Raw genomic sequence first — 115,343 nt, 5'->3', positions numbered from 1 at the left:
ACGTACAGGATATCCACTATACTTGATCAAAAAAGGAGATGTGGTATGGAGTGGTCTTGTTGAAGGTAAACAAGTAACCTACACCTTCAATCCTGAGGTCGGAGATGCTATCCCTAGCCGTTTGGTATATCCAATAAAAGAGCAAAGTACCAACAAAGCCAACTATCAAGCTGCACTAGCACAGCAAGGCGATGATTTGATCACAAATAAATTATGGTGGAACAAATAGTAGATTCTGATTATACCGATCACTATCTATAAAAAAATAAGCAGTCCAAAACGCTACAAATATTTTAACACAAAAAAAACCATTCTCAATGAGAATGGTTTTTTTGTAAATGGCAATTGAATGAATAGCTTCTGTCAAAACTTTATCGCGGCAGACTATCCGGACGATTCATCCTGTATTTAGATGCTGTTATAGCCTGTAAAAAAGATTGAATATCTCCAATCTCATCCTGAGTTAAATTCAACTTCTTCATCAAAGGATCTGTAAGTGGATAGAGCAGATCTTTCTCCTTCTGTTCTGGTGTAGCCGTATTCATCTGCATGCCACTGTTATACATATTTAATAAACCCGTAATATTATCAAATAGACCATTGTGCATCCAAGAATCGGTATTCATGACATAAAATAATCTATTCAAGTTTCACGTTTTTAAAGTTAAAAATAATAAAATTTAATTAATATTATCATAGTAAAACTAATTTATCAATAAGGGTATTTCATTGCAGGTCCCTTAAAATCTGATAAATAAACAGTATCAGAAGGATCGTGTGTATATAAAGCCCAAAGAAATTCTCTAGAAAGCCTTGCGCCATCGCTATCAGAAGACGATGCATACTTAAATTTCCCATCTCTCATATATAATTCTCCTGGTCTAAAGATGAAAGCTTGTTCACGAGTAACTATTCCAATATCTCCCCCTCCATCATAGTCGTCAGCTCTCCACCAGACATGGTTATCAATATTAACTATATATCCTTGGCTGTGAGCAGATCCAACTAAAAATGCCTTGTTTTTAGCACTTTTCACACCAGAATTATCGTTTTCCTGAGTTTCTTGTTCATCTGAAATAATAGTTAAAGCGGTTACTTCAATATGTTGATTTGGTAACAAAGTAAGTTTTATACTATCTAAATTTACTTGTTTACCTAGTTTATCATAATAAGTTTTTGATGTTGAATTATAAGTAATTTCGCCAATATTAACAAATTTTGATTGATTATCTTGGATGGGCAATACTTCTTGTTTTGTGCATGATGACAAACAAATAGTTAAAAGGAGTAACAAAGATCCTAGTGTCTTTTTCATAATATTTAATATAAAATTTCCAATATTATCAAATATAACAAAAAAAGTTTTTAAAAGAAATTTTATATGTAAAAACATTACATTAACTTCATAATTATATTTATTCTGCATAGTGGTTTGTATTCAAAAATTGTATTTTTTAAATAAAAAGATAAGTATTGGTAATGGCTGATTTTAATAATGTCAAAATTTTTATAAGTAATTTAGCATGAAATACATTACTAACTTTTTATAGTGTTCAGATAGCAGTTTGGTTTAGTTAACCATTATTTTGTACTTTTATTGGAGAGGAATAACACTTATAGTAGGTTACAGTATAAATTTAAGAATGAGAAAATACAGCTTAATATAAACCTGAAGGCATCTTAGTACACAATTTTATTTAATGACTTTGAGATGTCACAAATAAAAAGTAAAAATCACAATTTTGTCCTAACACTGTTAAATCATTTATGCTAATAAAGCATGGCTAGTAAAGATCGCATACAACGTCTTAAAGACGAAAACCGCAGCAATATTCTTGACGCCTCTCTTCAGATTGTAAAAGAAGAAGGATGGCAAGCATTGAGCATGCGTAAGATCGCCGATATCATCGAATATACGGCTCCCATGATTTATGAATATTTTGCAAACAAAGATGCCATCTTAACAGAACTTGCTAACCAAGGTTACAGACTCCTTGCTCAAAAAGTAAGAGAAGCAAAATCTACAGAAACTGATCTCGAAAAACAATTGGAAGCGATGTGGTTTAGCTATTGGGATTTTGCCTTTCAAGAACGCGAACTTTATCAATTAATGTTTGGAGTTGGAACTGCATGCTGTGGATTTGAAAAAACATATAAATGTGCCGAATCACACGGTAAGATGATCAGCGATGTCATCCGCGAGATTATGAAAGAAAAAAATCCATCAGAAGAATTGATCTGTAGAAAGTACTTTACATACTGGTCGATTATACATGGATTGATATCGATCAATCTGGTTAATCAAGGTAATGGAGATATTACCAATCAACAAGTTTTAAAAGATGCGATTTACGGAATCACGCGTTCACTCACTGATTAGTTTTTTTTTACCCAAAATAATACAACGTTAAAAAATCTAACAGCGTTAAATATACCATATATCAATTTTTAATACAATATGAAAACACATCTATTACTAGATTTTAAGAAAATTTATGCGCCTCTACTTAACAGTGTTAAACAATCTAATGCAGTAAAGTATCTTTATCTTCTATCGGCAATTTTCTTATACAGCTGCACTACAGGAACGAGCAAAACTATACCTCCACCACCTGCTAGCTTACCAGTGATGACCATTGCAAGCGGTCAGGAAACGGTCTATCAAGAATATCCTGCTAGTATTGAGGCATCTGCCAATATTGAAATCAGACCACAGGTAGAGGGTATTTTAGACCGCATCTTTGTAGATGAAGGGGCAAAAGTTAAGAAAGGTCAAGCACTCTTCAAAATCAATGATCGCCCATATCAAGAGCAACTTAATCAGGCGAAAGCCAATTTACTCTCTGCCCGAGCAGCATTAGAAAATGCTACATTAGAAGTAGAAAAAAAGACACGCTTGGTCGACAACAAGGTATTAACAGATTTTCAGCTCAAAACAGCAATTAGTGCCCGTAATGCCGCTCAAGCAAATGTACAATTGGCCATTTCAGCAATTGAATCAGCTAAAATCAATGTTGGATATACCTTGATCCGTGCTACGACAGATGGATACATCGGAAGATTACAAAAAAAACAGGGAAGTTTAGTTAGTCCAGCTGATTCCCAACCTTTAACAGCACTATCCAATGTACAAGATCTGCACGTTTACTTCTCTCTTGGTGAAAACGATTTCATCGCATTTAAAAATAATACAGCGGGTAACGACCTACAGCAAAAATTGAACAACCTCCCTCCTATCAACTTGGTGCTATCCGATCAAAGTATTTATGATCAGGTTGGAAAGATCGATATGGTGGACGGTCAATTTGACAAAAATACAGGAGCCATTACTTTACGAGCTACTTTCAAAAACCCCGAAGGAGTTTTAAGAAATGGAAATACAGGTCGTGTACGATTACAGAAGAAATATGACAATACCCTCTTGGTACCACAAATGGCAACACTCGAGATGCAGGATAAAATTTTCGTTTATACGGTTAACAAAGAAAACAAAGTAGTGCAACAGCCTATCACAGTCATCGGCAAAAGCGGATCAAATTACCTCGTGAGTAACGGCCTTAAAGAAGGAGACCGTATCGTCTATAAAGGCATTGATTTGCTTCAAGATGGTCAAGTGATCACCCCACAAGCATTATCGAAAGACAGCATCAACTAAAACATAATACGACAACCAAAATGTTTAAAAAATTTATAGAAAGACCCGTACTTGCTACAGTTATCTCCATTCTGCTCGTCATATTGGGGATCATCGGGATCCTAAAACTTCCCTTACAACAATTCCCAGATATTGCCCCACCCGCAGTACAGGTCACGGCGCTTTATCCCGGAGCAAATGCCGAGACGGTACTTCGTGCCGTAGCCCCTTCTTTAGAAGAGTCCATCAATGGTGTAGAAAATATGAGTTACATGAGCTCCACAGCTAGTAATGACGGATCCCTGATGATTACTGTTTATTTCAAATTAGGAACTGATCCTGATCAAGCGGCAGTCAATGTTCAAAATCGTGTTTCCCAAGCGACCAGCCAACTTCCTAGCGAAGTCGTACAGGCAGGGATCACGACCGCAAAACAGCAAAACAGTCTGATCATGGTTTTAGATCTGTATACCGAAGACGAAAGTAAATACGATCAAACTTTTATTACCAACTATGCGCAGATCAATATTATTCCTGAACTTAAACGTATCCCCGGAGTAGGTCAAGCTCTGCCTTTTGGTGGAAGTAAAGATTATTCGATGCGTGTATGGCTCAAACCTAATCAGATGGCGACTTACAAACTGACACCAGAGGAAGTAATGGCGGCCATTCAGGATAAAAACGTTGAAGCTGCTCCCGGAAAATTCGGAGAAAGTAGTAAAGAGGCTTTTGAATTTGTGATCAAATACAAAGGAAAACTAAATCAGCCAAGCGATTACGAAAATATCATTATCCGTTCCAATACAGATGGTTCGGTTTTAAGGCTGAAGGATGTTGCCCGTGTTGAATTGGGTTCTTATACCTATGCCAGCCACACTCGCATCAATGGTAAGCCAGGACTTAATATTGGTGTAATGCAATTGGCAGGTTCCAACGCCAATGAAATTCAGATTGCGATCCAGGAGTTTATGGAAAAAGCATCACTGAGCTTTCCAAAAGGTGTAAAATACTTAGTACTTTATAATACGAAAGATGCTCTGGACCAATCCATCGATCAAGTAAAGCATACCTTAATTGAAGCTTTTATATTGGTATTTTTAGTCGTATTTCTATTCTTACAAGATTTTAGATCAACATTGATTCCTGCCATTGCAGTTCCTGTAGCGATTGTCGGAACATTCTTCTTCATGCAGCTGTTCGGTTTCTCCATTAACTTGCTGACACTATTTGCCCTAGTCCTTGCTATCGGTATTGTGGTCGATGATGCGATTGTCGTCGTCGAGGCCGTACATGCCAAGATGGAGAATGAACATCTGTCTCCTAAGCTGGCCACCACATCAGCCATGAGCGAAATCACAGGAGCCATTATTTCCATTACTTTGGTGATGTCGGCAGTATTCCTTCCCATTGGATTTATGGAGGGGTCAACAGGTGTATTTTATCGGCAGTTTGCTTTCACTTTGGCCATTGCCATTGTTATTTCAGCGATCAATGCTTTGACTTTGAGCCCTGCACTCTGTGCACTCTTTTTAAAGCCTACACATCATAACCAGTCTGGTAAAAAGCAACTCAATTTTAAAGAACGCTTTTTTGCTGGCTTCAATGTCGGTTTTGATCGATTGACTAAAAATTACATCGGGAGCCTTCGCTTCTTAATTCGTTATAAGTGGATTGCATTTAGTGCTTTGGGCGTTATTTTACTTCTGACTGTTGTTATGATTCGCAAAACTCCAACTGGTTTTATCCCCTCGGAAGATCAAGGTTTTATCGCCGTATCACTTTCTATGCCGGCAGGAGCATCTTTAGACCGCACATCAAGCGCATTAGCCGAAGCAGAACAACAGTTGCAAAATGCTGATTTCACAAAAACATTGAACGTTTTAGCTGGTTTTAATATTTTAACACAGTCAACGAGTCCATCTGCTGGGGTCGCTTTTATCCTCCTCAAATCACATAAAGAACGGGGAGCTATAAAAGATATCAATGCCATTATGGCGGATGTTAACCAGAAATTATCTAAAATCAAAGGCGCTAACTTTTTCGTCTTCACTTTCCCTACTGTACCTGGATTTAGTAATGTTGATGGACTCGATATGGTTTTACAAGATAGAACTGGTGGTCAACTGAGCAAATTCAGTACCGTAGGACAACAGTTTATTGGAGAACTGATGCAACGTCCTGAAATTATGATGGCCTTTACCACATTCAAAGCCGACTATCCGCAGTACGAACTGCAGGTTGATGACATCAAGGCTGAACAGCTCGGTGTCAGTACGAAAAGTATTCTGCAGACTATGCAAGCTTACTTTGGTAGCTCACAAGCTTCAGACTTTAACCGATTCGGCAAGTATTACCGCGTTATGGTACAGGCAGATGTAAAAGACCGTACCGAACCCTCTTCTATGGACGGTATTTTCGTTAAAAATCGTCAGGGAGATATGGTTCCTATCAATACGTTGGTTACCATGACACGTGTATATGGTCCAGAGACAGCATCACGCTATAACCTATTCAACTCCATTGGTATCAATGCGATTCCAAAACCTGGATACAGTTCAGGAGATGCTATTCGTGCGGTAGAAGAGGTGGCAAAACAACATCTTCCGACCGGATATACTTACGAATTCTCAGGTATGACCAAAGAGGAGATTGTTTCAGGTGGGCAGTCTACTCTAATTTTCATCTTATGTTTAATATTTGTTTACTTCCTGTTAGCTGCGCAATATGAAAGTTATATCATTCCTTTAGCGGTTATCCTATCTATTCCGACAGGAATCTTCGGCGTATTTGCAGCAATTAGTCTAACAGACATATCCAATAATATCTATGTTCAGGTTGCCTTGGTTATGCTTATCGGCTTATTAGCCAAAAATGCCATTCTTATCGTCGAGTTTGCCATTCAGGGACGTAAAAGAGGTCTTTCGATTGCGAGTGCTGCTCTAAAAGCTGCAAAATTACGTTTGAGGCCCATCATTATGACGTCACTCGCCTTCATCGTCGGAATGATCCCGATGATGACAGCAGTAGGACCATCTGCTCAAGGAAATCACTCCATCAGTATTGCAGCCGCAGGCGGTATGCTCAGTGGGGTCGTGTTAGGTCTTTTTATCATTCCAGTGCTCTTTATTTTCTTCCAATACTTACAAGAGAAAGTAAGTAAAAAGCCTATTGGACAACAAGAATTGGACCGACCAGAAGGTGTTAGAGTGCCAGCACATACTAATGTTTAGTGAAATAATGACAAAATTGAAATACATGAATATAAAAGTAAACATACTGATGGCTTTCATCTTGCCCTTTGTTGTATGGTCTTGTAAAACAGAAAAAATCATCAGCGACAAGGATCTTGCCCCTGCCCTTCCTACACAATTTCGTGACCAGCAAGAAGGAGCAAAAGAAACGAGCATCGGTTCCATTCCATGGCGAGATTTCTTTCAGGACCGTATTTTACAAGATCTGATTGATAGTGCCATCCATCAAAATGTAGACATGCAGCTCGCCATCAAAAACATCGAGTCATCGAGAATGATGTTAAAACAGGCTAAAGCTAACTATTTGCCAAATTTGCAATTGCAGATAAAAGCAAACAGTACCAATCCATCCAACAATAGTATGAACGGATTAAGTCTAGGACAGTTTCTAGGTCAAAACCACGTTGAAGATTATACGGCATCACTAGGATTATCATGGGAAGCCGATTTATGGGGAAAGATAAAGAATCAGAATACAGTAGCATTAGCTTCTTATTTACAAACCGAAGAAGCAAAAAAAGCAGTGCAGACACAATTGATTTCTCAAGTAGCACAGGGATATTACCAATTGCTTATGCTTTATCAGCTACATGAGATTGCGCAACAAAATCTACGTCTTAGTGACAGCACCTTGCGCATTGTCCAACAACAGTACGAAGTTGGTGATATCAGTATGCTAGCTGTAGAGCAGGTAGATGCACAACGTCTGGCAGCAGCGAGTCTCATCCCAGATTTCGAACAGCAGATCCATTTACAGGAGAATGCCATTCAAATCCTGAGTGGTCGATTACCACAGGAGATTACAATCAAGAAAAAACTGGCAAATATTGAACTTCCACACCATTGGTCAGCTGGAGTACCTGCCGATCTATTGAGCCGTAGACCCGATGTTAAGCAAGCAGAGCTTGCCGTCACAAGCGCTAAAGCCTATCAGCAATATGCAAAAGCAAGGATGTATCCTTCCTTGGTGATCAGTGCCGAAGCAGGAATTAATGCGTTCAAGAGCAGCAATTGGTTCAATATACCAGCATCTCTATTTGGCGCTATCGCAGGTAGTATCACACAGCCTATATTTCAACGTCGTGAACTAAAAACACAATATGAAATAGCACAAATTGATCAAGAAAAAAATGTCATTCGATTCAAACAAGCAGTGATTACAGCAGTTGGTGAAGTATCTGACGCTTTAGTATCAATACAAAAATTAAAAGAAAAGCAGCATATCACACAGGAAAGAACCAATCGATTGAAGAAAGCTATCCAGCATGCCGATCTGCTTTTTGAAACGGGTATGGCGACTTACTTAGAAGTTATCACAGCTCAAAGCAATATGCTTCAAAGTGAATTGGAACTTGCTCAAGTTAAGAAAGCCGAACTTGCTGCAGTGGTTGATCTCTACCGATCTTTAGGTGGAGGATGGACAGCTGATTAATAAAAAAGAATCAAATTGAAAAGACGATCTAATGACCGTTAATTTGAGGCAAAGGAGAGGTTGTTAAAAAATAAAACCTCTCCTTTTTTATCATTTTTATCCGTACACCCTTTATGGAAAGTATAAGCACCTAACTATTTCATTTTTCAGTTGGCTGGCTTACCGTTGTAAATGTCCTATTGTCCTTATTTTTCAAAATACTTTAACTTAAAGATTTTCTTTTCCCAATTTCGTTACTTTTTCAATCCAAGTCTTACGTAACTTTTCATCAGAAGTATTAACAATGCCGATATAAGTTACTTTCACTGGAGATACACCACAGAATTGTAAGGTTGATTTTTTCAACTGATTGACACTTGGTCGTCCATAAATAAGATGATAATACCATCCAGGTTGATCCATAGTCGTAATAATATGTGCTGTCTTTCCTTTCAAAAGCCGATCCCAAAAAACCGAATTGGGTCGATATTTAAAAGCCATCCCCGGTAAAAATAAGCGATCAATAAATCCTTTAGTTATAGCAGGAAGACCACCCCACCACACGGGATGAACCCAAACCAAATGATCAGCCCACAAAATCATTTCCCAGGCCTCAAGTAAATCGGGTTCCAAGTCCATTCGCTTACTATATCCAAATTGCAAATTGGGATTAAAATCCAGATTTGCAATCGTAATCGCCCTGATTTCAGCTCCTGATTGCTTTGCGCCATCAATATAAGCCTTTACAAGAGCAAAATTGAACGAATCCCCATTAGGATGTCCATTTATTATCACTATTTTTTTCATTGAATTAATTTATATTCCTAGACAAAGACACTGTCATCACTATTGACATCAGATAGTATTCATTTCACACTTGCACTTGCAACCAGTTCTAATTTCAAAAATTTATAGCCTCTTATTTATACATTACAGTATGCTATCAACAGCGACTTTAATAAAACCTGATCTTTCCATTGCCTATTAAATTACATTTACCGTTATCGTTTTATAATCAACTAGAAAATGATGTAAATCTTGTTTCGTATGCAATTCATGGGCAAAGTATATCCGATTTTCAACATGAGTATTAAATAATGATTCAATATGTAAAACAGTTGATAGAGCCGTCAGCTCAGCTTGACCTTTCTCACTCAGCACACTAATTTTCTTCTGTTTCCCATCACGGGTATATATCACCACATCGAAAACAGATAAATCACCATTTCCACTAGACGAGAAAACTTTTTTTCTGCTCTTGAGAGACAGCCTCTTAAATATACCAAATCGTTGCATAGCACCCAACAGCCAAGTTATAAATTTAGAGTTGTAGGTCATTTTTACAGAAACATTTGGAATATGCTCGATTTTATGGAGAATATACAAATCAGGGACATCAAAATTATAGACTTGACGTCTTCCGATTCCGAAACCAAACTCAAAATAATCAGTGTCTAAAAAGTGTGTGATATGCACGGGTTTATTATCTTCATAGCGTACAAATGGAGTGGCGACATTTTCAGCCATAAAATAGGCAGAGCTCTCTCCTGCAAGATCCTTGACGGAGTAATAGACAAATAAGTCTACCTTTTCAATATCTGTATCATTAGGAATATGAGCCTTCACTAATCCGCTGACAATACCCCCCATCCATCCAGAACTAAACACAATTCGGCTATTGATGTCATGATCTACAACCGCGTGGTATGCCTTCATTAATGCTGGAGTTGGTTTTGTAATATCAATATAATCCAAACGATGCTTAACTGCAAAATGTAAAACATTGTCTTCGTTATCATTTACACTCAACACAATAAGATCTATTTTTTTATCTAAAATAGACTGAAAAGTACCTGGTTGATTGACATCGATCGTTAAATCATTATCTTCCACAGCGGTCTTCCTACTTCCCACGAAAAGATGAGCATCCGGGTTTCTTGATTTAAGTATCCTATAAATCGTCTTCCCGACCAATCCTTTACCTCCAATAATTAAGATATTTTTTTGCATCTTTTTTTATACAAAAATATCGTTGAAAACTTACTCTTTACAGGACATATGTCTAAAAGGTAATTGTCACTTAAGAACAGTTTTGACTATAAAGATTAATTTTCTTGACAGTACTACAATCAATCGTAGACCTCTACTTTTTTATAAAAATTAATAAGGGTAAAGAAGCATACGATTGTCATAGATAAAAAGGGATGCTTATTGAATTTCTGATACCATAGAATTTACAATTTCCACCAATTACATCACAGTATAAAAACGTTACAGAACAATAAAACACAATCATTATGTTAGGCTATTTCATTGGACAGATTTGCAAATATCGGTTAAGCGTATGCGTACAAAATCTTGCACGCTCCTTTCCTCACCTATCTTATCATGAAATTAACACGCACCGTGATAATTTTTATAGAAATCTCGCCCGTATTATATGGGAAAATTTCAATTCCAGTCAGGTAAAAGTGCAATTATCGGAATCAGCACTTGAAATCATCAATAAGCTCCAGAAACAACGACGCCAAACTATATTTCTATTGGGACATTACGGAAATTGGGAGGTGATAGCAAAAATTCCACAATTGACCCATATACCAATACAAGCCTTGTATAAACCCTTAAAAAACAAAATTTTCAACTATTTAAGTTATAAAAAAAGAACAAAGCATGGTATGCGTCTATTACCTGCTCAGCATGCATTAAGAACACTTTTACGCGAAAAACAAACTCCTTCCATCACATTTTTTATTGCTGATCAATTTCCTGGACACGACAATGGAATTGCTGTTGAATTTTTACAGCAACCGACCTTTATGTTTTCAGGTGCCGAAAAACTAGCAAGACAGTTAGATACTTATGTAGGGTATGTTTCCTTAAAACCTTTAAATAAACAAGTATGGGAACTTGATATTAAACCGATATGTGATCATGCAGCAGCAACTTCAGAAGGATTGATAACTAAGCAATTTGCGTCCATGCTGGAAAAAAGTATACAAGAAGACCCTAGTTGGTGGTTGTGGACACATCGTCGTTGGAAATAAAAATAAAGGGTAAAGTACCTACCAATTGTCTTAATAAAAATGAAATGCTTCATATGATCAGAAATTTTGAAATTAAAAAAACAATGCTTTTCGCATTTATCATGGTTATTTCCTACCAATTTGTGGATGCACAAGTCCAAATAGAAATGAAAAGCGAATACATTGGAAAATCAGACTACCGAAAATCAGAGAACGAAAAAAGCGAAAAAGTAGGAGATAGTCGAGGTGCTGCTATGGTCCACCAGGCTAACATCACGATTCCTTTATCTTTAAGGCTGAACGAGAATAAACGTCCCACACTCTGGGCAATAAGCATGAATGGTACTTATGCAAAGCTGGACAATAAAAACTTGACAGAGTCTCTGGTCGTTGATAACATCCTAAATATTGGAATAAATCTGTCTCATTTAAGACCATTAAACGATAGATGGTCTATGCTAGCGACTGTAGGTGGTGGCATATTCATGCCTGATACTGATTTCTCCCAAGCAGGATTAAAAAATGTACTTGGCAACGTCGGAACCGTTTTCATTCGTCACTTAAAACCAAATTTGGATTTGGGCGGTGGTATTATGATCAACAATTCTTTTGGTTTCCCAATGGTCTTTCCTGCCCTTTACCTCAATTGGAAAACCGAAGGAAAATATGCGGTAAGGATAGCTCTAATGCAAGGTTTAGAAATGTCATTAGGATACGATTTTACGAAAAACCTAAGATTGAATCTTATTGCAGAAATGAATGGGCAAACAGCCTTACTACAACAAGAAGGAAAAGACAAAATGTTTTCACATTTATATATGATTGCTGGTTTTCGCCCAGAAATAAAAATCGGAAAAAAGATATCAATACCGCTAACCATTGGCATGAATCTGTGGCGACCAGCTCAGATCACAGATAGAACATTGAAAAGTATGTTTCAAGATAAAGAATATTACTTCCGAGCATCTCCCTACGCATCTGCAGGTTTAAAGATGCATTTATAATAAAACTAAAGAGCTAGGTATCACGTTTATGAATCAATAGCACATGAACAACTAAAAAGTGATCTCTTTTCTAATACGACTCAAATGGCGTTGGGTAATTCCGAGATAAGAAGCTAAATAGTGTAACGGGATTTGTAAAATAAATTGCGGTTGATTTTTGAGTAAAGAAGCATATCGTTGTGCAGCAGTTTCCTTTTGCAATTGAAACACCCGTTTTTCCAATTCAAGATACTGCTGCTCTGCAATAACTTTAAGAAATTGGGTCCAGATCTGATTTTCAAGCACTAATTCATCAAGTTTATTTTTTTGAATCACCAGCAGTGACACCTGAGAAATAGCCTGTATCGCTTCTACACTTGGATTTCCTGTTATAAAAGATGAATAGGCTGCAATCAAATCATTTGGAAATCGAAAACAATACGTAATATCATCGCCCTTAGGAGTTGTATAAAATGAACGAAAAATTCCCGATTGTATAAATGCGACTTCATTACATCTTTGATTTTCTCGAACAAAATAATCACCTTTATCCAAAACCCTCAATTCAAAAAGTTGAATCACTTTACTAATTTCCTGTTCTGTAAATATTTCAAAATCGCGAAAAAAATCTGCTATCATTACTGCTTATTATATATATTCTTCAGACCATCTAGCCTCTTTAGTAGTACAAATCTACATTAATATTTTCAGCAATTGATGCTATCATCTATTCAGCCATTTACTTCCGACAGTATGTAAAAACGTACGGCCATCATAAAAAGATACTGCAGGCACCAGTTTACAAAATCATATGAGCAGCAGTTTACTCGGATGGAGTTACGAGCAATATTTATTATAAAATCGATCTCACTTACAACCAATTTAAGTGATGCAAATGGATTTATAGTACAACCCTATAAATTAATTTTAGTAATTTTGAATAAGAACTGAAGCATTTATTAAAACAGATTAACATTGGAAGAACTACAATACAGCAAGATATATGGAGCACAAAACACAGGTATTCCTTTAGTGGTTTTACATGGATTATTTGGCATGTCGGACAATTGGGGGACTTTTGGTCGCAGTTTCGGTGAAAAAAGGCAGGTACATCTGCTGGACCTGCGTAATCATGGTCGGAGTTTTCATAGCGATGAGATGTCTATAGAAGCTATGGTCAATGATTTATATACTTATATCAAAGCAATTGGAGCAGATAAAATTGATCTTTTAGGGCATTCACTAGGTGGTAAAGTTGCGATGCAATTTGCAATCGATCATCCCGAAAAAGTAAGAAAGCTTATTGTGGCAGATATTGCACCGAAACCATATCCGCCGCATCATGAAGATATATTCAATGCCCTAAGTGCCGTAAATATTGAAAATGTCGAAAATAGAAAAGATGTGCAGACCGCGCTCGAAAAATATATCAAAGAGCCCGGCGTAATTCAATTTTTATTAAAAAACGTCTACATTAAAGAAAATAGAAAACTAGGTTGGCGTTTTAATTTAGATGTTTTAAAAGGAAAATATACTGATTTCATTACACTAGGGATTAAATCAGGAGTATTTGAAGGCCCAACTTTATTCTTAGCAGGCGAAAAATCTCGATACATACTTCCAGAAGACAAGACAAACATCGAAATTCAATTTCCAAAAGCTACGATCAAAACTATTCCCAATGCCGGTCACTGGGTACAAGCAGAAAATCCACAAGCCTTCGACACTTTTGTTGCTGAGTTTTTGGATCAGTAACAAAACTTAGGACATGAACATCCCCATTATAGAGGAAACGATTCTTGTACCAGAAAATCATTAAATGAAGCTTAAAAACACTCCTATACGTTAAGTACGGGAGTGTTATTATCAAATCCCAAAGATTGATTTTTTTTACATTTTCTTGGTGTCTAAAATTTTGTCGATATTCGTATATCTTAGGCAAACATGGCCTCACTATAGTTGTTTTTACTAAAATATGATATGCCAGAGCAAATCGTCACATTAGAAAATGTCAAAAAGATTTATAAGACAGGCGATACGACCATAACTGCATTAGACAGCACGACTATCAGTTTTGAAACGAATAAATTGACCTTGATTATGGGCCCATCGGGCAGCGGAAAGACTACGCTATTATCTATTCTAGGTTTTGTGATCTATCCAACAGAAGGTGAAGTCATATATAAAGGCAAGAAAGTGAGCGAATTAAAAGAATCAGATTTAGCGACATTACGCCTACATGAAATAGGCTTTATTTTCCAGCAGTTTAACCTTATCGAACCATTAAACGCTTTAGAAAATGTCATGCAACCACTTATATTACAAGGAATAAAAAAAAATGAGGCGACCAAACGAGCAAAAATAGCTTTGGAAGAAGTCGGATTAGTTACCCGTATGTATACGCTTCCAAAAAGACTCAGTGGTGGACAGAAGCAACGAGTGGCCATAGCACGAGCTTTAGTAACAAGTCCATCCATGATTCTTTGTGATGAACCTACAGCTTCATTAGATGCAAAAAGCGCTGAGAGCATTATGAAAGAGCTCAAAACACTAGCTTCTAAAAACAAAGTAGTCGTCATCGTCACTCATGATTTACGACTGCGCCAATATGCGGACAAAGTAATATATGTCGAAGAAGGAAAAGTTTCAGATGCAATTAGAAATGAAGAAGATTACAAATAGGTTAACGATCATGATGGTCATTGCCATGATTGCAGGTGCATGCAGTTCGGATAAGAAACCAAAAGCTACCCAAAGCAGCGACCAGATCCTAAAACAGGTAAGCGAAGTAAAGGCAATAGGAAAAATTATTCCAGCAGAAGATTGGGCCCTTATTGCTAGTACCACCCCAGCACTGATTAAGGAAGTATTGGTCAAAGAAGGTGATTCGGTAACAAAAGGACAGATTCTTATCCAGCTTGAGCAAGGAAATGCTCCGTTGGATATCAAACAGGAGCTGGCAAAGCTCAACAGTATAAAAGCTCAAAACGCAATATCACTGGAGGATATCCATAGAGGGAAACTACATGTGCAAGAATTGCAAGATAAATATGAAACTTCAAAACAACTATTTTCCAAAAATGCGGAGACAAGAGAAGTAATGGAAACAGATTACTCCAACTGGCGTCAAGAAGAATTTATACTAGAAGGACTTCAAAAAAAATACAAAGCTCAACAGATTGCCGAAAAGGAACAATATTTACAGATACAGAAAACAAAAAATCTGGTTACAGATTTTACTATTGAAGCGCGTAAATCAGGAATCGTCATGGATTTAACTGCTCATGTTGGACAAAGTATCAGTAGTACGACTGAGCTTGGAAAAATAGTAAATGTAGTTGAACCAATTGTAGAGGCCGAAGTAGATGAATTATTTGCGCAAGACGTGAAAGTTGGTCAGTTGGTCACCATTTCCCAAGTGGGAAGAAAAGATAAAGCAATAGAGGGACATGTCATTTATACAAGTCCTATATTATCCAATAAATCCATCCTTCATGAAACCGCCAATGAAGGCGAAGACCGTCGTGTTCGAAAAATCAAAATACAGCTAAGTACGAACAACGAACTGGCCATTAACGCAAAAGTAGACTGTACGATCAAGATCAAGTAATATGTTGAGATTGGCCTATAAATTCATCAAATACGACCGAGCAAAAAGTGTCGGTATTATCACCGCTATTGTGATCAGTATATTTCTAATCGGTCAACAATTGGGACTTCTTTTTTTTCTAATGGGGCTAATGGGTAATCTAGTAGGAAACGCTCCTGTTCAAGATAACGATCTATGGATCATAGAAGCCCAGAGTAGCAATATCAATACAGTCAATAGTCTCGATCAGCGATTAGTACAACAAATCGGAAGCTTACCCGATATAGCGCAAACTTTTCCAGTGATCCTAGCACCAGCTCGAGCTACTTTTTTAGATGGAAAAACAGCTTCAGTGACTTTAGTTGGAGCCGATGCTCCAGATTATGTTATGGGTCCTGATCAAGATCGGATAAAAGAAGGGATATTATCCTCACTCACAGATCCAGGCTCAGTATCAGCTGAATTTTTTAGTTCAAAAACCTGGAATACCACCCTATTCGTCAACAAAGCTATTGAAATCAATGGACAAAGGGCTAAAATAAGTTTGATAACGAAACAAGCACAAGCATTCGGAGCCAGTCTGATGTACACCTCCACCAACAATGCAAGACTCTTAGGAAATGTCCCACCATTTAAAGTGAATATCATCATTGCTAGATTAAAACCCGGAACAGATAAAGAAAAGATCAGTAATGAGATTACGCAACTATTTCCACAATTACGGGCTTGGGATGCCAAAAAATTGCAAAAATCTACAATCAAAGAAATCTTGGTAACATCCAATATGGGCATGAGCTTCGGTACATTGGTCCTTTTTGCCATGATCAGTGGATTTTTCATCATTGGGCTCACCCTCTATTCTTCAGCTTTAGACAGAATCAAAGACTATGGTACATTAAAAGCTATTGGAGCGAAAAAAAGTTATGTTAACAAGCTCATTATAGCACAAGCTTTTTTATATGCTATAATAGGTTATTTGATTGCCATGCTTTTACTTATCGGATTCAAGTTTGGTGTAGCAGGATCAGGTTTAGTTATTGATATTTCACCAATATTTGCTTTATTTTTATTATTGATCACTTTAATTATTTCAGTTGGCGGTTCATTATTTGCGGTTCGTAAAATTGCTAAACTGGAACCAGCGTCTGTTTTTTAGTATGAAAAAGATTGTAATCATTATACTGGCCATTTTTCCAATCTTCGTTCAAGCGCAGGCCTTGAGCATAGAACAATTATGGAACAATGTCGATCAAAGCCTCACTCACCAGCAAGATTTACTACGTAAAGAAATCAAAGAACAGGAATTAAAAGAAATAAAAAGCAATCGTATTCCAGTATTTTATATAGATGCAAATTTGCAGCGCAATCTCATTATTCCAACAACACCAGTACCCGCCATCGCTTTTGACCCCAATGCATTGGATGGAGCTATTATACCCTTAAAGTTTGCTACTAAATGGTCTTCTAAAGCTGGGATCCAAATGGAGTGGAGCTTATTTGATCCTAAACGACAGCTTAATGAAAAACAGCAGTCCCTAGAAATCCAAAAAGCGGAAATCATTAGAGATCAACATAAACAAGATTGGAAACATGATGCGACATTAGCATACGCTTCTGTTGTACTCGCCACACAACAATATGAAATGGCATTAAAAGATTCTGCATCTTATGCGGATATTTTACAGATTAGCAAAGCGCGTTATGAAAAGGGACGACTTCCATCCAATCAATACCTTAGCGCCCAACAAGAATACGAGCGCAAACGCATTACTCTATATGAAGCATGGTCTGTTCTCATAGATGCAGACCTAGAGCTACGTAAATATACCAACTTAGAAAACACACAGACTTTAAGTTCAAATATCGAAGCTATCAAGGGCTTTGTCGAACACCTCAAAAAAGAAAATTTTGCCATCAAATCTATAGCGCTTGATCAGCAGATCAATCTCTTGCAGAGAAGGAGCATTAAAAAGCAACTACTACCGACATTAACTGCAAATGCCTATTTAGGAAAACAATATTTCAGCAATGAATTTCGCCTCGATAAAAATAATGCTTGGTATGGAAATAGTTATGTCAATATTGCACTCCGTATCCCCCTTTCTGCTTATTTCACAGCGCAACCTACATTAAAAAAAGAAATACTAAATGCTCATGTTTTGGAATTGCAATTACAAGAAGAACAGCACATTGACCAGATCAAAACACAGCAACAGAATACTAAAATTAAGACTGCACGGCTGAAGATTGATCGCCTTCACCACATTGAAAAATTAGTCGCTCAAGCTGTAAAAGAACAAGATTCTGCCTATCGTGGAGGTAGATTGATCTTGACAGAATACCACGAATCAGTCCTTAGTTACCAAAAAGCCAAAAAAGATATTTGGCAGGCAGAATACGATTTGATCAAGTTATTATTGGATGATTCAGACAACAATCCTTCTATTAATTAAAAATACATAAGTACAAAAACATCATCCTCGCTTTGACACTCTTGCATCAATCAAGATACACCTCATCGGATCAACATGAATATTTACCTCCCATATGCCTTTCGCCTCCATTGATCACCTTGGCATTCTGATTCCGATAAACCAGCAAAGACAATCTGTTACTTATGAGTAGCATCAGCAAATTGTTTGATCGTACATGCAGAAGAGCCTTACGCACCACAGGACAAAATGTATCCATATTTTCGAGCTTCATCTTAAAATTGGAATACGTGTAGATTTGAGATGTGTATAAACCGCTTTTCATACGAACTACATCACTCTGATGACAAGGTTTGATAAAGAAAAAATCCACTATACACTTGATTAAACTTTTTTGTTTTACCATGATTTTAATTTTTTGTTGACAACACAAAGATGAAGAGTGGAAAGAAAAAAGATGTCCACAATGGCATCATATGACCAAAATGGCAGAAATAGGCCTGATCAGGCGTTATATGACAGGATACATCATTTTTATTTGCGCAAATTAATCACAATTAACATACGAAAAGTGTACGAAGAGTGTACGGGGAGTGTACCGGGAGTGTACTAATTCCCTACCAATAGTGTACTGGAGATGTAATGAAGATATACTAAAAGGCTACTAAAGAGCTACTGTCATCAGTAGCTTTTGGGTTGATAAAACGTTGCTAAATGATAACGTATCGCTACACGTAAGCAGGCGCAATAGTGAATTTATAAAAGCTTCAAATAGCAGTTGAAAAATTTGTACGAGGTATTAGTATAAATTAGCGATCGCTAAAAGAAGATTTAAAAAAAATCACCTATATTCGCAACAGCTCACTAAATCATCGAATAACAGATTTTGAAATTCATTACGACAATATTACTCTTGATATCCATCACCATGATGACTTTTAACAAGGCATTTATTGTATTGAGTTTTTATGCAAACCGAAGTGAAATTGCTACAAAATATTGTATCAACAAGAACAATATCACGATGCACTGCAACGGTAATTGCTTCTTGATGAGAGCCTTGAAAAAAGATACACAAAAGCATAAAGATCTTCAAGAAAATTTTTCAAAATCTACCTTATTAATCTGTCATCATCAATTCCCAGTCGTCAAAGACAGTCAGTATTTTCCAATTGCATCTCAAAATCATGTGCGACTATCCAACACCCCGATGTGGAAGCTGTACGTTTTTAACAGACAACTCAAGCCTCCTACAGGTTATATGGCATAATCGATTTATTTCCTTAAAAATGTCTTTTCTCGATTTATCTAGCTGAGCGATCTGCATTATTCTAAAACATAGTGTCTTCTCTGTCATTTTTTATATCGACTTCTTAAAAAATAGAAATTACGAAGTCCTATTTTGGGTCTATGCGCACATAGTCTTAAACTGCGCCATATCCTTGCACAGAACAAAAAGATCATATGCAATTCTAAATACGAAGCACAATAGTTAGATGTGCTTAAGTACAGGAATTGATTTTAAATTAAGGCAAAAAGTTAGGGAGTAGCCAACGTCGATTTTGCTGCAAATATGCATAAGCAAATACCCGATCCTAATACAAATTTTAGCAAGTTAGGTATAGAATACTCATTCCAAATAATTCTCCATATTTTTCTTACCACGCAAGTACTTATGTTCATACACATAAAACATTTTACACTTTTAATTGTCAATGCAATTATCATTTTTCTTTCCATTTATACAGCACACGCACAGTCCAAAGACCAACCTATATTAAAGCAATTAGATTCGGTATTCGTAAAAGCTCGTGTCAGCGAAAAAGACAGATCAAGCATTCAAACAGCAAGATTAAATATTACTGATTATGAAAATCCACAGGTGACAACGAGTGTAGGACCCAAACTTACTCAAAACAGAAATTATTATACCCAAACAGCCATGTTGTCCAATGTGACCGGGGTCACTCCAAGTTGGGCTGGATTAGCTCCAAATTTTTCAATTCGTGGCTTTAGAACTCGAAGCAATTTCAGAAATGGTTTAAATGCTTACCTACAATACAGTGATGATAACAGTAACATACAACAGTTAGATGTGATCAAAGGTCCAAGCGGAACCTTGTTCGGTGGCGCAAATATGGTTTTTGGAGGTCTTATCAATGTACAAACTTACGCACCTATCGATAGTTCATTTACAAATTTTTCACTTGCGGCAGGTAATAATAATTGCAACGCTCAAGCATAGAAGTCAACTCCGTTTTAGATTCTAGCCATAAAGCGCTATTTCGCATTTTTGGCACGTATTCTGACAGAAAAAGCTTTCAAGATCAAGGATTAAATAGAAACATCTTTTTGGCACCAAGTTTTATTTACCAACTCCATGACAAGTTAAAAGTTAAGCTTGAAGCCGAGTTTTTACGTAAAATCGCGACCAATAGTCCGCTATTTACTCCCGCCAGCCCACTCATAAATAGTCAATTGGTCAATGTACAGAACTCTAAAGATTTGGACCTCGCTTATAACAAATCGTATACGGATAATAGCTTATTATGGAAAACAACATCGATCAATTTCTATGCAAAAATAAGTTACTTAATTTCCGACCATTGGCAATCAGAAACCAATCTTGCTACGACGTACGGTACTTCAAATGGCACTTATCAAACCAATTTATTAGTGACCAATAATACGGCTGTAGCAAGAAAGGTGTTGCGGTACGATGCCGAAGATATAACCAATCACCAAGTACAACAAAATTTTATCGGTAATTTCAGCATTGGCAATTGGGACAACAAACTCCTGATTGGACTGGATTACTATCGCTATAGTTATATGGCAAATTATAAAAGTGCAGGCTATATCGATACCGTATCTATAGATAATCCCTCCCTGTCTGCCAATTTATTTAATGCTGACCTGATTACGAAAATAGTGCTGTTCCAACAACCTAACCATACTACATCACCTCAAAACACCTATTCAGCGTACATTTCGGATGTTATCAAACCATTTAATGCATTATCGATCATGCTAAGTGTTAGATACAGCAGCTTAATCAACAACGGGACAAAAGATGTATCTACAGCAATCACAACAGGGGCATATAAACAGACATCTATGACACCAAAAATAGGTATGACCTACCAGATCATTCCTAAAACATTTACTTTTTTCGCGAACTATATGAGCGGATTTCAGAACATTGCTCCCACAAGTATCAATGGAATTTTATATAATTTCAAACCTCAATATGGTACACAATGGGAATCAGGAGTTAAAATATCTGGCCTTCATCAATTGTTAGATGCAACATTTAGTTATTATAATATTCACGTCCGTAATACCGTGATGGCGGATCAAAATGATGCCACAACATATATTCAGGATGGTAAACAATACAGCCGAGGTATAGAATTGGATATCCAGATACAACCTATTCAAAATCTATTCATACATGGTGGTGCTGCCTACAATGAAAGTAAAATAACAAAAGCTGAAAACTCAACAACAGGTTTGAGACCCGTTAACTCCGGTCCTACATGGTCAGCAACTTGGTATGTGAATTATGAAACAGCAATCGCCAATGCAAGTAAATGGATACTTGGTATCGGTGGTAATTATGTAGGTCAGGATTTAATCATCAACAGCAAAACGGCAGGAAGCTTCTCTACAGACGATTATACACTGTTTAATAGTACTATTGGATATCAGTACAAGCAATTTTCCTGTAACTTTACCACAGAGAACCTGTTCAACCAACGTTACTATTATGGAGGAAGAGGATTTATCACGCAAGGAAATTTACGTCAATGTATATTATCTATGCGCTTACATTTCTAAAAATCCAATCGTCCTCTTTTAGCTTAAAGAGGACGATCATCCAATTGATTAAATAAAATGATCCATACATTTAAAATTTCAGCTTCCCCACTCCAATACTTCTTATTCATCAACAAGTTAGATTAATTCTTCTTGACACAGCTTCCTCTGGGTTCATCTCCTTCTATCAGCACCATTTCAGAATGTAAAAATTTTGCTGCATCAGCTGAATCTTTCACTTTAATCGCACTGCGCACGATCATCTCTTCTTCATAATCAACCAGTACCGCTTTTCTAATACCATCTTTTTTCCAATGTGATGACCCACATGCGCTTGATATGCCTCTCGCTAATGCAAGTGCATCCAGCAGCGCTTGATTTGCCCCCTGCCCCTTAAATGGGCTCATTGGGTGAGCTGCATCTCCGATAAGTGTCACCTTTCCTTCCAACCATTTTGCATCAAGAATTTCTCTATCATACACAGGATAGCCAGAAATCTGAGCTGCCTGGGTCGCAGCTAAAATCTGAGGAATCGGATCATGCCATAGCGTTCTGCGACATGCCTCCTCTTTAAGGGCTTGTGATCCTAGATCGCTCAAGGCTTTAGCTTCATTTTCAGTCATAGGGAAACTAAGCTGCCACATGACTGAGTCCGATGAATAAGGCATGATATAGATGCGTTCATTCCCATTAGCAGTCTGAAACACAGTGGCAGAATCGAGTAAAGGGCTATGAAGATTTTCTAAAGCACTCAAAGGACAGATACCCAATATGACGATACAGCCCAAGTAACGTAAAGGAGCAATATCTTCTCCTATTAACAATCTCCGGACAGAACTGCGAATGCCATCAGCTCCAACCAAAAGATCGGCTTTGGCAGTTTTCACTTCTCCATCAACTTGAAAGCTTAACAAAAGACCATCCGACTCCGTTTCTTTAAAATCTACCAATTGATGATTCCACAGAACCGCATCATGACTACCTAATTGCTCTAAAAGGGCTGAACGCAAGGATTGTCGTGCAATATGCACATTAGAACGCTTATCACCTGTCTTTGTTTTTTCAGGTACCCACTTTCTCATTCCCCATTCACCAATCACTTTTCCGTCAATCTTATGAACGACATGTTTTGTTGATATCACCCCATCCTCTAATGATAGAATGCCTAATCCTGAAATCGCTTTACTAGCCTGCTGCAAAGTGAGACCATAACCTTGAGAACGCGCCTTGAAGTTACGATCACGCTCATAGAGCGTATAAGGAATACCCCGGTGCAGACAAGCTACGGCTAATGCTACTCCACCGATACCGCCACCTATAATAGCAACGTGAGGATAATTTTCATTATTGGCGAGCGGACAACTTGATGACTTTATTAAGCCAGACCCGTTGCAGTTCAAACAAAGAGAGAGATGTCCTTTTGGTTTAACAGGAGCTGTACCATTACCACCCGTTTTTTCAAATTGATCATATGCTGCTTGGTAGTTCAGTCGCATTTTTTTATTAAGCTTTCGACTTTTTTTCCCCCGACCCTGGCATTCCTGACAAATACACCAATTTATTCGTTCAATTTCAGCTTCTTTCACCTGCTTTCTATTTTATTTTGACTGCTATATAATGAGATCTTTTCCACAACTATTACGCATTAAAAAGTTCATTTTCAACAAGATTTACGATAAACTTATACCTATTGAACAGATAATAGTTTATAAGAATAAAACAAATCTAAGACAAATAGTGATTAACAATCCGATAAAAAGAAAACTTATGCGCTAATTTTTATTCAAGTCAATATTGCTATGCTTATCGAGAAGATTTTTGACTTTGTTTTATACTGAAATTTAAAGGAGATAAAATAAAGATCCGTATATTAGACGTACTAAACCCTTTTATTATGCAATACCATTTATTACGATTAAGTGTAAAAACTATATGTATATGCTTATGTTTAACTGTAATCTCCACCCTTTCTTCTGCCCAAAATACATATAAATTCACAGAAGGACTTACAGTAGATATTCCTTACAGTTATGGTCGGGAAGCAATATATACTGATGAGCTGTTGTCACAATATTACCAACATGGACTCCCCCGTCCCATAGTTGGAAAAACATGGGATGGAACTTCAGAAAAATCATTATGGATTGCTGCAAAAGCAGATACAAATGGTTTTTTTAGGCGTCAGCAAAATATGGATGCCAACCTGCAGCAACCCAACAATCCTCCAGGGCCTGGCCGTGTAGCTCAACAAGATCAAACCAGCAGGTCGATGACGACCACTTATAGAGGTCCTCGTCCAAGTTATCTATATCTCACTTATCAATCCGACAAAGTACAGTCTGCATTACTTAATATTAGAGGAAATAGTGCTGTATTAATTAATGGAGAATTGCATACTGGAGATCCATACCGCATGGGATGGTTAAATATTCCAATCCAACTAAAAAAAGGTTTAAATGAATTTTATGTTAGAGGTTCGTCCATCGCGGCACAGCTGAGTTTCATTAAAAATCAACTCATAATTGGTACAGAAGATCTGACACAACCCGATATTGTACAAGGCAAAAATAACCAACATTTACTCTTAGGTATTGTACTCATCAACAATAGTAATAAAGATTTACATAATCTGAAGATACAAAGCAACACAGGAAATCAAAAAGCATCTGTCATCTTACCCGTAATCAGGGCGCAGAGTACTCGAAAAGTAATTGTTCCTATTGATGCCTCAACAATCCATAGCTTAGGAGAGATTCTTTCGGATATTTCAATTTGGAATAAAAGTCAATTGATCGATCAGAAAAAAATTCCATTGAAAAGTGTCAATAGTAATACGCCATATCGGGTCACCTTTATAAGTACGATAGACAATAGTTTACAATACTATGCGGTAAATCCAGCATTGGGCGGCGAAAAATCTGGTGATGCGCTTTTTTTATCCGTTCATGGAGCTGGAGTAGAAGCCATTGGTCAAGCACAAGCATATCAGGCAAAAGACTGGGGAACTCTGGTGGCACCGACCAATCGTCGACCACGAGGATTCAACTGGGAAGATTGGGGGAGAATAGATGCGCTGGAAGTGCTCAGTTTAGCGAAACAAACTTTGCAACCAGATACGCAAAAAATCTATCTAACTGGCCATTCTATGGGAGGACATGGTACTTGGTTTTTGGGAGCAACTTATCCTGACAAATGGGCTGCAATAGCACCATGTGCAGGATATCCAACCTTAAAAGGTTACGGTTCTGCCGACGGATTGATTCCAGAAAAAGGACGAAATGCCTTAGAAAATATATTATTAAGATCTGGTAATCAAAGTGACGTAGTAGCATATGCAACCAACTACAAACCACTTGGGATATATGTATTGCATGGTGATGCAGACCGTACAGTATCCGTAGATTATGCTCGTCAGATGCGTAAGTTATTGGGTACATTCCACCCCGATTTCAATTATTATGAATATCCAGGTGGATCACATTGGTATAGTAATGAAAGTGTAGACTGGAAACCTTTATTTGATTATTTTAAAATACATAAACGAAAAGCTGCCATTGACGTCAATCATATCGATTTCAAAACCGCTAATCCTGGGATATCCTCCTCCTACTATTGGGGTACAGTATATCAACAGGAAAAGCCACTAGATTATTCACATATTGTCCTAACACGAGATCGGGAGAGAGGAACCATAGTCGGCAAAACAGAGAATGTAGAGGTGCTCTCGTTGGATTTAACAGATTTTGATAAAAATGTTGCATTGACTATTGACCTCGATAGTTTAAATACCATTACATACCAAAGGAATACAACGAACGAGTCTTTAATCTTTTTACAAAAAAAAGATCAGATCTGGAACATCATAGCAAAGCCATCATTAGATCAAAAGGGACCACATCGTAATGGTACTTTTAAAGAAGCATTTAACCATGGGATGGTATATGTTTATGGAACCATGGGTACCAAGGAAGAAAATAAGTGGGCTTTAGAAAAAGTACGCCATGATGCAGAAGCCTGGTATTATAGAGGAAATGGAGTATTTGAAATAATCGCTGACCGTGATTTTGAAGCAAATAAATATACGGAACATAACATCATACTCATTGGTAATTCAAAAACAAACAGTGCTTGGGATATTTTATTAAAAGACTGTCCAATTACGGTACTCCCAGGTCAGATCAAAATAGATAAACAAATTTATAATGGAAGTGATCTAGGCGGATATTTTTATTGGAAAAAACCAGGCACACAATCAAGAGCAGTTGGGGTGATTACCGGCACAGGACTTAGTGGTATGCAAGCAGCAGGGGCAAATCAATATTTTGCTGGCGCAAGTGGTTTTCCTGATTATATGTTTTTCAACTTAACTATGTTAAAAAATGGACCGGCAGGAATTATAGACGCGGGATTCTTCACGAATGAATGGAAAGTAAATCAAAAATAAACGAATTGAGAAAGAATAACATTAATTCTTGGCACGAACTTTAATATCTTTAAAAATAAAATCATCAAAAATTTAAAAGTATTCTTTATGAAGATAAAAGTATTGACCCTAAGTTTATTGCTTCAGTTAATAACTCTCACTGTATTTTCACAAACTGCAGCCGGTTTAAAGTCCTTACTGAACAAGGAAGCTGAATTTATTTTTCCTCAAAAACCAGCTAACATTTCGTCTATTTTAAAGACAGAAACTGTTTTTTATGAAGATGCTAACGAAGAAAAATATGCAAAATGGCTTACTCCATCAGGATTAGAACTTTTCTGCAGTATTGGTGAAGATCAAGTCATCAAAGAAATGTATTTTGATATTCCAGATGATAAGTTTTTAATTATCGAAGGCCTCCCCCATAACCTCACTATGAACAAAACTACCCTTCAGGAGTCTATAGCAAAGTTTAATAAATATAGATTAAAAAAGGAAAAGCTAAATGATGGAGCTTTATTTTCTGACGGCACTAAACTGACATTCAAAAAAGGAAAGCACTATACGACATTACTTTTTGATAATAATAATCTTTTAAAATTCATATCCCTTAGCAATGAGCTTATCGATCCTGCAGCGAATTAAGTACCAAATCGTATAGCTATCTTATTATCATGGATAAAATTTTCGCTCAAAGTAGACATTCAAGAGTAATAAAAATTATTACTCTTGAATGTCTTTATATTTAATGGCAAAATTTATGTTCTTTCATGATATATCCCTACCTCTGCCAGTACAACTTTCCCGTTTTTTGGCTTCATATTCAACCGCACTTTTTGACCTATCACAGTCTTAAATTTGAATATCTTGATACGTCCTTGATCTTTTTGCTCAGCAAGGATTGGGTACCACTTTCCGTCTTTAAAATATACTAGATTGTAAACCGATGGATGATCTTTTCCTTCTGTAATCACAATTGTGTTGAATGCTTTTGATCGTTCAAAAGCAAGTTCCCACCATGGACTAGCAGAAGCGGCAGCATTGGACACCCAAGAACTCCCAAAGTTATCGTCATTTGCAAAATCCATAAGATTCATATCGTCACTCCAGCTCGAATTTGTATATGCTTTTAGTGCCATATTACTTCCTATTACAGGACTTTCATAAGCCGGTAATTCCGAATAAGAGGGTTTATTTTTATATAAGTTTCCGATCTCCTGGAGTGCGATCAATGCATTTTTATCAATAAGTCCGTCAGCATTAGGAGCTACATTAAGCATAAAATTACAATAGGCACCATTGTAAGGGATTATGAAATCATTGACAAGACTCTTGACCTCCTTAACGGGAGTTTTAGGAAATGATTTTTTCCAAAACCAATTCTGTTGAAGTGGTAAGCAAGCCATCGCAGGAAGTTTATTATGCTCCTTGGAGATAAACTGTCCAGCACCCTGTTCATATGATTTAATATCTGAATAGAATAATGCATCACCAGGGTATTTCGCAGAATTAAGTTCCATAACCAAACATTGAGGTTGAAGAGATTTAATATGGTAATAAATATCATCAAAAGGAATATCATCATAAGAAATACGAGACCATGGAGCGTCCCAACCGTCAATTACTAATGCATTAATTTCACCGTAATTAGTTAACAGTTCCGTCAATTGATCCTTGATCATCTGAATATGGTTGCTGGTTATATGGTTAGGTCTTATTTCTTGATGCGTATCTAAAATAGAATAATAAAGCATCACTTTTAATCCATTTTTACGGAAAGCACCAGCATATTCCTTCACTACATCACGTCCAAAAGGAGTATTCATCACATTATAGTTTGTGGTCTTAGTATCCCAGATCGGGAATCCACTGTGATGTTTCGTAGTCAGGCAGCCATAAGTCATATGAGCTGACTTTGCAGCGAGAGCCCATTGGTTTGCATCTAATTTAGGAGCATTGAATAAACTTAGCGAAGCATTCGGATCTGACCAATCCTGATCCATATAAGTTGGCATTCCATAATGGATAAACATTCCAAAGCCTAGATTAACAAAATCAAGTTGTTGCTTCCTTAATTCAGATTCTTTTACTTGAGCCACAATCGTGTTTACTTGCATTAAGCCTAGGAGAAGTAACACTGCGGTCAAAAATTTGTTATTTTTCATATGACATCAATAGATTTATAATTTAATTATGCTTCAAAAATAAGCTTTATAATACGCTCAAGTGATTAATAGAAGGATAACGAAAACTTAATAAAAGGTTAATGATGTTTAGGATAACTGAAATTATCCTAGATTTATAATATGATATTAAGACACAATCCCAAATTTTATAAATGGGTGTTATGCTGTAGTTTTTTTATGCTTTGCTTATTGATTGGTTTTTTGGTATTCAACACTTATCAATACAAGGATAAAAATTTTCAAAATATTCAAAAACTGAAGATCGAAAAATCATATGGTCAATATGTGATGAATGACAAACTATTCCCTGGCGGAAATAAACTGTTTCAACAGTTTCTAGAGCCACAGTTATCAAGTCTATATCGTACATTAACAAATAATCCAAAGGCACTACAACAGGAACAACAGCAGGTGCTATCCTCTTTTTTGGGAGAGTTGCGCCGATATCAAAATATGGATATCGTATTTAATGAAATATTAGCAAAACATCATTTGGATACCACATTATCATATAAGTTAGTATTTGATCGATTGGATTTATTATTACCAAATGGACATGATTGGAAGACTTTTTTCCTTAAAGACGACGGAAAGATTAATACGGAAATAGCCGGAAATTTAAAAGAGATAAATAATAATAACAAGATACTCCAATTATCCGTCAGTGTAGCGAGTCATGTCACCTATAGATTTACCTACAGTCTGTATGTCGATTACCCCAACAGAATGACAAGAGTATTGATGGATATGCTCCCTGTATTGTGTTTTTCGATCTTATGTATCTTACTGATTATCACAATTAACTACCTCACCTATCAAAATTGGATCGATCAAAGGAAAGAAACGGAATTAAAAACTGAATTCTTAAATCATATACGGCATGAATTTAATACACCCATCACGACCATTTTGATCTGTTCAGAAACCCTAAAGGAACAAAAGTCCATATTAAATATCGCCGAGATTGGATCTTTAGGCAATGTGATAGAGCGGCAAGCCGATCGATTGAAAACTTATTTTAAACAAATCTTAGAATCTGTCTCTTTGCCAAAACAGAAACCTGATTTAAAACAAGAAGATATATGTTCATTAACAAAAGAATTTTTAAAAGATATATCGCTACGCCATTCAGGAAAAATTGAGGTCAATTATACTCCCCTATCATTATCTAAAAAGATATGGATAGATTCTTCTTTATATTTTTCTATTTTAGACAATCTGGTTAAAAATGCGTTAAAATTCAATCAAAGTGCTTCACCGAAAGTTTCTTTTTATTGGGAAGAGACACAAAATGAGTTAATTTTAAATATTGAAGACAATGGTGTTGGTATCCATCAGGAAGAATTAAAACATATTTTTGAGAAATTCTATCGTTCTAAATCAAGTGGTAAAAAACCAGGTTTAGGTTTAGGACTATATTACGTAAAAACAATTATAGACTTATTGGATTGGGATTTAAAAGTGGAATCTAAGATCGGTAAAGGATCCAGATTTAAATTAATAATAATACAACCATAACCACGCTACGTATGCATGATAAAAACCATTATTTTGATATACTTTTGGTAGAAGACGAACCCGATTTGGGCTTAGTATTATCTCAATATTTGCGATTTAAAGGTATCAGTGTATATTGGAGCCCGTCTGCTGAAATCGCTCTAGATGAGTATAAAAAAAGAATATATGCTTTAGCAATTATCGATATCCAGCTTCCTGATATGAACGGAATTGAATTAGCAAAACAACTTCAAAAAATTAATCAGAATCAGGCCATCATCTTTTTAACTGCCCTTCATGAAAAAATCGACCGAATGAAAGGCTTAGAGCTAGGTGCGATTGACTATATCGGAAAACCTTTTGAAATGGAAGAGCTCATATTAAAAATTAAAAACTTCTTAAAATTAAAGAAAGAAATTCCAATTAAAGTGGCTACTATCGCCCCTGTTTCAGTAGGAAGCATAACCTTTATAAAAGAGCGTATGTTACTTTCAATGTCCAATGGCAAACAGAAAAAATTAACTGTTCGTGAAACTGAAATTCTTGATTTATTAATTAAAAATCAGAATCAATTGGTATTAAAAAAAGATATTCTTTTGCAGTTGTGGGGAAATACAGATTATTTTAATGGAAAAAGCTTAGAAGTGTTTATTTCACGAATAAGGAAATTAGTCGATTCTGAAAAAAACATCAGAATTGATAGTGTCTATGGAGCTGGATATATATTTGTGTATGAAGAATCATAATAAATTACCTGACCGATCTAACAATTGTACTGGAATAGTCGTAAACCTATCCTATTTAAAATTTTAATCAAATTATAATAGCATGTTCTCCAGTCACCCCTAATCATAAACAAGAGATTGGTTGATTATTGAAAATGGGCGATCACAACTATTCAAACGGCAATTACCTCATAAACAATATGATAAAACTTTAACATTTATTTCAGAGTATAATTGGCAAACTATTTGTTGCAACAGCGAAAGTTTTCATTTTGAAAACGCTCACTTAAAATATTTTATAATGATCATGAAAAAAGTAATTCTACCTTTTCTTACTCTTTTTACTTTATTTTTTGCCACGCAGCAAAAGGCAAATGCACAAACACCCTATCGGACAGCTATTGGGCTGGGAATAGATTTGGGCGATGGGGAGACTTTATTTGGCCCTCAGATTAAACACAATTTTGGCGGAAATGACGCAGTAAATGCACAGGTATTATTTGGGGATCATATCACAGTCCTAGGTGTTGACTATTCTTATAACAGACGTATTCAGGGCGCTCGAGGTCTATATTGGTATATCGGTGTCGGTCCTCAAGTATCATTTATCGATTATAACAAAGGATATAAACACTATCACTGGAAAAATGATGACACCCATGTGGATTTTGCGATCCGTCCCGCATTAGGTTTAGAATTTAGAATTCCATCGGCACCGTTAGCGATGCATTTTGACTGGAAACCTTGGTGGAATATTTCACATGACGTTAACTTTGATCCATCAAGTTTTTCTATGGGATTTAAGTTCGTTTTAAAATAATTTTTTTGCTTTATTAAAAAGCATTAAAAAACAAAAACTCCTGATCACTTTTTGTGAAGTTCAGGAGTTTTTGTTTTATACAAGAGTATATCACTTTTGACTCCCAGATTATGAATAGATCAGCATACATACGTTACCGTGATTAACCTGATCTCATCATTATTGATTAAGATTAGATTTTAGACATGCCTCCAAGCGATTTCTTGCAAAAATTTAATCCTACAAGCGCACAAAAATTAATTACTTCGACTAAATCATAAATATTCCTATCTTTACTTAACCTAAAGTACTAATAATGATCGAATTCATGATCATTACGTTATAATTCGCTTCGAAAAGGTCAGAAATGACATCATATATTCAGAGCCGTTCAGAATAATTTAATAAAAAATCAATACAGAAAAAAGAATGACGCCCAATAAAATGATCCCAGTTACTGTACTTATCTTGAACATTCTATTTCCGATCACCATGTTCGGGCAAAGTAATTCGAAACTTTTAGATGGTGCGACCATTGAAGTATTTCATCCTGAACTTAATAAAATAATAGATCCTTTTGTAAAGGTAGAACTGCTAGCAGATGGCATGCAGTGGACGGAGGGTCCCGTATGGAACTACGAAGAAAATTATCTATTATTTAGCGACCCAAGACTTAATACCATATATAAATGGTCATTAAAAAATGGACTTGAGAAATTTCTTGAACCAGCCGGCTATCAAGGCTCTAATATCTATAGTGACGAACCGGGCACAAATGGATTATTGATCAATCAGGAAGGACATTTGATAGCGTGTGATCATGGAAATAGACGTATCGTACAAATTGATCTTAATACCCAAAAATTCAAACCATTGGGTACACATTGGAATCATAAAAGGTTCAGTTCACCAAATGATATTTGTCAACATCAACGTGGTGATTATTTCTTCACAGACCCTCCTTATGGACTTCCGCACAGAGAACGCGATACCGTAAATAGGGAGATTACAGAAAACGGTGTATATCGATTGGATCGTTTTGGAAAAGCTACTCAGATCATCTCCAACCTGACTCGACCAAATGGTATTGCCTTATCTGAAAAACAAGATAAATTATATGTCGCCATCAGTGATCATAAGCAGCCCTTAATTATGGAATATACGCTCAATAATAAATTGGAAGTTGTTAATAGTAAGATCTTCGTAGATTTTAGGTTAAAATTTCCATCAGAACCTATGGCGGCTGATGGAATCAAAGTACAGGCTGGTGGATATTTATTTGCAGCAGCTGGCAATGGAATCGTTATCTTCAATAGCGAGGGATTATTATTAGGCCGGATTAAACTTGGTATTGCTACTGCGAACTGTAATTTCGGCGGAGACGGATACTTGTATATAACTGCATCAGATAAATTATTACGTATTCCGCTCCTAAAGATTTAATGCATGTACTGCAATTTTTCTATATTTATGGTCGATAAAAACTTTCCGATCAGCTGTGCAAAATTTATATTAAACGCAGGATAGAAGGAATAACTCGTGCAGATAAAAAATTACACCAATCAATACACGAATTGTAGTACAGCTTTTATTTCATCAAGATGGATCTTAAAAATTTACAGCAACAAATCGATTTTATTAAAGAAATTGATAAAGTCAAGTACATACAACGAAAAACCAAACTATTTAATAGTGATCGAAATGAAAATGATGCAGAACATAGTTGGCATTTAGCCATGATGGCAATTATATTAGCAGAGCATTCCAACGAACCTATTGATATTCTAAAAGTTGTCAAGATGGTACTCATACATGATATAGTGGAGATCGATGCAGGTGATACCTTTATTTACGATACTCAGAAAAATCATACAAACACCGACGAAGAAAGGCTTGCGGCTAAACGGATTTTTGGATTACTTCCACAAAAGCAGGCAGAAGGGCTCATTGAAATCTGGGAAGAATTTGAAGCAGGACTAACTCATGAGGCGAAATTTGCAAGAGCAATGGATCGCTTAGAACCACTGCTACAAAACACCTCAAACAATGGTGGAACTTGGAATGAATTTGACATTAAGTACAGCAAAGTATACGATAAAAAGAAAATAATTGATGAAGGTTCCAGGACGATATGGGATTTTGCTGAAAAACTAATTGATGAGAGTGTGGAAAAGGGGATTTTAAAAAAATAGGCCCTAAGCAAGGTATTGTGCTATTTGTCTTATGCTGTCGCAGAATCAGAACGTTTTAAAGTCAGTACAGTAATTTCAGGCCATACTCCTACCCGCCCCTTCAATCCATGAAAACCAAAACCTCTATTGACGTATAAAAATTTACCATCACGCTGATACAAACCTGCCCATTGCTTATAAAAATATTGAATCGGACTCCATTTAAACCCAAAAACTTCAATTCCGAACTGCATACCATGAGTATGCCCAGCTAAAGTGAGATGGACATGTTTTTCATGATCAACTGTCACCGCATCCCAGTGTGAAGGATCATGAGACATCAGGATTTTGAATGAATCTATAGGAATATCTTCCGTTGCTTGGGTCAGATTACCAAATTGGTGAAAACCTCCTTTACCCCAGTTCTCCACGCCAATTAATGCAATGCGTTGTCCTTGTTTCTGAAGTGTTACAGTTTCATTCAATAACAGATTGAACCCCATCTCCCTATGTATTTCTTTTAAACGCTTTAGATTAGCTTCTTTACTTGATGCATTATTCCATTTAATATAATCACCATAATCGTGATTACCCAACACTGAATATTTACCATACGGGGCTTTTAAAGCTGTGAAAGTATCGATCCAAGGATCCATCTCCGATGCCATATTATTGACCAGATCTCCTGTAAATAATAAGAGATCACTGTTCTGTGCATTAGCCAAATCAATACCCTTCTGCACCCCTCTTATATTACTTAAACTGCCCGAATGGATGTCAGATAACTGCGTTATCGTAAAACCATCAAATGCTTCAGGCAGATCTGAAAAATATAGAATTTCCTTTCTTACACGATACAAATGCCTACCTCGGGTAAGCCCAAAAACAATAGCTAAAAAGATCGCTACCGCAATAAAAACGACTATTTCACTCACATAAACACTTCGTGCTGGAAAACCGCGAAACAATCGTCCAATATCTTCTATGAATAGGATCGGAAAAGAAAACAACTTTGGTATAAAAACAAGCAACATTGCTGTTATCAAAATAGAAGCAATGCGTTGAATATCACTTATTCGTTGGCGAAGAAAAATAATTGATACAATCGAGACAATTATTAAAACGTCAACAAACCAATAAAAAATTGGAATTGATGAACCCGAAAAAAGTGTAACTACAGCTTGATAAAAGTAAATATCACTGATCAAGAATAGTAATAGAAATAAAATCAGTCTTTTTGCCATATCGTCAAACGCTCTTATAGAGTAGACGAATGCCGTGCCAAATTACTTTATTTTTTTTCAAGTGCAGCGATCCACTTTAACAGTAAGAGGCATCCTGGTGCATATACAGCGCCATGATCAAAGCCCTGTAACTGGAAAAGCTCAGTTTGAGGGTGTTTTAAACTTAACAGCACTGCAGCTAAATGAGCGTTTTCTTCAAATCTTGCAGGTAACTCCAATTTAGGGTCTCCTGTGATTAATAAAATTGGAGGTGCATCTTTTCTAGCAAAACTTAAAGGTGCATATTGATCAATGATAGGGATTTCCATTGACTGGCCTCGCTCCTTCTTTATGGTATAATGAGTATTAGTCTGTGCACTGATAGGTGCTAATCCCTTTATGTTATTGGCATCAATACCATAAGATTTCAAATATGCCTTATTCAACCCCACCATCAAGGCCAAATAACCTCCTGCAGAATGACCGGAAACATAAATTTTAGCAGGATCACCCCCATATTGACTAATATGATTAAAAGCCCAAGCAACAGCAGCAGCGGCATCTTCAATATAAGCTGGCCCTTTAACTTTAGGGCTTAACCGATAATTTACGGCAATAACTGCCACTCCTTTACCCTGCAATTCCAGTGGAACATATTTAGCACCCTCCTCTAATCCTCCACCATGAAACCAGATGATCGTAGCAAAATCCGATTTGTTTTCCGGAAGATACAAATCTAATTTACACCGTTCTTGTTTATACAAATCTGATTCGCTCTTCTCTACATAAGAAATATCCTTTAACAATTTATAGTCCTGAGCTGAAAGCGGAAATTGAGCGAGTACGAAGAAGAAGAAGATCAGACTTTTGTATAACATATTGATATATTTTAAAATAAACTAAATTTAAAGTTAATCAATAAATTAAATATAGCAATAGTAGATATGCTAAAACTGTCGTCAGCAACGTTAACCTAACTACAGGTTTAGCCCATTTGATTATACTAGCTAATAAGCTTATCTCTTGAGATAACCATTCTTCGTCTGAAAAAGATGATCATATAATTAACAATGATTAGATCAATTGGCATTAAAAAACAAGCTTACTACCTACACCAGGTCTTCTATTCAACTTGATTTTATAGCTCTAATAACCAGATGATGTCAATTTAGATAGCTATAAAATATTTTTACATATATACTTTGTTATACTATGTATTTGTTATAGCTTTACATCATGAATAATGAATTTATAAACAAATGGATATCGCAACTTAAGAAAGGAACTTTATCTTTTCTGGTTTTAAGCATTCTAAAAGACGAAAAAGAATATTATGGGTACGACCTGATCAATGAGATAAAAAAGAGAACAGCAATTGAAATTGCCGAAGGCACACTATATCCACTCATGAATAGGCTCAAAGATGAAAATCTAGTCGTATCTAAATGGGTGGAACAAAGCTCCGGAATACCAAGAAAATATTACAATATCACAGCATCCGGGATTGATACCGTAGTAGAGATGACCAAATATTGGAATAATATCAACAAGACCATAAACTCAATTTGATATGAAATTTAAAGAAATAGCATTTAAAGACCCTAATTCAAGCCGTATTTATAAGGATTACCTAAAGCGTGTAAGCCATGCAATACATATATTAGATAAAGAAAATCAGCAGGAAATATTGCTTGAAATAAATAGCCATATTTATGAGGGTACTCGACAAAACTCCAAGGATCAGAACGAGGTTGAACATCTATTGGATGTGTTAGAAAAACTAGGACAACCAGAGGTATTTTTAAAACCAATGGTTGCTGATAGAAAACTTAAAGAGGCGACAAAAACATTTAATCCAATTAAAATAGCAAAAGCTTTAATGCTAAATATTGGAAATGGAATATCTTACATCATTTTTTCATTGTTATATCTGTTCTTATTTGCATTTGTTTTTTTAATCATTGCTAAGATCATAAACCCAGAGCATATAGGTCTTTTTTATCGAGCTAATCACATTTTTGTATTAGGTCAATATAATAATCTACAAGGAGTTAGTTATAGCGAATATGAAAAATTAGGGGATTGGTTTATACCTGTCATACTCGTGTTTATTATTATCCTTTATATCATATTGACCCTCTTTCTAAAACTCAATAAAAACCTAAAAAATAAATCACTATGAACACTAAACATTTTCTATTTCTAGCTTATCTATTCTTTTCTACACTAGTATTTGGACAAGAAATAGATACAAAAAAGTTAGATTTATATTTTTCTACTTTAGCACAAAATAACAAATTCATGGGATCCGTAGCTGTTTCTCAAGCTGGTAAAGTAATTTATACCAATAGCATCGGATTTTCAGATGTTGAAAAACAGATCAAAGCGACTGAAACTTCAACCTATAGAATTGGATCGATATCCAAAACTTTTACAGCGGTACTGATATTAAAAGCTATTGAAGATCGCAAAATAACTTTAGATCAACCTATTAGAAAATATTTTCCCCATATTCAAAATGCAGATCAAATAACCATACTCCAATTACTTCAACATCGATCTGGAATAGCAGATTTTACCGAATTGGATAACTACACCGATTGGAATACCCAAGCAAAATCAGAAAGTGAGATGGTCAGTTTAATTGCAAAAGTAGGAAGCGATTTTATGCCTGATAGCCAGACATCATATAGCAATTCTAACTATGTCTTATTAAGTTTTATTCTTGAAAATATCTATCAAGCGTCTTATTCAGAACTGTTAAGTAAATATATAACCCTTCCTCTATCGTTAAAAAACACCTATTTAGGACACAAAATTAACACGGCAAATAATGAAGCTAAGTCTTATACATTCGATAAAAATTGGATCGCAGCGCCTGAAACAGATATTTCTATTCCCCTAGGTTCGGGCGGTATCGTTTCTAATCCCACTGATTTAGTGACATTTAGTAATGCGCTTTTTCAAGGTAAAATTATCAAAAAAGAAAGCCTTGATCTGATGAAAACGATGAAAGATAATTATGGACTAGGACTTATGGTAACTCCATTTTATGATAAAATAAGTTATGGACATCGAGGTGGAATTGATAAATTCACTTCCGTGTTTAGCTATTTTCCAAAAGAAAATATTTCATTTGCCTTAACTTCTAATGGATCTAATTATAATAGTAATGAGATTCCTATAACGGTTTTAAATGCTGTTTTCAATCAATCATTTGAAATACCAAATTTTTCAACTTATCAAGTAGATAGCTCCATGTTAGATCAATATGTAGGAGTTTATTCGTCGAATCAGGTACCGATTAAACTCACCATAACTAAATCTGGGCACACACTCATTGTTCAAGCCACAGGACAGGCTGCCAATGAGTTAGAACCTAGTGAGAAAGATACATTCAAACTCGAGAAAGCGGGTATTGTATTATCTTTTGATCCACAAGAAAAAACAATGGTCTTGAAACAAGGCGGAGGTGAATTTACTTTTACTAAAGAATAACATACTGAATAGCAACACTATTTTAATAGTACAGCACTTCGTTGCACTATTAAAATAGTGTAAAATTTACTTGATAATTTTTACTTTCAAATCCTTAATACCAACTGGGTGTAAAGACTTCAAATTCAATACATCAAAAGGCTGTTCAACAAAGAATAAGTTACTCAGATTAGATATTCCTCCATCCGCAAATATCTCCACCGAATTATGATCGACCAATAATCTATAGGAGATCGTTTTATGATCTGAGATACGAGGTGACACCGTACGATGAATAAAGGCCGAATTAAAATTAGTATTTCCAGACTTAGACCGATCTACATAGTATTGCTGATTTGATTGGTCAAATCCAAGCACTAATTCGTCTCCTTTTTCATTACCCAATATGATATTAAAAGGAGCAACTTGATCGACGACAAATGACAATTCAAACGCACCATTACTTCCTTTTATATATTTGCTCAAATCTAATGACCCATTTTCCAGCGTTGCATCTCCAATTTCTTCCACGCTGCCCGTCCCTGTGATAGGTATCGAGACCAAATACCAATCATTATTTACCTGTTGTAGATGAAGTGTCCTTGCTATTGTCATTCCGCTTCGCCAAGTAGATGCTGGTACAGTATTGGCATATTCCCAGTTGCTCATCCACCCCATCAAGATATGGCGGTCGCCAGTATTAGAAAAAGTTACTCCAGCATAGTTGTCAGGTCCATAATCCATCCATCTAATATCGTGCTGATTCGAAGTAAAAGTTTTACCATCAAACTCACCCACAAAATATTGCGTTGCCGAACCAGTATTAGGTCCTCCTGGATTGATGCTCACAAGTAATACCCATTTTTCACCATCAGGCGTCGAAAAACGAAGTAAATCTGGACATTCCCAAACTCCACCATGTGCGCCTACTTCGTTCCCAAATTCACTAAGCTTGACCCATTCTTTCAGATTGCGAGAACCATAAAAAGTAATCGACTGTTTGGTAGCTAATGTCATCACCCATTGCTTACTTTCGGCATGCCACATCACTTTTGGATCACGAAAATCCCAAATTCCTGGATTTGGCAACACTGGATTACCTTCATATTTCGTCCATGACTTTCCTTTATCCAAGCTGTAAGCGATACTTTGATATTGATGCAACCCTGTTTTCTGGTTTTCGATTTTATGATTATGATGTGTAAAGATTGCCACTAAGGCATCTTTACCAAATCCAGCAGTATTGTCTTTGTCAATTACAGCACTACCCGAAAAGATAGTCCCGAGGCTATCTGGAAATAAAGCAATAGGTTGTTCTTCCCAATGAATTAAATCCGTACTCGTAGCATGTCCCCAATGCATCGGTCCCCATACAGTCGAATCTGGATTATGTTGAAAAAACAGATGGTAAGTTCCATCTAAAAATATCATTCCATTCGGATCATTCATCCATCCCGCTTTGGGAGTAAAATGATAGGTAGGTCTATATTTTTCATTCTTTACAGACTTTGTTTTCGACGACGTATGACAGCTATTAAATACTGTCAAAACCAATAAAATACCTAATAATTTCCTCATTACCATATGCTTTTAAGTTTATAAAATTCCAGATTATCTATCATTGCTTTTCCACCTTTTTCCCGTAGTTCAATTTAATATTATTAATACCAACCAAAATTTTGGACATATAGTTTTTTACTGAAATTGATTTGCGACAATGGTATCGGAAAATATTCATCTCTACTTTTCTTAAATACCGAAGCTGCCAAATAATTTCGTCGTGTTTTTTCTTTCTGCAAGTAAGCATTGATATATGTATCCGCAATTCCCCAACGTACCAGATCAAAGAACCGAAACCCTTCCATAGCAAATTCCAATCTTCTCTCCCAACGCAATGCCTCACGTGCATAATTTTGATTCCAAGTACAGTTTACCCCATCTACATATGCGGCAACTTTAAATTGACCTGTAGGCGCACCTTCACGATCCACCAATCTAAACGTACTCTCAGCTGCCCGTTTCCTGATTTTATTTATAATGGGTAATGCCTGCGTATGTCTACCCAATTCGATCAAAGACTCAGCTTTCCAGAGCAAGACATCATCAAATCTGATAATATCCCTATTTTTACTACTGCTCATAAATGGATTTACCTTTTTAAAACAAGGGTTATCATATAACACCACTTCTTTCAATGACATATAGTTGCCATAAGTTTCGATTTGGCGAACCCAACTATTCTGAAAGATAAAATCAGTTTTATACTTATATGGGAGACCGACGATAGCTACCGTATGCAATAATCTAGGATCCACATTTTGTGTTTTCACCTGTGCAGCAGTTGTTAGATCTAGATTGTTAAATCCTGTAAACTGTGGTAAACCCTCATTATCGGTTTTGAATGCATTGACTAGATTTTGACTTGGTTGATGGAAACCGCAGCAACCATACTCATTGTTCATGGGATAGTTGAGCATAGCACTCCAATCTAAACGACCAAATTCTGTTCCATCATTCAGCGAATTCTGCACTGCAAAAATAGACTCAGGACCATTTTCATATTCACACAGAAAGTTAAAAGCAAAATCCTGTGACAAGTCATAGCGTCCCTCGAGTTCCGTGACAAGCTTCACCACTTCTTCCAATTTTTGGCTATTAATACCTGTCACCTGATGTTGCTCATTTTGCTCATATGCCGCATATAGTAAAGCCTTCGCTAGATATGCTTTAGCCATAAATTGATTAGCTCTCCCTTTATGACCCTCCTGTTGTTCGGGCAATGTAGTGGCTGCAAATCTAAATTCATCAATAATCTTATTCCATTGTTCAGTATCAGAATACTCCCGATTGGATATGGTAACATAATCCTCTGGTGCTAAGTTTTCATCTACAAAAGGGATATACTTGAAAAGTAATTTGAGCTCAAACATATAATGAGCCCTCAAAAACCGCATTTCAGCGGTGCGGATGTCTTTCTTAGGATAGTCAGTTGCATTCAGACCATTTATAACTCGTAAAGCATTGTTTGCACGTGATATGGCAACATATTGTCGGTACCACTTTTGATCCAATCCGCCAACATCTACCCGCATAGAGACAAAGGTCTCGTAGAGGTTCCATTCTTCCATATCACCCGTACCAGCACCTCCCTTGTAAGCATCTCCACTCCTCAAATCGCCATATGGCCATAGGCTATTTGTTTTATTATTATAGTTTTCATTACCCAATGAAGAATATGCAGCAATGACCAGATTTTCTGCTGCCTCCACATTATTCAACTGATTTTCGCCCAATTGACCTTTGGGATTGATATCCAGATAATCACTGCAGCTGCTCACTAATATTAGCGATAACACAGTGTAACATATATATATTGATTTTTTCATGACAAGGTTACGATTAAAATGAAACATTTATACCTGCGGTAATTGAAAACGGAATTGGATACCCCGAATTTGGGGTTTCTGGATCTACACCTGTATATTTATAATTTCCCCAGCTCTTTTTAAATGCCAACAGGTTTTCGCCTAATACATAGAATCTTACTCCCTGACTTTTAATTCTTTTCAATACAGATGAGGACAAACTATATCCCAATTCCAGTGTTCTCAACTTAAAATAAGAGGCGCTTTCTACAAAGTAACTAGAGAATCTTTTTTCATTATTGAGATCGTTAAATGATAAAGCTGGAATATCTGATTGCGAGTTTTGTGGTGACCATGCATCCAGTACGCGTGTACCATAATTTTCACCACCAAAAAAGCTGATAAAATCCGTATAACCTTTAGCAGAATTGTTAACCAAACCACCATAAACCCCATTCCAGAACATACTCAAGTCCCATTGCTTATAGCCTACCGAGAAATTTACTCCATAAATAAAATCTGGATCGGCAATACCTAGCCAAGTTCGGTCTTCATCACCGATTCGACCATCTTGATTGATATCTTGATATCTGATTCGTCCTAACCCTTTGCCGACCTGTTCTGCATGCGCATTTACCTCTTCCATGGTTCTAAAAAGACCATCCGCTACATATCCAAACATGGAATTAAGTGGCCTTCCTAAAATGGTTTGATCTACCCCATTTCCAGGATAAGAATTAATAACATCCTCTGGTAGTTTGACTATTTTATTGCGGTATCCAGCCATGTTTCCCGTTACGGAATACTTCCAATTGTTATGAGATGATGAATAGGATAACAAAAATTCATATCCCCTATTTGACATACTTGCTCCATTTACCCAACGATTGCCCCCTTCACCCAAAGTGGCAATAAAAGGTGGCGATATCAGGATATCCGAGGTGTTCTTTTTAAAATAATCGAATGAACCTGTTAGTTTTTGATTAAAAAATCCAAAATCCACACCAATATTATGCTGAGTAGCCGATTCCCAGCGTAGATTAGGGTTAGGTTGCTGCACACGTCTATATCCAGAAGGTAGTGTACCTGTACCAGCACCATTGATATCGTATGCGGTTCCATTGTCAGGATCCCATGTTGGATTAGTCGCATAACTCGCTTGATACATCCCATAAGAAGCGAAATCACCAATCTCTTGATTACCTACTTTTCCCCAACCATAGCGTATCTTCAGATCTGATATGACATCGACAGATTTCAGGAAATCTTCTTGACTTAAACGCCAACCTGCAGATAAAGCAGGGAACCAACCAAATTGATTGTTAGCTCCAAATCGGGACGAACCGTCGTATCTTGCTGTTGCAGATAGCAAATATTTATTCGCTAAATTGTAGTTTACTTTTCCAAAATACGAAAGCAGTCGGTAGGCAGTACCACTCCCACTATTTGTTTGAATACCCTCTCCAGCATCCAGATACATATAATCGGGATCTTCAGAAGCAAATTTACGACGTCCTGCCTGCAGATTCTCAGCATAATAATCTATGAGCTCCTGACCAGCCAAAAAATCAAAATGATGCTTTTCATTCAGGATCCATTTATAGGTCAGCGTATTATTCCACACATAGTTACCCCATCTATTATTAACATTGTTTAAACTTGCTGTATTTTCGGACATAAATCCAGAAACATAGGTTTTCTGCATATTGCGGTCCCAGAGAAAAGAATAGTCCATCCCAAGCATGGATCTAAATTTTAGATTTTCTAACAATTTCACTTCGATATACATATCGCCAAATAAACGCAGCATATTTCGTCTATTCTGCTCATTATCGGCGATCAGTCTAACCGGATTTTGGCGATCGCTCATCCCTGCTACAGGACCACCCCAACCCATACCATCTACAGTATGTACAGGAACGATCGGTTGTATATTACGCGTGCGATCTAACACATTGCCTAGTACATCTTGTTTTATTTTGGTGATCGATAAGTTTTCACCTATTTTCACACGACCCTCCAGTAAATTAAAATCTGTATTTAACCGACCGGACAGACGTTCAAAATACGTTCCTTTAACCGTTCCTTGATTATCGAAATAATCCACAGAAAAGAGTGCTCTACTCTTATCGTTACCCGTCATTAAGCTTACATTGTAATTCTGTACCAAAGCCGTCTGTCCCACTTCCTGTACCCAATCGGTATTGGCAGCACGCATTGTCTTAGCATCATCAATATATTCGGGTACTATAATTTCATTCAGTTGCCAGCTGCCATCACTATTTTGCACATCTTTAAACGTATAAACTCCAAAGTTTGGATCTGTACCATCATGACGTCCAGCTTGCCATTGTACACGCCCCCGTTGCTGGGTATCCAGCCAGTCCAATGATTTTGCATAATTTTTGATACCAGTAGATACACGTGCATCTACACGTGTAGCACCTTTACCCCCTTTTTTTGTCGTAATAATGATTACCCCATTAGCTGCGCGAGAGCCATAGATGCTTGATGAAGATGCATCTTTAAGAATCTGAATCGATTCAATATCAAGTCCAGATATTTCATTCATGGATTTAGTACTTGGCATACCATCAATAATATATAAAGGGCTGTTGTTGCCCAAAGTTCCAATTCCACGAATGAGCACATTGGCAGAACCGTCAGGTGAACCACTAGTCGTAATAAATGCACCAGGTACTCGACCTTGAAGGCTTTTCATGACATTCCCTGTTAGGGGTGCATTTATTTCATCCATTTTCACTACTGCGACTGCCCCCGTAAGATCTGCTTTACGCTGCGTTTGATATCCCGTAACGACAACCTCTTCCAAGTTTTCTCCTTCGTCCATCACTACATTTACGACTCGTTGCTCGCCCACGGTTACATATACTATTTTCTTGCCGACACGAGTATAGCGGATCTGAGTACCTTTGGTGGCATTTATTTTATAATTTCCATTTTCATCGCTAGCAGTCACATGCTGTGTTCCCATTACGGTAACTGTCACATCGGATAGTGGAAGTCCCTTGTTATCGGTAATTTTTCCAGACAACGGAATGTCTTGGGCATACACCGTTGACAACAGGCATCCCAGGAACAATAGTGTAAAAACTATTCTTCTCATAATTTAGTAAATTTTAGTTGTTTATAATTAGCGTTTATCAAGATATAGGTTAGGTCAATCTTTTTCTTAACTTGAATTAGCCTCCCCTCTTCCCAAATAATGAATCCATTCAAATCTGTTGATCGTACTCGCATCATAGCTTGGACATGCTCCAGTACTTTGCGTAACAAAAGCACTTAGCGTAGCCGCAAACCCCATGGTTTCTTCAATACTGATATCAACTTGATTGCGCATACGTTTCGATAAAAAAGCAGCCAAAAAAGAATCTCCACTCCCAATGGTATCCTTCACATCAACCTGATATGCCGCAAAATGATAACTGACGCCCGTTCGTTTAGCGTGATAAATTGCTCCAGCAGCACCATAGGTTACAATGACCTCATCAATAGCATATCGTTGCATAATCTGCTCCACCAACTGTCCATCATTGTCTTCCTTAGGTAGATCTAACCACTGCGCAATGATCCCGAGTTCCTCTTTATTCATCTTCACGAGATCAGCATAACTCAGCAAATCCAACAAGCGCGATTGTGAATAGAAAGGTGCTCGCAAATTAACATCTAACACTTTGTAATTCGCCAACTTTAATAGTTCCCTTAGCGTACGATATGAAACCTCATGACGTGAAGAAAGGCTACCATAGACTAGAAAATCAGCATGCTGAACAGCAATGATATCATCTTCAGTTAACTGGATATAATCCCATGCTACAGGAAAAACAATCTCATAAGTAACTTCCAATTGTTCATCCACATGTACTTCTACAGTTGAAGTGGCATGCTCCTCATCGACCTGCAAAAGTTTAGTAGGAATACCACGTTCTTCACACCCTGTAATCAATTCACCTCCACCATTATCTTTTCCCACCCGGCTGATGATCTGAGTTTCTAAGCCAAGCTTATTGAGGTGATAAGCAACATTTAAAGGAGCTCCACCAAGTTTTTTACCTGTGGGTAAGTTGTCCCACAGCACTTCACCAAAGCAAAGTCCACGAATGGTTAATTTTTCTCTCCTCATCCTTAATGTAAATTAATCGTTTGATCCATATTTTCTAATGAAGTTCCTTTAGTCTCAGGCATCATACGGATCACAAAAATCAATTGCAATACCATGAAGCCTGCAAAAATCAAGAAGGTGTATCCGCCCCCTAAAAATTCAGTTAGCGCGGGAAAACAAAATGTAATAAGCGCAGCCATCACCCAATGTGTCAGACTCCCGATTGTTTGCCCTTTAGCACGAACATCATTTGGAAAAATTTCGGAAATAAACACCCAGATTACAGCTCCTTGAGAGAATGCAAAAAAAGCAATATAAAGCATCAAATAAAAAGTAATAGACAACCCTTCTGTATGCCCAGAAAAGAAGGCAAATGAAACCAATGATAGCGAAAGGATAAGTCCAATTGACCCCACTAACATGAGTTTTCGTCTACCTACTTTATCAATGAAATTGATAGCCAGTAGCGTGAATATAAAATTTACAAGCCCGATACCCACACTCGATAACAAAGAACTTTGAGCACCTAATCCTGCCATTTCAAATACCCGAGGTGCATAATAGATGATTGCATTAATACCAGAAACTTGATTAAAAACAGCAAATAATATGGCTAAGATCAATGGAGTGCGATATTGTTTAGAAAAAAGAGCACTCGACTGTTCACCTGCACGTTGACTGTTTTGTCGACTATCGATAATAAACTGTACTTCATCTTTATAATTGTCCGCATTGATCTTCTTCATGGTTTCCTCAGCTTCTTCACGTCTATTACGATGCAATAAAAGCCATCTTGGACTTTCAGGAATGAAAAATATAAGTATAAAGAATAATGCAGCTGGAAAAGCTTGGACACCTAGCATCCATCGCCATGACTCCTCCCCCCATTGTCCGATCAAATAATTGGACAAATATGCAATGAGTATACCCAATACGACATTAAATTGAAAAAGACCAACAAGCTTACCTCTAGACTTGGCAGGTGAGATTTCTGTAATATAAATCGGTGCGGTGACCGAGGAAACACCAACACCTATACCTCCTAAAAATCGAAATATCAAAAAGAGCGACCAGTCATAGGCTAATGCAGTACCTATAGCAGAGAAAAAGTAGAGTAAAGCAACTGCGAAAAGCGTATTTTTTCGACCAAATCGATCAGAAGGTAATGCACCAAGAGCAGCACCAACAACAGTTCCTATCAAAGCGATAGCCATCGTCAATCCATGCTCAAACTCAGTCAAATTCCAAAATACCTGAACTGCTTTCTCCGCTCCAGAAATTACCGCTGTATCAAATCCAAATAAAAATCCTCCCAGGGCCACGACAAATGACCAGGCCAACACCATGTTTTTGTTCATATCACTTTTATAATTGATTAGAAGCAAATCTATGTGCCCAAGTCTACTTTAGAGATACAAATAGCAGACAAATTGAATAAAATTTGATACATGAAACAAAATACACACAAACACAATGACTTTCAGTTGATTAAATATTGACCCCCATATATTGATTAGTGAAAATTGAACAAAAAATTATAATCCTGATTCATTTTATACCCCAATAATACTAATGTACTTTTTACACTAAGTTTGAATAGAGAAGCTTCAAAAAATAAAAAAATGTATATTGCCTTTCGTTTATATAATCAAGTATGCCTAGAAGTCTTATATATGTATTCCTCTTGTCCATGTTGCTTTTTATTTCTTGTCAGCAACATCAACCTCAAGAAAAATATACCATCGCTTTTTCTCAGTGTATAGGGACTGATGCATGGAGACAAACCATGCTGCAAGAGATGAAACGTGAACTGAGTTTCCATCCTGAAATAGCATTTCTCTATGCAGATGCAAAAGGTAATAGCAAACAGCAGATCCAACAGATAGAAACTTTTTTAAAACAAGATATTGACTTACTGATCGTATCTCCCAACGAAGCAGATCCACTTACACCGATAGTCAACTCCATCTATCAACAGAATATTCCGGTTATTGTAACTGATCGTAAGACCTCATCTAATCTATATAATGCTTACGTAGGTGCCGATAATGTGGCTATTGGTAATTTGGCAGGCAAATACATTGCAAACACACTCAAAGGAAAAGGCAATATTTCGATCATCACAGGGCTGAAAGGAACCTCAGCCTCCATTGAACGAGAAAAAGGTCTTCGCGAATCCCTAAGGGATCACCCAGCCATAAAAATCACCCATGTTCTAGAAGGAGATTGGGAACGAGCAAAGGCTCGTACGCTAGCCCAAGATCATTTGGAAGAATTAGCAAGTAGCGACCTCATTTTTGCTTTCAATGATCAGATGGCATTAGGAGTACGAGAAATTCTGCAGCGATTTGACACCAAAGCTAATCAAATTATCATCGGTGTTGATGCGCTACCAGGTTCCGGCAATGGACTAGAACAGATCAATAAAGGCTATCTGCAAGCTTCCCTACTTTATCCAACCGGAGGAGCCGAAGCTATAAGAACAGCAATAGCTATACTAAAAAAGGAATTTTATCAAAGGGACAATCTGTTAGGCACATTAGTCATCGATAGTAGCAATGCTAATCTGATGGCACTCCAATCTGAAAAAATCGAAGTGCAACAAAGCGATATCGATAGGCAACAGATGCTGATCACGGAGCAGAGCAAAATCTACAACGATCAGAAAACCATTCTTAACGTACTGATCATAAGTTTAGTTATGGCTGTGGTATTTGGCGGCGTGTCCATCATTGTGATCAAAAGTAACTGGAGTAAAAATAAAGATTTAGAGAGCCAAAATAAAGAAATCTTACAGCAGCAACAGCAACTCATCGAGATGAGTGAACAAGTCAAAGAAGCTTCTGAAGCACGCAGTAATTTTTTCACTAATGTATCACACGAATTTAAAACTCCACTTACCCTGATATTAGCTCCTGTAGAAGAATTATTGAAAGAAAAGGGAATTTCAGTGAGTGCTAAGGAACAATTACAACGTATTAGACGCAGCGCGCATAAATTATTCCAGCTTGTAAATGAACTTATTGATATGCATAAGATATCAAAATCCAAGATCAGATTACAGGCAGCACCTGTACCAATAGATCATTTTATACATCAGGTGATCGCAACATTTAAACCTTTATCAACGCTAAATAGAATATCACTTTCCTATAGCAATAGGGCACAAATCAAAGAGCTCTGGTTTGACGAATACCTGCTTGAACAAGTCATGTCCAATCTAATCTCTAATGCTATCAAATTTACCGAGAAGAACGGTAAGATCGAAATCATTTTGGAGCGCAATACTTTTGGCGATTATGTTTACCTCCGCGTCATCGATAATGGCAGAGGCATCAGCCCAGAACATATTGATCATGTATTTGACCCTTTCTATCAAGGCGGATATAATCCTGATGGTTCTGGTATAGGACTTTCATATGTACAGGAAATTATCAATCTTCATCACGGACAAGTTACTGTCAGTAGTAAACTAAATGAGGGTTCCTGTTTCACCATACGGCTACCTATAGGTCATCTACACCTCAAAGACCATGAACGCAGGGAGAACGTTCCATCAACATCATCAATCACCAAACAAGCATTATCGACCTACAACTCGAAGCAGCTCGACGAAGAGGTCAGCTTTACCTCCAGCAGATTTCCAAGCATACTGCTTATCGATGATCATGCAGATATCCGGATGTTTTTAAAGGATCTGTTGAGACAGGAGTATAATATTTATACAGCAGAAAATTATGATCGTGCAGTACAGTTAGCTACGACTAAATATCCAGATGTAATCGTTTGTGATGTTATGTTGCCAGACAAAAGTGGTATAGAAGTACTAAAATATCTAAAATTCGATGCACAGACTTCACACATCCCCATTATCTTGCTCACAGCAATAGATTCAGATGAAGGCAAGATCGCAGGTATGAGAGCTATGGCAGATGCATACCTAACTAAACCTTTCAATACAGATCACTTAAAAGCTGTAATAGAAAATTTATTATATCTACGCAAAGGCTTAAAAGAACGGTATATGAGTGAGATAGATCCATCTGATGATCTGAGCGAACGTGAGTATTCGGAACAGGACAAGCGATTTCTAAACAACTTCTCTGCAGTCGTAGAGTCTAGATTATCCGATCCAAAACTAAGCGTAGAAGATATTAGCTCAGAGCTCCACATGTCACGTGTACAATTGTATAGAAAAGTAAAAGCTTTACTACAATGCAGTGTTAATGAACATTTGCTGCAAAGAAGAATGAAAAAGGCTCAACACCTCATTATGGAAGGACTTAATATTAATGAAATAGCAGAAAAGGTCGGATTTTCATCAGCCGCTTATTTCACATCCGCATTCAAAAAATATTATGGAATTACTCCATCTGCCTTTAAAAAGGAAAAAATTAAATAAATGGATATGATGATAATAAACAAATAAATCTATAACAATTTATATCCATTTGATTATAAATGTCCACTAATGACCATGATTTGTAATGACCATCTTCACTTGGTAAGGACCCGTATAATGATTACCCACCATGAGGTTCTCATTGACCGTGATGTAATAATCTCCTGTGTCTTTAAACCGATATTTTAAGTCTTTACCAAATGGACCATCAACGGTACCATCTGGCGAGAAAAGTTGGGCTATTCGAATATTTGCGGTATCTGCTGCACTTAGAAGTGTGATAACTGCCGAATCAGGCTTATTTACGAAGATCAAAATAGTATCTGTTACTCCGGATATTTTATTCATATTTTTCAACAAGCTCCCATCAGAAAATGAAATATGAGATAACTCTTGTGTCATCGTTTCCTCTGGATTTTGATTTGTATGTAGAGTTTCCCTTGATTGAGGTGACTGACAAGAGGTATGAATAAGAAACATACTAAAAATTATAATAATGGATAACCTAGCCATAAGTTTTGTTTTCAATAACAATTACAATAATCGAATGGTTTGTTATATCCATAAACTTAAGGAAATTTAATGCAAGGATGATACATACCTACCGATCAAGGAGAAGTCAAAAAAAATGACAAATGCTATATCTTTTTAAGAATATAACATCCTGCCTCTGAAGGGTGGTCTAAAACCATCGATGATCGATCCTCCTTCCAAATAAGTTTGACAATTAAAAAATCTCCTGCAGCTGCCCCAGTAAAAAATATGGCAAATAACAAAAGGAATATATTTCCAGTTATCAATGAAATCAAAGCTGGAATAATGCCTAGGATCATACCTGGCATTAAAGCCCCTATGATATAATGGTTTACTTTTAAGGGTTCTTTACAATGACAATATGGAGTTAACATTTTAACTAAAAAACCAAACTTAATGGATTTAAATCCATGTTTAGCATATATGGAAAAAGTTATACCGTGGATCAGTTCATGCAGAACAATTCCAACAATCATAATCAAAAAGATAAGAAGAGGTGCAGAAATAATGTTACCTCCAAAAGAATCTTTCATTATGCTGATAAAATCTTGTGTAGACCAGAGGAAATAAAATGGAATACCATATGCTAAGATGACTATTGCAAATAAATACAACGCCACTACATTAGCGCGATATAGATCTATTGTTCGCATTTCTTTGGTATAGCTTTCTGTAAAATCTGGTTCCATATAAAAATCGGTTTAATAGTTAATTTGTTACTTTTCCATCATCATCTAAAAAAATATGATGGGATACAACATTAATCTTGAAGATAAAAATAAAGCATCACACCAACAATTTTTTTTCTCACAAAAAGTAATAAAATTATTAATATAGAAATTAAAGGACTATTTTTGAATAGCAAAATAACTCAATTGAATAAAATTCTGTACAATATGTGAACCCAATTCCTATATTAGGAGGAGATGCTTCTCACCACAAATAAAACAGAAACTCTAATATCAATAGCAGTTCTTAACATCAATCAATTAAAATGGCAATTCCAACCAATAAAGAAGAATTACGGCAAGCTATCGAGATCAATTATAATAAACTAAAAAAAGAACTGAGCAGCATTCCACAAGAGCTGACAAGGATACAGGAATTAGAAGGGCACGCAAAAGGAGCAAAGATGAGTATCAATAATCTTTTAGCTTACCTAATCGGTTGGGGAGCATTAGTTTTAAAATGGAACCAAAAGAAAGACAACAATGAGTCTGTCGATTTTCCTGAAACAGGCTATAAATGGAATGAGCTGGGCAGGCTAGCTCAAAAATTTTACGAAGATTATCAAGCGGACGATTTTACAACCTTGAAGCAAAATCTGGACATCCATGTTGACCAGATTTTATCGCTCATAGCGACAAAATCTAATCAAGAACTCTATGAAATCAATTGGTATGAAAATTGGACCTTAGGAAGAATGATACAATTTAATACCTCATCACCTTATGCAAACGCAACTGGAAGAATACGTAAATGGAAAAAACAGAAAGAAATTTAATCGGATTCATATCAATAATCTTTTAACGAACTATAAAGCTTAATCCCAATTCCTATGAAAAATCAAATAAAGCAAGTATTTGTTATCTTATGCTGTATGTTCTTAAGTTGTAATGCCCAAGAAAATCCAAAGATCATTGGAAAATGGGATGGTTCTCTTAAAGATGCAAAAACAGGAAAACTAGTAGAAAAAATCATCTTAGAGTTTACTAAAGATGGACAGTTTCTTCAACATCTAGGAGAAGGAAAGATGCAGCATACCATAATATCAAGTTACAAAATTGAAAAAGACAAAATCATAACTGTAGAAAAAGAAAGTCAGGAAAAATCTGAGTGTAACTATACCATTAAGAAAGACACCTTAACGCTATTATACGATGGTATCTCAAATCAATACATAAAATTAAAATAAGAGCTATAACATAGCTGTAAAATGGCGTTTTATATTACTTGATCGCCATTTTACAGATTTTATTTTGATTTATATGACAGATAGAAGTCCATAATAGTCCATTACCTATCCTTGTTGCAAGTCATTATAATTCTATTTCCAGAATAAAAGCAAACAATTTAAAAACGTTCTAATGTCAATTCCATATTAGCGATCGCTCCAGCAATATTTCCTGTACTCACTGCACTGGCTACAGAACGCATCATCGTACTATTATCACCACAAGCATAGATACCAGGAATGGTAGTTTTCTGAAAATTATCAACTTTGATATGCCCTTGTTCAGTCAACTCACATCCTAACTTATTAGGAATAAGAGCGTGTTGAACAAATGGAACCGCAGCATAAATTGCGTCAAAACGTTGCGATGTACCATCTTTAAATATCACTTCTTTGACCTGCCCCGCATCATGTATAATTTCAGCTATTTCCGTCTCTATGACATCAATATGATTGCGGCCTAATTTATCCAATTGCTCCCCTTTGAAATCAGCCTCCCCCACTGTCAAAATACTCAACTGATCAGTCAAATTATTAACTAGTGAAGCAAGATGAAGTGCACGATCTCCACGTGCAATAATTCCTGTTTTTTTATGACGAAACTCATAACCATGACAATATGGGCAGTGGATAACAGAAATACCCCAGCAAGCAGCAAATCCTTTTATATCTGGCAAAATATCCTTAACTCCCGTAGCAAAAATCAATTTCCTAGCTTTAAAATTATTTCCACCTGCTGTTATAACTTCAAATCCTTCTGGCAAAAGTTTTACTTTTATTACCTGATCTTCATGAAATTGTACGGTTTCATATTGAGCAACTTGTTCCTTTCCTATCGTTGCAATCTCCAAAGGAGTTTTTCCATCTTGTGTCAAAAAGTTATGGGAATAAGGTGTCTGTCGATTACAGGGTATTCCACTATCGATGATGAGCACATTTCTCAAAGAACGCCCTAAGGCCAGTGCTGCTGAAAGTCCTGCATAACTGCCTCCAATAATAATAACATCATAAATTTCAACCTCTTTCATCATATATCATAGTTTTATTGATCCAGTAACAAGTGCAGGATCTAATTTTAATAAAGATAATGATTACCATCTTTATTGCAATGAAGTTGCAATAATTTCATAGAATATAAGTTCATTTCTTACGGTTACATGACAGAGGAAATAGCTAACAACCACTTCACATCATAAGCATCGCTTATTTCAATTAGTTTTTGTAAATCATGATGCCTTTTAGGGAAATGATAATGACTGCTTGCGAGTTTCTCCACTAACAAATTTCTATAAACAACATTTTCACACATTAAAAAGACAGATAGATAGTTCCCAATGATTCGGCCCTCATCAGCAACTAAATCCGAACCGTGAATAACAATATCCTTAGAGATGAGTGATCCAAAAATTACAGGATTTTTTGGAAAATCCTGTAATTGATTCGTGAATGTATCAAAATGTAATGTACCACCAAAACAGCTATGGTAAAATGTTAGCGCTTCTTTACAATTTCCAGAAAATGTGAGGAAGATTCCACTTACCAATTTGTTGGTATTTTTAAATAACATTGTATTTCCATTAAGCATCAGGTATTTCAGTTTCAACCAATCTCTTCATTTTATCTAATGATTCCTGCCAACCTAAATAGCACATTTCAACAGGTATTATATCTGGAATATTTTCTTGCACAATTTTAAGTTCAGTACCGCAGGACACCTTATTCAATGAAACTGTGGTTATCATTTCTCCCGGAAGATTAGGATCATCAAAACGATCACTATATTTAATTGATTCGTTCGGTACAATCTCTAAATATTTTCCACCAAATGAATGACCATTTCCAGTACTAAAATTAATAAAGGTCATTTTAAAGTTACCGCCTACTTTAAAGTCCATTTGTTGCACCGTACATATAAAACCATAAGGAGGTAACCAGGTGGAATGTGCTATTGGATCAGCAAAAGCATGAAACACTTTTTCAGGCCCCGCCTGAATAATGCGATGTAAGGAAACTGTATTCTTTTTCATGACACCAAATTTTAGGATTTACTAATTTTTTGATTCGACATAATTTGAAAAACTGTTTAAGATGACCTGCCATCCTTGTTTTTGAACTTCAACCTCATTTTCGCTCTCCGCATCAAAAACTGTCGAAAGAGTTGTTTTACCATCCTTTTCCGTAAATACGGTACTCACCTTTCTTCCGTCAGTCATACTGTAAGCCAACTCCTTAAACAATTCGACCTTATCATAAACACCTTCAAAATCAAAGCCAAAACTACCATCTTTAGCTTCCATTCTATTCTTAAATTTTCCATTTACCCGTACATCATTTTCGCTTGTCATTTTCATTTTTCACAACTCATTAAGAATGATCGTAAGCTTCAAAACGATAACTCTACGAATTTGCAGGATACCCGATGGTCATTTGGAGCTATCTAAAGAAAACTCAACGTAAATACCGGTATACAAGAAAGAAAAAATAATTTTTTTTTCTTATTTTTAGATAAGCAAAATTTACAAACGAGATAAAAAATACACGTATTATTTTAAAACAGCAAATACGGAATACTTTTTACTAAAATTGCACTTTCGAAGACATGAAAATTCCAGAAAAGTTTTTAACCCGTCAACATGAAATAACTGCTGATTTTTTACGAGAGGTAGATAATCACCTTAAAGATATATTATCTGGAGATAAGGACCAAATGTTTGAGATTCGAGATTTTGCAGCATTGCTATATATACATCCCATTCACCTCAGCAATACGATCAAAGCCGCAACAGGACACTCACCATGTTATTTTATGGAAAACAGATTAATGGAAATATCAAAATCACTATTACAAATTGATAAAATGCCAATTTCCGAAGTTGCGCGGACATTAACCTATGATCCATCCAACTTCACCAAATTCTTTAAGCGCTTTTCGGGAAAAACTCCAAAGCAATATCGTACAGATTATTTCCAATCCTTACCTTCTAAAGAAGATAAAATAGCTATATAATACTTAAACTGTCACCATTTTTATCAACATTTGTCATCTAACTTTGTTTTCAATTTAAAAGCAAATGGAAACAAAAAATAAAATTGCACTAGTAACTGGTGGTAGCCGCGGACTAGGAAAAAATACAGCTCTCAAAATCGCATCAAAAGGAATCGATATCATATTAACATATCAATCGCAACAAAAAGAAGCTGAAAACACCGTTGAAGAAATTATAAAACTTGGCGTAAATGCAATAGCCTTACAGCTCAATGTTGCAGACAGCAAGACCTTTGATTCATTCTTTACAGAAGTAAAACTAAGCCTCAAATCTGTTTTTAATACCGATAAATTTGATTTTTTAATCAACAATGCGGGTATAGGAATACATGCGTCTTTCGCGGATACAACAGAAGAACAGTTTGACAATTTAGTAAATATTCATTTCAAAGGAGCATTTTTTTTAACACAAAAAGCTTTACCAGTTCTTCAAGATGGAGGTGCCATAGTGAATATTTCATCAGGGCTGGCTCGTTTTTCTACTCCCGGATATGCAGCTTATGCATCCATGAAAGGAGCTATGGAAACACTAACGAAATATCAAGCTAAAGAGCTTGGATCAAGAGGAATCAGAGCTAATATTATAGCTCCAGGAGCGATTGAAACTGATTTTGGAAACGGCATGGTGCGTGATAACGAGCAGATTAATATAGCCATTGCAGCACAAACAGCACTTGGAAGAGTAGGATTACCGGATGATATCGGAGGTGTAGTTGCATTCCTGTGTACTGAAGATGCTAAATGGATCAATGCGCAACGTATTGAAGTTTCTGGAGGTATGTTTTTGTAGTAGTTGAATTATACTAAAAATTCAACCTTCGAAGAATAAGATCTAAAGGCATAAATTAAAAATATGAGCTTATCCTAATCACCTCATATTTTTAATTTAATAATGATTACTTTTTCAAAAACAACCGTAAAAAACTGTATATCGCTTTAAATAATAGATTTTTATAGATATTTAGTATAATAAGATATAATTAAGTTAATTCCAATAATGATTACATCCAAAATAAATTATAGTTTCAATAAAACTTCAATCAATCTCAAAATCAACAAATACAGCACCTTCAAAATGTTGTTCTTCAACATTCCTAAGTGCATCATCAATAACAATTAAAGCCGGCTCACCAATTCCAGATGTACAATCTAGTCGAACCAAATAATCCCAAACATCATTAACTTGGATAGGATAGTAACTTGGGTTTTCATGATCAATACCTTGTGCAGATGCTAATATATTATAACCTCTAATTTGCAGTTGTCGTAATAAATTGTAGTTAACAGGTAAAAATTGCATAGTTTAAATTGCATAGTTTACATTAAATTAAGTGCATACTATAGAAACCCTGAGCTCTTTTGAGAAAAAATAACTCAATCTAAAATATGCGTTAAGATATCTATCCCCCTTTTATAAGTTATTAACAGGTGGAACACGCATAAAAATATATAAAACAAAGTCCTGTATTTCAAAATTACACCTTAGTTCCTTATGTTTCTAAAGATCAAAAACTCAATTATCTGACCTTGTCAATATTGATAAATTTAGAATCAGGAAAATAATCCCTTCCCATTTTATTATTGTCAGATTCATTAATCTTCTTATGGTTAAACAACGACCATCCATGAAATGTTTTAATTATTTCAGTTAAAAAATTATTAAAGTATAAATTTTAAAATCAAAAATTTATTGATCGAATAGTACATATTCAATTAAATACATTTTATTTTTAGACACCTACAAAGTATCTATTAAAACAAATACAGGATCTGAATGCACTAATTAATAAATCATATCAAACAATAAGGCAGGATCAAGTTTAAGAACATCCGTTAGACTCGCAAATTTAAGTGATGAAAGGTATCAAATTATTAGAATAAAAAAAGCCCCCTGTTCATAACAAACAGAGAGCTCTTTATCAAAGCATTATACACTAATTTTTAATAAACAGACTTGCAATATTAAGTACAGCCTCAGCACCTAACGGTTCATCAAAAGATTGTGTTGCAGCTGCAAGAGATATATTTCCAGAAACTCCTTTTAGAGTTGTAATATCAACATTTGCTTGTACTTTATTATCCTCACCCATATAGACAGGATCTACAACTGCACCAATACCACTATCATTGGCACCTGTTATCCATGGCTTTTGATTTGCTGCACCTCCCCCTCTAGCTCTACGCATCTGACGGATATGAGATGCGTGACGAGCTTCTACAGAATGGATTTGTAAAGCGGCCGTAAGTACAACCTTATTGCCTAATAATATTCCAGCTTGACCTTTATAAGCACGTACACCAGTATCTTCAAAAGCCTGAGCTAAAGCCAAAAAAGTATCATAATCACTAAATACATTGGCAAAAGTTCCCCCTGCTGTAAAGTCAAAAGTAGGTTTCGAAACAGCCTTATCACCTAATACCTGTTTCAAAAATTTAACATGCGCATTTTCGTGATCGCGAATCGTCGTGATTGCACCTAATGGTCTACCCGAAGGAATTAGATTAGAAGCTGCCACGCCCATCGTGTAGTATTCCGCTTCCAGATATTCCAACGTCAAAGCATAATTCAATACTCCATTTACATCCGTAGGTGCAGTAGCTCCATATGCTTTCTTAAACAAATCACTTATGAGAAAAGGCAAAGATGCCAATGTAATTTTTTTACCAAATGAAGTCATATTTCGAATAACTTCTCTACGTGGACTAATGCGATCTGTAAATTCAGGATCAACATTATTTATTTCGTCAAATACATTTAAAAGATTCATAACAATAAAATTTTAAAAAGTTAGTAAGTAGGTAAATCCTTTACATCAATTTTAGATTTGATAAAAGGCGCAGCCGCTTGAAGTACCATGCTAGGGCTTTTAGCAACATCAAGACCATTTGCATCAATGACCTCTTGATTTGCAAAACTTCCATTATCAATCAGGTCTCTGATCCATGCAGCGTGTCTAGCTTCCACGGAAACTATTTTGCCCGCTAACAATAAATAAGACACATCCTTGATCAACCATCCTGCACCATTATAAGCAGATACCCCCAGGTCTTCAAATGTTTTGGCTGTTGCTAATACGCTGTCACGACTAGAAAAGTTAATCCCCGAAAGATTAAATTCCAAATCCAATATTGCTTTGTCTCCTAATGCTTTTTTGAAAAACTCACGATGTGCAATTTCATGATCGCGAATGTCCGTAAAAAAACTCTTTTCCATATCTGTAATACCGGAAAAAGGACTGTTGACAACTTTAATGTAAAATGCAGCTTCAAGCTGTTCTAGTGCGTAGGCATAATTTAAAATAGCAATATCGCCGCTACCAAAATAGAAACCATTACCGCTCATATCATCGTCGTTGCGATCTTTTTTACAGCTAGAAAGCCCTAATAAAGCGACGCCAGCAAGTCCAGCACCAGTAAATTTTAAGAAATCCCTTCTATGAAGGTCTTTTTTATCGAGGTGTTCTTTTTCATCGATTAAACACTCTTTTTGAGATGACATCTTTTCCATAACATATTCGTTTTTTAGTGTATAATTTTAGTTTATATAGCTATATACGACAACTTTTTACGAGCGGATTGGAAGATTTTCTTTTTTTTTAAATATTCCTCAAAACAAGTATAAACCACATATTATAAGCGTATTAATCCGCCATGACTTTATTTATTTGAGCTGTAGAAAATATATTGTACTATTTCGGTTTACAGATATATCGATAGTAAAAACAACAAAGGCAACAAAGGAACAGTTTCAGAAAATTTAACACGTTACGAATTCACAAACGTATGACATATTACAGCAGCACAAAATCATCTTCACTAAAGATAGATTGGGAAAAAATAACGATATTAGATTTAATCAAAGGCACTAATAAAGCAATTATTAAGACCACTCAAAACTATGACTCATGCAGCGCTACTAATTGGCAATGACATCAACAATATCAATAAAGGAACAAGTTGGAATGATCTGTTAATTAGTATTAAGAAAAAATATCATGTTCAATCCTTAGAGAATGGTCAGAAACCATTCCCTATGCTCTACGAAGAGATATTTCTAAATGCAATAAAACAAAAGCATGTGGATGAGAAAGAGCTTAAAACTTTCATTGCAGATGCTGTTTCCTCGATACAACAAAATGAACTCCATGAATTGATTAGAGAATTACCCATTCAAAATATCATGACAACCAATTATGATTTCAGTCTAGAAGGCATACATCCAAAAGTAAAAACAAGTTTAGTGAATGAAACGACCTACAGTGTATTTAGACAATATCGATCTTTAAACAAAAACTACTGGCATATTCACGGAGATTGCAATAATCCATTTTCGATTAACCTTGGCTATGAACATTACTGCGGACAATTGCAAAAAATGCGTGACTATGTTGTCAATGGGCCAAACTATTCACCAAGCACAAAAGTGTATAAAGCCTCCCTGATCAGAAGATTACAGACCGGTAAACAAATGGCTTTACAATCATGGATTGACCTCTTCTTCACAGAAGATGTTCATATTTTTGGACTCTCATTGGATTTTGTAGAGATCGATCTTTGGTGGCTGCTGACTTACCGCGCAAGAAACAAGTTTTACAAGAAAAATACCTTTATCAAAAATCAGCTTTACTATTATATTCCCAATAAATATGTAAAACTTTCATCAGACAAAATACAGCTTTTAAGAGCCAATGATGTCAAGGTAGAGATCGTTGACGATGAAAACAAAACCAATTATTATAAAGCAGTTATAAACAGCATAAAAGGTAAATTGTAAAGATGCAAACAGAGTAATATGAATGCCTAAAAAGTGCTCACATGATTTCAAATACCGAGCACTTTCCAACAAAATTAAAATTTCATTTTCTGGATTCTTACCGCATTTAGTATCGCAATCAAAGAGACACCAACATCAGCAAAAACAGCTTCCCACATCGTTGCTATCCCCCCTGCTCCTAAGATCAATACAATTCCCTTCACCACAAAAGCTAAGGTAATATTTTGCCATACGACGCGCTTTGTTTGCTTACCAATACGAATTGCAATCGGTATTTTAGACGGTTTATCATCTTGTATCACCACATCGGCAGTTTCAATGGTAGCATCACTTCCTAGACCTCCCATTGCGATCCCCACATCACTCAGAGCTACCACGGGAGCATCATTGACACCATCCCCAACGAATGCAACGCGTTGATTCTGTGCCTTAATTTCTTTAAGTTTATTGACTTTATCTTCTGGCAACAGATCTCCATACGCATGATCAATACCCAATTGATCCGCGACATGGCGAACCACCGAACTTTTATCTCCGCTTAGCATCGTTGCTTTTACATTCAATTTATGCAATTGTTCAATCGTTTCTAATGCATCAGCTTTAATGGTGTCTGCAATAGTCATATAACCGACAAACTTACTATCATAGGCAACAGCGATCAAAGTATATACGATCGAAGCAGGATCAACATCATAACGGACATTAAACATATCCATCAACTTAAAATTACCCACTAACAATTGCTTTCCATCCACTATTGCCTGCAATCCATGTCCGCCTATTTCTTCCACTTGATCTAGGCGAATACCATGATCTACCTCACCCACATATTGATGGATAGCTGTAGCAACAGGGTGAGTACTATTACTCTCCAAAGCATTTACCATCTTCAATATGGTGGCCTGATCAAAATTGGCATCAAAATTAACCTCTTGCACCTGAAAAACACCTTCGGTCATCGTTCCAGTTTTATCCATCACCACATGCTGAATACGAGCTAACGTGTCCAAGAAATTACTTCCCTTAAACAAAATACCATTTCGGCTGGCTGCACCTATTCCTCCAAAATAACCCAAAGGAATAGAGATGACTAAAGCACAAGGACAAGAGATAACTAAGAATACCAATGCTCGATACAACCAATCGCTAAATACGTAATCTTGCACAAATAGCGCCGGGAGTAAACAAATACCGATCGCTAGAAAAACAACGATTGGCGTATATATTTTTGCAAATTTACGGATGAATAATTCAGTCGGTGCTTTTTGTGCTGTTGCATTCTGTACCAGTTCCAAGATCTTACTCAATTTACTATCTGTATATGCAGTCGTGACCTTAATGAGACTTACTGTATTCAAATTGATCATCCCAGCAAGGACAGACTCACCTTTAGATTTACGATCAGGTTTACTTTCCCCGGTCAAAGCAGCTGTATTAAAAGAAGCAACATCCGACAACAACTCGCCATCCAATCCAAGTTTTTCTCCCGGTTTTAATTGAATAATGGATCCGATCTCTGCATCCGTAGCTTTTATGATTTGGGGCCGATCATCAATCAAAACAGTCACCTCGTCTGGGCGCTGATCCAAAAGCGCCTTGATATTTCCTTTAGCACGCGATACAGCCAAAGTTTGAAAAACTTCACCAACAGCATAAAATAACATGACCGCAACACCCTCGGGATATTCACCGATAGCAAATGCGCCAATGGTAGCGATAACCATTAACAAAAATTCCGAAAAAACATCCCCCTTACGTATACTGACAAATGCATCTTTAATAACAGGAAAACCCACAGGAACATAAGCAACTACATACCATACAACTCTTATCCAACCATCAAACCATTCTTGTGCTATCCAGTTATCCCATACAATAGCGATCATCAAAAGCAAAAAGGAAACGATCGCAGGAGCAAACAGTTTCACCCGACTACCTTCTACATGAGAATGATCGTGGCCATCATCATCGTGATGATGTTCAGCATGATCGTGTCCATCATGACTATGCTCTTTACCTGTTTCCTGATGGTCGACCAGTTCCGAAGCGCCAGCCTGCGTATATATCTTTGTCGTGTGTGTACAGCAAAGCTGATTTCCAGCTTTATCATATGTATGTTTATGTTGTGCAGTCATTGTGTAAAATTTCTTTAAGCTATTTATAATACCAAAGATATGAGCTCTTTTGATGCAATACTATTGCATAGTTTCATTCATACAGTTTTCACAGATTCCTTTGGCAAAAAGCCGTACCTCATCAATTCGAACTGAATCATTATGAGGTGCAGAAAAATTAATATCTGTCCGACATGTAGTCTGCTTACAGATTTTACAATAAAAATGAAGATGCCAGTCTTGATGTGTTTCCTCATTACAGTCGTCATGACAGAGGATGTATTTACTCGTATTATTTTCTTGTATACTATGGACAATCCCTTTTTCTTCAAAAGTTTTGAGTGTACGGTATAGGGTAATTCGGTCTGCTGGGTAGAAATGCGACTCCATCTCAGATAATGATAAAGCAATATGTTGTGAGGCCAAAAAATCGTACACCAAAATCCGCATACTTGTCGGCTTCGTATTTTTATCTCGAAGTTTATTTTCTATTTCACTATTCATTTAATTGTATTTAAACCAGACATTTTGCATTTTAATCTTAAAAGCGAGATTTATTATCCCATCAGCACTTGATAGGATACACGCCTATACATCAATATTAATCAGTCAAAAAATAAATCATTATCATACTGAAATTTACATATAAATGTACAAAGTATAAAACCCTAATCAGTTCAATTTATAGATAATTTAGATCTATGAGTTATAAATAACAATTAAGATACCACCTTTATGAAACTATCATTTGCTCAGTCCAAAACTACTCTTAATTGAATTATATTTCGTCAAGTATTGACTTGACATCCGTAAGTATCTATACCTGATATAGGGCATATTTGGATGAAGTATTCTTCAAAAAGGAACTGTAAAATACTAAGTCAGAGGTTTAGTCTTTAAGTTATTGAAATAGTTGATTTTATATAAAAACATAGTTGCCATTTTATCTCCCCTATGAATAGCTTCATCAGCTTTCTCTCCTTCAAAAAATTCATAGACGGTACTATGCCAAAGTTTTAGCCATGAATCAAAATGTGCACTCGTAAGCGCCATGGTGGCATGCGGAGGAAATGGGCTTCCAAAGTAGGTATGCTTTTCCAGCAAAATCGTTTGCCAAAAGCTATACATTTTTTTTAAATGCTCCTCCCAGCGTCCTTCCAATAGATTATTGAATATTGGCCCAATAAGCGTATCCTCACGAACCCTCCCATAGAATATATCAACAAGTAATTGAATATCTGCTAGTGAAGTGATATCTTTCTTTTTCATATTCCAAGTACACAACTTAATAAACGATTATTTTTTATATCAAATATAATCAATAATAAAAGAGTTAAACATCTTTTATAACTATATTTATATTAATTAAAAAAACGGACATAGAAATGAACAAAAAAAACAATCCGATATCTCTCTATCAAGAAGTATCATTTGCAGCAGCAAAACCATCAGTAACGCTCTTACTAGAAACATCATCGACCAAAGAACTGCGAATATGTCTAGCAAAAGGAGTACTTATGGCCGATCATAAAAGCCCCTTCCCTATTGTCATACACATCCAAGAAGGATCTATCGACTTCCATACTGACGGAATTATGCACAAGATGACAAAGGGTGATCTAATTGGCTTAGAAGGATCCATACTGCACAATCTTAAGGCAAATGAAAATAGCATCATAAGACTGTCCATACACGAACAAGATCAAGTAGAACGCGTACAGGATGTCATAAATAAAAAGTAGAGCTGTATCTTTGCATACTAGATCACCATTAAAATAATAGAATCGATAAATGGGTATTTTTTCTAAAACCTGTGAATATGCCGTGCGTGCGGTTTTTTATATCGCTCAAAGCTCTCAAGAGGGTCGAAAAGTGAGTATTAAAGAAATTGCTGAAAAAGTAAAGTCTCCAGAACCTTTTTTAGGAAAAATTCTTCAAAACCTCAGTAAAGTAGGTCTAATACAATCTACAAAAGGACCCCATGGTGGATTCTTTATTGATCCAGAAGGATTAAAAAAACCAATTGCCGATATTGTATTAGCCATAGATGGCGAACAGATTTTTACAGGCTGCGGCATGGGACTGGATTATTGTTCGGAAAAAAATCCATGTCCATTGCACCATGATTTCAAAAAAGTAAGAAATCAATTAAGTAGTATGCTCAAAAAGACAAGTATCGGACAATTTAATCTCCAACTCATAAAAGGAAGCGTCACTTTATACAAATAACAATTCCCTTTCTTTTTTATTGATTAAGTATTACATTTTTTATTCGGCCCCTATGGTTAAGAAAATCAAATATTTTCATCTTAAACTTAGTCTAATCAAACACTTAAAATAGTCCTTTCCTTACCCAAATAAGAACTGCTAACCGCTTTTGTTATTCCTGTGAGGAACATTATAGATCAGATTTCCAATAATCACTCGTTGCTTGGGTTGATTACCTTTTCTTCTTCAAAAAAAGTCCTATCTCTCGATAGGACTCACATAAACATATGATACTTATTAAACAATTTCTAGAGATAACTATTGATTGATTTAGAAACTTTCCAGGCACCTCCTTCATGGACCAAGGTAACCAATTCAGTCCTTGTGAAATTTTCAAACTGCATCGTGATTTTTGCCACCATATAATCTGCAGATTTCTCCAAAATTGAAGTTGTTGTTTTACAGTTTAACTGATGGCCTTTTTGCTTCTTCAAAAAACCGATCACTTCAGATCGACTATTGGTTTTGATGCTTTTCCCATTTACCTTTTGACTATAATCCGACGCAAATAATTGTTCCAATCCTAGCGATTGTCCTTCCGTGATCACCTCTACATAGTGATGGATAGCAAAATCTGCTGTAGATAGATTAATTACTTTTTCAGGATGTTCTGCGGCGATAGTCATTGTTGAGATTGCGACTAGTACTGCTGCTGTGAATGTTTTTACTAACGTTTTCATAATGTCTTTATTTTATAGATTTAGTTTTCTTGAGTTATCAGTTAGTCAATCAAATATTCAATTCATCATAAATATTGCTTTTAACTTTCTGATTCAAAATTAAGACAAGGAACGAACCCGTTTTATTACATTTAGATCAACAATAGTTATAACTCGGTAAATAGCAGAAAAATAAAGGTAAAGTATTAAGTACTTATCAAATGGTCAGCCTCCAATTGATCGAAAACCATCAATACACCAACTACTTGAAATTGTTCTTTCAAATATTCAGCGCGCGAGAAATACCGAACATCACCGATTTCATTACTCGGATTAATCTCTTCCTGAAGATCATATATAAAACAATCTTGCTCCATAATTACAACAGGTAATTCACCATAAGCAGGAGCCGTGATATGACAATAAAAGCTTAATCTTTCCGTATTTAGCACAATCATCAATTCCTCTTTTATTTCTCTCTTCAACGATTGCAGCGAGTCCTCCCCCTGATCCACCTTACCTCCAGGTAGATACCATGCTTTTTTATTATTGCTATACGCCAGCAGTAATTTATTATCCTTTAGTGTGATCAGACCTGCAGTAAGAAGACTAGATGATCGTGTATTCATATTAAAAACATTAAACGTGTATACAAGATAATCTAATCATTTTTATAGAAGAATCAATAGTCAAACTTACTTAATTTTACAAAAGACATAACGATCTTTAAACCCCAACAAAATGGGTCTCCCCATATCAAAAGCATAATTTATCGAAAACTTGCTACCTTTATAATACGAAGAATAAATATGCGTAAAGAAAATTCAACAAATTCGATCAATGAAAAATCATTATTGGAATTTTGTAAAGCCCATAAAGCACTTGCCAAAATCAGTGGCAGATGGAAATTATCCCTACTTTTTGCACTCCTAGAGGAAGATTTAACTTATGCAAGTTTTAAAACCATACTTCCAGATATTTCTGACCGGATACTAGCCAAGCAATTGAAAGAATTAGTAGAAGATCAGATGATATACAATAAGAAAGATAAAGTCCAATCTCTTTACATCTTGACCGAAAAAGGTAAGAAAATTGTTGCTGTATTGACCACTTTAGGCGCTATAGACGAAAACTAAAAAGACACCTGCTCTAAAAACTCAATCACCTCACCATTTGGACTATAAACCAAGCTGTTGTAAACATCCACTGATTTTAATTTATTTTTCAATTGAATTTCAAACACCCCATTACTAAGATCAGTAGCCCCAACTTTTAGTGCCTCCTCTCTTGCTTTAGCAGCATCTTTCACTACAAAACAGATGTGAAGAATAGAATTTTCAACAATTTCCTCACCTAATCTTCTCTTCCTTCCCTGTGCAGGCATGTCGGCATCACCATCACAAATTTCAACATACACCTTAATTTGTTCATGATACATCATGACACATTTTTCTAGCATAAAATCTGGTAATGACCAAGAATGCACAATTACAAATCCCAATTGTTCATAAAACTGGACTGTTTCTTCAAATTGAGGTGCCTTTAACGAATAATGATGAAAATCGACGATATTTTCTGATAACTTCATAATACATATTTTTCATCAAAATTATGAAAGCTTATCTTTCCATTAAAGAACTTACAAAATTGTTAGTCAATCCAAGACATGCCATAAAACCTACTCATCTAACCTAAATTGCCAATATGCATATTTTTATCAAACGATTCTTAACAAATACTGTTATTGAATAAAATAAACAAATTATGGCAAACTCTAAATTCATCCGATTTTTTAATTTACATACCGGTGAAGACAAAAAGGAAAATGTTTTAGAAAATGTTGTGAACAACATTTCTTTCCGGGGTGCGAATCTTTGGATTTTAGCCTGTGCCATTGTCATCGCTTCAGTAGGTCTAAACGTCAATTCTACTGCAGTTATTATCGGTGCTATGCTTATTTCTCCTTTGATGAGTCCTATTGTAGGAGCAGGATTTGCCTTAGGAGTTTACGATTTTCCACTATTAAAAAAATCATTAAAGAATTTATTGATTGCAACTTTTGTCAGTCTGCTGGTTTCATTTTTATATTTTACAATAAGCCCATTTAAAGATGCGCAATCCGAACTCTTAGCACGAACCTCGCCCAATATATATGATGTATTGATAGCCTTCTTTGGCGGACTAGTTGGAGTCATCGCCATAACCCGTGTCGAGAAAGGCAATCCTATTCCAGGAGTAGCCATTGCAACAGCACTAATGCCCCCCTTATGCACAGCAGGTTATGGTTTAGCGATCGGTAATCTATCCTATTTTGCTGGTGCACTCTATCTTTATATGATCAACTGCTTCTTCATTTGCCTTTCCACATTCATCATTGTCAAATACCTCAACTATCCAAAAGTAAACTTTGTAGACGCAAACCGTGAAAAGAAAATAACACGGGTCATTTCGCTAATCATCCTCGTTCTCATTATTCCGAGTATATATTTTGCCTATACATTGCTAGAGCAAAAAAAATACTCCCAGAAAATCAACAATTTTGTTCAAACAGTTTTTACCGATAAAGGATATACAGTATTGTTTGAAAGAACAAATTATAATACCAATCCCAAAAAATTAGAATTGGCTTTCCTTATTAAAAAATTCAGTAAACAAGAAGTCGAAGAAATAAAAAAAGAAATGAAAGATTTTGGAATTACAAATACGGAACTGATCATTCGTCAGGACAATAACGATCTCAAAACAGATATTCTAAATGAAATAAATAAAACGCAACAGAATCTTTCTGAAAAGGATCTGAGGATAAAACAGTTAAATGCAGAACTTAATAAATATCAAATCAATACCCCAAATTTACAACAAAATATTAAAGTCTTATTTCCACAAATAAAAAGATACAGTATTGGGATTCAAAATCAAATTATAAATACAGATAGCGTGTATAATATGATTTCATTAATCTATGAAGCAGATAAAACATTAAGTCCTGAAGAAACTTCAAAACTAGAAAACTGGATCAAAATCCAATTTCCAGAAAACCAAGTTAACATTATTGAAAAGAAATAATAGTTCGCATATTTTGTCTATTGAAGCAGTATAAAATTGCAATTTTTGATAAATTATATACATGAAAAGATCTTTTCAAATCAGATTATCTTTCCTTGCATTTAACCCTAAAAATCCCCAAATAGCAATTTAGTTTTGGGGTAGTGTAGAAAATCAATCTTTTATCAAACATTTATGCGATTTTCAGGACAACTTCAAGGAAGTTCTAACGCTAGAATCTCACCGGGCAATCCATCAAAATCTTTAAACTCTTTCGAAACAAAACCATTATTGATCAAAATTTTTCTAGATGGAATATTCTTGGGATCAATAATAGCCACTACTTTTTCAAGCGACTCCTGCTGTTTCGCATGTCCGATTAACTTTCTAGCGACATGACTCGCAATTCCTTTCCCCCAATACAAAGGCAAAATCATATATCCGAGCTCCGCTTCAACCTTATTTTCTTCATTAAGCACTAATTTTGCCAAGCCAACAAACTCGTTTGATGATACGGTTAAGATTTTGAAATGACCGAAATTATCATTCAGCTTATTATTTTCCATAAGTTGCTCAAAATCTATTCGAGCTTCATCCATAGGAATCGCGCGCTCCGTGATCATTTCCATAACGCTGGCATCACTTACAAGTTGAAAGTATTCGTTAAAATCTTGTGATTTAAACTTTACGGTATAAACATCAATCATTATTTTCTATTCCATTATATTTTACAACAGCACTCCTATCCAGTAGAATTATATCCTTGTTTTTTCTTGCAATAACAATTCTCCCCAAGCATTTAATTTCCACAGAACCTCCACCAGTTTTTCACCAAGAGGTGTAAGCGTATATTCAACACGAGGAGGCAATACAGGGAAGCTCTTTTTAATTAAGATTCCATCTTCTTCCAGCTCTTTGAGTTGTTGGTTTAATACACGTCTATCCACGCTTACTATTCCCCTCAACATTTCACTTGGACGCTTCTCCCCTTCATTGATACGCCAAATAATCGGAATTTTCCATTTTCCGCTTATGGCATTCACAGCAAATTCCAATGGACATATTTTTTCTGTTATCGCTTGTTCCCTCATTTTCATGAAATTGACTTTTTTATCCCATAGGGATAATAATATGCGGTATTGCCATTCTAAATTTACTTTTAAATATTTGCAAAAACAAATCATACCGCATGACAAATTTAGCAAAGAAAATAGAAGAAATTAACGAAAACTTAGCAACGCAGTTACCTGCTGAAATTATCAACGTTTTTAGTCAATCTATTCAAGATTTGAAAAATAGCAAAATTGATCAGAACAGCATACAAATAGGTTACAGATTTCCTGATTTCAATTTACGAAACACCAACAATCAAATGATCCATTTAAATGAACTACTAAAAAAAGGTAAAGTAATCGTTACTTTTTTTCGCGGAAGCTGGTGCCCATATTGTAGCGTTGAACTCAAAGCACTGCAAGATCATTTAGAGCAGATAAAGGAAAAAAAAGTCACATTAGTTGCAATAACACCTCAATCCGAGGATAATAATAAAGAATTAGAACTTAGCCATAAATTGAATTTTGATGTATTGACAGATCAAAATCATATATTAGCCAAACAACTTGGTATTTCATTTCAACTTCCCAACTACGTCGTCGATACCTACGAGAAATTAGGAATCTCGCTATCTGACTATAATAAAAATGATCATAACGAATTACCTATACCCGCAGTATATATTATTGATACGGACCACACCATAACTTATCAATTTGTTGACAGCAATTATATGCATAGAGTAAATATTCAAGACCTAATAGATCAATTATGATTGAAGTAAAAAGAAAAGGTGCCAGATCCACGAAAGATCTTGCACCAGATATATTAATACAATTAAATCGTGGAGAAATCGAAACCGCAAATCTCGTCGAGTGGTTAGCAGTTGACCAAAGATCTTTATTAGCACATATATTACAACAGCATAATCGGGCAACATATCTAAAACCTATTTTATTAGCCATAGATCAGCTAAAAAAGCAAACAGTAAATACGATCAATGAAGCTATCGGAACTGTCCTTTTCGAGCAGTCAGTGAAAAATGGTGATCAGCAATTTTTACAAGTATTATCCTATCATCAAGCCGATATGGCTCGCTGTTGGGCAACTTATACAATTGGCAAAAATGAACAATTGACTATTGAACAGACGCTGGAACAGATTAAACCTTTTTCTGCAGATACACATTTTGGAGTTAGAGAGATCAGTTGGATGGCAGTACGACATAAGATTGCCAGCAATTTAATACCCAGTATTAGCATCCTTTCACGTTGGACTTCACATGAAGATAAAAACATAAGAAGATTTAGCAGCGAATCGACAAGACCACGAGGAGTTTGGTGTGGACATATTGAGATACTCAAACACAATCCTGAGTTAGCATTACAAATTTTGGAACCATTAAAATCTGATCCAGAACGATACGTACAAGATAGTGTAGGTAACTGGCTCAACGATGCTAGTAAAACACAAGCTGATTTTGTCCGTTCACTTTGTCAAAAATGGGAAATAGAAAGTGAAACAAAAGAAACTCAATATATTATTAAAAAAGCATTAAGGACTATTGGGGCTTAAAGTAAAAAGAGCATTCTTGAGCTGTCTTATAAAATAGGATTAATCGTTATACATGATAGCAAGTTGGATCTGACAGACCAAATGTCTTTACGAAAACTAGAGTATTAGTAGAAGACATAAGGCATTCATGATTTCCATAAGTACCGAAAGACTAAATTTCCCCTTTAGGCAAAGAAACAGTAAAAGTAGAACCTTTATGAGGTCTACTTTCTACAGATATTGAACCACCATTCAATCTCGTAAATTCGGCACATAAGATCAATCCGATACCAAATCCACGTTCCCCCGCTGTCCCTCGAGAGGAAAATTGTGATGATGTAAACAACATATTTAACCGGCTGTCGTCCATTCCCATTCCCTCATCTTTAATAATAATATGGATCAAATCACCCTTTTCAATTGCTGAAATCGTTATGCGCCCACCTACTTTGCTAAATTTTACAGCATTACTTAATAAATTTCTCAAAATAACAGCTATCTGATCATAATCTGCAACCAATGCTACCCGTTCAGGTATTTGGATATGAATCGTGAGTTGTTTCTGTCTAATTAGTAAGTCAAAAAATTGTAGGATCTCCCCAAACAAAGGCTGGAGAAAAAAAACAACCGGTAGAGTTTGAATACCCTGCATTCCACGCACACTCCATCGCAATAAATTGTCAATTACTGAACCTAATTGAGAGACCTGATTTTTCAATAACCCTACCGTTTCAACGCGCTCATTCTCTGTCAATAAGTCTTGATGAAATAACTGCAGTAGATTCTCTAAAGTCGCCATGGGGCTGCGGATATCATGCGCCAAAATCGAAAACATCTTTTCTTTATCCTTATTTAAGGAGAATAATGCCTGCCTCTGTTTTTCCACTTCGAGCTGATAACTTCGTTGAATACTCTTAAAATAGGTGACTACACCAATGATCAACAGTATCCCAACAATCATATTCAAAAAAGCCTGCTCCTTGGGGACGGGTGAACCCAGCAAAGGCGGCTGTGGAAACAGAATCACCGCTGCGCACGCTACAAAAATTAAAGAACATAATAAAAATCTGATCCATTTGGTATCGAACATCAAGCTTGTGGTGATTAATAAAGCCACTAAAAAGTATTCCCCCCCATTATGAAAATACAAACCAGCAATAGTGTAAATGACCAATCTTGAACCAACCATTACTAATCGTGCACTCAGATACTTCCTTGATTTATTCAACAAAAGCACAGTAGCCGCATCACATACATTCAATAAATTCAAAAAACATAGAAAATAACGCTCATTAGTGAAATTTATAATAACATAAGTAAACATGCAGCACATTCCGATCCAATTCAAGATGTTTATTAACTTAGTATATCTTGATTCCACATAAGGCATATCTGGATAAATTCCCACATTGGAGAGCTTATTTAAGGTTTGTTTCACGAATGTAAACAACGTAGTGGTCATTAAATGAACGTTTTTTCAGGTAATTACTTATATAGTATAAATAATACAGCTAGGTGATATTAAAAATTCCTTACTCCTTTTATATATCTATCATATAGTACAATCATACTATTCATGCTAAACATACTGAAGACATGCATGCGTTCTATCTGCGCATCTCTTCTTTTCAATGAATACAAACAAGTAGACGAAATTCTAATTTTTATGAAACAAAACTAGTAAAATTTATGAGGTCTTCACAACTTTTTCATACAGATTCAAAATCAATGATAACTATTTCACGCTTTTAGTAAAATAAGCATATATCCGATCATCTGAACCTATGTTATTAGTTTTCAATTAATCTTGTTAATTTCTTACAAAGAATCGTTTATAAATTTGATCAGAAAGTGTTGATAAGATCAAACATGCATTGAACCCAAAACTATTGGTTTGGATTCCAGCTCAGCCTGAATCATTTTTTTGTTTACAAAACCCTTCGGTCTAACTTGACCATTCAGAAAACAAAAAAAGCTCTCCATTAACATAGAAAGCTTTGATTTTATTGTAACCGTGACAAGAGTACTTCAGTCCCGCATTTCCCAGAACAAGTCCATAAGCTCCTGCATATGTATCCAAGGTTCTCATCTGCAAATGTCTAAAACAAAAAAAGCTCGACCTAAGTCGAGCTTTTTTGTCGGGGTGGCAGGATTCGAACCTACGACCTCCTCGTCCCAAACGAGGCGCGATACCGGGCTACGCTACACCCCGAAAAAGTATCACCTTTTCTTTATTGTGATGCAAATATACAGCGTTTTTTCAATCTGTCAACATTATTTTTCACTTTAATCAATAAAAGCCTGATTTATTGAGAAATAAAATATTAGCATCAACTTGTTATAATATGTTGAAAGACTAAAATCACGATGTGCAAAACTTTTTATAATATATCCAAGCCTAGGGGTCTAAATATTAAAAGGGTTTTTCTATCTTTGCAACAAACTAAGGCAGCTTACATCTTTTTGAAAAAAGTATTTCTTAAAGTAAAAAAAAAGCTGTAATATTGCATTCCGATTTTTACAGGCTAATAATCGTATTTAATTACTCAAAATCATGGATTTAGTAAAATTTGTAGAAGAACAAGCGGTAATCAAAAATGAAGTTCCCGCATTTAAAGCAGGAGACACCATAAGCGTTCATTATAAAATTCGCGAGGGAAATAAAGAGCGTATCCAAATTTACCAAGGTGTGGTTATCCAATTGAACAGCGAAGGTGTTAATTCAACTTTCACTGTACGCAAAATTTCAAATGGCATTGGTGTGGAACGTATCTTCCCTATAAATTCGCCAAACATTGAAAAAATTGTAGTAAACAGCTACGGTAAAGTACGTCGCGCTAAATTATTTTATTTACGTGGTCTTACTGGTAAAGCTGCTCGTATTAAATCTAAAAGAATCTAATCACGACTACGCAAGTATAAAAAAAGGCATTGGATTTAATTCAAATGCCTTTTTTTATTGTATCCCGATCCTACCTCGACTTTACATCATTCTACCATAGGATTTATTTTGTCCCAATTTCAACTCGATCTTCCCCAATTTCGATATTGACAAATATCATATTAGCTCCACATCATTCTACCCAAGGCATACCTCATCCCAGCTCGATTCTATTTTATATTTACATTTCCTTTCATTCCAAGCACTTCCCTGCCATAACTAATTATGAGCAACATTTTCTTTACATGCCAAAAATAATTTCCATGCTAAATCTTTTTAGTTTATCTTATGAGCAGAAAAGTATCTTATGAACAAATCTATTTTTATTTTCGTATTCCTATGCTGTTTTCAGAACAGTTATGCTCAAAACGTTATTCAAGATTTTTTAGCGCTACAATCCATTCCAAAAACTTATGCTGTACTCAAAACAACAGAGGCACTAAAAATTGACGGTAAAGACGATGAAAAAAGTTGGTCAAAAGCAAAGACTATTAGCAATTTTGAAGATATACAGGGTGGTGATTTCAAAAAACCCACCTATAAAACCGAAGTGAAAATGCTTTGGGACTCCACCTATCTCTATATCTATGCAAAATTATATGAACCACATATCTGGGGAGATATTGATAAACACGATGAGATTATTTATCACAACAATGACTTTGAAATATTTTTAAAACCAAACCTGCAACAGGCAGAATATTATGAAATCGAAGTCAATCCCCTAAATACAATCTTTGATCTGATGCTTCCAAAACCTTACCGTTTTGGCGGACAAGCCATCACACATTGGGACGTTAAAAATCTAAAATCTGCTGTATATATCAATGGTTCGCTCAACAATCCACGCGATATCGATTCCTTCTGGTCCGTTGAATTTGCCATTCCACATCAATCACTCTACGCCTTCGGAAAATCGCCAATGCCAAAAAAAGATGATTATTGGTTATGCAATTTCTCACGTGTACAATGGCAACATGCCATCAACAATGACCATTATAGTAGAAAAAAAGAAAACAATAAAATCCTTCCCGAAGACAATTGGGTATGGTCACCAATCGGTTTAGTCAATATGCATTATCCAGAAAGATGGGGCTATTTACAATTTGTCGAACAATCTCAAGAGCAAGAACCAGCACTTCCAGCTAGCTATGCCGTCACCAAATTAGCTTGGAATATCCATTATTTACAACAATTGTTTAAAAAAGAAAATCGTCGTTATAGTGATCAATTGGCTAAACTTTCGTTATATCATCAATACCTATTACCTGCTTTAAAAGATTTTCAAGTCACTTTGGATCTAAACAAAGATAAGCAGAGCTATAGTATGAAAATTATAGACAAACAGTCAAAAAAAATTCAGGTATCCTTAGATAGCAGAGGTAATTTTGATCTTTACCAGTAACTAGAAATACCAACGTGTAATCTTCAGGAATGTCCCAGTCCAAAAAATATGCTATTGATATCACATTAATTTGAGCCGAAAAGAAGATTCGGCTCAATTATATATGATTTCAAAAACTTTAATTCCCATTTGTAAGAGCAAAAATAACGCAGGAATAATAAAGTAATATTGCTATTTTTACAGCAACAATGTATAAGAATATATCTTTTTTCCCAAATCTAAATGCGTTCCGTTTTTTTGCAGCTCTGCTGGTTATATTTCATCATGGCGAAGTGATTCGCGCGAAAAATGATTTTATCAGCTATGAACATTTCAGTTTTTTCCAAAATGGAACGACAGCAGTCAAGTTTTTCTTTGTATTGAGTGGTTTTTTGATCAGTTACTTGTTGATGAAAGAAAAAGATCAGAAAAACACGATATCCATTAAAAATTTCTACCTCAAAAGAGTGATTCGCATTTGGCCCTTATATTTTTTATTGGTTGTCATAGGCATTGTTATCTTCCCCTATCTATTTCAGCTCTTACCTATTAACTATTCATTCCCTTATACCCTAGGACAAGTTTGGTTATTATTTGTTTTATTCTTACCCAGTCTCGTTACCTTTAAATATGGTTCGCACCTACTCGAACCCCTGTGGTCCATCGGTGTGGAAGAATGGTTTTATATTATATGGGCTCCATTATTTAAATGGATCAACAACAAGCTTGCTTTAATTATAGGCGTATTCCTAATCAAAATCCTATTATTGGTTCTGTGTTTTAACAACATCATTACCGATCCATTAATCATACACCTCATTAAAACCTTTGCCTTCGAATCTATGGCAATAGGTGCTCTGGGAGCCTATTTTTTATACCATACGACCCTAAATTTGCAAGCATGGTATCAAAAATATGCTCTAGGTAATTACCTCTTATTTGTCCTACTTTTTGCTTATTTCTTTTTCAGAAGCACCTTGACGACATTAATTGGGTACGATCTTTTTGAGCATTGGGTCTTTTCTTATGTCATTCTTAATGCGCTCTTTCTTCACCTCATCCTATATATTGGAGTAAAATTAAATTCAACATCCCTATTCAGCAGTCGATTTCTAGACTATGGAGGAAAAATATCTTATGGTATCTACATGTATCATATGATTGTGATATTTGCCGTTATTCACTTAGGAAAAAAACACCTATTGCCGCTCGATTCCAAACTCAGTTTCCTAATTTTCTACAGTTTGGTTATCGCAGGAACCTTTCTTACAGCACATATATCGAAAAAATATTTCGAAGACTTTTTTATGAAATTCCGATCAAAATTAAATTAGAAGAAAGCATAAATCCTGTAATCGAGAAGTAAGAAAAAGTAATTTTAAAAAATTAAAGACAAAAAAAACGCTGTCTTCCACAAATATTCTTATCTTTGTATCCCGTACATAAAGCAGATATTTAGGCCATTTTAGGCCTTATATTTTGAAATCCATTATTGATATGACTAAATATATTTTTGTTACGGGCGGCGTTACTTCGTCGTTAGGGAAGGGTATTATTGCATCTTCTCTTGCTAAACTTCTCCAAGCACGTGGCTACAAGGTTACGATTCAAAAATTTGACCCTTACATTAACATTGATCCAGGAACATTAAATCCATATGAACATGGTGAATGTTACGTAACGGAAGATGGTGCTGAAACAGATCTTGATTTAGGTTATTACGAACGCTTCTTAAATGTCCCTACCTCACAGGCCAATAACGTGACTACAGGACGTATTTATCAATCTGTTATCCAAAAAGAACGTGCAGGTGAATATTTAGGAAAAACAGTACAAGTTGTTCCTCATATTACAGATGAGATCAAAAACCGCATGCGTTTATTGGGCGAGACAGGAAAATACGATATTGTTATTACAGAATTAGGTGGTACTGTAGGGGATATCGAATCTTTACCATTCATCGAGGCTGTTCGTCAGTTAAGATGGGAATTGGGCACACACGATTCAGTTGTTATACACTTAACATTAGTTCCTTATTTGGCTGCAGCCGGTGAGTTAAAAACAAAACCAACACAACACTCCGTTAAAACATTATTAGAATACGGTATCCAACCCGATATTTTAGTGTGTCGTACAGAACATAAATTGACACAAGAGATTCGCAAAAAATTAGCTTTGTTTTGCAATGTCAACATCAATGCTGTCGTTGAATCTATTGATGCACCAACTATTTATGACGTTCCATTAAATATGTTGAAAGAGCAATTGGACAAGACAGTTCTTGCTAAACTGAAGCTTTCCAATAAAAATGAACCTGATTTAGATAGCTGGAAAGCCTTCTTAGGTAAATTAAAAAACCCAACTAATGAAGTAAATATCGGATTAGTGGGTAAATATGTTGAATTGCCAGACGCATATAAATCTATTGTTGAAAGTTTTATTCACGCAGGTGCATCCAATGAATGTAAAGTAAAATTAAAATACATTGCAGCAGAAAGTGTAAATGATGAAAACGTTCAGGATAAATTGAAAGAAATGGATGGCGTACTCGTTGCTCCAGGATTTGGTGAACGTGGACTAGAAGGTAAACTAGCCGCCATCAAGTATATCCGTGAAAACAACATTCCTTTCTTTGGAATCTGTTTAGGTATGCAATGTTCAGTTATTGAATTTGGTCGCAATGTATTGGGTTTAAAAGATGCCAATAGCACCGAAATGAATCCAGATACACCACACCCAGTGATCAATTTGATGGAAGATCAAAAAAATATCACCAACATGGGAGGCACCATGCGTTTAGGAGCTTATGACTGTGATATCAAAAAAGGAACAAAAGCATATGCCCTTTATGGCAAAACAAGAATTTCTGAACGTCATCGTCACCGCTATGAGTTCAATAATGACTATTTAAAGCAGTATGAAGCAGCTGGTATGATTACTTCAGGTATCAATCCAACTTCAGGTTTAGTGGAGATTGTAGAGCTGAAAAACCATCCTTTTTTCGTGGCCGGACAATTTCATCCAGAATTAAAGTCAACTGTTGCAAATCCTCACCCACTTTTTGTTAGCTTTGTAGCCGCTGCTTTGTCAAATAAGAAAAATAAGATACAAAAGCAGGAAACAATTAAGTAAGTTTAATTTAAAAAAATGGATAGAAATACCCTTATTGGTTTACTTCTGATGTTCGGAATCATAGCCGGTTCATTTTATTTGATGAAACCGTCCGAAGTAGAAATAAAGAAAGAACAAGTTCTACAAGATTCGTTAGCACGCGTTAAAAAAGGTTTAGCACCTTTAGCAGACTCTACAAAAGCGAATACACAATTAGTAGCAGCACAAGCGGCCAAGCCTCTTGACTCTGCAGCATTGAAACTTCCTTTTGGAGCAACAAAAGTTGGAACCGAAAAAATCATTACCGTAGAAAATGATAAAATCATCGCCAAAATAAGTTCTAAAGGCGGTCGTGTAAAATCTGTACAACTTAAAGGTCAAACAAATTTTAATGGTAAGCCATTAGTTTTATTTGAAGGAGATCACAATAGATTTGGATTAAAATTCAATGTAGGCGGTGAAAACATCAATACCAATGATTTGTTTTTCACATCAGAAGATGCTGATGTAAAAGTTACAGGTGAAGATTCAAAATCGATTAAATTACAATTGGCTTATGGAGCCGATCAGTATATTGAATATGTATATACCATCAAAGGTAACGGTTACAACCTAGGTCTTGATATCAATACAAAAGGTATTCAAAATAAGATCGATCAAAAAACAATTGCTTTAGATTGGGAAACGATTTTACTACAGAAAGAACAAAATATTGATTCTGAACGTCAAAAATCTACCATCTATTTTAAAGAAGCAGGTAATGTAGATCATTTATCAGAAGCAAAAGATGAAGAAAAAGAGCTTAAAGAAAAAGTAGAATGGATTGCATTCAAACAGCACTATTTTTCCAATATTCTTTCTAGCAAAACAGGATTCTCTACAGCAGATGTCAATGTAAAAACGACAATCGAAGCCGATGTTGTTAAACTTTATAGTGCAACAGCACGTCTTGATTATGCAACTCAAAAAGACAACAGTTATTCGTTAAATTTCTTTTTCGGGCCAAATCAATACAAAACACTGAAAGCAGAAGGTCATGATTTTCATAAAATCATCAATATGGGATGGGGACCAATGCGTTGGATTAACCAATTTATTACCGTACCTGTTTTTGATTTCTTGGACAATTTCCACCTGAGCTATGGTATCGTTATCCTAGTTCTGACATTATTGTTAAAACTGGTCTTATCACCATTGACATACAAATCTTACCTATCTATGGCTAAAATGCGTGTGTTGAAACCACAGTTGGATGAGATCAAAGCTAAAGTCGGTGAAGACAATGCCGTATTGCTACAGCAAGAGCAGATGAAATTGTATAAAACAGCTGGCGTAAACCCATTAGGAGGTTGTCTTCCATTGGTATTACAGATGCCGTTTACAATTGCCTTCTTCTACTTCTTCCCGAATTTATTCGAATTGAGAGGAGAGAGCTTCTTGTTCATGAAAGACATGTCAACATACGATACCTTATTTTCATTCTCACCAATTTTTGGCGTGAATCACGTATCATTGATGTGTGTATTGATGACGTTAACCACTTTATTGACCACTTGGTACAACAATGCAACTTCAGGCGCTACAGGACAGATGAAATACATCGGTTACATTATGCCTTTAATTTTCTTCTTCGTCTTGAATAGTTTCCCTGCAGGTTTAAACTATTATTACTTCTTAAGTGCAATCCTTACTTTCTTAACACAATTGATCATCCGTTCAATGGTTAATGATGATAAGATCTTAGCTAAATTAGAAGACAATAAAAAGAACCCAAAAGTGCAAAAGAAATCGTCATTCCAATCCAGAATGGAAGAAGCGATGCGTCAAGCACAACAAAACAAAAAATAATATCGATCTTTATATCGCTGATAAAAAGAGGAAACCCGAATAGGTTTCCTCTTTTTTAGTATAAAATGTAGCATTACCTCAAACCAAACGTTCTAACTATTGTTAAACAATCATATCAAAAAAGATAAAAGATGAAATTCAATCAGATTTTAATCATGGCAACGCTGATCTTAGGATTAAGCAGTTGTTCTATTTACAAGAAAAATACGAATAAAGAAACGTCAACGACAGAGACTATGCAACTGAAAGGAAACAAATGGCAACTGATCGAAGTAGATGGAAAAACAGTACCAGCACAAGTAAACGGTCGCGTACCGTTCTTACAATTTGAAGACAACAGATATGCTGCTAATGCCGGTTGTAATACGTTAGGTGGAGTAGTAAATATCTCTGGAAAAAATAAAATTAAATTCGAACAAGGTATTTCTACCATGATGGCATGTCCGGAGTTCGATATTGAACAATCGTTATCAAAATCCATTATTGCAGTAGATAGTTACACCATTGCTGGAGAAATATTGAGTCTGAATAAAGGTAGTAAGACCTTAGCTAAATTTACACTTATCAAACCTGAAAAAGGCGAACAAGCATTAGCTGGGACATGGGAACTCGATTATATCTCGGGACCCCGTATCGCATTCCAAGGGTTATATCCAAATGAAAAACCTTCGATCACCTTTGATTTAAGTACAAAAAAAGTATCTGGAAATAGTAGCTGCAATAATTACAATGGTACATTCAAAACCGAAAACAACCACATCAGTTTTGGTCCATTAGCCTCCACTAAAATGGCATGTGAAGGTTCAGGAGAAAGTGTTTACTTCAGCACCCTAGGCAAAATCACGTCTTTCGATGTCAATGGAACTACATTGACCTTGATCATGGGCGATATTGCGATGATGCGTTTTCAAAAAAAATAAAACAATACCTCAAATAAAAACAATAAACAGAAAAAAGCTCCATATTGGAGCTTTTTTTATCACCATTTTATCGTAATACTTCCATTTAAAACAAATTTTATCCATACGATTACACTGTAAATTAGGGCTCTAAATCGTATATTTGTATATACACAATCTCTTTCATGGACATGATATGAAAAGATTTTTTTAGAGCAATAGGATTATGAAATCGTCGATTAAGATTATCAACAACTACGAATACAAAAAGCTTTTTTTGCCAGATGTAACGGAGCATAATCTATTCAACGAAAGCAAAATACAAGTCTACCGTATCGAAAATTACCTACGGAGTATCCTCATGCCCGTTATCCCCTACCGTACCACCTTTAATTTTCTCATCTTTGTGACCAAAGGAACCTTAACACAACATTTAGAGTCAGGTTCTTATACATTAGCAGAAAATCAAGTGATTAATGTTAAACAAGGAAATATTACAGCTACGTTAGCGATCTCAGATGACGCAGAAGGTTTTTTCGTTGTTTATGAAAACGAAATCGTGACCGATATTGAATTAGGCATCAATGACATTCGATTTTTCAATTCACATCCCTTTACCCCCCTGTCAGAGCATGTTTCCGTGTGGATTCAAAAAATGCTTCAACTCTTGGAAGAAGAGCTCTTTACAGAAGGGAAGGTCATGGAGATCTGTGTGTCGATGCTACAATGCATCTTATTAAAAATAATTAAAACCGATTACGAAGTAAAAGCACCGATGAGCAGACAATTGGATATTGCATTTCGGTTTCGGGAGTTTGTACAGAAATTTCACACCGATCACAAGAATGTTTTATTTTATGCCAACTTACTGCATATATCCGAAAACTACCTCAACAAATGTGTGAAAGAAGCAACCAACAAACCGCCTAAACAATGGATCAACGAAATCAGTATCCTACACAGTCAAATCTTATTACAGGACGCTACCAGGGATATTGCAGGCATTGCATTCGAAATGAAATATAAATCTCCCTCCTACTTTACCCGTTTATTCAAGAAAGTCACCGGTTATTCACCCAGTGATTATCGCAAACATAAATTTCTTTCCGATTAATGCTTCTTTTTATAAGGTAGATTCCAGATCAGATCAACAGCGAGATAATGAACACCAAAGTCTGCTTGACGATAGCCTTTAATTAAATCATTCATATATCCTACATCCACGTGCAAAGGAGTATTCGGGATATCCGTCATGTAATATAAAGCCAAACGCGATTCCTTATAAGCAAATTTTGACCATTCATCTTTCGGCTCATACATTTTACTTACCGCAAACAAGCCCTCAGCACTAAACGCAAGTTCCTGTTTATTCTTATCCGAAAGCTTCAGATTCACCTGTGTTTTAAGTCTAGTTCGCAATTGAAAATTCTCCTCTGCCTCCTTAAAATCCGCAGTAAAAAATTTACGAAATTCCTGTCTGACCGTATTTTTCCATTTCCAGCGCTCACCGAATCTGAAAGTATAAGCATAGCGGCCATACAAGCGAAACTCCTGTTCTACCCCTTCACCATGATAAGGAGCATCTGCATCATATACATTTTGACGACGATAGCTCAACGCATAACTATATTGCTGGTTCTTTGCAAATTTGTGATATACCTCGTGATTGAGGACAAAAATAGCTTGTTTATGAAAAGGATTGGAATCATCAGGTGTACTTTTGGTTCCTAGGCCGAGGTAAGTCAATGCTTCTTTCTTACCAGTACTATCCAACTGACGTTTAAGTCCTAAGGCAGACCACGAGGCCGTCTTTGCCTTTCCCAATCCTGGAGGACTGATCTGTGCGTGAAGTAATAAAAATGGACTGATAATAAGAAAGAGTAAGAGTATTATTTTATAAAGCATATTTTTCATCGATTGTATAGTTGTTTTTTAATGACCATTAGTCTGTTTTATACCCGTACAAAACTGACCAATAGCGACTCCACCATTGATCAGTTTGTATAGCAGATAAGGTTTGCTCCTTTTAAGAAAACCTGTTTTTAAAAGTTTCTTCAAATCGTCCAACGATCCATTTATCCAAACGTTTAACAGGTTCCATAGCCCACATCGCTACGACAAAAGGAAAAGTCAATGTCGTCCAGCCATAGTGCACAAGCACATGATCACAATAAGTAGCAATCACGACAGCAATCAGGACATATAATCCATCGCGTACACGAGTCCCGCTTAAAGCAATACCACAGAGTACAGCATTGAAACTAAACGTTCCGTTGCTGATCATCGTTTCCGATTCATGACCATAATGAGATAGGTAAATGCTGATGATCACCGCAGCGAAAGCATAAAGTGCAGCCATCGGATTGCTCATAAATACACCAAGGAAAAAGATCAATCCTGCGATCAGGCTTCCCTGAAAGATCACTTGCCCAAAAGCATGTCCCTCGATCAAGAAATCATCCATCTCTTGGATATCAACAAAATGTTGTGATACGGTAGACATGGCAAGTTGCGGAATACTCAAGATATAGAGTGAAATCCAGGTTACTGCTATAAAAGGAAAAGTAAAAGCAGGTAAATTTCTTTTGAGCGCAAATCCCATCATCAGTGTGGTCAACATGGAACCAAGAATCAATGTCATCCAGATCCAGATGTTTGCCTCAAAATAGAAAACCAGGGCGACACCAAATAAAGAAGCATTAAAACCAAATAATCCATGAGTAATATGTTCTTCATCGTATTTCAGTATTTTTGCCGTTGCAACCCCTACAACATTGGCCAATATACCTGCAAAACCCATTAAAGTCGAGTCATATAAAATGGCACCAATAAATAATATGCCTGTCCAAGCATTATTCTGCAACATGATCTGTCCGAAACCTCTAAAAAAAGCTTTTATATAAGCTAAAACTTGATCCCTCATTTTGAGATAAATTGATGTGATAAGACTAAAAAAATAGTCTCATTAAAATAATTAAATAAGGAGTTCAGCATCCCACAGTTCTTGTTGGACCTCCTGAAAAATAGTAAACAACTGTTCGGCACCATATCCCAATATCCGGATCATAAATCCATCCTGCTGTAGTGCACTGATGCCAAATTCGATATCCGTAAGATGCTCATATTGCTGATGGAATTTTTCGATCCAGTCCCCAACAGCTTTCCCTGCCGTATTGAGATAAATAAATGTTCCCTGATGGGTAAAACCTTCCAATATCCCGATATCCTGTATCGGCATTTTGTCGGGTTGCAGCAGCACATTATCTTTCAAGATCAGTCGGCCATCCACATAACATTGAGTCAGATTCTGAAAATGATTATACTCAAAAACCTCTCCCGACAGTTTCCGTCCACAAGTCACGATATCACTCAATATGAGGTGACAGTTCTTTTGCATGTGGATAATATTATGGCTAAGAAAATGAGAAGAATTTTGAGGAACAATAGGGTGCGGAACAAAAGAAAACACCGCCCCTTCGCCGAGCGTAACTTCCGTTTTTTGTACCGATTTACCTTTCATATGAAAAAGACGCTGATAAGCCTGAGTCTGCAGTTGCAATTTAGCACCAGGATCTATCGTAATTTGGATCCGATGATCATCACCATCCAGTAACCCAGGTGATGAGCTCATGATCATCAAGTATGCCCCTTTATCCCTCCTGTATTGTCCTACCGGAACGATACGAAAAGGTTGTGTGACATAAGCATCCTTGAGATAAGACTTTCCTTCACGATGGGCGACGTTGATATTTAAAGAACAGATCATATTAACGCAATAAATTAGGTTCCGCTACATCATGCAATAAAGCATATTTTTTGATCCATCCGATGATTTCATCCAATCCCGTTCCTGTTTTCAAATTCGAAAATAAAAAGGGAGCCCCTTTTCGCATTTTCCGAGCATCATGCTCCATCACCTCCAAACTAGCACCAACATAAGGAGCTAAATCCATTTTATTGATCAACAATAAATCCGATCGGGTAATCGCCGGTCCACCTTTACGGGGCATCTTTTCCCCCTCACCCACATCGATCACAAAAATGGTGATATCCGCAAGATCAGGACTATAAGTTGAAGTCAAATTATCACCACCACTCTCGATCAAGATCAATTCAAGATCAGGAAAGCGCTCCGCAAGTTCTTCCACAGCCTCTAGATTCATACTCGCATCCTCACGGATAGCTGTATGCGGACAACCACCCGTCTCTACACCAATAATACGATCAGGAGACAACGTACTGTTTTTAGCCATGTATTCGGCATCCTCCTTCGTATAGATATCATTGGTAATAACCGCAAGATTCAATTCATGTTTCAAGCGTTTACACAGACACTCCAACAGTGCCGTTTTTCCAGATCCAACCGGACCACCTACACCTATCTTAACATATTTTCTATTTTCCATTTGTTCGTATTTAATTAAGAAATGTAAACCCGTGTATACAACCGTTCATGCTGCATACAGCGGATATCAAATCCAACATTACATAGACCGATCAGATCACGATCCACTTCCAGCGTTTCATCACATAAAGTCATCAGATCATCATGCAGATAAAATAAAATATCCTGACCATCCAACTGTCCAAGAGGTACCAATTTTACCGCATTGGTCACCATCGTGATGGCAGCATTATAATAGTAGCCATGCAAGGCTTCCCGAATCGGGATGTCTAATAAAGCAGCCAACATACCATACACCAAACAATAATGACTATCCACCCTTTTCTGCTTAATCAATTTACCCCAAGAAATCAATATGGGTTGCTCCTGATACCGTGAAAAAATCTTATACAAACGCACCCCCAATTTCTTACTGGCTTCACGGATTTCCTTCGGACTCTTCAATGCCGTACACTCTTCATCCAAAGACCGCAACAGATCGATATCAAGATTTCGGGTAGCATCATAAGCAAGACGCATCAAAGCCGCATCATTATACTTCAAGTTATACCACAAATTGTGTCTCACATACGACTCAGCAGTATCTTTATTATGCACGATCTCCTTTTGCACATACGTCTCCAATCCATTCGAATGGGTAAATCCACCGATTGGTAACGTCGGATCTGACAAATGAAGAAGCTTGCCTAAAAATTTATTTTCCATATATTTTATGCTTTAATAAATAAAGGGATCCCCTTTGTTGAAGATTTGAGCCGACGATGATAATTTGCATCGACATGAGCATTCAACTGACGCAGTAATTGACGTGAAGCAAGCGTATAGGAAACATCTTGCTTGTCCAGCCAGGTTTGCATCGTTCGCTCAAAAGGGATCAGCAATTCGTTACCCTCCACAAATAAGGGCAAATGCTTGTTACCTATTTCACAACTTATAAAAGCAATCTCCAAAAAATTCAACATTTCTATACAGATCACATCACAAGCACGGATGGCGATGACAACAATTTTGTCAGCATCCTCGTACAGAATATCTCCATCATGCAATTGAGAAGTATTTCCCAATAATTTAAAGGCGATATCCATACCCTCCTCCGTACGCAAACGTTGAATACGTTTGGTAGATTCGTACCATTCAATCATGAGCAGATCACAACGCTTATTGACCACCTCGTTTTTGATATTTCTTGTGATTTCTGTAATAATCATTATTATCCCTTAATAAATAGATTTTTTGATATCCCAAGACCAACCGTAGAACCATTGATGCCAGTGATGATTTCATGATCATTGGATATAGAAACATCTTTACTCTGCTTCTTCTTATAAGAAAGCTCCGCAACTTTTGCTTTAAGTGCCCAACCTTTACCTAAGTTAATACCCACCAAAGGATAAGCTCTTAGCAAGTAGCCGTTATAGCTACCGTCCGCCATCATATCAGCAGCATGGACAGCATGCTCATTGCCCCAAATATAATGCACCTCTACCTGCCCGATTAAATTAAAATATTTACCTAGAGGCCAAGTATTGCTGTAAAATGGTCCGACCTCATGAAAATGATCAGTAAAATCCAATGTCCTATTTTTCGAAGTATTGAAACCATAGTTCAGCCCCACATTCATATTATCATTAAAAAAATAACCGACCCCCAGTGGTGCCGCACTGAGCTGATGACCTGCTTCAGTTTCATGGTAATTAAATGAACCATAAAGCATAACACCACCTTTTTGTGCGTAGGCAGATGGTATCGAAAAGCAGGCTATTGCTAAACAGCTTGCTAAAAATAGTTTCAAATTTTTCATTATTATTTATTCACAATTTATGGTGTGACCAACTGTCACACCATAAAAATTAGCGATCCAATTAAAACAAGAAATACAATTGTCCCAAAGCAACCTGATCAATCGGTTCACATTTGATCACCTCACCATCGACACTCACTTCATAGTTTTCTGGATTCACGATGATCTCTGGAGTAGCATCATTGTGGATCATATCTTTTTTGGAGATATTACGGCAGTTTTCCACAGGTAGTAATGTTTTGTTCAATCCGTACTCCTCTTTGATTCCTTTTTCAATTGAAATTTTAGAAACAAAGTTGAAACAAGTCTCCGTCAATGCTTTACCATAACCACCATACATCGTACGCAAGATGATGGGCTGAGGAGTAGGAATAGATGCATTGGCATCTCCCATTTTCGAAGCGATAATCATTCCGCCTTTAATGATCATTTCAGGCTTAGCGCCAAACAAAGCAGGACGCCAGATCACCATATCCGCTATTTTACCCTGTTCTATAGAACCCACGTATTTAGAGATACCATGTGCAATAGCAGGGTTGATCGTATATTTAGCCACATAACGTCTAGCTCTAAAATTATCATTCCCAGTACCCTCATCTTCCGGAAGTGCCCCCGTCTGTTTCTTCATCTTATCCGCAGTTTGCCATGTTCTGAGGATCACCTCACCTACACGACCCATGGCTTGAGAATCCGAGCTCATGATACTGAAAACACCTCGATCTTGTAGAATATCTTCCGCAGCAATCGTTTCAGGACGAATACGGGAATCCGCAAAAGCAACATCTTCAGGAATATCTTTACTTAAATGGTGACAGACCATCAACATATCCAGATGTTCGTCAATCGTATTTTTAGTAAACGGACGAGTCGGGTTTGTCGACGCAGGCAATACATTTGGGTACATAGCCGATTTAATGATATCGGGAGCGTGACCACCACCAGCACCTTCCGTATGGAAAGTGTGGATGACACGACCATTGATCGCTGCCATCGTATCTTCTAAAAATCCAGCTTCATTCAACGTATCTGTATGAATTGCGACTTGTACATCGTACTGATCAGCTACAGAAAGCGCGCGGTCAATGGTCGCAGGAGTAGCGCCCCAATCCTCATGAATCTTGACACCCAGTACACCCGCCTCGATCTGTTCGACGATCGGTTGTTCTGTACCCACATTACCTTTACCGAAGAAACCGAAGTTCATAGGTAAAGCTTCCACTGCCTGCATCATCTTCCGGATATTCCACTTACCAGGTGTTACCGTTGTCGCATTCGTGCCATCAGCAGGGCCAGTTCCCCCTCCAATCATAGTCGTAATACCGCTATATAAGGCCGTTTCCGTCTGCGTAGGACTGATGTAGTGAATATGCGTATCGATTCCTCCAGGAGTGACAATATATCCAGCACCACCATGAACTTCGGTCGAAGCACCAATAATCATATTTGGTGTGATATTATCCATCGTATCCGGGTTACCCGCACGACCTACACCAACAATTTTTCCGTCTTTGATCCCGATATCACCTTTTACAATACCCCAGTGATCAATGATAATCGCATCTGTGATCACTAAATCCAATGTACCTTCATCACGCGTATGCACCGAAGATTGACACATACCATCACGAATAGTTTTACCACCACCAAACTTTGCCTCATCACCATAGTATGCATAATCTTTTTCTACCTCAATGATGATTTCTGTATCTCCTAAACGAACTTTATCTCCTCCTGTGGGACCAAATATCGCTGCATAATTTAATCTACTAACCTTTAAGCTCATGATTTTTTATTTTTAAAGCCATTTGCATCTGCTTTTTTCAAAGCATTCATTTTTCCCACTTCTGTTTCCGTATCACCATTCACCAGATCGTTGTGACCATATACTCTTCTTGCTCCAGCATAAGGAACCAATTCCACGATTTTGGATTCGCCTGGTTCAAAACGAACAGCAGTACTCGCGATAATATTCAATCGCTTTCCAAAGGCTAATGCACGATCAAATTCCATCATTTTATTGACCTCAAAAAAATGATAATGAGAGCCCACCTGAATCGGTCTATCTCCCGTATTGACAACTGTCAATGTTGTTACTTCTCTACCTTCATTACAGATGATATCGCCATCTTGAATGAAATATTCTCCAGGAATCATATTTTCAATGTTCTTATTAAATTAACGAATAGGATTATGCACGGTCACCAACTTGGTACCGTCAGGAAAAGTCGCCTCGATCTGTATATCGTGAATCATCTCAGGCACACCCTGCATCACATCTTCACGGGTCAACAAAGTCGCCCCATACTGCATCAGTTCCGCAACGGATCGACCATCACGTGCACCTTCCATAAGTTCGCTGCTGATATACGCAATAGACTCTGGATAATTTAATTTGACACCTCTGGCCATACGCTTTTTTGCGAGTTCACCAGCTACATGAAGCAATAGCTTCTCCGTCTCTCTAGGTAATAAATGCATTGAATTACTATTTAATGTTAACTTATATGTAAGAATTATATTGCTATTAGTTGTTCCACAACGTCTTGCTTTAATGTTTATGACAAACAAAAAAACGTGCAGATAGCGCCAGACAGTACATGACAAGCCCTAATCAGCCTCCATGACTCCTAGCAAAAGAAAGGAATTATATTAAAATTAGATGGGTATTTTGATACACTTGAACAATATGTATCGCGGATTGAGGATGACACCTATGTGTTCAGTCGGGAAACTGAAATCCTGTTTTTTGTCATACCTGACTCCCATTGCCGATAGCCAGATAGGAATTATGGTAAAATAAAGCAATTGGTCAACTTCCTTGAGCTCTTGGGCATCGCTACACTCCCATGCTTCAAGCATACCTGAAAATAATGCGATATGATGGCTATTGGGACTGATTTCAGGTAGCTGAATTGAAGTATTAAGTGTTGATAAAAACTCCAGCTGTTTATACTGATCGACATCTAGATGCAATCGCGTATTCGCATTGACAGTAGCCAAAGCGAACAGCATCACAAAAAGTATCCATACATTCCGAAACATTGCTTTCATTTTTAAATTAATTACCAAGACAAAAGTACCAACTAAAACAAGTTTTAAATAGCACAAATCTTGAATAAAATAGTCTATATTACATCTTAAACTACGATTTAGCTCTTTTTCTCATTAAAAAGCATAGCCTAACGAAACCATCACGTTGCGCGGTGCTCCAGGAAATGCACGCGTATAATCAAAGCCACCCAAAAAGTAGTACTTATCAAATACATTATTGACATTAACAGCCATCTTCAATGCACCGATATGGTAATATACCGCAGCATTCATAGTAGTATAAGAAGGCCAGTAACCCCACATCGCATGACCATCACTATCTTTACCAATACTATTATCCATACGACGGCTATCCACATAATACGCCCCTGCACCAAAACCAAGACCTTTCAAAGTATGTTTTGAAAACACATACTTCAGCCATGCACTTGCCCTGTTTTTAGGAGCTCCCGGTAGCGATTGACCAACCTCAGAAGCGATGGATGATGCTTTCACATCGGTGAGATTGTAAGTGTAGTTTGCCATAATCTGAAATTCTTTGGTCAACTGCCCACGAAGATCCAGTTCAATACCCTCAGAAACTGCTTTTCCAGATTGTCGATATTCAGAAAATCCAGAATCCAAAATCACACCAGTAGCGATCATCATATTTTGGCGCTCGATACGGAATAAAGAAAGATCCATCTGCAACTGATCTTTAAAAAAACCAGTTTTAAATCCCGTTTCCAATTGAAAACTACGTTCTGGAACAAAAGGTTTATCTGCACCATAATCCTGATAATTCTGAATAAAACTTGCACCCACCGGTACGAAACCCTGAGAATAGCTCGCAAAATAGTTAACCTGTTTATTGAGTTCGTACGTTAATCCCGCACGTGGTAACCAAGCATTTTGTGTAGCATGGTAACGCTTCTGCCCCTCGATAGTCTCGGAAGCATAGTGCTCATGACGTAATCCTAGGATCACTTTAAGTTTGTCAGCAATCGTCAGTTGATCTTGGATATACTTACCCGTAGTTTTATAAGGACTTAAAAATGGATAAGCTACATGCTCTCGCCAGACGAAAGAAGTTAGATCATGTGTCGTATAAGTTGGATTGTTCAAATCAAAAGTAAGAGGCACCACCTGTCCGTTCACCGTCTTTTGTCTAGCTTCCCGCAACTGATTTTCCTGATCACCGCTATACTCCGCAAAATCAACTCCAGCTACGATATGATGATCTACCACAGCACCATCATGATCCCATTTAAAATATCCGACTACGTTATCCGTGTAATCTTTACCATGACGATCAAAAAAACGCATATTCATGATCGTATTTTTAGGAGCATCAGCAAATGTATTCAACGTCCGGTGTTCATTGACATCCTCTTCATACACTGATTTCATATAGCTCAAGTGCAAGCTTAAATTTTCTGTAATCTTTTGCGACAATCTACCGCTCAGTGAAAATGTCTTCGCGTTATAAAAATCTGAAGGTTGACTTAGTGTAAATGATCGAGGTAAAGCATAAAAATCATTTGCTTTAATTCCCATCCCCCGATCGAGATAACCATTAAATTGGTTATAAACCACATCAACGTCTAGCTGCGTACCAGCTGCTGGTTTAAAAGTAAACGATGGTGCAACCAGAATTCTTTTTTGACGATTGACATCACGGAAAGTTTTCGTATCCTCATAACCCGCATTGAAACGGTACAAAACACGCTTAGCGCTATCCAAAGGTCCTCCCAGATCCAGCGTCGTACGCATCGTCTGAAAACTTCCTGAAGAAAAACCGATATTCCCCTTAAAAGTATCCAACGGTTTTTTTGTGGTCATATTAATCGTACCACCTGGTACTACATCACCAAACAAAGAAGCTCCCGGACCTTTTAATACCTCAAGACTTTCCAAGTTCAGTGTCAATGGCGTATTGTAGTAACTGTTACCATAACCATAACCCGAACGCAGACCATTGACCAAACGTACTCCGGTTTCATATCCACTTTTAAAACCACGGATAACCACATCATCATAAGAAGATGCTTCAGTTACGCCTGCCAAATCTTGAAACAGTGCACCTGTCGTAAAAGCCTGCTTATCTTCGATAAACTCTCGACTTAGAACAGAAACAGATTGCGGTAGATTCTTTAATTTACCAGAAAACTTACCCCCCAATTCCAGATCATTGGTGAGATAAGATTTATTACGTCTCCCAGTAATCAACACCTCATCCAAAGTTCTATTATCTTTAATCAAGACAAGAGATAGTCCTTTTTTTGCATTCCAGTTGCTCGCTGAAAGCGTTATTTTTTGATCGATATAACCAATTGCTGAAGCATGGATAACCATTGGGAAAATGATCGCTTCAGGAAAAGTAAATTCACCCGATATATTGGAAGTTGTTGCCTGCTTTGAACTGCTTATCGTCAATGTTACACCAGAGACAAGAGCTCCTGACTCATCATATGTTTTGCCAAATAGCTGTGTACTATTCTGCGCATGCACAGCCATTGGAAAAAGAGCAGCTACAGCCATTGCAAAAGCAAAGGTCTTTATCGTATATTTCATTGGGATATAATTATCTATTATTTGTTCAATATGAGGCTATACATCACTGTTAAGCCCTTTTGGGCTGAGATCAAAAACTAATTTCAGCCCTTATTTTTACGTATTTTGCAGTTATGAACCCTCGGCTCTGACCGATATCATGATTTGCGTGCTCAGAGGCATCAATAAAAACTTATAGCGGAATGCTTGCTGTTCTTACAACAATTTCATCCACTACCGCAACCATTTCCATTTCATCTACCATCAGCTCCATATGTATAGTAAGAAATCCAGATTCATCACGATACTCCATCAGCTGGAAACCCTGCCGCAACCAAAATTCATAGGCGCCATCCAAAAATGGATGCGTATGTAAATAAAGCCTTTCGATCTGTTTTTCCTTAGCTACTGTTAGCAATCTCTGAAACAGCTCAGTACCCAATCCTGTCCTTCGGTATTTTGGATCCACAAATAAACGGGCTACTTCGACCGTATTCTTCGCATCAATATCCAAATGTGGAAACCGGTAATCGTAATGGAGCATACCGATCACCCCGATTAATATGCCATCCGCGGTTCTTGCCTGCAGAAAAGCACCGGCAGTGCTCTGTAAGTAAAGATCTTCGAAAGCCTTTAGGTCTTTTGGAATCTGATTCGGATCCAACATCGGAAATAGTTTTCTTCTGAAATCCAGGACGTAAGGCAGCACTTCTGCCACATCTTCCGGTTCAACATGATATATCGAAATATTTTTCATTATTGATGTTCATTAAGCATTGGAGTAAACATCCATTTCCCTTGATTTTCTAAACTCAACAAAGGCAATTCATATGTTTCTTCCAACAAATTTTTCACTTCTTCGCGCTCCAGACCATTAATATCAAGCACACTTTGATCACGCATGAGGTAAAATTGGTCACCGAACATAAAAGCCAGATTAGGGTCGTGCATAACACATAAAACTGTTGTACCCTCCTGAACCAGCTCTTTCGCTGTTCGTAAAACAGCCATTTGGTAGTTGAGGTCCAAGTGATTGGTAGGTTCATCCAGCATCAGCACGTCAGGTTGCTGCACTAATACACGACATAGTAAGATCAACTGCCTTTCTCCACCCGACAGTTCGGTATACGGTTTATCCTTAAGATGTTCCAGATCAAACTTTTTTAAGATTGCATGTACCGCTTCATGATCTGCTTTACTTGGTGAGAACCTTGAAAAAGAGGCCCTTCCAGTCAAAACCACATCAAACACTGGATAGGGAAAAGTCATCTGATGAAATTGATTGAGGAAGCCCAAACGTAACTCACTACTGTTACCGACTTTGATCTTCTTACGTTCCACATCACCTATAAATATCTGACCATCGTAACGTTTTTCTAAGCCCGCGATCACATTAAACAACGTTGATTTCCCACTGCCATTACGACCCAGAATGATCGACAGTTTTCCTTTCGGAAAAGACACATTCACATCACGCAATACGACATCATTGCCATAGGAGAAAGATAATTCTTGTGTAGAAATCGTAGGTATCATGAGTTCCAGTTCATCGCGTTTCGACGCATCAAGTAAATAAATAAGGGCGCTCCCACAATCATAGTAAACACACCGATCGGAATTTCAAAAGGCATGACAGCACGAGAAAAATCATCGATCAAGAGTAGAAAACTGCCACCGATGCTGATATTTGCCCACACTGAAATATTGTTATTAGGTCCAAATATCATTCGGCTAATATGCGGAATAATCAACCCAAACAGACTGATCACCCCTACCGCTGCTACAGCAGATGCTGTTATCATCGTCGCCACTCCAATTAGGATCAGTTTAATGATTCTAGGATTGACACCTATGGCTAAAGCTTCCTGATCGCCTAGAGACAAAAGATTTAACTTCCATCGATAGAGTACGATCACCAATAAACCTACTGAAATCGGTCCGATAGCATTATATACCTTAGACCAAGAAGCCGTATGTAAGTTGCCCATTGTCCACTGGACAATAGCTTGTAATTTATACGGATCACTTAAATACTGCAATAAAGTTAAAAGGGCCGTAAAAACCCCTGAAATCACCATCCCAGACAATACCATCCCTACAATAGAAGTCCTTGCCCCGGAGTAAGAAACCATATAAGTCAGCCCCACTGCACAAACTCCAAAAATAAAAGCAGAGAGATTAACAGACATAATCGGAAACAACATCGCCAGTGCTGCTCCAAAAGCAGATCCCGAAGAGATACCTAACGTAAATGGATCGACAATTGGATTACGAAAAATAGCTTGTAGAACTCCTCCTGACGAAGCCAACGCTGCACCGACCATAAAAGTCAACAGTACCCGGGGCAATCTCACCTGCCATAAGATGGTATTCAAACTTCCATCTGCAAGCAGATGTTGATCTTGTATCAACCCGAATTGCAAACACATCCGCTGGAACAATTCGACCAAACCGACATGTTGTGTAGAACCAATAGTAAGCGACAACACGAAAAGCGTCAGTGGAAATAAGATCAACAGGACGATGATTTTTATATTTTTCATGATTATAGTAAATCCTTTTTACCGTACATGACCTCAAAAGCTTCCTGCATTTCTTTTTTCAATTGCTCTTCCGAATAGCTTGGAAAGCTCCAATGACGCACTTGTTTGGCAAACAATAAAAATTTGACGGTATGTGGATCAAAAGGAAACGATGGTGACATGACAAAAACCTGTTTGTTTTTCACGGCAGGAAGATCTGCTAACTCTTTCAGATCATACACATCCGACAATTTAGAGTTCCACAAGATTATTAAATCCGGATTCCATTTATATATCGTTTCTGCACTGATATTTGGAGCTTCCATCGGTAGAGAACATGCATTTTCAGCTCCAGAAAGACGAATCGCCATATCAATTAAACTTCCTTTTCCAGAAGTAGACATCACACGGCCTTTTGACCAAGCATAATAAACAGACTTCGCATTTTCAATCGATGGAACTTGCATACGATCGAGTTCAGCATCAACATAATCAACAATTTCCTGTGCTCTTTCTTGTTTTCCAACAAGCGTTCCCATACCAAGCAATTCCGCTATTATACTTTTGTCATCTGCCGAAGAGCAGGTAAAAACAGGAATATCAAGATCTTCTAATTGTTGTATATGATCTTGATCGGTATTGAAGGTAATCACCAGATCAGGTTGTAACGCAATAATACCCTCTACATTACTGGACTGCCCACCATAAGTTGGTGTTGGCAATGTTTTGGCGGCAATCCTCGAATCAAGTTTTGATAAAAAGGCATAAGTATCTTCCATTTGATAAACCTGCTGAGGAATACCAACAACCTGATCACCCGCTTGAAGCATATACACCTCATCAAGCAACGAAGGAAATAAAACCACAACCCGTTTGGCAACATCCTTCAACTTGATCACTTTCCCACGACTATCGGTAGCGCTAATGGATTTCGACAGATCATTTTTAGGACCATGACTACACGCACTAAAAGTGACTATAGATAACAAGGCTATTAAGCAAAATAATTTACAGCTCATTTTCATTTCTTGATTTTTTCATCAACCACTTTACTAAATTTTCTGACAGTAATATCCCATCTTCCAACTGTACCTGAGATTGAAATTTTGCCAGCAGCTGTTCATATAACCGACCATCATAAGGGACACAGTACATGCCCCTATCAGTATCCATAAACACTGGTAAATGCCTATTTCCCAAATAATAACAAAAGTCTGCTGCCTGCACTGCATTGACGGGAGTAAAACAAATGGTCAATGTCGGTTTAATCGCAATGGTAGCGATCAATTTTCCTTCATGAAACAGACCATCTCCAAAACACCATTCCCTACCTTTTTCCAGTTCCATGACTATAGTTTGTCCAGTCGTTGTCGCTCTGGTCAATCTTTTTTTATTCACTTCAAACCATTCCAGCTGAAGTATCGCGACCGTATCCTGAACAAGCTCTCCCTGTGGCAGCACAGCATCAATATATACGGACCCTGCTTGCATAGCTCTTATTTTACTTCCGCTTGAAGTCTTGATTCTTTTTTCTGTTTCACTTTTTCCTTCAACCAGTCGCACCACTCATCAATACCCTCATTCTTCAATGTACTGATAGTAATCACTTCAATATTCGGATTTACTTCACGGGCATCTTTAGTTACAGCATCTACTGAAAAAGGCACATACGGCAATAAATCAGATTTTGATACCAACATCAATTCACTCGTTAAAAACATACGTGGATATTTTTTGGGTTTATCATCACCCTCAGTGGTGGCCAATAATGTAACACGATAATCCTCACCTAAATCAAAAGCCGAAGGACAAAGTAAATTGCCGACGTTCTCGATAAATAATAGATCAGTACCTGTGATATCAATATGATCAAGTGCCTGCAGGATCATCTGTGCTTCGATATGGCACATACCACCAGTCACGATCTGCAACGCGTTGATTCCAACTTCACGCATTCTGATCGCATCGCGCTCCGTTTCTGGATCACCTACCAATACCGAAATATTGAGATCATTGGCAAGTAGTTTTCCAGTTTCTTGCATCAAAGTTGTTTTACCTGAACCCGGAGAAGAACAAACATTGATGACACAAACGTCTTTTAAACGCTCACGGATAGCATTTGCAACATAATCGTTGGCTTTTAATAAATGTAATGTGGTGTTATCACATTGTACCGAACCGACTCGGTTTCCAGCACTTTTTGGACTAGAGGTGTTAGTAGACATAATTTCTTATTTTTCTTGTTTAAAAATTACTTTTGAAATATACAATTCGTTTCCCTGAACGATTGTAGACGAAGAACGGCCGCAAGGACATACAAAACGGTGATAGTGAACCGGAAAGTTTTGTTGACAGACGTCGCAGTAAGCTACGATATCGTTAACGACCACTTCCAGCTCCATCTCTGCGTAACCTCTATTCTCAGCAATAAAGGCATCAAATGCATTTTGGATCAGAACAGGCTGTACATTTGACAGCAGACCTGCGGTTACTTGAATCTGTTGAACATCTTCCACTCTAGCACCATAATGGCCCTCCAGTGTATCGAAGATATCCTTTACAATACTAAGCTCGTGCATAATAGTGTTTAATCTTAGATAATATAGAATTGAGTTTTGCGTGTAGCAATTCAGGTTTTTTGACGCTATTCCATATAGCATGTACGTCAGGATAGCAGGTTAAAAAGGTATCTTTATCTGCTCAAAAAGGAGGAATTTACGGGATTGGACCGGCAGATCAGCTTGTGATGAATAGGTATCCAGATAAGCTGTCTGATCGGGATATAACAAGCGAACAGTTAAATCGTATACGGCAAATAATTTGTCCAGTTTTAAATCCCTGTCAAGATCTAAATCGATATCCCAGATATACATTTCTTGAAAAAGAGAATTTTTCTTGTCAGATAGCTGGTCGTCTGTATGATCGATCAACTGATCCGCAGGATCAAATCTCCTTTGGAAGGAGCTAGAACTAGCACGATTCCGTACTGGAGCATGAGTGGTTGATCCCAAAGATTGCAAAGGAAAAAACCATACTGACAGCACAAAAATAACTAGTCTCAACATCATAAGTAACTATTCTAAAAACTCATTGTTTTTAATCCAACAAATTTACAGTAAAAAAAAGCAAGTAAAATAGCACAAATCTTGAATTTTGTTTCACGAAATAGGATAATTTCTTTTTTTTCTTTTATGAGATTGCAGATCCCAAGCTATTTTATACCGTTATCCACTAAGCATAGCTACAGCTATTCGTAACACAACGCAAGAAGCTGAATTATTATTTAGATTTAAAGGCAAACGCCCCCTCCTTTTAGTAAAAGGAGGGGGCGTTTGAAAAATAAACTTCGAATTATTTATTTTTTACTAAAGGTAGACTGCACTTCAAAATCTTGATATTTACCCCGTAGAATCATCTTTTTTGTTGTCAGTGTATAAACATCAAATACTTCCTGTTGACGACCATTTTCTGCTATTGTGATTTCTTGACGATCCGAAGAAAATTTGTACTTACCCGAAACTGGGACTTTTATCCAAACGGGTTCAATTTCGTCAAAATCGATTTCGACTGTAATACCTGTGAAGGTACCGTCAGCTTTAAACGAATATTCGATTCCATCGGTATAAGGAACTTTTTTCATTGTATTTAACTCTTGCATCTCTTGCAGAACCCAACGTCCAACAATACTTTCAGATCCATCTATGGAAGCTTCATCTTTTGAACAAGATGCAACAAACACCGTTACAAAAAGAACAATAATTGTTACTATTTTTTTCATATATACTATAGGGGTTAATTTAATTTTATATTGATCAAAAAATCCATTTCCTTTCACAAAAATTAATATTTCATTCAAAATCTTCGCAAAACTAAATAAAGCACGGAAATATCCAAGTTTTAACTCAAAAATTGTGGCTTTCAAGCCACCCTCTAAAAGCAATATCTCAATCTACCCTCATAATATGAATTACCGACCGTTTAACAAACTCACAATGGACGGAAGATCTTTGCACTTTTATTTACAATATGCCATTGCTACATCCTATTCGATCGATCTGATCTCAATATATAAACATTCCATTTTATAAAATCGACTTATAAAGACCGACTGATATCCACGACATTGAAAATCTGATCGACATCATCGAGTGTAATGGTAAAGTCTGGATATTTGACTTTGTCGGCATTCAGGGAATGCAGGGTAAGGATGCCTTTCTCTACATCATGGTGGCTGATTTCTTTAATAATGACCCCTTCGTAACGATGTACAATAACCCAATAACGATATTTATGGGTATGGAATTTGGATTGCCACAATTCCCTTTTAATCAAACGTCCGGTAACGATATCGCCATCCAAGACACTTGCATCTGTACCGTCAGTCATACTATCACCACTAACCTCAAAAGAACGGTATATACCCCGGTGGAACTCATTGACCGTGATAAAATGTGCCGGCAGCTCATCCATATATTCAGAGTCGGCAAAACCAGATAAGTAACCCGCTTTTGCTTTTTCTGTCACCAATTTGGTCTGCATCAAATAGCGTCCAGGAGAAACTTCAAAAAAGATATTGTTTTTATTTTCATCCATGAATTTCACTTCATCAGAAAAATAACCGATGGATTTTCCGTTTCCTACATTGACCATAGAAACGGCATCCGACTGAACAAAGGATTCGCGCTTTTCACGGTTTCCACGATTGTGCAGCAACCAATCATAATTGACCTGCGGAAATGCATTTTCAATACGTGTTTTCATGGTTAGACCTATGGGATATTCGCCTTTCTTGATGCGCGAATACACCTGTTCCCGCACACCTAAAATAGCCGCAAATTCGCGATTGGTCACTTTCATTTCCAAACGTAATACCTCAAAATTATTATTTAGGTAAGTTTCCATGATTTTCATAGCATTTAATCAATTGTTACACAAAAACATAACAACCTGACGCTAAGTTACACAATCTAGTTAACCTAAACAAATAATAATCAATAAAAAACAATCAAAATACTGATTATAAGCATATTAAATATAAACAAAAAAGTTTAATATTATTTATATCAAACCTATATATGCATAAAATAAATTAAAAAAATCTTTGAAGTTTAACTTTTCTGTTTAACTTTGTTTAACCCAATAATTACATTGAACGATAAAAACAGTATACAGCACAAAAAATAAATAGATGAAAAGAATCCATACCATCCTTGCATGAAAGCAGCGTCAAAAAATATGTTCATCCTATTACGGGGATTAGTTGAACAGCCAAAGCGATCAGCATACGTACCATAACCAGAGCTTTGTAGCCCATTAAATGAGTTATAAAACTATTAACAATTGAAAACATGAACACACTATATCATTCTTTTATTATGAACTTTCTCACAGAAAATCACCCAGAGTTATTGAAAACAATCAATACCATGTATGAACCTGATCTATCCAAAATCCATGCAGTAATAGACTGCTATTGCGCATTTGTTGGAATCAATCCTGAACAGATCAAAGGTGAATTCATCAACTATAAAGACATCCAACATCGGTATAAAGCCATTTCGGTGGTACTTAGAGTCTTTCAGCCGGAAAAATTGGTATCGTTGAAAACTAAAGTAAAAAGTACGATCTACAAGGAAACTATCCCATATCTGAATATCAGTAACGATACTTTACAAAAATCCATTATCTGTGCCTGCAATCAATACGACATGTATAGTGATTTCAAAAAAGAAATTAAACAGATCGCAAATTATTACCTCATACATACCCGGTTTAACAGTAAATAGGGTCCTTAGGTTATGGTTGGAAAACATCAGGTTCTTTTAATCTGAAACGGAAGACGATAACACACATTATATACAACTAAAAATGAGTTTATCTCCAAAATTATATCAAGGATATGGAGCAAGTGAAAATCCTAGAAGTCCAAAACTCCTGGTCCATGAACACAAAAAAAGACCATCTTAACAAAAGATAAGTGGTCTTTTTTTGCACCCTGCATGATCTATCTGATCTTTTTCTTGATCCAACACAGACAAATGAAAATTAGTATAAAAAGACTGATGTAAAACCAGAATATCATACTGGATTCGGGTTTACTTACAAGGCTGGAAGCTTTCTTTTCGAAAGTGACTTTTTGTTTTGTTTCCAGCGCTGTCTGTTTCTTTTCATGTTGTTCCACTTTTGTAGTTTTAGTCATCGACTGCACTACATTGGATTTCTCTCGGCTTTTCTGATTGACTTTCCCCCTAGCCATGAGGACGGTGCCATCTTTCTCAATCCTAACATCTTCTCCTTCTAATTGCATCACAGTCTCTCCATCGAGCCATACAAAAGATTGCAAATCTGTTTCCGTTGTCACCACTATTTCTTTCTCCTTTTTTAAATCAAGCTCCATTGCGCTTATGTTTTCATTTATTTCCGACTGCTTGATTTTTGTGTTTTTTTTAAATAAACCGCAGCCATTAACCAAAAGTATGACTGCGACCACGCCTACTATTATCTTCATTTTTAATTTTCTTTAATTCAATTTGTAATTCATTAAAAAGTTTCATCAGGTCATCATATTCTGCTTGTAGCTTCGCTAATGTTTTTGCACAAGCTATATGCTCATCATTTGCAATGCGCAAAGCATCGTTTAAATCTTCAATAACAGCGCGTAGCTGTTCGATATTTTTCTCCAGGCGATCTGCATAGCCTGCCCATTTATCAATCACCTTTCCTGCATTTTCGACATTGGTGGCTTCCACCTCTGCTTGCTGCTTTGGACGCCCAACGAAATAACCAATTATTCCGGTGATCACAGGCGTACCAAATCGTTCCACTAATTCCAACAGTTCCATCATGCTTAACTAAAATATAATTTTGCTTCTGCCGCTCTTCGTCTTACCAAACCAGGTAAAACCCGCCCTCCGGCTTTGTCCCATTTCATAAACTCATCTGCAATACGCTTATCATCGGGATCTTGATTGATCCGCTTCAGTAAAGTTGATTTACTCAAGTTTGTCGCACCCAAATTGTAGGTGAAAGATACAAGTGCATCAAATTGCTGCTGCCGTAAAGATCTCTGCACCAACCTCAAAACATCATTTTCATAATGAGTTAGGATATCGGCTAACATCCGATCACCTGCTGTTCTTGTGAGTGGAATATCATCCATAGCGACCCGACGTCTACTGGGAAGATAATAGGTAAATCCATAACCTATAGTGGCTATCCCAACAGGATCGAGATAAGGTTTGCTGTACCAGCCCTCGAAATCCTTTATCAGTTGTAATCCTTTTTGTCCTATCTTCATAATCATTTCTTTTTGTCAAAAAAAGCCCTCCCTAACGGAGAGCTTGTCTGTAATTAATATTCATCTAATCCAGCGCCTAGACTACACGAAAGCGGTAGCATATTTAAGAAGTATAAGGTCTACTCTTAATAACAGCACATCGAACTCGTGTAGCTGCATGGTTCTGAAAGACTTCCAGCAGCCCTTTTACATCTTGGATCGCACCATCAATATCTTCTTCATAGATTACTTTTTTAGCCAAACAATGGGCTACCTCTGAAATTGCTTTTGCTTCAAAACCCAGCTTTGTATATCGGGCTGTAAGGGCTGCTGAAATCTTTTCTTTCATTTTTATTTTATACTAGTTTGGAATATCTTATACAAAAGTAGAGCAGTGATGAGACAAAAAATCAGGATATCTATGCTTTGTAAGCGGTATGTGGGAGATACCGAAAATATGAGGTTGATAAGAATGAATATGTTGTTATAAGACAAAATAAAAGTGAATTGAAATAGTATATCAGTATACGCGTTGTAGACTATCCGCTACAGTAGGAGAAATGATTTAGACACAATATCACGATTATCGATAAATATTAATTAAAATTAATATCTTAGAGGCTTATTGATATTAATAATCCCAGTAATTAATTATTCTCATTATTTGGAATTAAAATATATAAATAAACAGTAAATGAGCTACATATATTACTAAATTATAAATAAATGAAAATGTTTTTCAAATTTGCAGCTGTTTTAACAGTTTCTGCTATGCTAACTTCTTGTTATTCTTACACCAGTGTCGTAGGAAAAGGAGCACAAGGAAATCAACAAGTAACAAAATGGAACCATTATGTAATCGCTGGTTTGGCTCCAGTTGGAGTTTCAGATTCTAAAGCAATGGCTGAAGGTGCTGAAAATTACACCGTACATACTAGACAATCTTTTGTAAATGGTCTATTATCTGCAATCACATTTGGTATCTACACACCAACAGTGACGACTGTTACGAAATAGTAACACTTAAATTTAATTTGAAAGGCTGTCTACTGGCAGCCTTTTAAAATCCGATATTATAATTTATATCATGAAAAAAGTATTTTTCTGGACAGCTATTGCGATTTGTGTATATATACTATTCAGTATTTTAAATATCCTATTTGTCGGCAATACTCCGATGAGCAGTTTTGATTATGGTTATTTGGCAGGCAAAATTCTGTTATTGACCATCCTCATTTTTATTATCATAACAATACGCAAAAGAAATTAAGCCCTATATCAGCCTACCTCTATTTCAGTTTTAACACGCTATACCTGACTTGTACCTATCAAAAATAAATTTTTAAATTTAAAATTCTTCTGCACTCCGCGTACTTCACTTTAATAATCCTATTATCTAATTACTTCAAAATCAAACGATGCAACATCAAGATATCTATTAAGTAATAAACATAGTATATCTTCAGATAAGTATCATTACATCCCCAGCACCCGAAAAAAAAGAAATAGGCTATAAATGTGGCTTGATAAATACGAAGAACTGAAGTGCTTCTATTTTTTTACATTTTTATTATCTTAGATAAAAATTAAATGAGTGAACATTTAACGCCCTTTTTATCTTTTTTATAGTAAAAATGCACATGAATAAACAAACTCTTATACTCGTACTTAATCTGCTTCCTTTTATAGCACTTTGTCAAAAAATGATTGCACCTGGCAGTCCTGATATTAATACGTCTTATCTTAAACCTCAAAAATCTTTATACACAGTATATTATGTAAAGGATACCAGCTGGACAAAGAAAGGAACGATGACTTATGACATCTCTTACGAAAACAATCAATTGATATTCCATTACAAATACACAGACAAAAGTAATGAGTGGTCTAATATCCGAACGTCTATTGCAGATGCTAAGACCCTAAGATCGATCAGTTACCAATCTGAAAGCAGCGGAAGTAAATTCAACCTCGATTTTGGAGAAACCATAAGAGGGAATTATTATTCAAAAAAAACCAAAAAGGATAAAATATTGAATTTAAAATCACCAGGTTCATTTATTGATTTCAACCTAGCTGATAATATGATGACCACCTTACCTCTCACTGTAGGCTATAAAGGAACTTTTTCGCAGTTTTATTACGATGACAACTCGGATACTTTAACTTCCAACTACATCATCAAAGAGGTTAAAAGTTATGCTTATCGTTCACCTAAAACCGGAAACCATGATACGTGGTTAGCCTCCGTATTGGAAGAAAGCACAGGAGCGATCTACAACTATGTGATTGACAAAAAAGATCACCGTTTATGGCAACGGGAAATGTCCTTGGGCAATGGCATGTGGGAAATCTGTACCAATGAAGAACTAGACTACCAACCGATAAAAAGTCAGTTCAATAAAGAACAGGCGGTACAGCAGATTACAACAGGTAGTAGTGTCATTACAGGAACGGCCTATGCAAAAGATAACACGGGCAAGAAACTGGGCGGACTGGTCAATACGGCCAAAAAACAGTTTGCTCCAAAGGGTACGGAAATCACACTTTTCCCAAATTCTGCCTACTACGAAGAGTGGACCGCCGTTAATAAAAAGATAAAAAAACAAGGGAAAATACCTGAGGTACCATTAGATTCAAATTTTGGGGCAGGAATTAAGAAAGCGAAGGTTTATGATGATGAGGGACATTTTGAATTTGCGGATCTTCTCCCTGGCACATATGTGATCATGGCCAGTTTTGATTTTACCAACTCGTATAACTATTCGTATGTAACTGGATATACTAATTATTATAATTACTGGGGATATACCGGATCTAATACTAACTATGCCTCTGCTAGACAGCATTACAGGGATCAGGCTCATATAGAAAAACGAGTGACCATAGACAAAAATGGAGAAAAAAAAGAGGTCAACTTAAAAGATAACTAAGTCCATGATCAAATATAGAAGTTCGTGATTCAACCTACTATGCTTGATCATAGTAGTGAAACCTGACTTCCATTGTATGTAAATGAAAGAAGTATAATTTTAAAATAAAGAAACAGCATATGGTAGACAGAAAAGTAATCCTATATATTGCCATGAGTTTAGATGGCTATATCGCTAAACCAAATGATGACCTGGGTTTTTTATCCCTAGTAGAACAGGAAGGTGAAGACTACGGTTATGCAACGTTTATAGCATCTGTAGATACGGTAGTGATGGGGAGAAAAACATATGATTGGATCATGAGGCACGTTCCGGAATTTCACCATGCAGATAAGCGATCTTACATCATAACGAGAACTCCAAAACCAGCTATTGGCAACACCAGTTTCTACACAGCGGATCTAAAGGACCTCATATTAAAATTGAAAAGTGAAGCCGGAAAAAAAATTTTTATTGATGGTGGAGCTGAAATCGTCAATGCGCTTTTAAGGGACAATTTAATTGATGAATTTGTGATTTCGATTATTCCGATCTTAGTTGGAAATGGAACCAAACTCTTTCAGGACGGGAGACCGGAGCAAAACCTAAAACTTGTCTCAACCAAACAGTTCAAAACAGGATTAACGCAACTGCATTACAAAAGCATTGGAGTGTAATTGAGCTACTTGCGATATTCTGATTAGATCGTTGATTAAAAAGTAGAGTCAATTTATCTTCCATAGATCATATTGACTCTATTTTCATAGACGACAACAAAATATTAGTATCTCAAATAAAATGATTTTCAACGTATCATCACACTCATTATCTCCATATTAAGCTTTTCGCGCATCTCATATAGCACGATTGTAATCAACCAAAAACTTTATAAACTGTCTTTTTTCAATAAAAATAAAGGATAATAAAATTACGCTTTGAAAAGTGTAACATGAATAATATATTTGCACTGTTTATAATTAATCTAAATAAAAGAAATAAACACTATGAATAATATTATCATTTACCTCATGCTGCTGCTTCCATGCTCTCTCCATGCGCAAGCGCAACAAAAAACAGAAATATATGGAAAAATATTCTCCGCGGATGGAAAGCCAGTTGAAGGTATCACGGTCAAACTACTTCCTCAGGACATCAGCGTTTCGACTAGAGCCAACGGTTCTTATCTCATAAAATCAGTAAAACCTGGTCCTGCACAAATCTATATCTCAGCCATTGGAGTTCAATCTCAGACCCGAGACATCCAGATAGAAGAAAAAAGAAATACCATTGCTGACATCTATCTTACCGAAAACCAGTCCACTCTAGAAGAAATAGTGATCAACGGTACTAACAAAAATAAATATACGCGCAAACAAAGCTTATACGTATCTAAAATGCCGCTTCGCAATATGGAAAACTCGCAATCTTATGCTGTTGTTACCAAAGAATTGCTAAAAAGTCAATTAAATACAAATTATGATGATGCATTGGCCAATGTTTCGGGTATTGACAAGTTGTGGTCAGCTACCGGTCGTCCAGGAGATGGAGTCTCCTACTACACATTACGTGGATTTGCTACACAAGCAGCAATGGTCAATGGAGTGGTCAGTATTGCCAGTACGAGTCCTGATCCAGCTAATTTAGAAACAATCGAGGTGATTAAAGGTCCTTCAGGTTCTTTGTATGGTGGTGCTGCAGTTGGTTTTGGTGGATTGATCAATAACATCACTAAAAAACCGTTGGATACTATAGGTGGACGTGTCAATTATATCTTTGGTAGTTATGCACAACATCGCGTGACAGCAGATGTTTACGGTCCTTTGACAGCAAATAAAAAACTACTGGGTCGTATCAATACAGCATATTCGCACACTGGGACCTTCCAGGACGCAGGATTTAATAAATCATTTTTTGTTGCACCTTCTTTACTGTACAAACCAAATGACAAATTAGACATTCAATTGGATGCGGAAATTTATCAGAGCAAAGCGACAAATCCCATGATGGTATTCCTCAATCGTTCCCGTCAATTGTTTGCAAGAACACCTGATGAATTACAATTTGACTTTAACAAGTCGTACACCAACAATGATGTGACGTTTAAAAATCCCAGTACCAACTTGCGTGGAAATGTGACATACCGTATCAATGAGCAGTGGACATCCAACACAACTGTCAATTATAACAGACGTAAATCTGATGGTTACTTTCAATACATTATGTACTTGCAAAGTGCCAATGATACCTTGATTAACCGATATGCGGCTCTTCAAAATTATGTAGCAAATAATATCAATGCACAACAGAATTTTATTGGTGATTTCCATATTGGTGGCATGCGCAATAGATTGCTTGTAGGACTGGATTTCCTTTCTCAAAAAACAGAAACGCACAACTCACCTTACGTACAGACAGATCAGATCAACACTGCATACGACGATCCGGACTACTACAAATTTAACGCTGCTTTTATTGACGCCGCAATTGCTGCTTCCAATGGTGCAAAAACCAACAACCGCAGCCGTACGCAAGTATTTGGCACATATGTTTCCAATGTCTTGGACCTAACTTCACAATTGCATTTAAACCTTGCTTTACGCATGGATTATTTCAATAACAAGGGAACTTATAACATCGACAAGGATACGACCACCGGTGCGTTTAACCAAACAGCTTTTTCGCCACGTGTTGGTCTAGTTTATGAAGCGATCAAGGACCAGGTTTCTTTCTTCGCAAACTATCAAAATGGTTTTAAAAATGTTTCGCCAGTAGTACAGCCTCACCCTAGTGTATCTGGTGATTTCAAACCACAACAGGCATCGCAGTGGGAAGCTGGTGTCAAATTTAATCTAATTGAGGATAAAATTGGTCTTACTGCCAGTTACTACGATATCAGTGTAGACAATATGATCCGTCCTGAAACAGTAGAAATAGATGGCAAAAGCTACAACATCAGTGTACAGGATGGAACACGTTTAAGTCGTGGTGTTGACTTTGACTTAACCGCAGCTCCTATTCAAGGGTTAAATGTCATCTTAAGCTATAGTTTCAACGATAGTAAAACAACAAAAGCTGCAGCTACTGTGAACAACCTTCGTCCTACTGAAGCTGGCCCAAAACATCTATCGAATATCTGGGCAAATTACATCTTACAACAAGGAACGTTGAAGGGTGTAGGTATTGGTCTTGGAATCAATCATGCCAGTGAAAATATCATTACCAACAGTGTCCCTACGGGAACTTTTGTACTTCCGTCTTATACATTACTTAATGCCAGCCTTTCTTACGGCTACAAAAAAATGGAAATTGCCCTGAAAGCAAATAATCTGACTAACCAAACTTACTTTAAAGGTTGGACAACGGTCAATCCGCAAATGCCAAGAAATATCCTGGGTAGTATTGCTTACCGCTTTTAGATTTAACACCTAGGGGCTGTCAAAAAATGACAGCCCCTAGGTGTTAAATGTATCCAATAAGAAAAACACTTCTTCAAAGAGAATATCTCCATTCATCAATCAGGAAGACCCAATCTGAATACCACGAGATTTCAGGATATGTAAACAATATAAAAGTTTACTTACGCCGTATCGGTCCTTCTATTTTCATCTATAAATCGATCCAAAAAATCAACTTTGATATCATGAATTTGCAGTAGACTTGTTAATCGATCGATGGAACATCCTTCAGTTTCTATACGAAAGATAGAATCTTCATCATCCAAATCCAAGGTTGCAGACTGCACTTCCGGCATATTAACCTTCAAGATCTGCATTAAAAAATTTTTCTTTTCGTTTGTTTTTACTGAGCTTTTAAAAATTAACACCTGCCTGACCATCATTATTCTTAATTTAAGATATAACCATACCGCATTATTAATCATGATATATATTAATGATGCCGCTAAACAAATCTAGTCTTTAAGGTAGGAAGAAATTTTAATATTATACGAAAGTACTTGCTTTTTATATGAATGTGCAAAATACAAAGATTAAACAAAATCAGTCAACTGAAATCATCAAGATCAACACTATCGCAACCAGCTATTGACCAAAGATCGATGTTCTGCAACCCATTGTTTTGCAGTAGATTCTTTATCCTTACTTTCTTCCATTTTCATCAATAAATTAGCCATAGTGGCTACATCAAAATGAACCTGAGAAAAGAAACGTGTCAACTCGGGCTGCTCAGTAGGAAATTGCTTGCGCGTAAAAATCTTAATCTGCTCTGAGGTTCCTAAAGATTCTCTTGGATCTTCCAGAAATTTCAACTTCATCTTACCAAACATCCAGTGTGGCTGCCATGCCGCGACGACAATCCAGCGTTTCTCCTTAATCGCATTCTGCAATTCAGTGATCATCGCAACAGTGGATGAATTGACCTGAAGATAGTTTAAATCATAATCTTTTAGCGTACGATCTACTGCAGCCGTAATACCAGCTCCTTTTTCAATACCCATGATCTGATGATTAAATTGATCTACATGTGTTTTTAACTCTTCTATCGAATTGATCGGCACATAATCGGGTACTACCAGACCATTTCTGGCGTGAGCATAACTCGTTCCGATATCAACAAGATTGGGAAATTTTGCAATTTTAGAACCATGAGTCAAAGGAAGCCAAACATCCATATAAAGGTCTGTATCGCCATTGTTCATGGATGCTAATATCATGTCGGGTGTAGCGCGCTGGATCACCAGTTGATAACCCATTTCTTCTAGAACCGCCTTTGCAACGTAGGTCATGGCGACACCTTCTGCCCAACCATCCACCATACCTACGTTGATATATTTTTTGTTACCATCTGGCTGACAAGCACTAAGTAACAGGATAACGCCCCAGATTAACGCTAATTTTATGTTCTTCATATTATTTTTTATTCTGTACAAAACCCTGTGTTATCCTATCCAAGATAATGGCTAAGATGACGACAGACAAACCACTTTCAAATCCAAGTCCTATATCCAGATTATTGATTCCTTCCAGTACTCTTTCTCCTAAACCTCCTGCTGCGATCATTCCGGCAATCACGACCATGGATAGGGACAATAATATAGTCTGGTTTATACCTGCTAAAATAGTTTGCATCGCTAACGGCAACTCAACCTTAAACAAGATTTGTCGATTGGTAGCTCCGAAAGCACGCGCTGCTTCTACTATATCCTTTGGAACAGCATCAATACCCAGAGTCGTCAAACGGACAGCTGGCGGCATGGCAAAAATAATAGTCGCAAATGCTCCAGGAACTTTACCGATACTAAAAAACAATACGGCAGGTATGAGGTACACAAAAGCAGGCATCGTCTGCATCAAGTCCAGCATGGGGCGAATGATTTTGGCCGCAAGTTTATTTTTTGCTGCCCAAATACCTAAAGGAACAGAAAGTATTAAAGCAGTGGCAGTCGCTACTAATACCAATGACAGGGTCTCCATCGTTTCTTTCCAAAACCCCATCATGTAAATCAGCGTCAATCCTAACAAAGTTGTGACGGCTACACCTTTGCCGGATTTCCACCATGCTAAACCTGTAAAAACTCCGATCACCACAAAAAATGGTATCGCTAAAAATATCCACTCTAATCCGATAATGGTTGAATTACCCGTATGTTTTATAAAATCGAATAAAGGCTTAAAATTTTCTGTAAGCCAATTAATCGCAACTTCAATGTATTGACCTATATCTATTATTTTACTCATTGTTATTGATTATTTGCTTTGTCTTTTAATTCGTTAATTTGCTCTTCGTTAAACTTTGTGGCTTCGATAATGAGCGAAGTCTGTGTTACTATACCTAACAATCTGTTCTGATCATTGACGACCGCTATTGGAGATCGTGTCTCAGAAATCAATGGTAACATTTCTTCCACCGTAACATCTTTTGATACAGAAGGCACATGCATATGAATAATGGATTCTACAGTTGGATCCTTTCGCTTAGCAGCTTGAATAACCTCATTAATATGAACAAAACCCAAGAAGGTATCATGGATATCCACTACAGGTAATATTTCCAATCCGGTTGTTCTCATCTTACGGAGCGCTCCTTCAGGACCATCTTTTTTGAACCTAACCAATGTTGGTTTCTCTGTCATCAATGAACCTGCTGTGATAATCGATTTTCGATCGACTTTATCCACAAAAGCTTTCACATAATCACTGGCTGGATTGGTTAGGATATCTTCTGCTGTACCAATCTGCTCAATAATACCATCTTTCATAATCACGATGCGGTCACCAAGTTTGATAGCTTCATCCAAATCATGGGTAATGAATACAATAGTTTTTTGTAAAGTATCTTGCAGATCAAGCAACTGATCCTGCATCTCTGTTTTGATCAAAGGATCTAGTGCTGAAAATGCTTCATCCATTAACATGACCTCTGGGTCATTGGCAAGGGCACGAGCCAAGCCTACTCGTTGTTGCATCCCACCCGACAGCTGAATCGGAAACTGCTGTTCAAAACCATTCAGACCAACGATATCAAGCGCTTTTTGAGCTTTCGATTCACGAGACGATTTGTCCTCTCCTCTAATTTCTAAACCAAAAGCGGCATTAGTCAAAACGGTATGATGCGGCAATAATCCAAACTTCTGAAACACCATACTCATTTCAGTTCTGCGTACTTGTAAAAGCTCTTTATTATTCTTGCTTGTGATATCATCATCATTGATAAAAACTTTACCCATTGTAGGTTCATTCAAGCGGTTCAGGCAACGTAGTAAAGTAGATTTACCACTTCCAGAAAGTCCCATAATCACAAAAAACTCACCCTCAAAAATTTCAAAATTAGCTCTGTTGATACCGATCGTACAACCTGTCTTTTCTAAAATCTCTTTTTTTGAACAACCATCATTCAGTAATTTCAAAGCCAATTTCTTTTGTCTACCGAACACAATTGTTAAGTCTTCAACTTTTATCTTAACTTTTCTGTTTTGATTCATTTTTATTTTTTTTGATATGAAACGAAATGTCACGTCACATTCGGCATACTCAATAGTAAATACACTCATGTTATTTTTAATAACATAAACATATCCCTAAAGTTGAGCGAGTTCGATCAAAGACCTAGTTCTTGTTCAATCAACTTGATAATTAATACATTTTACTCTTAGTTCGATGAAGAGCAATCATGAAAAAGAAACGAATCTTTTAAAAGACGAGATATAGAAAACTAGACCTCTTTTATACTTAACAAGTATATGGCGAACAAATCTGATAAAGCTCCCAAAAGAGCTATATCATAACGGAAAAAACCCTTGCCTCCGTGTCATATGACGGCACAAAGGTACGAAAAATAAAATAAACGCCATTTTATGCCATTAAAACACTGACTTACAGAGCACCCAATACAACACTAATAATCACCCATTTAAATAAATATGAGGGCATCAAAACGGTTTTATACCTCGTTTTGTAAGCGCTATTCATTGGCTCATCTAAATCAATCCAACTCTCCATATTTTTAATACAGAGTTTCGTATTTTGAGTTCAATATTTGGATTGATTGAAGCGACTGTAACATAACTTATCCATGTTCAATATCATAGGTTACCAATTGGATACTCACTCGAAAAGTATATTGATCTCTGGTCACCTCTGGAACTTGTTCTCCAAGCAACTGAAAACGGCTTGTAATATTGTTAAGCCCTATACCTGTGGATGTAATTTCTGAATGATCAAGAGGTGATAAAGTATTTTCAATAACGACCTTCCCAACTTCTTCATTGGAAATACGAATCATCAAAGGACGTCGCTTATTGGTAGAATTGTGTTTAATAGCATTTTCAATCAGCAACTGTAAGGTCAATGAAGGAATATACATATTCCGACTATGATCATCAATATCAATTGTAAAATTGACCCCACTACCGACACGATGTTCTATTAGAAATATATAGGCATTTAAAAATCTAATTTCCTCATCTAGCGTTATCATATTTTTTTTACTATTCACTAATAAAAATCGATAGACTTTGGCAAAGTTTTCAGAATATTCAAATCCAAGCTGTTGATCTTCCAATATCAATTCAGAAAGTACGCTGAGATTATTAAAGATAAAATGAGGATCCAATTGCATTTTTAATGCATTCAGTTCAGCTTCTACAGATGCTTGTTTTAATTCGGCTGCTTTTATTTTATGTTCGGACATTTCCGTAGCGGTTTCAATCCAGTTGTTGATGAGATAACTCATGGTATTGATGGAAATAATCATAAAAGAGATGACCAAACTGACCACGATCCATTGCAAAATATCTTTTATTTCCTCCATAGAAGGAACTGATTCTATTTGAGCAGATTGAGGGTCTATAATGGCATAACACAGCATATTCATCAAAATGAGCGTCAATACGGCGATGAAATTAAGGGTAATTTCAAGAAAAAGCCTTTTAGATTTATTTTGTGTCCAAGGAACGCGCAGATTCAACTTTCTATGGATAAAAATACTCACTTCGGAAATTAGAAAACAAAATAAAAAGGAGACCGCCCATTCTGCTATAATCTCAGAAATACTTCTTGTAAAATAATCTTGCCAATAGGCAGAATACGGATCGAGGATGTAAGAAACCAAATAATGCAAAACAAATGCAAATACGACCAAAAACATCCGTTTAAAACGGGTAGGAACCAGTCGTCTATTTTTATCAGAATAATTGATTTCTTCCATTTTCTGCAAAGTCTAAATCCGCACAAGCGAGCTGCCACAAGATAAGGCAATCTTTTAGCAAAGTTATCTCAAATTTTATATTTGGATAGTTTAATAAGCTGAAATATTAAACATGACGACAAATACATAAACATCCGAATGAGAATCAAAATCGATGTTTCCCTCACGTCTTATTATTATTTTCTAGCAGAAATTTAAAAGAATAAATAATATCTTCAATATCACACTGAAGAAAGAGACAGTTGAGTTAGAGTATGAAAACACAGTTAATCAACACGATAGCAAAGAAAAAAATTGGGATAAATGATAGCAGGTGATCATCGAAAATTTAAAAATAAAAAGAAGGGAATCCCAATACTAATCGGATATCCACAACAAACTTAGCACAGCTGAAAACAAAAGGTGCAGTAGATACCGCACCTTTACAAGAGTTAATATTGGCATAAATAATCTTCAGTCT

The 115,343-nt window shown here is 36.5% G+C and carries 115 protein-coding genes and 1 tRNA gene (2 of these 116 running past the window's edge); 50 read left to right on the top strand and 66 right to left on the bottom strand.

Annotated features, from left to right (window positions below; genetic code table 11):
- Nucleotides 1-229: the end of a SusD/RagB family nutrient-binding outer membrane lipoprotein gene (locus tag C8N37_RS09145; protein ID WP_045754340.1), read on the top strand. The gene continues 1,322 nt to the left of window position 1, outside the view; the window shows 229 of its 1,551 coding nt (coding positions 1,323-1,551); its start codon lies beyond the left edge, outside the window; it ends in the stop codon at nucleotides 227-229.
- A 142-nt stretch (nucleotides 230-371) separates the two neighbouring features.
- Here the strand turns inward: C8N37_RS09145 and C8N37_RS09140 are convergent, their stop codons facing one another.
- Nucleotides 372-647 carry a hypothetical protein gene (locus C8N37_RS09140; protein WP_186812849.1) on the bottom strand — a complete coding sequence of 92 codons (276 nt, stop codon included), beginning with the start codon at nucleotides 645-647 and terminating at the stop codon, nucleotides 372-374.
- Between the two features lie 65 nt (nucleotides 648-712).
- Nucleotides 713-1,426 (bottom strand): hypothetical protein, encoded by a 714-nt coding sequence (locus C8N37_RS09135; RefSeq protein WP_045754342.1) that lies wholly within the window; start codon nucleotides 1,424-1,426, stop codon nucleotides 713-715.
- Nucleotides 1,427-1,780: 354 nt separating this feature from the next.
- On the opposite strand from C8N37_RS09135, the gene C8N37_RS09130 reads away from it, so the two are divergent.
- From C8N37_RS09130 to C8N37_RS09115, 4 genes are all read left to right on the top strand, one after another.
- Complete coding sequence (locus C8N37_RS09130; RefSeq protein WP_045754343.1) at nucleotides 1,781-2,380, top strand: TetR/AcrR family transcriptional regulator; 600 nt, start codon at nucleotides 1,781-1,783, stop codon at nucleotides 2,378-2,380.
- 78 nt (nucleotides 2,381-2,458) lie between these two features.
- Nucleotides 2,459-3,655, top strand: a complete 1,197-nt coding sequence (locus tag C8N37_RS09125; RefSeq protein ID WP_094772288.1) for an efflux RND transporter periplasmic adaptor subunit — start codon at nucleotides 2,459-2,461, stop codon at nucleotides 3,653-3,655.
- A 20-nt stretch (nucleotides 3,656-3,675) separates the two neighbouring features.
- Nucleotides 3,676-6,864, top strand: coding sequence for an efflux RND transporter permease subunit (locus C8N37_RS09120; protein ID WP_108158632.1), 3,189 nt, complete (start codon nucleotides 3,676-3,678; stop codon nucleotides 6,862-6,864).
- Between the two features lie 25 nt (nucleotides 6,865-6,889).
- Complete coding sequence (locus C8N37_RS09115) at nucleotides 6,890-8,317, top strand: TolC family protein (protein WP_108159047.1); 1,428 nt, start codon at nucleotides 6,890-6,892, stop codon at nucleotides 8,315-8,317.
- Nucleotides 8,318-8,524: 207 nt separating this feature from the next.
- Here the strand turns inward: C8N37_RS09115 and C8N37_RS09110 are convergent, their stop codons facing one another.
- Both C8N37_RS09110 and C8N37_RS09105 read right to left on the bottom strand, forming a co-directional pair.
- Nucleotides 8,525-9,103 carry an NAD(P)H-dependent oxidoreductase gene (locus C8N37_RS09110; protein WP_108158631.1) on the bottom strand — a complete coding sequence of 193 codons (579 nt, stop codon included), beginning with the start codon at nucleotides 9,101-9,103 and terminating at the stop codon, nucleotides 8,525-8,527.
- A gap of 177 nt (nucleotides 9,104-9,280) precedes the next feature.
- Nucleotides 9,281-10,306, bottom strand: a complete 1,026-nt coding sequence (locus tag C8N37_RS09105; protein ID WP_108158630.1) for a saccharopine dehydrogenase family protein — start codon at nucleotides 10,304-10,306, stop codon at nucleotides 9,281-9,283.
- 287 nt (nucleotides 10,307-10,593) lie between these two features.
- On the opposite strand from C8N37_RS09105, the gene C8N37_RS09100 reads away from it, so the two are divergent.
- Together C8N37_RS09100 and C8N37_RS09095 are read left to right on the top strand one after the other, a co-directional pair.
- A complete protein-coding gene (locus C8N37_RS09100) occupies nucleotides 10,594-11,343 on the top strand; it encodes a lysophospholipid acyltransferase family protein (protein ID WP_108158629.1) in 750 nt (249 codons plus the stop codon).
- A gap of 83 nt (nucleotides 11,344-11,426) precedes the next feature.
- On the top strand, nucleotides 11,427-12,326 hold the full coding sequence (locus C8N37_RS09095; protein WP_108159046.1) for a DUF6268 family outer membrane beta-barrel protein: 900 nt from the start codon (nucleotides 11,427-11,429) through the stop codon (nucleotides 12,324-12,326).
- 51 nt (nucleotides 12,327-12,377) lie between these two features.
- Here C8N37_RS09095 and C8N37_RS09090 read toward each other — a convergent pair whose 3' ends face one another.
- Complete coding sequence (locus tag C8N37_RS09090; protein WP_045752134.1) at nucleotides 12,378-12,944, bottom strand: Crp/Fnr family transcriptional regulator; 567 nt, start codon at nucleotides 12,942-12,944, stop codon at nucleotides 12,378-12,380.
- Between the two features lie 336 nt (nucleotides 12,945-13,280).
- On the opposite strand from C8N37_RS09090, the gene C8N37_RS09085 reads away from it, so the two are divergent.
- The 8 genes from C8N37_RS09085 to C8N37_RS09045 all read left to right on the top strand — a co-directional run bounded on the left by C8N37_RS09085 (nucleotide 13,281) and on the right by C8N37_RS09045 (nucleotide 22,166).
- Complete coding sequence (locus C8N37_RS09085) at nucleotides 13,281-14,060, top strand: alpha/beta fold hydrolase (RefSeq protein ID WP_108158628.1); 780 nt, start codon at nucleotides 13,281-13,283, stop codon at nucleotides 14,058-14,060.
- 225 nt (nucleotides 14,061-14,285) lie between these two features.
- On the top strand, nucleotides 14,286-14,987 hold the full coding sequence (locus tag C8N37_RS09080; protein WP_108158627.1) for an ABC transporter ATP-binding protein: 702 nt from the start codon (nucleotides 14,286-14,288) through the stop codon (nucleotides 14,985-14,987).
- Nucleotides 14,968-15,915, top strand: a complete 948-nt coding sequence (locus C8N37_RS09075) for an HlyD family secretion protein (RefSeq protein ID WP_170114502.1) — start codon at nucleotides 14,968-14,970, stop codon at nucleotides 15,913-15,915. Before C8N37_RS09080 ends, C8N37_RS09075 begins: the two co-directional genes overlap by 20 nt.
- Nucleotide 15,916: 1 nt before the next feature.
- Nucleotides 15,917-17,050, top strand: a complete 1,134-nt coding sequence (locus tag C8N37_RS09070; RefSeq protein ID WP_045755063.1) for an ABC transporter permease — start codon at nucleotides 15,917-15,919, stop codon at nucleotides 17,048-17,050.
- Nucleotide 17,051: 1 nt separating this feature from the next.
- A complete protein-coding gene (locus tag C8N37_RS09065; protein WP_108158626.1) occupies nucleotides 17,052-18,347 on the top strand; it encodes a TolC family protein in 1,296 nt (431 codons plus the stop codon).
- A gap of 907 nt (nucleotides 18,348-19,254) precedes the next feature.
- The gene (locus C8N37_RS09055) at nucleotides 19,255-19,596 is read left to right on the top strand and encodes a hypothetical protein (RefSeq protein WP_108158624.1); all 342 of its coding nucleotides are present in this window, start codon (nucleotides 19,255-19,257) and stop codon (nucleotides 19,594-19,596) included.
- Between the two features lie 405 nt (nucleotides 19,597-20,001).
- Entirely contained in the window at nucleotides 20,002-20,571 is a 570-nt protein-coding gene (locus C8N37_RS09050) for a TonB-dependent receptor plug domain-containing protein (RefSeq protein ID WP_170114501.1), read from the top strand.
- The gene (locus C8N37_RS09045; RefSeq protein WP_108158622.1) at nucleotides 20,553-22,166 is read left to right on the top strand and encodes a TonB-dependent siderophore receptor; all 1,614 of its coding nucleotides are present in this window, start codon (nucleotides 20,553-20,555) and stop codon (nucleotides 22,164-22,166) included. The genes C8N37_RS09050 and C8N37_RS09045 overlap by 19 nt, the downstream gene beginning before the upstream one ends.
- Before the next feature lie 122 nt (nucleotides 22,167-22,288).
- Here C8N37_RS09045 and C8N37_RS09040 read toward each other — a convergent pair whose 3' ends face one another.
- The gene (locus tag C8N37_RS09040) at nucleotides 22,289-23,641 is read right to left on the bottom strand and encodes an FAD-dependent oxidoreductase (RefSeq protein ID WP_108158621.1); all 1,353 of its coding nucleotides are present in this window, start codon (nucleotides 23,639-23,641) and stop codon (nucleotides 22,289-22,291) included.
- 398 nt (nucleotides 23,642-24,039) lie between these two features.
- Between C8N37_RS09040 and C8N37_RS09035 the strand changes: the two genes are divergently transcribed.
- The gene (locus C8N37_RS09035) at nucleotides 24,040-26,589 is read left to right on the top strand and encodes a prolyl oligopeptidase family serine peptidase (RefSeq protein ID WP_108158620.1); all 2,550 of its coding nucleotides are present in this window, start codon (nucleotides 24,040-24,042) and stop codon (nucleotides 26,587-26,589) included.
- A gap of 87 nt (nucleotides 26,590-26,676) precedes the next feature.
- Nucleotides 26,677-27,213: a hypothetical protein gene (locus C8N37_RS09030; RefSeq protein ID WP_108158619.1), complete on the top strand. Its 537-nt coding sequence runs from the start codon at nucleotides 26,677-26,679 to the stop codon at nucleotides 27,211-27,213.
- Between the two features lie 113 nt (nucleotides 27,214-27,326).
- Here the strand turns inward: C8N37_RS09030 and C8N37_RS09025 are convergent, their stop codons facing one another.
- Nucleotides 27,327-28,733 (bottom strand): alpha-L-fucosidase, encoded by a 1,407-nt coding sequence (locus C8N37_RS09025; RefSeq protein ID WP_108158618.1) that lies wholly within the window; start codon nucleotides 28,731-28,733, stop codon nucleotides 27,327-27,329.
- A 141-nt stretch (nucleotides 28,734-28,874) separates the two neighbouring features.
- On the opposite strand from C8N37_RS09025, the gene C8N37_RS09020 reads away from it, so the two are divergent.
- The 5 genes from C8N37_RS09020 (at nucleotide 28,875) to C8N37_RS09000 (ending at nucleotide 33,967) form a co-directional block, all read left to right on the top strand.
- Nucleotides 28,875-30,272, top strand: coding sequence for a sensor histidine kinase (locus tag C8N37_RS09020; RefSeq protein WP_108158617.1), 1,398 nt, complete (start codon nucleotides 28,875-28,877; stop codon nucleotides 30,270-30,272).
- Nucleotides 30,273-30,283: 11 nt separating this feature from the next.
- Complete coding sequence (locus tag C8N37_RS09015) at nucleotides 30,284-30,997, top strand: response regulator transcription factor (RefSeq protein WP_108158616.1); 714 nt, start codon at nucleotides 30,284-30,286, stop codon at nucleotides 30,995-30,997.
- 286 nt (nucleotides 30,998-31,283) lie between these two features.
- A complete protein-coding gene (locus C8N37_RS09010) occupies nucleotides 31,284-31,796 on the top strand; it encodes a hypothetical protein (protein WP_108159045.1) in 513 nt (170 codons plus the stop codon).
- Between the two features lie 408 nt (nucleotides 31,797-32,204).
- Nucleotides 32,205-33,218, top strand: a complete 1,014-nt coding sequence (locus C8N37_RS09005; RefSeq protein WP_108158615.1) for an SMP-30/gluconolactonase/LRE family protein — start codon at nucleotides 32,205-32,207, stop codon at nucleotides 33,216-33,218.
- Between the two features lie 158 nt (nucleotides 33,219-33,376).
- On the top strand, nucleotides 33,377-33,967 hold the full coding sequence (locus tag C8N37_RS09000; protein WP_108158614.1) for an HD domain-containing protein: 591 nt from the start codon (nucleotides 33,377-33,379) through the stop codon (nucleotides 33,965-33,967).
- A 29-nt stretch (nucleotides 33,968-33,996) separates the two neighbouring features.
- Here C8N37_RS09000 and C8N37_RS08995 read toward each other — a convergent pair whose 3' ends face one another.
- Together C8N37_RS08995 and C8N37_RS08990 are read right to left on the bottom strand one after the other, a co-directional pair.
- Nucleotides 33,997-35,190 carry a metallophosphoesterase gene (locus C8N37_RS08995; protein ID WP_108158613.1) on the bottom strand — a complete coding sequence of 398 codons (1,194 nt, stop codon included), beginning with the start codon at nucleotides 35,188-35,190 and terminating at the stop codon, nucleotides 33,997-33,999.
- Nucleotides 35,191-35,237: 47 nt separating this feature from the next.
- Nucleotides 35,238-36,047 (bottom strand): alpha/beta hydrolase, encoded by an 810-nt coding sequence (locus C8N37_RS08990; protein ID WP_108158612.1) that lies wholly within the window; start codon nucleotides 36,045-36,047, stop codon nucleotides 35,238-35,240.
- A 358-nt stretch (nucleotides 36,048-36,405) separates the two neighbouring features.
- Between C8N37_RS08990 and C8N37_RS08985 the strand changes: the two genes are divergently transcribed.
- The 3 genes from C8N37_RS08985 to C8N37_RS08975 are packed head-to-tail and all read left to right on the top strand — an operon-like array spanning nucleotide 36,406 to nucleotide 38,667.
- Nucleotides 36,406-36,738: a PadR family transcriptional regulator gene (locus C8N37_RS08985; protein WP_108158611.1), complete on the top strand. Its 333-nt coding sequence runs from the start codon at nucleotides 36,406-36,408 to the stop codon at nucleotides 36,736-36,738.
- A gap of 1 nt (nucleotide 36,739) precedes the next feature.
- Entirely contained in the window at nucleotides 36,740-37,351 is a 612-nt protein-coding gene (locus C8N37_RS08980; protein WP_108158610.1) for an HAAS signaling domain-containing protein, read from the top strand.
- Nucleotides 37,348-38,667, top strand: a complete 1,320-nt coding sequence (locus C8N37_RS08975; RefSeq protein ID WP_108158609.1) for a serine hydrolase domain-containing protein — start codon at nucleotides 37,348-37,350, stop codon at nucleotides 38,665-38,667. The genes C8N37_RS08980 and C8N37_RS08975 overlap by 4 nt, the downstream gene beginning before the upstream one ends.
- A 66-nt stretch (nucleotides 38,668-38,733) precedes the next feature.
- On the opposite strand, the gene C8N37_RS08970 is transcribed toward C8N37_RS08975, so the two are convergent.
- The 5 genes from C8N37_RS08970 to C8N37_RS08950 all read right to left on the bottom strand — a co-directional run bounded on the left by C8N37_RS08970 (nucleotide 38,734) and on the right by C8N37_RS08950 (nucleotide 47,519).
- Nucleotides 38,734-40,224: a glycoside hydrolase family 32 protein gene (locus tag C8N37_RS08970; protein WP_244914380.1), complete on the bottom strand. Its 1,491-nt coding sequence runs from the start codon at nucleotides 40,222-40,224 to the stop codon at nucleotides 38,734-38,736.
- A gap of 83 nt (nucleotides 40,225-40,307) precedes the next feature.
- Entirely contained in the window at nucleotides 40,308-42,002 is a 1,695-nt protein-coding gene (locus C8N37_RS08965; RefSeq protein ID WP_244914379.1) for a RagB/SusD family nutrient uptake outer membrane protein, read from the bottom strand.
- A 43-nt stretch (nucleotides 42,003-42,045) separates the two neighbouring features.
- Nucleotides 42,046-45,138, bottom strand: coding sequence for a SusC/RagA family TonB-linked outer membrane protein (locus tag C8N37_RS08960; protein ID WP_108158607.1), 3,093 nt, complete (start codon nucleotides 45,136-45,138; stop codon nucleotides 42,046-42,048).
- Nucleotides 45,139-45,204: 66 nt separating this feature from the next.
- The gene (locus tag C8N37_RS08955; protein ID WP_108158606.1) at nucleotides 45,205-46,155 is read right to left on the bottom strand and encodes a carbohydrate kinase family protein; all 951 of its coding nucleotides are present in this window, start codon (nucleotides 46,153-46,155) and stop codon (nucleotides 45,205-45,207) included.
- 2 nt (nucleotides 46,156-46,157) lie between these two features.
- Nucleotides 46,158-47,519: a sugar porter family MFS transporter gene (locus C8N37_RS08950; protein ID WP_261775306.1), complete on the bottom strand. Its 1,362-nt coding sequence runs from the start codon at nucleotides 47,517-47,519 to the stop codon at nucleotides 46,158-46,160.
- A gap of 269 nt (nucleotides 47,520-47,788) precedes the next feature.
- On the opposite strand from C8N37_RS08950, the gene C8N37_RS08945 reads away from it, so the two are divergent.
- Nucleotides 47,789-50,536, top strand: coding sequence for a substrate-binding domain-containing protein (locus tag C8N37_RS08945; RefSeq protein ID WP_108158604.1), 2,748 nt, complete (start codon nucleotides 47,789-47,791; stop codon nucleotides 50,534-50,536).
- A 66-nt stretch (nucleotides 50,537-50,602) separates the two neighbouring features.
- Here the strand turns inward: C8N37_RS08945 and C8N37_RS08940 are convergent, their stop codons facing one another.
- Together C8N37_RS08940 and C8N37_RS08935 are read right to left on the bottom strand one after the other, a co-directional pair.
- A complete protein-coding gene (locus C8N37_RS08940) occupies nucleotides 50,603-51,016 on the bottom strand; it encodes a hypothetical protein (RefSeq protein WP_108158603.1) in 414 nt (137 codons plus the stop codon).
- A 158-nt stretch (nucleotides 51,017-51,174) separates the two neighbouring features.
- Nucleotides 51,175-51,759, bottom strand: coding sequence for a DUF3267 domain-containing protein (locus tag C8N37_RS08935; protein WP_108158602.1), 585 nt, complete (start codon nucleotides 51,757-51,759; stop codon nucleotides 51,175-51,177).
- A 305-nt stretch (nucleotides 51,760-52,064) separates the two neighbouring features.
- Here C8N37_RS08935 and C8N37_RS08930 point away from each other — a divergent pair, with 305 nt between their 5' ends.
- Both C8N37_RS08930 and C8N37_RS08925 read left to right on the top strand, forming a co-directional pair.
- Nucleotides 52,065-52,574 carry a ClbS/DfsB family four-helix bundle protein gene (locus tag C8N37_RS08930; RefSeq protein WP_108158601.1) on the top strand — a complete coding sequence of 170 codons (510 nt, stop codon included), beginning with the start codon at nucleotides 52,065-52,067 and terminating at the stop codon, nucleotides 52,572-52,574.
- 54 nt (nucleotides 52,575-52,628) lie between these two features.
- Nucleotides 52,629-52,985 (top strand): hypothetical protein, encoded by a 357-nt coding sequence (locus C8N37_RS08925; RefSeq protein WP_146171041.1) that lies wholly within the window; start codon nucleotides 52,629-52,631, stop codon nucleotides 52,983-52,985.
- Between the two features lie 158 nt (nucleotides 52,986-53,143).
- Here the strand turns inward: C8N37_RS08925 and C8N37_RS08920 are convergent, their stop codons facing one another.
- The 4 genes from C8N37_RS08920 to C8N37_RS08905 all read right to left on the bottom strand — a co-directional run bounded on the left by C8N37_RS08920 (nucleotide 53,144) and on the right by C8N37_RS08905 (nucleotide 55,375).
- Entirely contained in the window at nucleotides 53,144-54,055 is a 912-nt protein-coding gene (locus tag C8N37_RS08920) for an NAD(P)/FAD-dependent oxidoreductase (protein WP_244914377.1), read from the bottom strand.
- A gap of 122 nt (nucleotides 54,056-54,177) precedes the next feature.
- On the bottom strand, nucleotides 54,178-54,591 hold the full coding sequence (locus tag C8N37_RS08915) for a VOC family protein (RefSeq protein WP_108159043.1): 414 nt from the start codon (nucleotides 54,589-54,591) through the stop codon (nucleotides 54,178-54,180).
- A 10-nt stretch (nucleotides 54,592-54,601) separates the two neighbouring features.
- Complete coding sequence (locus C8N37_RS08910) at nucleotides 54,602-55,051, bottom strand: SRPBCC family protein (RefSeq protein ID WP_108158598.1); 450 nt, start codon at nucleotides 55,049-55,051, stop codon at nucleotides 54,602-54,604.
- 21 nt (nucleotides 55,052-55,072) lie between these two features.
- Nucleotides 55,073-55,375, bottom strand: a complete 303-nt coding sequence (locus C8N37_RS08905) for an SRPBCC domain-containing protein (protein WP_108158597.1) — start codon at nucleotides 55,373-55,375, stop codon at nucleotides 55,073-55,075.
- A gap of 248 nt (nucleotides 55,376-55,623) precedes the next feature.
- Between C8N37_RS08905 and C8N37_RS08900 the strand changes: the two genes are divergently transcribed.
- Nucleotides 55,624-56,031, top strand: coding sequence for a helix-turn-helix transcriptional regulator (locus C8N37_RS08900; RefSeq protein WP_108158596.1), 408 nt, complete (start codon nucleotides 55,624-55,626; stop codon nucleotides 56,029-56,031).
- Between the two features lie 64 nt (nucleotides 56,032-56,095).
- Complete coding sequence (locus tag C8N37_RS08895) at nucleotides 56,096-56,860, top strand: SDR family NAD(P)-dependent oxidoreductase (protein ID WP_108158595.1); 765 nt, start codon at nucleotides 56,096-56,098, stop codon at nucleotides 56,858-56,860.
- A gap of 246 nt (nucleotides 56,861-57,106) precedes the next feature.
- Here C8N37_RS08895 and C8N37_RS08890 read toward each other — a convergent pair whose 3' ends face one another.
- The 3 genes from C8N37_RS08890 to C8N37_RS08880 all read right to left on the bottom strand — a co-directional run bounded on the left by C8N37_RS08890 (nucleotide 57,107) and on the right by C8N37_RS08880 (nucleotide 59,578).
- Nucleotides 57,107-57,370, bottom strand: coding sequence for a hypothetical protein (locus C8N37_RS08890; RefSeq protein WP_108158594.1), 264 nt, complete (start codon nucleotides 57,368-57,370; stop codon nucleotides 57,107-57,109).
- A gap of 634 nt (nucleotides 57,371-58,004) precedes the next feature.
- The gene (locus C8N37_RS08885) at nucleotides 58,005-58,838 is read right to left on the bottom strand and encodes a ferritin-like domain-containing protein (protein WP_108158593.1); all 834 of its coding nucleotides are present in this window, start codon (nucleotides 58,836-58,838) and stop codon (nucleotides 58,005-58,007) included.
- Between the two features lie 20 nt (nucleotides 58,839-58,858).
- Nucleotides 58,859-59,578 carry a ferritin-like domain-containing protein gene (locus C8N37_RS08880; protein WP_108158592.1) on the bottom strand — a complete coding sequence of 240 codons (720 nt, stop codon included), beginning with the start codon at nucleotides 59,576-59,578 and terminating at the stop codon, nucleotides 58,859-58,861.
- A gap of 390 nt (nucleotides 59,579-59,968) precedes the next feature.
- Here C8N37_RS08880 and C8N37_RS08875 point away from each other — a divergent pair, with 390 nt between their 5' ends.
- The gene (locus tag C8N37_RS08875; protein ID WP_108158591.1) at nucleotides 59,969-60,844 is read left to right on the top strand and encodes an SIR2 family protein; all 876 of its coding nucleotides are present in this window, start codon (nucleotides 59,969-59,971) and stop codon (nucleotides 60,842-60,844) included.
- 74 nt (nucleotides 60,845-60,918) lie between these two features.
- On the opposite strand, the gene C8N37_RS08870 is transcribed toward C8N37_RS08875, so the two are convergent.
- The 3 genes from C8N37_RS08870 to C8N37_RS08860 form a co-directional block, all read right to left on the bottom strand.
- Nucleotides 60,919-62,979, bottom strand: coding sequence for a heavy metal translocating P-type ATPase (locus tag C8N37_RS08870; RefSeq protein WP_108158590.1), 2,061 nt, complete (start codon nucleotides 62,977-62,979; stop codon nucleotides 60,919-60,921).
- A 60-nt stretch (nucleotides 62,980-63,039) separates the two neighbouring features.
- The gene (locus C8N37_RS08865) at nucleotides 63,040-63,462 is read right to left on the bottom strand and encodes a Fur family transcriptional regulator (RefSeq protein WP_108158589.1); all 423 of its coding nucleotides are present in this window, start codon (nucleotides 63,460-63,462) and stop codon (nucleotides 63,040-63,042) included.
- A gap of 372 nt (nucleotides 63,463-63,834) precedes the next feature.
- Complete coding sequence (locus C8N37_RS08860; protein WP_108158588.1) at nucleotides 63,835-64,227, bottom strand: group III truncated hemoglobin; 393 nt, start codon at nucleotides 64,225-64,227, stop codon at nucleotides 63,835-63,837.
- Between the two features lie 116 nt (nucleotides 64,228-64,343).
- On the opposite strand from C8N37_RS08860, the gene C8N37_RS08855 reads away from it, so the two are divergent.
- Together C8N37_RS08855 and C8N37_RS08850 are read left to right on the top strand one after the other, a co-directional pair.
- Nucleotides 64,344-64,700, top strand: a complete 357-nt coding sequence (locus C8N37_RS08855) for a cupin domain-containing protein (protein WP_108158587.1) — start codon at nucleotides 64,344-64,346, stop codon at nucleotides 64,698-64,700.
- Between the two features lie 49 nt (nucleotides 64,701-64,749).
- Nucleotides 64,750-65,187, top strand: coding sequence for an RrF2 family transcriptional regulator (locus C8N37_RS08850; protein ID WP_108158586.1), 438 nt, complete (start codon nucleotides 64,750-64,752; stop codon nucleotides 65,185-65,187).
- A 287-nt stretch (nucleotides 65,188-65,474) separates the two neighbouring features.
- Here C8N37_RS08850 and C8N37_RS08845 read toward each other — a convergent pair whose 3' ends face one another.
- Both C8N37_RS08845 and C8N37_RS08840 read right to left on the bottom strand, forming a co-directional pair.
- Nucleotides 65,475-65,906, bottom strand: a complete 432-nt coding sequence (locus C8N37_RS08845) for a nuclear transport factor 2 family protein (protein ID WP_108158585.1) — start codon at nucleotides 65,904-65,906, stop codon at nucleotides 65,475-65,477.
- Between the two features lie 185 nt (nucleotides 65,907-66,091).
- Entirely contained in the window at nucleotides 66,092-66,514 is a 423-nt protein-coding gene (locus tag C8N37_RS08840; protein ID WP_108158584.1) for an NUDIX hydrolase, read from the bottom strand.
- A gap of 180 nt (nucleotides 66,515-66,694) precedes the next feature.
- Between C8N37_RS08840 and C8N37_RS08835 the strand changes: the two genes are divergently transcribed.
- Complete coding sequence (locus C8N37_RS08835; RefSeq protein WP_108158583.1) at nucleotides 66,695-67,021, top strand: winged helix-turn-helix transcriptional regulator; 327 nt, start codon at nucleotides 66,695-66,697, stop codon at nucleotides 67,019-67,021.
- On the opposite strand, the gene C8N37_RS08830 is transcribed toward C8N37_RS08835, so the two are convergent.
- Complete coding sequence (locus C8N37_RS08830; protein ID WP_108158582.1) at nucleotides 67,018-67,473, bottom strand: VOC family protein; 456 nt, start codon at nucleotides 67,471-67,473, stop codon at nucleotides 67,018-67,020. The genes C8N37_RS08835 and C8N37_RS08830 overlap by 4 nt on opposite strands.
- A gap of 176 nt (nucleotides 67,474-67,649) precedes the next feature.
- On the opposite strand from C8N37_RS08830, the gene C8N37_RS08825 reads away from it, so the two are divergent.
- Nucleotides 67,650-68,951: a DUF389 domain-containing protein gene (locus tag C8N37_RS08825; protein ID WP_108158581.1), complete on the top strand. Its 1,302-nt coding sequence runs from the start codon at nucleotides 67,650-67,652 to the stop codon at nucleotides 68,949-68,951.
- Between the two features lie 194 nt (nucleotides 68,952-69,145).
- Here C8N37_RS08825 and C8N37_RS08820 read toward each other — a convergent pair whose 3' ends face one another.
- Complete coding sequence (locus C8N37_RS08820; protein WP_153196426.1) at nucleotides 69,146-69,637, bottom strand: GNAT family N-acetyltransferase; 492 nt, start codon at nucleotides 69,635-69,637, stop codon at nucleotides 69,146-69,148.
- A gap of 48 nt (nucleotides 69,638-69,685) precedes the next feature.
- A complete protein-coding gene (locus C8N37_RS08815; protein WP_108159041.1) occupies nucleotides 69,686-70,027 on the bottom strand; it encodes a winged helix-turn-helix transcriptional regulator in 342 nt (113 codons plus the stop codon).
- A gap of 92 nt (nucleotides 70,028-70,119) precedes the next feature.
- Between C8N37_RS08815 and C8N37_RS08810 the strand changes: the two genes are divergently transcribed.
- Nucleotides 70,120-70,758, top strand: a complete 639-nt coding sequence (locus C8N37_RS08810; protein WP_108158580.1) for a peroxiredoxin-like family protein — start codon at nucleotides 70,120-70,122, stop codon at nucleotides 70,756-70,758.
- Nucleotides 70,755-71,558 carry a DNA alkylation repair protein gene (locus C8N37_RS08805; RefSeq protein WP_108158579.1) on the top strand — a complete coding sequence of 268 codons (804 nt, stop codon included), beginning with the start codon at nucleotides 70,755-70,757 and terminating at the stop codon, nucleotides 71,556-71,558. The genes C8N37_RS08810 and C8N37_RS08805 overlap by 4 nt, the downstream gene beginning before the upstream one ends.
- Nucleotides 71,559-71,709: 151 nt before the next feature.
- On the opposite strand, the gene C8N37_RS08800 is transcribed toward C8N37_RS08805, so the two are convergent.
- The 3 genes from C8N37_RS08800 to C8N37_RS08795 all read right to left on the bottom strand — a co-directional run bounded on the left by C8N37_RS08800 (nucleotide 71,710) and on the right by C8N37_RS08795 (nucleotide 73,749).
- Nucleotides 71,710-72,999 carry a sensor histidine kinase gene (locus C8N37_RS08800; protein ID WP_108158578.1) on the bottom strand — a complete coding sequence of 430 codons (1,290 nt, stop codon included), beginning with the start codon at nucleotides 72,997-72,999 and terminating at the stop codon, nucleotides 71,710-71,712.
- A gap of 483 nt (nucleotides 73,000-73,482) precedes the next feature.
- Nucleotides 73,483-73,626, bottom strand: a complete 144-nt coding sequence (locus C8N37_RS22775; RefSeq protein ID WP_170114499.1) for a hypothetical protein — start codon at nucleotides 73,624-73,626, stop codon at nucleotides 73,483-73,485.
- Between the two features lie 49 nt (nucleotides 73,627-73,675).
- Nucleotides 73,676-73,749, bottom strand: a tRNA-Pro gene (locus tag C8N37_RS08795).
- A 342-nt stretch (nucleotides 73,750-74,091) separates the two neighbouring features.
- Here C8N37_RS08795 and rplS point away from each other — a divergent pair.
- The 7 genes from rplS to C8N37_RS08760 all read left to right on the top strand — a co-directional run bounded on the left by rplS (nucleotide 74,092) and on the right by C8N37_RS08760 (nucleotide 82,834).
- A complete protein-coding gene (rplS, locus tag C8N37_RS08790) occupies nucleotides 74,092-74,439 on the top strand; it encodes a 50S ribosomal protein L19 (RefSeq protein WP_094771394.1) in 348 nt (115 codons plus the stop codon).
- A 346-nt stretch (nucleotides 74,440-74,785) separates the two neighbouring features.
- Nucleotides 74,786-75,883, top strand: a complete 1,098-nt coding sequence (locus tag C8N37_RS08785; RefSeq protein WP_108158577.1) for a carbohydrate-binding family 9-like protein — start codon at nucleotides 74,786-74,788, stop codon at nucleotides 75,881-75,883.
- Nucleotides 75,884-76,071: 188 nt separating this feature from the next.
- Entirely contained in the window at nucleotides 76,072-77,196 is a 1,125-nt protein-coding gene (locus tag C8N37_RS08780; protein ID WP_108158576.1) for an acyltransferase family protein, read from the top strand.
- 163 nt (nucleotides 77,197-77,359) lie between these two features.
- A complete protein-coding gene (locus C8N37_RS08775; RefSeq protein WP_108158575.1) occupies nucleotides 77,360-78,994 on the top strand; it encodes a CTP synthase in 1,635 nt (544 codons plus the stop codon).
- Nucleotides 78,995-79,009: 15 nt separating this feature from the next.
- A complete protein-coding gene (gene yidC / locus C8N37_RS08770; protein ID WP_108158574.1) occupies nucleotides 79,010-80,821 on the top strand; it encodes a membrane protein insertase YidC in 1,812 nt (603 codons plus the stop codon).
- 131 nt (nucleotides 80,822-80,952) lie between these two features.
- The gene (locus tag C8N37_RS08765; protein WP_108158573.1) at nucleotides 80,953-81,741 is read left to right on the top strand and encodes an META domain-containing protein; all 789 of its coding nucleotides are present in this window, start codon (nucleotides 80,953-80,955) and stop codon (nucleotides 81,739-81,741) included.
- A 205-nt stretch (nucleotides 81,742-81,946) separates the two neighbouring features.
- Nucleotides 81,947-82,834 (top strand): helix-turn-helix domain-containing protein, encoded by an 888-nt coding sequence (locus C8N37_RS08760; protein WP_153196409.1) that lies wholly within the window; start codon nucleotides 81,947-81,949, stop codon nucleotides 82,832-82,834.
- Here the strand turns inward: C8N37_RS08760 and C8N37_RS08755 are convergent.
- From C8N37_RS08755 to C8N37_RS08650, 22 genes are all read right to left on the bottom strand, one after another.
- Nucleotides 82,831-83,634, bottom strand: coding sequence for a DUF2490 domain-containing protein (locus C8N37_RS08755; protein ID WP_108158571.1), 804 nt, complete (start codon nucleotides 83,632-83,634; stop codon nucleotides 82,831-82,833). The two genes, C8N37_RS08760 and C8N37_RS08755, sit on opposite strands and share 4 nt — an antisense overlap.
- A gap of 112 nt (nucleotides 83,635-83,746) precedes the next feature.
- Nucleotides 83,747-84,643, bottom strand: coding sequence for an urea transporter (locus C8N37_RS08750; RefSeq protein WP_108158570.1), 897 nt, complete (start codon nucleotides 84,641-84,643; stop codon nucleotides 83,747-83,749).
- A 51-nt stretch (nucleotides 84,644-84,694) separates the two neighbouring features.
- The gene (locus C8N37_RS08745; RefSeq protein WP_108158569.1) at nucleotides 84,695-85,486 is read right to left on the bottom strand and encodes an urease accessory protein UreD; all 792 of its coding nucleotides are present in this window, start codon (nucleotides 85,484-85,486) and stop codon (nucleotides 84,695-84,697) included.
- Nucleotide 85,487: 1 nt separating this feature from the next.
- The gene (gene ureG / locus C8N37_RS08740) at nucleotides 85,488-86,126 is read right to left on the bottom strand and encodes an urease accessory protein UreG (RefSeq protein ID WP_045755017.1); all 639 of its coding nucleotides are present in this window, start codon (nucleotides 86,124-86,126) and stop codon (nucleotides 85,488-85,490) included.
- Between the two features lie 14 nt (nucleotides 86,127-86,140).
- Nucleotides 86,141-86,830 carry an urease accessory protein UreF gene (locus tag C8N37_RS08735; protein WP_108158568.1) on the bottom strand — a complete coding sequence of 230 codons (690 nt, stop codon included), beginning with the start codon at nucleotides 86,828-86,830 and terminating at the stop codon, nucleotides 86,141-86,143.
- 5 nt (nucleotides 86,831-86,835) lie between these two features.
- Entirely contained in the window at nucleotides 86,836-87,333 is a 498-nt protein-coding gene (locus C8N37_RS08730) for an urease accessory protein UreE (protein WP_108158567.1), read from the bottom strand.
- A 2-nt stretch (nucleotides 87,334-87,335) separates the two neighbouring features.
- A complete protein-coding gene (locus C8N37_RS08725; protein ID WP_108158566.1) occupies nucleotides 87,336-87,926 on the bottom strand; it encodes a hypothetical protein in 591 nt (196 codons plus the stop codon).
- A gap of 61 nt (nucleotides 87,927-87,987) precedes the next feature.
- The gene (gene ureC, locus C8N37_RS08720) at nucleotides 87,988-89,709 is read right to left on the bottom strand and encodes an urease subunit alpha (RefSeq protein WP_108158565.1); all 1,722 of its coding nucleotides are present in this window, start codon (nucleotides 89,707-89,709) and stop codon (nucleotides 87,988-87,990) included.
- Complete coding sequence (locus C8N37_RS08715) at nucleotides 89,706-90,080, bottom strand: urease subunit beta (protein ID WP_021192449.1); 375 nt, start codon at nucleotides 90,078-90,080, stop codon at nucleotides 89,706-89,708. The genes ureC and C8N37_RS08715 overlap by 4 nt, the downstream gene beginning before the upstream one ends.
- A gap of 21 nt (nucleotides 90,081-90,101) precedes the next feature.
- Nucleotides 90,102-90,404: an urease subunit gamma gene (ureA, locus tag C8N37_RS08710; RefSeq protein WP_108158564.1), complete on the bottom strand. Its 303-nt coding sequence runs from the start codon at nucleotides 90,402-90,404 to the stop codon at nucleotides 90,102-90,104.
- Nucleotides 90,405-90,581: 177 nt separating this feature from the next.
- Nucleotides 90,582-90,977: a hypothetical protein gene (locus C8N37_RS08705; protein WP_108158563.1), complete on the bottom strand. Its 396-nt coding sequence runs from the start codon at nucleotides 90,975-90,977 to the stop codon at nucleotides 90,582-90,584.
- 114 nt (nucleotides 90,978-91,091) lie between these two features.
- Nucleotides 91,092-93,530 carry a TonB-dependent receptor gene (locus C8N37_RS08700; RefSeq protein WP_108158562.1) on the bottom strand — a complete coding sequence of 813 codons (2,439 nt, stop codon included), beginning with the start codon at nucleotides 93,528-93,530 and terminating at the stop codon, nucleotides 91,092-91,094.
- A 172-nt stretch (nucleotides 93,531-93,702) separates the two neighbouring features.
- Nucleotides 93,703-94,266 carry a GNAT family N-acetyltransferase gene (locus tag C8N37_RS08695; protein WP_108158561.1) on the bottom strand — a complete coding sequence of 188 codons (564 nt, stop codon included), beginning with the start codon at nucleotides 94,264-94,266 and terminating at the stop codon, nucleotides 93,703-93,705.
- Nucleotides 94,266-95,045, bottom strand: a complete 780-nt coding sequence (locus C8N37_RS08690) for an ABC transporter ATP-binding protein (protein ID WP_108158560.1) — start codon at nucleotides 95,043-95,045, stop codon at nucleotides 94,266-94,268. Before C8N37_RS08690 ends, C8N37_RS08695 begins: the two co-directional genes overlap by 1 nt.
- Nucleotides 95,042-96,052 carry a FecCD family ABC transporter permease gene (locus C8N37_RS08685; protein ID WP_108158559.1) on the bottom strand — a complete coding sequence of 337 codons (1,011 nt, stop codon included), beginning with the start codon at nucleotides 96,050-96,052 and terminating at the stop codon, nucleotides 95,042-95,044. The genes C8N37_RS08690 and C8N37_RS08685 overlap by 4 nt, the downstream gene beginning before the upstream one ends.
- A 2-nt stretch (nucleotides 96,053-96,054) precedes the next feature.
- Nucleotides 96,055-97,050 (bottom strand): ABC transporter substrate-binding protein, encoded by a 996-nt coding sequence (locus tag C8N37_RS08680; protein ID WP_244914376.1) that lies wholly within the window; start codon nucleotides 97,048-97,050, stop codon nucleotides 96,055-96,057.
- A complete protein-coding gene (locus C8N37_RS08675; RefSeq protein WP_108158557.1) occupies nucleotides 97,040-97,522 on the bottom strand; it encodes an urease accessory protein UreE in 483 nt (160 codons plus the stop codon). Before C8N37_RS08675 ends, C8N37_RS08680 begins: the two co-directional genes overlap by 11 nt.
- A gap of 5 nt (nucleotides 97,523-97,527) precedes the next feature.
- Nucleotides 97,528-98,256 carry a hydrogenase nickel incorporation protein HypB gene (gene hypB / locus C8N37_RS08670; RefSeq protein ID WP_108158556.1) on the bottom strand — a complete coding sequence of 243 codons (729 nt, stop codon included), beginning with the start codon at nucleotides 98,254-98,256 and terminating at the stop codon, nucleotides 97,528-97,530.
- A 6-nt stretch (nucleotides 98,257-98,262) separates the two neighbouring features.
- Nucleotides 98,263-98,610: a hydrogenase maturation nickel metallochaperone HypA/HybF gene (locus C8N37_RS08665; protein WP_108158555.1), complete on the bottom strand. Its 348-nt coding sequence runs from the start codon at nucleotides 98,608-98,610 to the stop codon at nucleotides 98,263-98,265.
- Between the two features lie 99 nt (nucleotides 98,611-98,709).
- Nucleotides 98,710-99,099 (bottom strand): hypothetical protein, encoded by a 390-nt coding sequence (locus C8N37_RS08660; RefSeq protein ID WP_146171040.1) that lies wholly within the window; start codon nucleotides 99,097-99,099, stop codon nucleotides 98,710-98,712.
- 287 nt (nucleotides 99,100-99,386) lie between these two features.
- Nucleotides 99,387-99,809 carry a lipocalin family protein gene (locus tag C8N37_RS08655; protein WP_146171039.1) on the bottom strand — a complete coding sequence of 141 codons (423 nt, stop codon included), beginning with the start codon at nucleotides 99,807-99,809 and terminating at the stop codon, nucleotides 99,387-99,389.
- 317 nt (nucleotides 99,810-100,126) lie between these two features.
- Complete coding sequence (locus C8N37_RS08650; protein ID WP_146171038.1) at nucleotides 100,127-100,933, bottom strand: helix-turn-helix domain-containing protein; 807 nt, start codon at nucleotides 100,931-100,933, stop codon at nucleotides 100,127-100,129.
- Nucleotides 100,934-101,406: 473 nt separating this feature from the next.
- Here C8N37_RS08650 and C8N37_RS08645 point away from each other — a divergent pair, with 473 nt between their 5' ends.
- Nucleotides 101,407-101,817, top strand: a complete 411-nt coding sequence (locus C8N37_RS08645; protein ID WP_108158551.1) for a hypothetical protein — start codon at nucleotides 101,407-101,409, stop codon at nucleotides 101,815-101,817.
- 218 nt (nucleotides 101,818-102,035) lie between these two features.
- On the opposite strand, the gene C8N37_RS08640 is transcribed toward C8N37_RS08645, so the two are convergent.
- The 4 genes from C8N37_RS08640 to C8N37_RS08625 form a co-directional block, all read right to left on the bottom strand.
- A complete protein-coding gene (locus tag C8N37_RS08640) occupies nucleotides 102,036-102,539 on the bottom strand; it encodes a hypothetical protein (protein WP_108158550.1) in 504 nt (167 codons plus the stop codon).
- Nucleotides 102,496-102,876 (bottom strand): hypothetical protein, encoded by a 381-nt coding sequence (locus C8N37_RS08635; protein ID WP_108158549.1) that lies wholly within the window; start codon nucleotides 102,874-102,876, stop codon nucleotides 102,496-102,498. Before C8N37_RS08635 ends, C8N37_RS08640 begins: the two co-directional genes overlap by 44 nt.
- A 2-nt stretch (nucleotides 102,877-102,878) precedes the next feature.
- Nucleotides 102,879-103,328, bottom strand: coding sequence for a lysozyme (locus C8N37_RS08630; RefSeq protein ID WP_108158548.1), 450 nt, complete (start codon nucleotides 103,326-103,328; stop codon nucleotides 102,879-102,881).
- Between the two features lie 103 nt (nucleotides 103,329-103,431).
- Nucleotides 103,432-103,656 carry a hypothetical protein gene (locus C8N37_RS08625; RefSeq protein WP_108158547.1) on the bottom strand — a complete coding sequence of 75 codons (225 nt, stop codon included), beginning with the start codon at nucleotides 103,654-103,656 and terminating at the stop codon, nucleotides 103,432-103,434.
- Nucleotides 103,657-104,039: 383 nt separating this feature from the next.
- On the opposite strand from C8N37_RS08625, the gene C8N37_RS08620 reads away from it, so the two are divergent.
- From C8N37_RS08620 to C8N37_RS08600, 5 genes are all read left to right on the top strand, one after another.
- On the top strand, nucleotides 104,040-104,324 hold the full coding sequence (locus C8N37_RS08620; RefSeq protein ID WP_228115864.1) for a Bor family protein: 285 nt from the start codon (nucleotides 104,040-104,042) through the stop codon (nucleotides 104,322-104,324).
- Between the two features lie 70 nt (nucleotides 104,325-104,394).
- Nucleotides 104,395-104,577 (top strand): hypothetical protein, encoded by a 183-nt coding sequence (locus tag C8N37_RS08615; RefSeq protein WP_108158545.1) that lies wholly within the window; start codon nucleotides 104,395-104,397, stop codon nucleotides 104,575-104,577.
- A 370-nt stretch (nucleotides 104,578-104,947) separates the two neighbouring features.
- Nucleotides 104,948-106,240 (top strand): hypothetical protein, encoded by a 1,293-nt coding sequence (locus tag C8N37_RS08610; protein WP_108158544.1) that lies wholly within the window; start codon nucleotides 104,948-104,950, stop codon nucleotides 106,238-106,240.
- Between the two features lie 119 nt (nucleotides 106,241-106,359).
- Complete coding sequence (locus tag C8N37_RS08605) at nucleotides 106,360-106,896, top strand: dihydrofolate reductase family protein (protein WP_108158543.1); 537 nt, start codon at nucleotides 106,360-106,362, stop codon at nucleotides 106,894-106,896.
- A 327-nt stretch (nucleotides 106,897-107,223) separates the two neighbouring features.
- Nucleotides 107,224-109,635, top strand: coding sequence for a TonB-dependent receptor (locus C8N37_RS08600; RefSeq protein ID WP_108158542.1), 2,412 nt, complete (start codon nucleotides 107,224-107,226; stop codon nucleotides 109,633-109,635).
- A 161-nt stretch (nucleotides 109,636-109,796) separates the two neighbouring features.
- On the opposite strand, the gene C8N37_RS22655 is transcribed toward C8N37_RS08600, so the two are convergent.
- The 6 genes from C8N37_RS22655 to C8N37_RS08570 form a co-directional block, all read right to left on the bottom strand.
- The gene (locus C8N37_RS22655; RefSeq protein WP_146171036.1) at nucleotides 109,797-109,991 is read right to left on the bottom strand and encodes a hypothetical protein; all 195 of its coding nucleotides are present in this window, start codon (nucleotides 109,989-109,991) and stop codon (nucleotides 109,797-109,799) included.
- Nucleotides 109,992-110,246: 255 nt separating this feature from the next.
- Nucleotides 110,247-111,086 (bottom strand): glycine betaine ABC transporter substrate-binding protein, encoded by an 840-nt coding sequence (locus C8N37_RS08590; RefSeq protein ID WP_108158540.1) that lies wholly within the window; start codon nucleotides 111,084-111,086, stop codon nucleotides 110,247-110,249.
- A 1-nt stretch (nucleotide 111,087) separates the two neighbouring features.
- On the bottom strand, nucleotides 111,088-111,915 hold the full coding sequence (locus tag C8N37_RS08585) for an ABC transporter permease (protein ID WP_108158539.1): 828 nt from the start codon (nucleotides 111,913-111,915) through the stop codon (nucleotides 111,088-111,090).
- A 2-nt stretch (nucleotides 111,916-111,917) separates the two neighbouring features.
- Complete coding sequence (locus C8N37_RS08580; RefSeq protein WP_108159040.1) at nucleotides 111,918-113,159, bottom strand: quaternary amine ABC transporter ATP-binding protein; 1,242 nt, start codon at nucleotides 113,157-113,159, stop codon at nucleotides 111,918-111,920.
- A 584-nt stretch (nucleotides 113,160-113,743) separates the two neighbouring features.
- Nucleotides 113,744-114,883: a sensor histidine kinase gene (locus C8N37_RS08575; protein WP_244914375.1), complete on the bottom strand. Its 1,140-nt coding sequence runs from the start codon at nucleotides 114,881-114,883 to the stop codon at nucleotides 113,744-113,746.
- A gap of 459 nt (nucleotides 114,884-115,342) precedes the next feature.
- Nucleotide 115,343, bottom strand: a 1-nt sliver of a protein-coding gene (locus C8N37_RS08570) for an ammonium transporter (protein ID WP_108159039.1). Its footprint extends 1,304 nt past the window's final position; a 1-nt sliver of its 1,305-nt coding sequence is all that appears in the window; the start codon falls outside the window, past its right edge; only part of the stop codon is in view: it crosses the right edge, with 1 base visible at nucleotide 115,343.

It is taken from the genome of Sphingobacterium faecium (assembly GCF_003054045.1).
GTDB classification, from domain to species: domain Bacteria; phylum Bacteroidota; class Bacteroidia; order Sphingobacteriales; family Sphingobacteriaceae; genus Sphingobacterium; species Sphingobacterium faecium.
Note: the sequence above shows the minus strand (reverse complement) of the source record. Positions and strands in the feature narration are given on the sequence as shown.

What these genes read in the sequence shown, in the direction of transcription:
- C8N37_RS09135 (WP_045754342.1), bottom strand. Translation starts at nt 1,426, where the DNA reads ATGCAGAATAAATATAATTATGAAGTTAATGTAATGTTTTTACATATA.
- C8N37_RS09130 (WP_045754343.1), top strand. Translation starts at nt 1,781, where the DNA reads ATGGCTAGTAAAGATCGCATACAACGTCTTAAAGACGAAAACCGCAGC.
- C8N37_RS09125 (WP_094772288.1), top strand. Translation starts at nt 2,459, where the DNA reads ATGAAAACACATCTATTACTAGATTTTAAGAAAATTTATGCGCCTCTA.
- C8N37_RS09120 (WP_108158632.1), top strand. Translation starts at nt 3,676, where the DNA reads ATGTTTAAAAAATTTATAGAAAGACCCGTACTTGCTACAGTTATCTCC.
- C8N37_RS09115 (WP_108159047.1), top strand. Translation starts at nt 6,890, where the DNA reads ATGAATATAAAAGTAAACATACTGATGGCTTTCATCTTGCCCTTTGTT.
- C8N37_RS09110 (WP_108158631.1), bottom strand. Translation starts at nt 9,103, where the DNA reads ATGAAAAAAATAGTGATAATAAATGGACATCCTAATGGGGATTCGTTC.
- C8N37_RS09105 (WP_108158630.1), bottom strand. Translation starts at nt 10,306, where the DNA reads ATGCAAAAAAATATCTTAATTATTGGAGGTAAAGGATTGGTCGGGAAG.
- C8N37_RS09100 (WP_108158629.1), top strand. Translation starts at nt 10,594, where the DNA reads ATGTTAGGCTATTTCATTGGACAGATTTGCAAATATCGGTTAAGCGTA.
- C8N37_RS09095 (WP_108159046.1), top strand. Translation starts at nt 11,427, where the DNA reads ATGCTTTTCGCATTTATCATGGTTATTTCCTACCAATTTGTGGATGCA.
- C8N37_RS09090 (WP_045752134.1), bottom strand. Translation starts at nt 12,944, where the DNA reads ATGATAGCAGATTTTTTTCGCGATTTTGAAATATTTACAGAACAGGAA.
- C8N37_RS09080 (WP_108158627.1), top strand. Translation starts at nt 14,286, where the DNA reads ATGCCAGAGCAAATCGTCACATTAGAAAATGTCAAAAAGATTTATAAG.
- C8N37_RS09075 (WP_170114502.1), top strand. Translation starts at nt 14,968, where the DNA reads ATGAAGAAGATTACAAATAGGTTAACGATCATGATGGTCATTGCCATG.
- C8N37_RS09070 (WP_045755063.1), top strand. Translation starts at nt 15,917, where the DNA reads ATGTTGAGATTGGCCTATAAATTCATCAAATACGACCGAGCAAAAAGT.
- C8N37_RS09065 (WP_108158626.1), top strand. Translation starts at nt 17,052, where the DNA reads ATGAAAAAGATTGTAATCATTATACTGGCCATTTTTCCAATCTTCGTT.
- C8N37_RS09055 (WP_108158624.1), top strand. Translation starts at nt 19,255, where the DNA reads ATGATGACTTTTAACAAGGCATTTATTGTATTGAGTTTTTATGCAAAC.
- C8N37_RS09050 (WP_170114501.1), top strand. Translation starts at nt 20,002, where the DNA reads ATGTTCATACACATAAAACATTTTACACTTTTAATTGTCAATGCAATT.
- C8N37_RS09040 (WP_108158621.1), bottom strand. Translation starts at nt 23,641, where the DNA reads ATGCGACTGAACTACCAAGCAGCATATGATCAATTTGAAAAAACGGGT.
- C8N37_RS09035 (WP_108158620.1), top strand. Translation starts at nt 24,040, where the DNA reads ATGCAATACCATTTATTACGATTAAGTGTAAAAACTATATGTATATGC.
- C8N37_RS09030 (WP_108158619.1), top strand. Translation starts at nt 26,677, where the DNA reads ATGAAGATAAAAGTATTGACCCTAAGTTTATTGCTTCAGTTAATAACT.
- C8N37_RS09025 (WP_108158618.1), bottom strand. Translation starts at nt 28,733, where the DNA reads ATGAAAAATAACAAATTTTTGACCGCAGTGTTACTTCTCCTAGGCTTA.
- C8N37_RS09020 (WP_108158617.1), top strand. Translation starts at nt 28,875, where the DNA reads ATGATATTAAGACACAATCCCAAATTTTATAAATGGGTGTTATGCTGT.
- C8N37_RS09015 (WP_108158616.1), top strand. Translation starts at nt 30,284, where the DNA reads ATGCATGATAAAAACCATTATTTTGATATACTTTTGGTAGAAGACGAA.
- C8N37_RS09010 (WP_108159045.1), top strand. Translation starts at nt 31,284, where the DNA reads ATGAAAAAAGTAATTCTACCTTTTCTTACTCTTTTTACTTTATTTTTT.
- C8N37_RS09005 (WP_108158615.1), top strand. Translation starts at nt 32,205, where the DNA reads ATGACGCCCAATAAAATGATCCCAGTTACTGTACTTATCTTGAACATT.
- C8N37_RS09000 (WP_108158614.1), top strand. Translation starts at nt 33,377, where the DNA reads ATGGATCTTAAAAATTTACAGCAACAAATCGATTTTATTAAAGAAATT.
- C8N37_RS08995 (WP_108158613.1), bottom strand. Translation starts at nt 35,190, where the DNA reads ATGGCAAAAAGACTGATTTTATTTCTATTACTATTCTTGATCAGTGAT.
- C8N37_RS08990 (WP_108158612.1), bottom strand. Translation starts at nt 36,047, where the DNA reads ATGTTATACAAAAGTCTGATCTTCTTCTTCTTCGTACTCGCTCAATTT.
- C8N37_RS08985 (WP_108158611.1), top strand. Translation starts at nt 36,406, where the DNA reads ATGAATAATGAATTTATAAACAAATGGATATCGCAACTTAAGAAAGGA.
- C8N37_RS08980 (WP_108158610.1), top strand. Translation starts at nt 36,740, where the DNA reads ATGAAATTTAAAGAAATAGCATTTAAAGACCCTAATTCAAGCCGTATT.
- C8N37_RS08975 (WP_108158609.1), top strand. Translation starts at nt 37,348, where the DNA reads ATGAACACTAAACATTTTCTATTTCTAGCTTATCTATTCTTTTCTACA.
- C8N37_RS08970 (WP_244914380.1), bottom strand. Translation starts at nt 40,224, where the DNA reads ATGAGGAAATTATTAGGTATTTTATTGGTTTTGACAGTATTTAATAGC.
- C8N37_RS08960 (WP_108158607.1), bottom strand. Translation starts at nt 45,138, where the DNA reads ATGAGAAGAATAGTTTTTACACTATTGTTCCTGGGATGCCTGTTGTCA.
- C8N37_RS08955 (WP_108158606.1), bottom strand. Translation starts at nt 46,155, where the DNA reads ATGAGGAGAGAAAAATTAACCATTCGTGGACTTTGCTTTGGTGAAGTG.
- C8N37_RS08945 (WP_108158604.1), top strand. Translation starts at nt 47,789, where the DNA reads ATGCCTAGAAGTCTTATATATGTATTCCTCTTGTCCATGTTGCTTTTT.
- C8N37_RS08940 (WP_108158603.1), bottom strand. Translation starts at nt 51,016, where the DNA reads ATGTTTCTTATTCATACCTCTTGTCAGTCACCTCAATCAAGGGAAACT.
- C8N37_RS08935 (WP_108158602.1), bottom strand. Translation starts at nt 51,759, where the DNA reads ATGGAACCAGATTTTACAGAAAGCTATACCAAAGAAATGCGAACAATA.
- C8N37_RS08930 (WP_108158601.1), top strand. Translation starts at nt 52,065, where the DNA reads ATGGCAATTCCAACCAATAAAGAAGAATTACGGCAAGCTATCGAGATC.
- C8N37_RS08925 (WP_146171041.1), top strand. Translation starts at nt 52,629, where the DNA reads ATGAAAAATCAAATAAAGCAAGTATTTGTTATCTTATGCTGTATGTTC.
- C8N37_RS08920 (WP_244914377.1), bottom strand. Translation starts at nt 54,055, where the DNA reads ATGATGAAAGAGGTTGAAATTTATGATGTTATTATTATTGGAGGCAGT.
- C8N37_RS08915 (WP_108159043.1), bottom strand. Translation starts at nt 54,591, where the DNA reads ATGTTATTTAAAAATACCAACAAATTGGTAAGTGGAATCTTCCTCACA.
- C8N37_RS08910 (WP_108158598.1), bottom strand. Translation starts at nt 55,051, where the DNA reads ATGAAAAAGAATACAGTTTCCTTACATCGCATTATTCAGGCGGGGCCT.
- C8N37_RS08905 (WP_108158597.1), bottom strand. Translation starts at nt 55,375, where the DNA reads ATGAAAATGACAAGCGAAAATGATGTACGGGTAAATGGAAAATTTAAG.
- C8N37_RS08900 (WP_108158596.1), top strand. Translation starts at nt 55,624, where the DNA reads ATGAAAATTCCAGAAAAGTTTTTAACCCGTCAACATGAAATAACTGCT.
- C8N37_RS08895 (WP_108158595.1), top strand. Translation starts at nt 56,096, where the DNA reads ATGGAAACAAAAAATAAAATTGCACTAGTAACTGGTGGTAGCCGCGGA.
- C8N37_RS08890 (WP_108158594.1), bottom strand. Translation starts at nt 57,370, where the DNA reads ATGCAATTTTTACCTGTTAACTACAATTTATTACGACAACTGCAAATT.
- C8N37_RS08885 (WP_108158593.1), bottom strand. Translation starts at nt 58,838, where the DNA reads ATGAATCTTTTAAATGTATTTGACGAAATAAATAATGTTGATCCTGAA.
- C8N37_RS08880 (WP_108158592.1), bottom strand. Translation starts at nt 59,578, where the DNA reads ATGGAAAAGATGTCATCTCAAAAAGAGTGTTTAATCGATGAAAAAGAA.
- C8N37_RS08875 (WP_108158591.1), top strand. Translation starts at nt 59,969, where the DNA reads ATGACTCATGCAGCGCTACTAATTGGCAATGACATCAACAATATCAAT.
- C8N37_RS08870 (WP_108158590.1), bottom strand. Translation starts at nt 62,979, where the DNA reads ATGACTGCACAACATAAACATACATATGATAAAGCTGGAAATCAGCTT.
- C8N37_RS08865 (WP_108158589.1), bottom strand. Translation starts at nt 63,462, where the DNA reads ATGAATAGTGAAATAGAAAATAAACTTCGAGATAAAAATACGAAGCCG.
- C8N37_RS08860 (WP_108158588.1), bottom strand. Translation starts at nt 64,227, where the DNA reads ATGAAAAAGAAAGATATCACTTCACTAGCAGATATTCAATTACTTGTT.
- C8N37_RS08855 (WP_108158587.1), top strand. Translation starts at nt 64,344, where the DNA reads ATGAACAAAAAAAACAATCCGATATCTCTCTATCAAGAAGTATCATTT.
- C8N37_RS08850 (WP_108158586.1), top strand. Translation starts at nt 64,750, where the DNA reads ATGGGTATTTTTTCTAAAACCTGTGAATATGCCGTGCGTGCGGTTTTT.
- C8N37_RS08845 (WP_108158585.1), bottom strand. Translation starts at nt 65,906, where the DNA reads ATGAAAACGTTAGTAAAAACATTCACAGCAGCAGTACTAGTCGCAATC.
- C8N37_RS08840 (WP_108158584.1), bottom strand. Translation starts at nt 66,514, where the DNA reads ATGAATACACGATCATCTAGTCTTCTTACTGCAGGTCTGATCACACTA.
- C8N37_RS08835 (WP_108158583.1), top strand. Translation starts at nt 66,695, where the DNA reads ATGCGTAAAGAAAATTCAACAAATTCGATCAATGAAAAATCATTATTG.
- C8N37_RS08830 (WP_108158582.1), bottom strand. Translation starts at nt 67,473, where the DNA reads ATGAAGTTATCAGAAAATATCGTCGATTTTCATCATTATTCGTTAAAG.
- C8N37_RS08825 (WP_108158581.1), top strand. Translation starts at nt 67,650, where the DNA reads ATGGCAAACTCTAAATTCATCCGATTTTTTAATTTACATACCGGTGAA.
- C8N37_RS08820 (WP_153196426.1), bottom strand. Translation starts at nt 69,637, where the DNA reads ATGATTGATGTTTATACCGTAAAGTTTAAATCACAAGATTTTAACGAA.
- C8N37_RS08815 (WP_108159041.1), bottom strand. Translation starts at nt 70,027, where the DNA reads ATGAAAATGAGGGAACAAGCGATAACAGAAAAAATATGTCCATTGGAA.
- C8N37_RS08810 (WP_108158580.1), top strand. Translation starts at nt 70,120, where the DNA reads ATGACAAATTTAGCAAAGAAAATAGAAGAAATTAACGAAAACTTAGCA.
- C8N37_RS08805 (WP_108158579.1), top strand. Translation starts at nt 70,755, where the DNA reads ATGATTGAAGTAAAAAGAAAAGGTGCCAGATCCACGAAAGATCTTGCA.
- C8N37_RS08800 (WP_108158578.1), bottom strand. Translation starts at nt 72,999, where the DNA reads ATGACCACTACGTTGTTTACATTCGTGAAACAAACCTTAAATAAGCTC.
- C8N37_RS22775 (WP_170114499.1), bottom strand. Translation starts at nt 73,626, where the DNA reads ATGAGAACCTTGGATACATATGCAGGAGCTTATGGACTTGTTCTGGGA.
- rplS (WP_094771394.1), top strand. Translation starts at nt 74,092, where the DNA reads ATGGATTTAGTAAAATTTGTAGAAGAACAAGCGGTAATCAAAAATGAA.
- C8N37_RS08785 (WP_108158577.1), top strand. Translation starts at nt 74,786, where the DNA reads ATGAACAAATCTATTTTTATTTTCGTATTCCTATGCTGTTTTCAGAAC.
- C8N37_RS08780 (WP_108158576.1), top strand. Translation starts at nt 76,072, where the DNA reads ATGTATAAGAATATATCTTTTTTCCCAAATCTAAATGCGTTCCGTTTT.
- C8N37_RS08775 (WP_108158575.1), top strand. Translation starts at nt 77,360, where the DNA reads ATGACTAAATATATTTTTGTTACGGGCGGCGTTACTTCGTCGTTAGGG.
- yidC (WP_108158574.1), top strand. Translation starts at nt 79,010, where the DNA reads ATGGATAGAAATACCCTTATTGGTTTACTTCTGATGTTCGGAATCATA.
- C8N37_RS08765 (WP_108158573.1), top strand. Translation starts at nt 80,953, where the DNA reads ATGAAATTCAATCAGATTTTAATCATGGCAACGCTGATCTTAGGATTA.
- C8N37_RS08760 (WP_153196409.1), top strand. Translation starts at nt 81,947, where the DNA reads ATGAAATCGTCGATTAAGATTATCAACAACTACGAATACAAAAAGCTT.
- C8N37_RS08755 (WP_108158571.1), bottom strand. Translation starts at nt 83,634, where the DNA reads ATGAAAAATATGCTTTATAAAATAATACTCTTACTCTTTCTTATTATC.
- C8N37_RS08750 (WP_108158570.1), bottom strand. Translation starts at nt 84,643, where the DNA reads ATGAGGGATCAAGTTTTAGCTTATATAAAAGCTTTTTTTAGAGGTTTC.
- C8N37_RS08745 (WP_108158569.1), bottom strand. Translation starts at nt 85,486, where the DNA reads ATGATCTGTTCTTTAAATATCAACGTCGCCCATCGTGAAGGAAAGTCT.
- ureG (WP_045755017.1), bottom strand. Translation starts at nt 86,126, where the DNA reads ATGGAAAATAGAAAATATGTTAAGATAGGTGTAGGTGGTCCGGTTGGA.
- C8N37_RS08735 (WP_108158568.1), bottom strand. Translation starts at nt 86,830, where the DNA reads ATGGAAAATAAATTTTTAGGCAAGCTTCTTCATTTGTCAGATCCGACG.
- C8N37_RS08730 (WP_108158567.1), bottom strand. Translation starts at nt 87,333, where the DNA reads ATGATTATTACAGAAATCACAAGAAATATCAAAAACGAGGTGGTCAAT.
- C8N37_RS08725 (WP_108158566.1), bottom strand. Translation starts at nt 87,926, where the DNA reads ATGAAAAATTTGAAACTATTTTTAGCAAGCTGTTTAGCAATAGCCTGC.
- ureC (WP_108158565.1), bottom strand. Translation starts at nt 89,709, where the DNA reads ATGAGCTTAAAGGTTAGTAGATTAAATTATGCAGCGATATTTGGTCCC.
- C8N37_RS08715 (WP_021192449.1), bottom strand. Translation starts at nt 90,080, where the DNA reads ATGATTCCTGGAGAATATTTCATTCAAGATGGCGATATCATCTGTAAT.
- ureA (WP_108158564.1), bottom strand. Translation starts at nt 90,404, where the DNA reads ATGCATTTATTACCTAGAGAGACGGAGAAGCTATTGCTTCATGTAGCT.
- C8N37_RS08705 (WP_108158563.1), bottom strand. Translation starts at nt 90,977, where the DNA reads ATGAAAGCAATGTTTCGGAATGTATGGATACTTTTTGTGATGCTGTTC.
- C8N37_RS08700 (WP_108158562.1), bottom strand. Translation starts at nt 93,530, where the DNA reads ATGAAATATACGATAAAGACCTTTGCTTTTGCAATGGCTGTAGCTGCT.
- C8N37_RS08695 (WP_108158561.1), bottom strand. Translation starts at nt 94,266, where the DNA reads ATGAAAAATATTTCGATATATCATGTTGAACCGGAAGATGTGGCAGAA.
- C8N37_RS08690 (WP_108158560.1), bottom strand. Translation starts at nt 95,045, where the DNA reads ATGATACCTACGATTTCTACACAAGAATTATCTTTCTCCTATGGCAAT.
- C8N37_RS08685 (WP_108158559.1), bottom strand. Translation starts at nt 96,052, where the DNA reads ATGAAAAATATAAAAATCATCGTCCTGTTGATCTTATTTCCACTGACG.
- C8N37_RS08680 (WP_244914376.1), bottom strand. Translation starts at nt 97,050, where the DNA reads ATGAGCTGTAAATTATTTTGCTTAATAGCCTTGTTATCTATAGTCACT.
- C8N37_RS08675 (WP_108158557.1), bottom strand. Translation starts at nt 97,522, where the DNA reads ATGCAAGCAGGGTCCGTATATATTGATGCTGTGCTGCCACAGGGAGAG.
- hypB (WP_108158556.1), bottom strand. Translation starts at nt 98,256, where the DNA reads ATGTCTACTAACACCTCTAGTCCAAAAAGTGCTGGAAACCGAGTCGGT.
- C8N37_RS08665 (WP_108158555.1), bottom strand. Translation starts at nt 98,610, where the DNA reads ATGCACGAGCTTAGTATTGTAAAGGATATCTTCGATACACTGGAGGGC.
- C8N37_RS08660 (WP_146171040.1), bottom strand. Translation starts at nt 99,099, where the DNA reads ATGATGTTGAGACTAGTTATTTTTGTGCTGTCAGTATGGTTTTTTCCT.
- C8N37_RS08655 (WP_146171039.1), bottom strand. Translation starts at nt 99,809, where the DNA reads ATGAAAAAAATAGTAACAATTATTGTTCTTTTTGTAACGGTGTTTGTT.
- C8N37_RS08650 (WP_146171038.1), bottom strand. Translation starts at nt 100,933, where the DNA reads ATGGAAACTTACCTAAATAATAATTTTGAGGTATTACGTTTGGAAATG.
- C8N37_RS08645 (WP_108158551.1), top strand. Translation starts at nt 101,407, where the DNA reads ATGAACTTTCTCACAGAAAATCACCCAGAGTTATTGAAAACAATCAAT.
- C8N37_RS08640 (WP_108158550.1), bottom strand. Translation starts at nt 102,539, where the DNA reads ATGAAGATAATAGTAGGCGTGGTCGCAGTCATACTTTTGGTTAATGGC.
- C8N37_RS08635 (WP_108158549.1), bottom strand. Translation starts at nt 102,876, where the DNA reads ATGATGGAACTGTTGGAATTAGTGGAACGATTTGGTACGCCTGTGATC.
- C8N37_RS08630 (WP_108158548.1), bottom strand. Translation starts at nt 103,328, where the DNA reads ATGAAGATAGGACAAAAAGGATTACAACTGATAAAGGATTTCGAGGGC.
- C8N37_RS08625 (WP_108158547.1), bottom strand. Translation starts at nt 103,656, where the DNA reads ATGAAAGAAAAGATTTCAGCAGCCCTTACAGCCCGATATACAAAGCTG.
- C8N37_RS08620 (WP_228115864.1), top strand. Translation starts at nt 104,040, where the DNA reads ATGTTTTTCAAATTTGCAGCTGTTTTAACAGTTTCTGCTATGCTAACT.
- C8N37_RS08615 (WP_108158545.1), top strand. Translation starts at nt 104,395, where the DNA reads ATGAAAAAAGTATTTTTCTGGACAGCTATTGCGATTTGTGTATATATA.
- C8N37_RS08610 (WP_108158544.1), top strand. Translation starts at nt 104,948, where the DNA reads ATGAATAAACAAACTCTTATACTCGTACTTAATCTGCTTCCTTTTATA.
- C8N37_RS08605 (WP_108158543.1), top strand. Translation starts at nt 106,360, where the DNA reads ATGGTAGACAGAAAAGTAATCCTATATATTGCCATGAGTTTAGATGGC.
- C8N37_RS08600 (WP_108158542.1), top strand. Translation starts at nt 107,224, where the DNA reads ATGAATAATATTATCATTTACCTCATGCTGCTGCTTCCATGCTCTCTC.
- C8N37_RS22655 (WP_146171036.1), bottom strand. Translation starts at nt 109,991, where the DNA reads ATGCAGATCTTGAAGGTTAATATGCCGGAAGTGCAGTCTGCAACCTTG.
- C8N37_RS08590 (WP_108158540.1), bottom strand. Translation starts at nt 111,086, where the DNA reads ATGAAGAACATAAAATTAGCGTTAATCTGGGGCGTTATCCTGTTACTT.
- C8N37_RS08585 (WP_108158539.1), bottom strand. Translation starts at nt 111,915, where the DNA reads ATGAGTAAAATAATAGATATAGGTCAATACATTGAAGTTGCGATTAAT.
- C8N37_RS08580 (WP_108159040.1), bottom strand. Translation starts at nt 113,159, where the DNA reads ATGAATCAAAACAGAAAAGTTAAGATAAAAGTTGAAGACTTAACAATT.
- C8N37_RS08575 (WP_244914375.1), bottom strand. Translation starts at nt 114,883, where the DNA reads ATGGAAGAAATCAATTATTCTGATAAAAATAGACGACTGGTTCCTACC.